Origin of the sequence: Actinophytocola xinjiangensis (assembly GCF_001921215.1) — a bacterium.
GTDB classification, from domain to species: domain Bacteria; phylum Actinomycetota; class Actinomycetes; order Mycobacteriales; family Pseudonocardiaceae; genus Actinophytocola; species Actinophytocola xinjiangensis.
The window spans coordinates 1-112,720 of the sequence record NZ_MSIF01000007.1; the positions used below are offsets into that span (position 1 = coordinate 1).

General features: G+C 71.0%; 112 protein-coding genes and 1 riboswitch (1 of these 113 cut by a window edge). Of the genes, 39 read left to right on the plus strand and 73 right to left on the minus strand.

Going from position 1 to position 112,720, the window contains the following annotated elements:
* Positions 1–309 precede the first annotated feature (309 nt).
* The 14 genes from tyrS to BLA60_RS16265 all read right to left on the minus strand — a co-directional run bounded on the left by tyrS (position 310) and on the right by BLA60_RS16265 (position 14,623).
* Positions 310–1,581, minus strand: coding sequence for a tyrosine--tRNA ligase (tyrS, locus tag BLA60_RS16200; RefSeq protein WP_075133726.1), 1,272 nt, complete (start codon positions 1,579–1,581; stop codon positions 310–312).
* Positions 1,582–1,637: 56 nt separating this feature from the next.
* Positions 1,638–2,282 carry a DNA-3-methyladenine glycosylase gene (locus BLA60_RS16205; protein ID WP_075133727.1) on the minus strand — a complete coding sequence of 215 codons (645 nt, stop codon included), beginning with the start codon at positions 2,280–2,282 and terminating at the stop codon, positions 1,638–1,640.
* A 10-nt stretch (positions 2,283–2,292) separates the two neighbouring features.
* Complete coding sequence (locus BLA60_RS16210; protein ID WP_075133728.1) at positions 2,293–3,534, minus strand: MFS transporter; 1,242 nt, start codon at positions 3,532–3,534, stop codon at positions 2,293–2,295.
* Positions 3,531–4,106: a winged helix-turn-helix domain-containing protein gene (locus BLA60_RS16215; protein WP_075133729.1), complete on the minus strand. Its 576-nt coding sequence runs from the start codon at positions 4,104–4,106 to the stop codon at positions 3,531–3,533. Before BLA60_RS16215 ends, BLA60_RS16210 begins: the two co-directional genes overlap by 4 nt.
* A 36-nt stretch (positions 4,107–4,142) precedes the next feature.
* Complete coding sequence (argH, locus tag BLA60_RS16220) at positions 4,143–5,552, minus strand: argininosuccinate lyase (protein WP_075133730.1); 1,410 nt, start codon at positions 5,550–5,552, stop codon at positions 4,143–4,145.
* Positions 5,545–6,747, minus strand: coding sequence for an argininosuccinate synthase (locus BLA60_RS16225; RefSeq protein ID WP_075133731.1), 1,203 nt, complete (start codon positions 6,745–6,747; stop codon positions 5,545–5,547). Before BLA60_RS16225 ends, argH begins: the two co-directional genes overlap by 8 nt.
* Positions 6,740–7,261, minus strand: coding sequence for an arginine repressor (locus BLA60_RS16230; RefSeq protein ID WP_075133732.1), 522 nt, complete (start codon positions 7,259–7,261; stop codon positions 6,740–6,742). Before BLA60_RS16230 ends, BLA60_RS16225 begins: the two co-directional genes overlap by 8 nt.
* A complete protein-coding gene (gene argF / locus BLA60_RS16235) occupies positions 7,258–8,178 on the minus strand; it encodes an ornithine carbamoyltransferase (RefSeq protein ID WP_075133733.1) in 921 nt (306 codons plus the stop codon). Before argF ends, BLA60_RS16230 begins: the two co-directional genes overlap by 4 nt.
* Complete coding sequence (locus tag BLA60_RS16240; RefSeq protein WP_075133734.1) at positions 8,178–9,371, minus strand: acetylornithine transaminase; 1,194 nt, start codon at positions 9,369–9,371, stop codon at positions 8,178–8,180. Before BLA60_RS16240 ends, argF begins: the two co-directional genes overlap by 1 nt.
* Positions 9,368–10,258, minus strand: a complete 891-nt coding sequence (gene argB / locus BLA60_RS16245) for an acetylglutamate kinase (RefSeq protein ID WP_075133735.1) — start codon at positions 10,256–10,258, stop codon at positions 9,368–9,370. Before argB ends, BLA60_RS16240 begins: the two co-directional genes overlap by 4 nt.
* Positions 10,255–11,409 (minus strand): bifunctional glutamate N-acetyltransferase/amino-acid acetyltransferase ArgJ, encoded by a 1,155-nt coding sequence (argJ, locus tag BLA60_RS16250; protein WP_075133736.1) that lies wholly within the window; start codon positions 11,407–11,409, stop codon positions 10,255–10,257. Before argJ ends, argB begins: the two co-directional genes overlap by 4 nt.
* The gene (gene argC, locus BLA60_RS16255; RefSeq protein ID WP_075133737.1) at positions 11,406–12,440 is read right to left on the minus strand and encodes an N-acetyl-gamma-glutamyl-phosphate reductase; all 1,035 of its coding nucleotides are present in this window, start codon (positions 12,438–12,440) and stop codon (positions 11,406–11,408) included. Before argC ends, argJ begins: the two co-directional genes overlap by 4 nt.
* Positions 12,441–12,593: 153 nt before the next feature.
* Positions 12,594–13,178, minus strand: coding sequence for a hypothetical protein (locus BLA60_RS16260; RefSeq protein ID WP_075133738.1), 585 nt, complete (start codon positions 13,176–13,178; stop codon positions 12,594–12,596).
* A 98-nt stretch (positions 13,179–13,276) separates the two neighbouring features.
* The gene (locus BLA60_RS16265; RefSeq protein WP_245812013.1) at positions 13,277–14,623 is read right to left on the minus strand and encodes an alpha/beta hydrolase; all 1,347 of its coding nucleotides are present in this window, start codon (positions 14,621–14,623) and stop codon (positions 13,277–13,279) included.
* Between the two features lie 406 nt (positions 14,624–15,029).
* Between BLA60_RS16265 and BLA60_RS16270 the strand changes: the two genes are divergently transcribed.
* A complete protein-coding gene (locus BLA60_RS16270; RefSeq protein WP_075133740.1) occupies positions 15,030–15,725 on the plus strand; it encodes a DNA alkylation repair protein in 696 nt (231 codons plus the stop codon).
* A 322-nt stretch (positions 15,726–16,047) separates the two neighbouring features.
* On the plus strand, positions 16,048–16,254 hold the full coding sequence (locus tag BLA60_RS43305) for a hypothetical protein (protein WP_154814395.1): 207 nt from the start codon (positions 16,048–16,050) through the stop codon (positions 16,252–16,254).
* A 613-nt stretch (positions 16,255–16,867) separates the two neighbouring features.
* On the opposite strand, the gene pheT is transcribed toward BLA60_RS43305, so the two are convergent.
* The 7 genes from pheT to BLA60_RS16305 all read right to left on the minus strand — a co-directional run bounded on the left by pheT (position 16,868) and on the right by BLA60_RS16305 (position 23,823).
* Positions 16,868–19,387: a phenylalanine--tRNA ligase subunit beta gene (pheT, locus tag BLA60_RS16275; RefSeq protein WP_075133741.1), complete on the minus strand. Its 2,520-nt coding sequence runs from the start codon at positions 19,385–19,387 to the stop codon at positions 16,868–16,870.
* Positions 19,388–19,420: 33 nt separating this feature from the next.
* Entirely contained in the window at positions 19,421–20,491 is a 1,071-nt protein-coding gene (gene pheS, locus BLA60_RS16280; RefSeq protein WP_075133996.1) for a phenylalanine--tRNA ligase subunit alpha, read from the minus strand.
* A 399-nt stretch (positions 20,492–20,890) separates the two neighbouring features.
* Positions 20,891–21,736 carry a TrmH family RNA methyltransferase gene (locus tag BLA60_RS16285; RefSeq protein ID WP_075133997.1) on the minus strand — a complete coding sequence of 282 codons (846 nt, stop codon included), beginning with the start codon at positions 21,734–21,736 and terminating at the stop codon, positions 20,891–20,893.
* Positions 21,733–22,107 carry a 50S ribosomal protein L20 gene (gene rplT / locus BLA60_RS16290; protein ID WP_075133742.1) on the minus strand — a complete coding sequence of 125 codons (375 nt, stop codon included), beginning with the start codon at positions 22,105–22,107 and terminating at the stop codon, positions 21,733–21,735. Before rplT ends, BLA60_RS16285 begins: the two co-directional genes overlap by 4 nt.
* Positions 22,108–22,169: 62 nt before the next feature.
* The gene (gene rpmI / locus BLA60_RS16295; protein ID WP_075133743.1) at positions 22,170–22,364 is read right to left on the minus strand and encodes a 50S ribosomal protein L35; all 195 of its coding nucleotides are present in this window, start codon (positions 22,362–22,364) and stop codon (positions 22,170–22,172) included.
* A 133-nt stretch (positions 22,365–22,497) separates the two neighbouring features.
* A complete protein-coding gene (infC, locus tag BLA60_RS16300; RefSeq protein ID WP_075133744.1) occupies positions 22,498–23,076 on the minus strand; it encodes a translation initiation factor IF-3 in 579 nt (192 codons plus the stop codon).
* A gap of 285 nt (positions 23,077–23,361) precedes the next feature.
* Positions 23,362–23,823: a pyridoxamine 5'-phosphate oxidase family protein gene (locus tag BLA60_RS16305; protein WP_075133745.1), complete on the minus strand. Its 462-nt coding sequence runs from the start codon at positions 23,821–23,823 to the stop codon at positions 23,362–23,364.
* Positions 23,824–23,893: 70 nt separating this feature from the next.
* Between BLA60_RS16305 and BLA60_RS16310 the strand changes: the two genes are divergently transcribed.
* Entirely contained in the window at positions 23,894–24,469 is a 576-nt protein-coding gene (locus BLA60_RS16310) for a TetR family transcriptional regulator (RefSeq protein WP_075133746.1), read from the plus strand.
* 49 nt (positions 24,470–24,518) lie between these two features.
* Positions 24,519–25,388 carry an oxidoreductase gene (locus tag BLA60_RS16315; RefSeq protein WP_075133747.1) on the plus strand — a complete coding sequence of 290 codons (870 nt, stop codon included), beginning with the start codon at positions 24,519–24,521 and terminating at the stop codon, positions 25,386–25,388.
* Here BLA60_RS16315 and uvrA read toward each other — a convergent pair.
* A complete protein-coding gene (uvrA, locus tag BLA60_RS16320) occupies positions 25,375–28,236 on the minus strand; it encodes an excinuclease ABC subunit UvrA (protein ID WP_075133748.1) in 2,862 nt (953 codons plus the stop codon). The genes BLA60_RS16315 and uvrA overlap by 14 nt on opposite strands.
* A gap of 327 nt (positions 28,237–28,563) precedes the next feature.
* Here uvrA and BLA60_RS16325 point away from each other — a divergent pair, with 327 nt between their 5' ends.
* Positions 28,564–29,250, plus strand: a complete 687-nt coding sequence (locus BLA60_RS16325) for a maleylpyruvate isomerase family mycothiol-dependent enzyme (RefSeq protein ID WP_425427065.1) — start codon at positions 28,564–28,566, stop codon at positions 29,248–29,250.
* Here the strand turns inward: BLA60_RS16325 and BLA60_RS16330 are convergent.
* Entirely contained in the window at positions 29,233–29,784 is a 552-nt protein-coding gene (locus BLA60_RS16330) for a DUF1349 domain-containing protein (protein ID WP_075133749.1), read from the minus strand. The two genes, BLA60_RS16325 and BLA60_RS16330, sit on opposite strands and share 18 nt — an antisense overlap.
* A gap of 46 nt (positions 29,785–29,830) precedes the next feature.
* On the opposite strand from BLA60_RS16330, the gene BLA60_RS16335 reads away from it, so the two are divergent.
* From BLA60_RS16335 to BLA60_RS16350, 4 genes are all read left to right on the plus strand, one after another.
* Positions 29,831–30,508, plus strand: coding sequence for an MBL fold metallo-hydrolase (locus BLA60_RS16335; protein WP_075133750.1), 678 nt, complete (start codon positions 29,831–29,833; stop codon positions 30,506–30,508).
* A gap of 323 nt (positions 30,509–30,831) precedes the next feature.
* Positions 30,832–31,098, plus strand: a complete 267-nt coding sequence (locus BLA60_RS16340; RefSeq protein WP_075133751.1) for a type II toxin-antitoxin system Phd/YefM family antitoxin — start codon at positions 30,832–30,834, stop codon at positions 31,096–31,098.
* On the plus strand, positions 31,088–31,540 hold the full coding sequence (locus BLA60_RS16345) for a type II toxin-antitoxin system VapC family toxin (RefSeq protein ID WP_075133752.1): 453 nt from the start codon (positions 31,088–31,090) through the stop codon (positions 31,538–31,540). The genes BLA60_RS16340 and BLA60_RS16345 overlap by 11 nt, the downstream gene beginning before the upstream one ends.
* Before the next feature lie 25 nt (positions 31,541–31,565).
* Positions 31,566–31,832: a beta family protein gene (locus BLA60_RS16350; protein ID WP_075133753.1), complete on the plus strand. Its 267-nt coding sequence runs from the start codon at positions 31,566–31,568 to the stop codon at positions 31,830–31,832.
* 98 nt (positions 31,833–31,930) lie between these two features.
* On the opposite strand, the gene BLA60_RS45535 is transcribed toward BLA60_RS16350, so the two are convergent.
* Entirely contained in the window at positions 31,931–32,149 is a 219-nt protein-coding gene (locus BLA60_RS45535) for a hypothetical protein (RefSeq protein ID WP_245812015.1), read from the minus strand.
* 51 nt (positions 32,150–32,200) lie between these two features.
* Here BLA60_RS45535 and BLA60_RS42115 point away from each other — a divergent pair, with 51 nt between their 5' ends.
* Positions 32,201–32,782, plus strand: coding sequence for a hypothetical protein (locus BLA60_RS42115; protein WP_245812016.1), 582 nt, complete (start codon positions 32,201–32,203; stop codon positions 32,780–32,782).
* 12 nt (positions 32,783–32,794) lie between these two features.
* Here the strand turns inward: BLA60_RS42115 and BLA60_RS16360 are convergent, their stop codons facing one another.
* Complete coding sequence (locus tag BLA60_RS16360; RefSeq protein ID WP_075133755.1) at positions 32,795–33,943, minus strand: aminotransferase-like domain-containing protein; 1,149 nt, start codon at positions 33,941–33,943, stop codon at positions 32,795–32,797.
* Positions 33,944–34,107: 164 nt separating this feature from the next.
* Between BLA60_RS16360 and BLA60_RS16365 the strand changes: the two genes are divergently transcribed.
* Together BLA60_RS16365 and BLA60_RS16370 are read left to right on the plus strand one after the other, a co-directional pair.
* Positions 34,108–34,533: a hypothetical protein gene (locus BLA60_RS16365; RefSeq protein WP_075133756.1), complete on the plus strand. Its 426-nt coding sequence runs from the start codon at positions 34,108–34,110 to the stop codon at positions 34,531–34,533.
* A 52-nt stretch (positions 34,534–34,585) separates the two neighbouring features.
* Positions 34,586–34,960, plus strand: a complete 375-nt coding sequence (locus BLA60_RS16370) for an FKBP-type peptidyl-prolyl cis-trans isomerase (RefSeq protein WP_075133757.1) — start codon at positions 34,586–34,588, stop codon at positions 34,958–34,960.
* Between the two features lie 43 nt (positions 34,961–35,003).
* On the opposite strand, the gene BLA60_RS16375 is transcribed toward BLA60_RS16370, so the two are convergent.
* Positions 35,004–35,750: an alpha/beta fold hydrolase gene (locus tag BLA60_RS16375; protein WP_075133999.1), complete on the minus strand. Its 747-nt coding sequence runs from the start codon at positions 35,748–35,750 to the stop codon at positions 35,004–35,006.
* Positions 35,751–35,798: 48 nt separating this feature from the next.
* Here BLA60_RS16375 and BLA60_RS16380 point away from each other — a divergent pair, with 48 nt between their 5' ends.
* Positions 35,799–37,130, plus strand: coding sequence for a cytochrome P450 (locus BLA60_RS16380; protein WP_075133758.1), 1,332 nt, complete (start codon positions 35,799–35,801; stop codon positions 37,128–37,130).
* 75 nt (positions 37,131–37,205) lie between these two features.
* Here the strand turns inward: BLA60_RS16380 and BLA60_RS16385 are convergent, their stop codons facing one another.
* From BLA60_RS16385 to BLA60_RS16395, 3 genes are all read right to left on the minus strand, one after another.
* Positions 37,206–37,742 carry a hypothetical protein gene (locus BLA60_RS16385; protein WP_075133759.1) on the minus strand — a complete coding sequence of 179 codons (537 nt, stop codon included), beginning with the start codon at positions 37,740–37,742 and terminating at the stop codon, positions 37,206–37,208.
* A gap of 194 nt (positions 37,743–37,936) precedes the next feature.
* Positions 37,937–39,430, minus strand: a complete 1,494-nt coding sequence (locus BLA60_RS16390) for an MFS transporter (protein ID WP_075133760.1) — start codon at positions 39,428–39,430, stop codon at positions 37,937–37,939.
* Between the two features lie 93 nt (positions 39,431–39,523).
* Entirely contained in the window at positions 39,524–41,551 is a 2,028-nt protein-coding gene (locus BLA60_RS16395) for a beta-propeller domain-containing protein (RefSeq protein ID WP_075133761.1), read from the minus strand.
* Between the two features lie 100 nt (positions 41,552–41,651).
* Here BLA60_RS16395 and BLA60_RS16400 point away from each other — a divergent pair, with 100 nt between their 5' ends.
* On the plus strand, positions 41,652–42,242 hold the full coding sequence (locus BLA60_RS16400) for a nucleoside/nucleotide kinase family protein (RefSeq protein WP_075133762.1): 591 nt from the start codon (positions 41,652–41,654) through the stop codon (positions 42,240–42,242).
* On the opposite strand, the gene BLA60_RS16405 is transcribed toward BLA60_RS16400, so the two are convergent.
* From BLA60_RS16405 to BLA60_RS16415, 3 genes are read right to left on the minus strand one after another with little or no spacing between them, the layout of a single operon-like run.
* On the minus strand, positions 42,239–42,514 hold the full coding sequence (locus BLA60_RS16405; RefSeq protein WP_075133763.1) for a DUF4342 domain-containing protein: 276 nt from the start codon (positions 42,512–42,514) through the stop codon (positions 42,239–42,241). The genes BLA60_RS16400 and BLA60_RS16405 overlap by 4 nt on opposite strands.
* A 40-nt stretch (positions 42,515–42,554) precedes the next feature.
* Positions 42,555–44,039: an FGGY-family carbohydrate kinase gene (locus BLA60_RS16410; RefSeq protein WP_075133764.1), complete on the minus strand. Its 1,485-nt coding sequence runs from the start codon at positions 44,037–44,039 to the stop codon at positions 42,555–42,557.
* Positions 44,032–45,444: an L-fucose/L-arabinose isomerase family protein gene (locus tag BLA60_RS16415; protein ID WP_075133765.1), complete on the minus strand. Its 1,413-nt coding sequence runs from the start codon at positions 45,442–45,444 to the stop codon at positions 44,032–44,034. Before BLA60_RS16415 ends, BLA60_RS16410 begins: the two co-directional genes overlap by 8 nt.
* Before the next feature lie 113 nt (positions 45,445–45,557).
* On the opposite strand from BLA60_RS16415, the gene BLA60_RS16420 reads away from it, so the two are divergent.
* Entirely contained in the window at positions 45,558–46,550 is a 993-nt protein-coding gene (locus BLA60_RS16420) for a LacI family DNA-binding transcriptional regulator (RefSeq protein WP_075133766.1), read from the plus strand.
* A 17-nt stretch (positions 46,551–46,567) separates the two neighbouring features.
* Here BLA60_RS16420 and BLA60_RS16425 read toward each other — a convergent pair whose 3' ends face one another.
* The 3 genes from BLA60_RS16425 to BLA60_RS16435 are packed head-to-tail and all read right to left on the minus strand — an operon-like array spanning position 46,568 to position 50,175.
* The gene (locus BLA60_RS16425) at positions 46,568–47,572 is read right to left on the minus strand and encodes a substrate-binding domain-containing protein (RefSeq protein WP_075133767.1); all 1,005 of its coding nucleotides are present in this window, start codon (positions 47,570–47,572) and stop codon (positions 46,568–46,570) included.
* A gap of 30 nt (positions 47,573–47,602) precedes the next feature.
* A complete protein-coding gene (locus BLA60_RS16430) occupies positions 47,603–48,613 on the minus strand; it encodes an ABC transporter permease (RefSeq protein ID WP_075133768.1) in 1,011 nt (336 codons plus the stop codon).
* Positions 48,610–50,175, minus strand: a complete 1,566-nt coding sequence (locus BLA60_RS16435; protein ID WP_075133769.1) for a sugar ABC transporter ATP-binding protein — start codon at positions 50,173–50,175, stop codon at positions 48,610–48,612. Before BLA60_RS16435 ends, BLA60_RS16430 begins: the two co-directional genes overlap by 4 nt.
* 120 nt (positions 50,176–50,295) lie before the next feature.
* Between BLA60_RS16435 and BLA60_RS16440 the strand changes: the two genes are divergently transcribed.
* Positions 50,296–50,880, plus strand: coding sequence for a DNA-binding protein (locus BLA60_RS16440; protein WP_075133770.1), 585 nt, complete (start codon positions 50,296–50,298; stop codon positions 50,878–50,880).
* A gap of 93 nt (positions 50,881–50,973) precedes the next feature.
* Entirely contained in the window at positions 50,974–51,615 is a 642-nt protein-coding gene (locus BLA60_RS16445; RefSeq protein WP_075133771.1) for an RES family NAD+ phosphorylase, read from the plus strand.
* A 46-nt stretch (positions 51,616–51,661) separates the two neighbouring features.
* Here the strand turns inward: BLA60_RS16445 and BLA60_RS16450 are convergent, their stop codons facing one another.
* Entirely contained in the window at positions 51,662–52,684 is a 1,023-nt protein-coding gene (locus BLA60_RS16450) for a TerC family protein (RefSeq protein WP_075133772.1), read from the minus strand.
* Positions 52,685–52,964: 280 nt separating this feature from the next.
* On the opposite strand from BLA60_RS16450, the gene BLA60_RS16455 reads away from it, so the two are divergent.
* From BLA60_RS16455 to BLA60_RS16465, 3 genes are read left to right on the plus strand one after another with little or no spacing between them, the layout of a single operon-like run.
* Positions 52,965–55,832, plus strand: a complete 2,868-nt coding sequence (locus BLA60_RS16455; RefSeq protein WP_075133773.1) for an alpha/beta fold hydrolase — start codon at positions 52,965–52,967, stop codon at positions 55,830–55,832.
* On the plus strand, positions 55,829–56,776 hold the full coding sequence (locus BLA60_RS16460) for an ABC transporter permease (protein WP_075133774.1): 948 nt from the start codon (positions 55,829–55,831) through the stop codon (positions 56,774–56,776). The genes BLA60_RS16455 and BLA60_RS16460 overlap by 4 nt, the downstream gene beginning before the upstream one ends.
* Positions 56,777–56,824: 48 nt before the next feature.
* Complete coding sequence (locus tag BLA60_RS16465) at positions 56,825–57,457, plus strand: TetR/AcrR family transcriptional regulator (protein ID WP_075133775.1); 633 nt, start codon at positions 56,825–56,827, stop codon at positions 57,455–57,457.
* Here the strand turns inward: BLA60_RS16465 and BLA60_RS16470 are convergent.
* The 4 genes from BLA60_RS16470 to BLA60_RS16485 form a co-directional block, all read right to left on the minus strand.
* Complete coding sequence (locus BLA60_RS16470) at positions 57,454–58,656, minus strand: nucleotidyl cyclase domain-containing protein (protein WP_154814396.1); 1,203 nt, start codon at positions 58,654–58,656, stop codon at positions 57,454–57,456. The genes BLA60_RS16465 and BLA60_RS16470 overlap by 4 nt on opposite strands.
* Positions 58,657–58,678: 22 nt before the next feature.
* Positions 58,679–60,613 (minus strand): vWA domain-containing protein, encoded by a 1,935-nt coding sequence (locus BLA60_RS16475; protein ID WP_075133777.1) that lies wholly within the window; start codon positions 60,611–60,613, stop codon positions 58,679–58,681.
* 121 nt (positions 60,614–60,734) lie between these two features.
* Positions 60,735–62,141, minus strand: a complete 1,407-nt coding sequence (locus BLA60_RS16480; protein WP_075133778.1) for a sigma 54-interacting transcriptional regulator — start codon at positions 62,139–62,141, stop codon at positions 60,735–60,737.
* Positions 62,142–62,193: 52 nt separating this feature from the next.
* Positions 62,194–63,408 (minus strand): low temperature requirement protein A, encoded by a 1,215-nt coding sequence (locus tag BLA60_RS16485; protein WP_075133779.1) that lies wholly within the window; start codon positions 63,406–63,408, stop codon positions 62,194–62,196.
* A gap of 39 nt (positions 63,409–63,447) precedes the next feature.
* Between BLA60_RS16485 and BLA60_RS16490 the strand changes: the two genes are divergently transcribed.
* Genes BLA60_RS16490 through BLA60_RS16500 form a run of 3 tightly spaced genes read left to right on the plus strand, consistent with a single transcriptional unit; the run spans position 63,448 to position 65,448 of the window.
* A complete protein-coding gene (locus BLA60_RS16490; protein WP_075133780.1) occupies positions 63,448–63,999 on the plus strand; it encodes a YcxB family protein in 552 nt (183 codons plus the stop codon).
* 60 nt (positions 64,000–64,059) lie between these two features.
* Positions 64,060–64,857, plus strand: a complete 798-nt coding sequence (locus tag BLA60_RS16495) for a hypothetical protein (RefSeq protein ID WP_154814397.1) — start codon at positions 64,060–64,062, stop codon at positions 64,855–64,857.
* Positions 64,858–64,866: 9 nt separating this feature from the next.
* Positions 64,867–65,448: a hypothetical protein gene (locus BLA60_RS16500; RefSeq protein WP_075133782.1), complete on the plus strand. Its 582-nt coding sequence runs from the start codon at positions 64,867–64,869 to the stop codon at positions 65,446–65,448.
* Here the strand turns inward: BLA60_RS16500 and BLA60_RS16505 are convergent.
* From BLA60_RS16505 to BLA60_RS16530, 6 genes are all read right to left on the minus strand, one after another.
* Complete coding sequence (locus BLA60_RS16505) at positions 65,437–66,468, minus strand: ferrochelatase (RefSeq protein WP_075134000.1); 1,032 nt, start codon at positions 66,466–66,468, stop codon at positions 65,437–65,439. The genes BLA60_RS16500 and BLA60_RS16505 overlap by 12 nt on opposite strands.
* Positions 66,468–67,235, minus strand: coding sequence for an enoyl-ACP reductase FabI (fabI, locus tag BLA60_RS16510; RefSeq protein WP_075133783.1), 768 nt, complete (start codon positions 67,233–67,235; stop codon positions 66,468–66,470). Before fabI ends, BLA60_RS16505 begins: the two co-directional genes overlap by 1 nt.
* Positions 67,236–67,297: 62 nt before the next feature.
* Entirely contained in the window at positions 67,298–68,002 is a 705-nt protein-coding gene (fabG, locus tag BLA60_RS16515) for a beta-ketoacyl-ACP reductase (RefSeq protein ID WP_075133784.1), read from the minus strand.
* A 137-nt stretch (positions 68,003–68,139) separates the two neighbouring features.
* Positions 68,140–69,123 (minus strand): VWA domain-containing protein, encoded by a 984-nt coding sequence (locus BLA60_RS16520; protein WP_075134001.1) that lies wholly within the window; start codon positions 69,121–69,123, stop codon positions 68,140–68,142.
* Positions 69,124–69,132: 9 nt separating this feature from the next.
* Positions 69,133–70,017, minus strand: a complete 885-nt coding sequence (locus BLA60_RS16525; protein WP_084735027.1) for a DUF58 domain-containing protein — start codon at positions 70,015–70,017, stop codon at positions 69,133–69,135.
* A gap of 80 nt (positions 70,018–70,097) precedes the next feature.
* Positions 70,098–71,162: an AAA family ATPase gene (locus BLA60_RS16530; RefSeq protein ID WP_075133786.1), complete on the minus strand. Its 1,065-nt coding sequence runs from the start codon at positions 71,160–71,162 to the stop codon at positions 70,098–70,100.
* A gap of 140 nt (positions 71,163–71,302) precedes the next feature.
* Here BLA60_RS16530 and BLA60_RS16535 point away from each other — a divergent pair, with 140 nt between their 5' ends.
* The 4 genes from BLA60_RS16535 to BLA60_RS16550 are packed head-to-tail and all read left to right on the plus strand — an operon-like array spanning position 71,303 to position 73,744.
* A complete protein-coding gene (locus BLA60_RS16535; RefSeq protein ID WP_075133787.1) occupies positions 71,303–71,833 on the plus strand; it encodes a SigE family RNA polymerase sigma factor in 531 nt (176 codons plus the stop codon).
* Positions 71,830–72,579, plus strand: coding sequence for a hypothetical protein (locus tag BLA60_RS16540; protein ID WP_075133788.1), 750 nt, complete (start codon positions 71,830–71,832; stop codon positions 72,577–72,579). The genes BLA60_RS16535 and BLA60_RS16540 overlap by 4 nt, the downstream gene beginning before the upstream one ends.
* Before the next feature lie 17 nt (positions 72,580–72,596).
* Positions 72,597–72,884, plus strand: a complete 288-nt coding sequence (locus BLA60_RS16545) for a hypothetical protein (protein ID WP_075133789.1) — start codon at positions 72,597–72,599, stop codon at positions 72,882–72,884.
* Complete coding sequence (locus tag BLA60_RS16550) at positions 72,881–73,744, plus strand: aminoglycoside phosphotransferase family protein (RefSeq protein ID WP_075133790.1); 864 nt, start codon at positions 72,881–72,883, stop codon at positions 73,742–73,744. The genes BLA60_RS16545 and BLA60_RS16550 overlap by 4 nt, the downstream gene beginning before the upstream one ends.
* Here the strand turns inward: BLA60_RS16550 and BLA60_RS16555 are convergent.
* Genes BLA60_RS16555 through BLA60_RS16565 form a run of 3 tightly spaced genes read right to left on the minus strand, consistent with a single transcriptional unit; the run spans position 73,725 to position 76,758 of the window.
* Positions 73,725–74,009, minus strand: coding sequence for a nucleotidyltransferase domain-containing protein (locus BLA60_RS16555; RefSeq protein ID WP_075133791.1), 285 nt, complete (start codon positions 74,007–74,009; stop codon positions 73,725–73,727). The two genes, BLA60_RS16550 and BLA60_RS16555, sit on opposite strands and share 20 nt — an antisense overlap.
* Positions 74,003–75,391, minus strand: coding sequence for an FAD-dependent monooxygenase (locus BLA60_RS16560; RefSeq protein WP_075133792.1), 1,389 nt, complete (start codon positions 75,389–75,391; stop codon positions 74,003–74,005). Before BLA60_RS16560 ends, BLA60_RS16555 begins: the two co-directional genes overlap by 7 nt.
* Positions 75,392–75,441: 50 nt before the next feature.
* The gene (locus tag BLA60_RS16565) at positions 75,442–76,758 is read right to left on the minus strand and encodes an NlpC/P60 family protein (protein ID WP_084735002.1); all 1,317 of its coding nucleotides are present in this window, start codon (positions 76,756–76,758) and stop codon (positions 75,442–75,444) included.
* A 484-nt stretch (positions 76,759–77,242) separates the two neighbouring features.
* Here BLA60_RS16565 and BLA60_RS16570 point away from each other — a divergent pair, with 484 nt between their 5' ends.
* Positions 77,243–78,514 (plus strand): flagellar basal body protein FliL, encoded by a 1,272-nt coding sequence (locus tag BLA60_RS16570; protein WP_154814398.1) that lies wholly within the window; start codon positions 77,243–77,245, stop codon positions 78,512–78,514.
* A 58-nt stretch (positions 78,515–78,572) separates the two neighbouring features.
* Here BLA60_RS16570 and BLA60_RS16575 read toward each other — a convergent pair whose 3' ends face one another.
* Positions 78,573–78,938, minus strand: coding sequence for a VOC family protein (locus tag BLA60_RS16575; protein ID WP_075133794.1), 366 nt, complete (start codon positions 78,936–78,938; stop codon positions 78,573–78,575).
* A gap of 98 nt (positions 78,939–79,036) precedes the next feature.
* On the opposite strand from BLA60_RS16575, the gene BLA60_RS16580 reads away from it, so the two are divergent.
* Positions 79,037–81,835, plus strand: a complete 2,799-nt coding sequence (locus BLA60_RS16580) for an aconitate hydratase (RefSeq protein WP_075134003.1) — start codon at positions 79,037–79,039, stop codon at positions 81,833–81,835.
* 391 nt (positions 81,836–82,226) lie between these two features.
* Here the strand turns inward: BLA60_RS16580 and BLA60_RS16585 are convergent, their stop codons facing one another.
* From BLA60_RS16585 to BLA60_RS16605, 5 genes are read right to left on the minus strand one after another with little or no spacing between them, the layout of a single operon-like run.
* Positions 82,227–83,204 carry a DNA-3-methyladenine glycosylase family protein gene (locus tag BLA60_RS16585; RefSeq protein WP_075133795.1) on the minus strand — a complete coding sequence of 326 codons (978 nt, stop codon included), beginning with the start codon at positions 83,202–83,204 and terminating at the stop codon, positions 82,227–82,229.
* A gap of 45 nt (positions 83,205–83,249) precedes the next feature.
* Positions 83,250–84,221, minus strand: coding sequence for an L-histidine N(alpha)-methyltransferase (gene egtD, locus BLA60_RS16590; protein WP_075133796.1), 972 nt, complete (start codon positions 84,219–84,221; stop codon positions 83,250–83,252).
* Complete coding sequence (egtC, locus tag BLA60_RS16595; protein ID WP_075133797.1) at positions 84,218–84,967, minus strand: ergothioneine biosynthesis protein EgtC; 750 nt, start codon at positions 84,965–84,967, stop codon at positions 84,218–84,220. Before egtC ends, egtD begins: the two co-directional genes overlap by 4 nt.
* Positions 84,968–86,290 (minus strand): ergothioneine biosynthesis protein EgtB, encoded by a 1,323-nt coding sequence (gene egtB / locus BLA60_RS16600; RefSeq protein ID WP_075133798.1) that lies wholly within the window; start codon positions 86,288–86,290, stop codon positions 84,968–84,970. It lies immediately after the preceding gene.
* Between the two features lie 35 nt (positions 86,291–86,325).
* Positions 86,326–87,549, minus strand: a complete 1,224-nt coding sequence (locus BLA60_RS16605) for a glutamate-cysteine ligase family protein (RefSeq protein WP_245812017.1) — start codon at positions 87,547–87,549, stop codon at positions 86,326–86,328.
* Between the two features lie 139 nt (positions 87,550–87,688).
* Here BLA60_RS16605 and BLA60_RS16610 point away from each other — a divergent pair, with 139 nt between their 5' ends.
* Genes BLA60_RS16610 through BLA60_RS16630 form a run of 5 tightly spaced genes read left to right on the plus strand, consistent with a single transcriptional unit; the run spans position 87,689 to position 92,134 of the window.
* On the plus strand, positions 87,689–88,264 hold the full coding sequence (locus BLA60_RS16610; protein WP_075133800.1) for a TetR/AcrR family transcriptional regulator: 576 nt from the start codon (positions 87,689–87,691) through the stop codon (positions 88,262–88,264).
* Positions 88,265–88,311: 47 nt separating this feature from the next.
* Positions 88,312–88,878 carry a TIGR03086 family metal-binding protein gene (locus tag BLA60_RS16615; RefSeq protein ID WP_075133801.1) on the plus strand — a complete coding sequence of 189 codons (567 nt, stop codon included), beginning with the start codon at positions 88,312–88,314 and terminating at the stop codon, positions 88,876–88,878.
* Between the two features lie 51 nt (positions 88,879–88,929).
* Complete coding sequence (locus BLA60_RS16620) at positions 88,930–90,255, plus strand: hemolysin family protein (protein WP_075133802.1); 1,326 nt, start codon at positions 88,930–88,932, stop codon at positions 90,253–90,255.
* Positions 90,252–91,301, plus strand: a complete 1,050-nt coding sequence (locus BLA60_RS16625; RefSeq protein WP_075133803.1) for a hemolysin family protein — start codon at positions 90,252–90,254, stop codon at positions 91,299–91,301. Before BLA60_RS16620 ends, BLA60_RS16625 begins: the two co-directional genes overlap by 4 nt.
* Positions 91,298–92,134: a 3-methyladenine DNA glycosylase gene (locus tag BLA60_RS16630; protein WP_075133804.1), complete on the plus strand. Its 837-nt coding sequence runs from the start codon at positions 91,298–91,300 to the stop codon at positions 92,132–92,134. Before BLA60_RS16625 ends, BLA60_RS16630 begins: the two co-directional genes overlap by 4 nt.
* Here BLA60_RS16630 and BLA60_RS16635 read toward each other — a convergent pair whose 3' ends face one another.
* From BLA60_RS16635 to BLA60_RS16650, 4 genes are read right to left on the minus strand one after another with little or no spacing between them, the layout of a single operon-like run.
* Positions 92,135–92,878: an ESX secretion-associated protein EspG gene (locus BLA60_RS16635; protein WP_075133805.1), complete on the minus strand. Its 744-nt coding sequence runs from the start codon at positions 92,876–92,878 to the stop codon at positions 92,135–92,137.
* A gap of 4 nt (positions 92,879–92,882) precedes the next feature.
* Positions 92,883–94,064 carry a hypothetical protein gene (locus tag BLA60_RS16640; protein WP_154814399.1) on the minus strand — a complete coding sequence of 394 codons (1,182 nt, stop codon included), beginning with the start codon at positions 94,062–94,064 and terminating at the stop codon, positions 92,883–92,885.
* A gap of 6 nt (positions 94,065–94,070) precedes the next feature.
* Complete coding sequence (locus BLA60_RS16645; RefSeq protein WP_154814400.1) at positions 94,071–94,655, minus strand: DUF3558 domain-containing protein; 585 nt, start codon at positions 94,653–94,655, stop codon at positions 94,071–94,073.
* Complete coding sequence (locus BLA60_RS16650) at positions 94,655–94,999, minus strand: hypothetical protein (RefSeq protein WP_154814401.1); 345 nt, start codon at positions 94,997–94,999, stop codon at positions 94,655–94,657. Before BLA60_RS16650 ends, BLA60_RS16645 begins: the two co-directional genes overlap by 1 nt.
* Before the next feature lie 129 nt (positions 95,000–95,128).
* On the opposite strand from BLA60_RS16650, the gene BLA60_RS16655 reads away from it, so the two are divergent.
* Positions 95,129–95,608 (plus strand): SecDF P1 head subdomain-containing protein, encoded by a 480-nt coding sequence (locus BLA60_RS16655; protein WP_154814402.1) that lies wholly within the window; start codon positions 95,129–95,131, stop codon positions 95,606–95,608.
* A gap of 39 nt (positions 95,609–95,647) precedes the next feature.
* Here the strand turns inward: BLA60_RS16655 and BLA60_RS16660 are convergent, their stop codons facing one another.
* Both BLA60_RS16660 and BLA60_RS16665 read right to left on the minus strand, forming a co-directional pair.
* Entirely contained in the window at positions 95,648–95,809 is a 162-nt protein-coding gene (locus BLA60_RS16660; RefSeq protein WP_342744748.1) for a DUF397 domain-containing protein, read from the minus strand.
* Positions 95,806–96,630, minus strand: coding sequence for a helix-turn-helix domain-containing protein (locus BLA60_RS16665; protein ID WP_075133811.1), 825 nt, complete (start codon positions 96,628–96,630; stop codon positions 95,806–95,808). The genes BLA60_RS16660 and BLA60_RS16665 overlap by 4 nt, the downstream gene beginning before the upstream one ends.
* A gap of 131 nt (positions 96,631–96,761) precedes the next feature.
* Here BLA60_RS16665 and BLA60_RS16670 point away from each other — a divergent pair, with 131 nt between their 5' ends.
* Complete coding sequence (locus tag BLA60_RS16670; protein ID WP_075133812.1) at positions 96,762–97,118, plus strand: hypothetical protein; 357 nt, start codon at positions 96,762–96,764, stop codon at positions 97,116–97,118.
* A gap of 4 nt (positions 97,119–97,122) precedes the next feature.
* Here the strand turns inward: BLA60_RS16670 and gcvP are convergent, their stop codons facing one another.
* The 10 genes from gcvP to BLA60_RS16720 form a co-directional block, all read right to left on the minus strand.
* The gene (gcvP, locus tag BLA60_RS16675) at positions 97,123–99,987 is read right to left on the minus strand and encodes an aminomethyl-transferring glycine dehydrogenase (protein WP_075133813.1); all 2,865 of its coding nucleotides are present in this window, start codon (positions 99,985–99,987) and stop codon (positions 97,123–97,125) included.
* Positions 99,988–100,135: 148 nt separating this feature from the next.
* Positions 100,136–100,227: riboswitch (glycine riboswitch) on the minus strand.
* A 56-nt stretch (positions 100,228–100,283) separates the two neighbouring features.
* Positions 100,284–100,850 (minus strand): MerR family transcriptional regulator, encoded by a 567-nt coding sequence (locus BLA60_RS16680; RefSeq protein WP_075133814.1) that lies wholly within the window; start codon positions 100,848–100,850, stop codon positions 100,284–100,286.
* Between the two features lie 215 nt (positions 100,851–101,065).
* A complete protein-coding gene (locus BLA60_RS16685) occupies positions 101,066–101,539 on the minus strand; it encodes a bifunctional nuclease family protein (RefSeq protein WP_075134004.1) in 474 nt (157 codons plus the stop codon).
* Between the two features lie 170 nt (positions 101,540–101,709).
* Positions 101,710–102,432 (minus strand): transcriptional regulator FtsR, encoded by a 723-nt coding sequence (ftsR, locus tag BLA60_RS16690; RefSeq protein WP_075133815.1) that lies wholly within the window; start codon positions 102,430–102,432, stop codon positions 101,710–101,712.
* A gap of 46 nt (positions 102,433–102,478) precedes the next feature.
* Positions 102,479–102,925, minus strand: a complete 447-nt coding sequence (garA, locus tag BLA60_RS16695; RefSeq protein WP_075133816.1) for a glycogen accumulation regulator GarA — start codon at positions 102,923–102,925, stop codon at positions 102,479–102,481.
* Between the two features lie 95 nt (positions 102,926–103,020).
* Positions 103,021–103,404, minus strand: a complete 384-nt coding sequence (gene gcvH, locus BLA60_RS16700) for a glycine cleavage system protein GcvH (protein WP_075133817.1) — start codon at positions 103,402–103,404, stop codon at positions 103,021–103,023.
* A 45-nt stretch (positions 103,405–103,449) separates the two neighbouring features.
* Positions 103,450–104,046 (minus strand): cardiolipin synthase ClsA, encoded by a 597-nt coding sequence (clsA, locus tag BLA60_RS16705; protein WP_075133818.1) that lies wholly within the window; start codon positions 104,044–104,046, stop codon positions 103,450–103,452.
* A gap of 163 nt (positions 104,047–104,209) precedes the next feature.
* The gene (locus BLA60_RS16710; protein ID WP_075134005.1) at positions 104,210–104,401 is read right to left on the minus strand and encodes a hypothetical protein; all 192 of its coding nucleotides are present in this window, start codon (positions 104,399–104,401) and stop codon (positions 104,210–104,212) included.
* 144 nt (positions 104,402–104,545) lie between these two features.
* Positions 104,546–106,252 carry an AMP-binding protein gene (locus BLA60_RS16715; protein ID WP_075133819.1) on the minus strand — a complete coding sequence of 569 codons (1,707 nt, stop codon included), beginning with the start codon at positions 106,250–106,252 and terminating at the stop codon, positions 104,546–104,548.
* A 146-nt stretch (positions 106,253–106,398) separates the two neighbouring features.
* Positions 106,399–107,238 (minus strand): crotonase/enoyl-CoA hydratase family protein, encoded by an 840-nt coding sequence (locus tag BLA60_RS16720; RefSeq protein WP_245812018.1) that lies wholly within the window; start codon positions 107,236–107,238, stop codon positions 106,399–106,401.
* Between the two features lie 172 nt (positions 107,239–107,410).
* On the opposite strand from BLA60_RS16720, the gene BLA60_RS43310 reads away from it, so the two are divergent.
* The 3 genes from BLA60_RS43310 to BLA60_RS16730 all read left to right on the plus strand — a co-directional run bounded on the left by BLA60_RS43310 (position 107,411) and on the right by BLA60_RS16730 (position 110,223).
* Positions 107,411–107,581 (plus strand): hypothetical protein, encoded by a 171-nt coding sequence (locus BLA60_RS43310; RefSeq protein ID WP_154814405.1) that lies wholly within the window; start codon positions 107,411–107,413, stop codon positions 107,579–107,581.
* A 520-nt stretch (positions 107,582–108,101) separates the two neighbouring features.
* Entirely contained in the window at positions 108,102–109,643 is a 1,542-nt protein-coding gene (locus BLA60_RS16725; protein ID WP_075133821.1) for an MFS transporter, read from the plus strand.
* The gene (locus BLA60_RS16730) at positions 109,615–110,223 is read left to right on the plus strand and encodes a TetR/AcrR family transcriptional regulator (protein ID WP_075133822.1); all 609 of its coding nucleotides are present in this window, start codon (positions 109,615–109,617) and stop codon (positions 110,221–110,223) included. Before BLA60_RS16725 ends, BLA60_RS16730 begins: the two co-directional genes overlap by 29 nt.
* Here BLA60_RS16730 and BLA60_RS16735 read toward each other — a convergent pair.
* Both BLA60_RS16735 and uvrB read right to left on the minus strand, forming a co-directional pair.
* A complete protein-coding gene (locus BLA60_RS16735) occupies positions 110,213–112,318 on the minus strand; it encodes a hypothetical protein (protein ID WP_154814406.1) in 2,106 nt (701 codons plus the stop codon). The two genes, BLA60_RS16730 and BLA60_RS16735, sit on opposite strands and share 11 nt — an antisense overlap.
* Before the next feature lie 129 nt (positions 112,319–112,447).
* Positions 112,448–112,720: the end of an excinuclease ABC subunit UvrB gene (gene uvrB / locus BLA60_RS16740; protein WP_075133824.1), read on the minus strand. It continues 1,863 nt past the right edge of the window; 273 of the gene's 2,136 nt are visible here — the last part of the coding sequence; its start codon lies beyond the right edge, outside the window; it ends in the stop codon at positions 112,448–112,450.

Here is a 112,720-nt window from a genome sequence, read left to right on the forward strand (position 1 = left end):
ATTAACCTGTCCAAAAGGCCAGGCACAAGCTCACTAGCATTTATCGGCACACTGTTGAGTTCTCAAACAACACACGCACACCCGTCACACACTGCAAGAGCTATGATCCGGGGGCTTGGTCCTCGGGTGGCTCGGATCTCTCCGGGCCGAAGGTCACCCACTCTATCACTGTCGTGAGAGCTTGGTTCGTGACCCCCTGCCGGCGCTCGTTCCCGGTGTTCCGGGCCCGTTCCGCGCTGGCAGAGAGAAAGTTACACGGCCCTGAAAAGGGGGTTTCAACCACCCCCCCTTAAGGGTTGTTTTGCCTGGTCAGGGTGCCACTTCGACCCCTGCCGTCGCACGCTTGCCCCGGCGCACCACGAGCCAACGCCCATGCAACAGATCGGTAACGGCCGGCTGCCACTCCTCGTCGGCGATCCGAGCGTTGTTCACGTACGCCCCACCCTCGTTCACCGCACGTCGCGCCGCGCCCCTGCTCGGCGTGAGTCCGGAGGTCACCAGCAGGTCGAGGATCGTCGGCCCGTCGGCCAGGCGGACGGCACCGGTCGGCGCCTCGGCCATGGCCGCGTCCAGCGTCGACTCGTCCAGTTCCCCCAGCTCACCGCGCCCGAACAGGGCCTGGCTGGCCGCGATGACCTGCCTGGTCTCGTGGTCGCCGTGCACGAGCCGGGTGAACTCCTCGGCCAGGCGGCGTTGGGCCGCGCGCAGGTGCGGGCGTTGCTCGGTGTCGGCCGCCAGCTCGTCGATCTCCTCGCGCGGCAGGAACGTGAACAGCCGCAGGTAGCGGACGACGTCCGCGTCCCCCACGTTCACGAAGTACTGGTACCAGGCGTACGGCGAGGTCAGCGCGGGGTCGAGCCAGATGTTGCCGCCGCCGGTGGACTTGCCGAACTTGCGGCCGTCGGCGTCGGTGACCAGCGGCGCGGTCAGCGCGTGCACCGATCCGCCGTCGACGCGGCGGACCAGTTCGACGCCGCCGAGGATGTTGCCCCACTGGTCGGACCCGCCGACCTGGAGCGCGCACCCGTACTCGCGGAACAGCCGCAGGTAGTCGTGCGACTGGAGCAGCAGGTAGCTGAACTCGGTGTAGGACATGCCGTCGGTCTCGAGACGGCGTTTGACGGTGTCCCGGGCGAGCATGACGTTGATCGAGAAGTGTTTGCCGACGTCGCGCAGGAACTCCAGGACCGACAACTGCCCGGTCCAGTCGAGGTTGTTGGCCATGATCGCGCCGGTCCTCGGGTCGTCGAACTCGACGAACCGTTCCAGCTGCCCACGGATGCGCTCGGCCCACTCGGCCACCACGTCCAACGTATTGAGCGTGCGTTCGCCCTGGTCACGCGGGTCGCCGACCATGCCCGTCGCGCCGCCGGCGAGCACGATCGGCCGGTGTCCGGCTCGCTGGAACCTGGTCAGCATGAGCAGCGGCACCAGGTTGCCGGCGTGCAGGCTCGGCGCGGTCGGGTCGAAGCCGGCGTAGAGGGTCAGCGGTCCGGCGTCGAGGTCGCGCCGCAGCGCGTCGAGGTCGGTGGACTGCGCGATCAGCCCGCGCCAGGTCAGCTCGTCGAGAATGTGCTCCACGGGCCAATACTCCCGTACCGGACCCGTGGTGGTCGTGCGGGTTTCAGCGCCGGGTCTCAGCGCCGTCGGGTCGCCTTGCCGCCCCGGCGGTAGGTGGAGACCGCGGGTGAGCCGTCGACCCAGAACCGCCACGGCACGTCCATGGCCACGGCGACGCCGACGCGCGGTCCGGTGCGGATGGCGGACGGGGGCACCGGGTCGCCGGCGAGCAGGCGTACCGGCGAGTCGGGGTCGGTGAGGTCGACGCCGTTGTGGCCGCGTTCCAGGCCGAGGACGCCGGTGAGCTTGGCCGGCCCCTTGGCCAGGTCGGCGTCCGAGCGGGCGGCCGGGCGGCGGGAGCGGGCCAGGTCGAGGCCTTCGACGACCTCTCCCCCGCGCAGCAGGACGGCGCCGGGGACGCCGTCGGTCAGCGAGACGACGTTGGCGCAGAAGTGCATGCCGTACACGAAGTACACGTAGAGATGACCGGCTGGACCGAACATCACCTCATTGCGTGGAGTTCTGCCCCGATAGCAGTGTGACGCAGGGTCGTCGCCGCCCCGGTAGGCCTCGACCTCGGCCAGGCGGACACGGACGGTGCCGGACGGGGTCGTGGACTCCAGTTCGCAGCCGAGCAGCAGCTTGGCGGCGTCGATCGGGTCCACGGCCAGGGCGGCACGGTCGAGTTGCCGGGACTGGGGCGGATCACCGGCGACGGACACGGCGGTGACCCTATACGGCGACCGGGCGGCGGCGTTCCGCGCGCATCGCCGGCAGGTAGAGCGGCGCGGCCAGCGCCAGGACGACGGCGCCGACGACGATCGCGGCCGACGGGGAGGTCGCGGTGGCCAGCGCGGTGAGGCTGATCAGGCCGATCGCCCCGGCGGGCTGGCTCATCATCGAGTTCATCGACACCACGGTCGACCGGTGGTCGTTGGCGACCTCCCGGTGCAGCAGGGTCAGGTGCACCGGGTTGCTCCCGCCGTGCACGAGGTAGGCGGCGAGGTAGCCGGTCAGCGCGCCGGCCGGGCCGGCGAGCAGGCCCATGCCGACGACGGTGATGCCGTGCACGATGCGTAACAGGCCAGCCGTCAGGGCGACGCCCAACCGGGCGGCGAGCAGCGGGGCGAGGGCGGCGCCGGCGGCGGCCGCGAGCCAGCCGGCGGCACCGGCCGGACCCATGACCGCGGCGGCCCGTTCGGTGCTGCCGAGCAGGTCGGACAGGTGTACGGGCAGCAGCGTCTCGAAGGTGACCATGCCGAAGCCCCAGAACAGCTCGACGGCCAGCAGGCAGGCGAGGATCCGGGAGCCGCGCACGATCCGGACGCCGTCGGCGATCACGCTGGGTACCTGCCTGAGGGAGGGCAGGAAGCGGCGGCGGCCGGACGGGTGCGGGGGTTCGTGGACCAGCAGGGCGATGGCGACGAGCCCGGCGACCTGCACGACCAGGCCGAGGATCACCGGCAGGACCAGGGTCGGGATTCCCGGCACGGACACCCAGGCGACGATCCCGCCGCTGGTCAGCGCGCCGGCGGCGACGGCGAGCCCGAGGACCGTGCCGCCGGCGCCCAGGCCCCGTTCGAGCCGGGCGTCCGGGTTCTCGGCGAGGGCCGCGTCGACGTACCAGGCGTCCAGCGGGCCGGAGTCCAGCGCCCGGTACACGCCCTGGAACAGGTAGACGACCGCGAACAGGGCGAACGTGTCGGCGACGAGGACCAGCGACATCGACGCGATGGCCACGCCCGCGGCGGCCAGCAGGACCGGGCGGCGACCCCAGGAGTCGGACAGTCCGCCGGTGGGCAGTTCGAGGGCCAGGACGACGAAGCCCTGCAGGGCGGCGGCCAGGCCGGCCTCGGCGAGGGTGAGGCCCCGGTCCAGCGGCAGCAGCACGGTGATCGGCACCCACAGGCCGACGGGTAACCAGCGCAGGGCCACCAGGACGAGGTAGCGGTGGTAGGTCTGGCGGGCGGTCACGGCACGTCGTCGGGCTCGGTGGGCAGCACGTAGTAGAGGAACGTGACCCGGCGGGCGCCCTCGGCGGGTGTCCGGGCCGCGGCCGTCTGGTGGCGCAGGACGACCTCGTCGATCTCGTCGTTGAGTGCGCGGAGCTGCTCGGGGGTGAGGTCGAGGAGCATGTCGGACATGCCGGCGGCGTCGCGCCAGGCGGCGGGCCAGCGGGGGCGGGCGTCCTCCCAGCGCGCGACCTTCTCGCTCATGCCGGCCCAGTAGTGCTGGCGCAGCCAGCCGGCGGCGGCCAGGGCGTCCGGGTCACCGACGGCGTCGGCGTCGGTCCAGCTGTGGGACTCCTGGGCGGCGGCCCAGAAGCGTTGTTTGCCCCGGCCGTCGCCGGTCTCCTCGACGAGGCCTACTTCGGCGAGTTTGCGCAGGTGGTAGCTGGTGGCGCCGGTGTTGGTGGTGAGCCGTTCGGCGAGGGTGGTGGCGGTGGCGGCGCCGTGGACGCGCAGTTCGGAGAGAAGCCGCGCCCGGAGCGGGTGCGCGAGCACTCGCAGGGCGCGGCCGTCCAGTTGGATGTGTCCTTCGGTCATGCGTGCACAATAAGTGTGCACACATGTTTTGCACAACTATTGTGCAAGCCAGGTCCGCAGGTCGGCGAGCACCTCCCCCACCCTGACCCGCTGCTCCTGGACCCGCGACGGGGCCGTCCCGCCGAACGCGTCCCGGGACGCGATCGACCCCTCCACGGTCAACACGTCACGGATCTCCGGCGACAACGCCGGATGCACCCCGACCAGCTCCTCGTCGGTCAGCTCCGCCAGACCGACACCCCGGGACTCCGCGACCCGCACACAGTCCCCCGCCGCCTCGTGCGCCACCCGGAACGGGATTCCCTGACGCACCAGCCACTCGGCCACGTCGGTCGCCAACGTGAACCCGGCCGGCGCCATCGACGCCATCCGCGCCTCGTCGAAACGCAGCGTGCCGACCATGCCCGCGATCGCCGGCAACAACAGCTCCAGCTGCTCGACCGAGTCGAACAGCGGCTCCTTGTCCTCCTGCAGATCGCGGTTGTAGGCCAACGGCTGGGCCTTGAGCACGGCCAGCAGACCCGTCAGGTTGCCGATCAGCCGACCGGACTTCCCCCTGGTCAGCTCGGCGACGTCCGGGTTCTTCTTCTGCGGCATGATCGAACTGCCGGTCGCCCACGCGTCGTCGAGCACGGCGTAGCCGAACTCGGCGGTGGTCCAGATGATCACCTCCTCGGCGATCCTGGACAGGTTCACCCCCAGCATGGCCAGGCAGAACGCCAGCTCGGCCGCGAAGTCGCGGGAGGCGACGCCGTCGATCGAGTTCTCCGCCGCAGCGTCGAAACCCAGCTCGGCGGCCACCGCCACCGGGTCGAGCCCCAGCGACGAGCCGGCCAGCGCGCCCGACCCGTAGGCCGACACCGCCGCCCGCCGGTCCCAGTCCCGCACCCGGTCCAGGTCACGCAGCAGCGACTGGACGTGCGCGAGCAGGTGGTGGGACAGCAGCACCGGCTGGGCGTGCTGCAGGTGTGTCCGCCCCGGCATGACCGCCGCCGGATGCGTGTCCACCTGGTGCAGCAGCGCGTCCACGACACCGGTCACGCCGGTGGCGACCCGGCGCGCGGCGTCCCGCAGCCACATCCGGAACAGCGTCGCCACCTGGTCGTTGCGCGAACGCCCCGCCCGCAGCTTGCCGCCAAGGTCGGCACCGGCGCGCTCGATCAGACCGCGTTCCAGGGCGGTGTGCACGTCCTCGTCGGCGACCGTCGGGGTGAACGCCCCCGACCCGACGTCGGCGAGCAGTGTGTCCAACGCGGACAACATGCCGGCCAGCTCGTCATCGGTCAGCAGCTTGGCCTGGTGCAACACGCGGGCGTGCGCCTTCGAACCGGCGATGTCGTAGGGCGCCAACCGCCAGTCGAAGTGGGTCGACGCGGACAGCGCCGCCATCGCCTCGGCCGGACCCGAGGCGAAGCGGCCACCCCACAACTGGACGGGCTCAGGCATGGTGGTGCAGGTCGCGCTTGGCGGCGATCTTCGACGGAAGGCCCCACAGCTGCACGAAACCCTTGGCCAGCGACTGGTCGAAGGTGTCGCCCTCGTCGTAGGTGGCGAGGTTGAAGTCGTAGAGCGACTGCTCGCTGCGCCGGCCGGTCGGCACGGCACGACCAGCGTGCATGGTCATCCGGATCTCGCCGGAGACGTGCTCCTGGGTCTTGGCGACGAACGTGTCCAGCGCGTCCTTGAGCGGGGAGAACCACAGGCCGTCGTAGACCAGCTCCGACCAGCGCTGCTCGATCCCACGCTTGAACCGGGCCAGGTCACGCTCGACCGTGACCGACTCCAGCTCCTGGTGGGCGGTGATCAGCGCGATCGCGCCCGGGGCCTCGTAGACCTCCCGGCTCTTGATGCCGATCAGCCGGTCCTCGACCATGTCCAGCCGGCCGATGCCCTGCGCGCCGGCACGCCGGTTGAGCTGCTGGATGGCCTGCAACACGGTCACCGTCTCGCCGTCGATCGCGACCGGGACGCCCTTGTCGAAGGTGATGGTCACCTCGTCGGCGTCGCGGGGCACGGCCGGGTTGTCGGTGTAGGAGTAGACGTCCTCGATCGGCGCGTTCCAGATGTCCTCCAGGAACCCGGTCTCCACCGCCCGGCCCCACACGTTCTGGTCCACCGAGTAGGGCGAGGACTTCGTCTGGTCGATCGGCAGGTTGCGGTCGTGCGCCCAGGCGATGGCCTTCTCCCTGGTCCAGGCGAAGTCACGGACCGGGGCGATGACCCGCAGGTCGGGGGCCAGCGCGCCGATGCCGACCTCGAACCGGACCTGGTCGTTGCCCTTGCCGGTGCAGCCGTGCGAGACCGTGGTCGCGCCGTGGTACTTGGCCGCCTCGGCCAGGTGCTTGACGATCACCGGCCGGGAGATCGCCGACACCAGCGGGTAGCGGTCCATGTAGAGCGCGTTGGCCTGCAGCGCCGGCAGGCAGTACTCGTCGGCGAACTCGTCGCGCGCGTCGGTGACCACGGCCTCCACCGCGCCGCAGTCCAGCGCGCGCTTGCGGATGGTGTCGAGGTCCTCGCCGCCCTGGCCGACGTCGACGGCCACGGCGACCACCTCCGCGCCGGTCTCCTCGGCGATCCAGCCGATCGCCACGGACGTGTCCAGACCGCCCGAGTAGGCGAGGACGATCCGTTCAGTCATGGTGCTTTTCTCCTTCTTCAACGTGAGTTCGTGCGGCGAGAGCGCGGAAACGCTCAGCCAGATCCGAGCCGGACAACGGTTCCCTGGCGATGACCATCACGGTGTCGTCACCGGCGATGGTGCCGACCACCTCGTGCAGAGCGGCCCGGTCGATCGCGCTGGCCAGGAACTGCGCGGCACCGGGCGGGGTTCGCAGGACCGTCAGGTTCGCCGAACAGTCCGCGGAGACGAGTAACTCGGCCAGCAGCCGGCCCAGGCGCGACGTGCCGCCCTGCACCCCGCGGACCGGGCTGCCGTCCTCGGGGATCACGTAGACCGCCGCGCCGCCGTCGGCGCCGCGCAGCTTGACCGCGCCGAGTTCGTCGAGGTCGCGGGAGAGCGTGGCCTGGGTGACGTCAATGCCCTCGCCGGCCAGGAGCCTGGCCAGTTCGGTCTGGCTGCGGATGCCCATCGACGACACCAGTTCGACGATCCGGGCCTGCCGGGCGACCCGGGTGGGGTTGGCGGCGGTCACCGCTGCTCCACCAGCCAGGCCAGCAACGCCTTCTGGGCGTGCAGACGATTCTCCGCCTCGTCCCACACGGCGCTCGACGGGCCGTCCAGAACGTCGTCGGTGATCTCCCAGCCCCGGTGCGCCGGCAGGCAGTGCAGCACGATCGCGCCCTGGGCCGCCCTGGCCAGCAGACCGGCGTTGACCTGGTAGGGCCGGAACGGGGCGACCCGGTCCTTGCCGTCGTTCTCCTGGCCCATGGACGTCCAGGTGTCGGTGACCAGCACGTCGGCGCCCTCGACGGCGGCGTGCGGGTCCACGTACAGCGCCACGCTGCCGCCGGTCTCCTGCGCGCGCCGTTTCGCGTCGAGCATGACCTCGCCGTGCGGAACGAACCCCTCCGGGCCGGCGATCCGCACGTTCAGGCCGGCGGTGGCGCCGCCGAGCAACAGCGAGTGGGCCATGTTGTTCGCGCCATCACCCAGATAGGTGAGAGTCAGGCCGGCGAGGCGGCCGAGGCGCTCACGGATGGTTTGCAGGTCGGCGAGGACCTGGCAGGGGTGGAACTCGTCGGTCAGCGCGTTGACCACCGGGATCGTGGCGGCCGAGGCCATCGCCGTCATCCTGGCCTGCGCGTAGGTGCGCCAGACGACGACGTCGACGTAGCGGGACAGCACACGGGAGGTGTCCTCGATGGTCTCCTCGCGGCCCAGCTGCATCGTGCGCCCGTCGACCACGACCGGCTGGCCGCCGAGCTGGGCGATGCCGACCTCGAAGGACAGCCGGGTGCGGGTGGAGTTCTTCTCGAAGATCGTCGCCACGGCCCGGCCGGCCAGCGCGTCCGAGCAGTGCCGGTCGGCCTTGAACCGGTCGGCGAGGTCGAGGACCACGGCCTGCTCGGCGGGGGTCAGGTCGTCGTCGCGGAGGAAGTGGCGCACCATCAGGACTCCTTGCTCGCGGCGTCGAGAGCGGCCGGCAGCGCGGCCAGGAACCCGTGCAGCTGCTCGGTGTCGACGATCAGCGGCGGGGCCAGCCGGATGGTGTCCGGCTGGACGTTGTTGACCAGGTAGCCGGCCCGTTCGGCCGCGTGGGCCACCGCCGCCGACACCGGCCGGGCCAGGCCGATGCCCAGCAGCAGACCGGCGCCGCGCACCTCGGTGACCAGCGGGTGGCCCAGTGCCTCGACCCCGGCGACGATCTCATTGCCCAGGGTCGTCGCCCGCTCGCACAGGTCCTCGGCGGCGATCGTGCGCAGCACGGCGAGACCGGCGGCGCTGGTGACCGGGTTGCCGCCGAAGGTCGTGCCGTGCTGACCGGGCCCGAGCAGGTCGGCGGCGCGGCCGACGCCGACGCACGCGCCGATCGGCAGGCCGCCGCCGAGGCCCTTGGCGAGGGTGACCACGTCCGGGGTGATGCCGGCCTGGTGGAAGGCGAACCAGCCGCCGAGCCGGCCGATCCCGGTCTGCACCTCGTCGACGACCAGCAGCGCGCCGGCCCGCTCGGTGATCTCGCGGGCGGCCCGCAGGTAGCCGTCGGGGGCCGGGTACACGCCGCCCTCGCCGAGCACCGGCTCGACGAACACGGCGGCGGTGTCCGGGCCGACCGCCGCGCGCAGGGCGTCGACGTCGCCGAACGGGACGTGCGTGACGCCGGGCAGCAGCGGCTCGAACGGGGTCCGCTTGCCGGGCTGGCCGGTGACGGTGAGCGCGCCCATGGTGCGGCCGTGGAACGCGCCGTCGCAGGCGACGATCCCGCCGCGGCCGGTGAGCCGGGTCAGTTTCACCGCGGCCTCGACGGCCTCGGCACCGGAGTTGCAGAACAGCACCTTGGCCGCCCCGGTGAGGCCGGCGACGTCGAGCAGGGCCTCGGCCAGTTCGACGGTGACCGGGTTGACGTAGAGGTTGGAGGTGTGGCCGAGGGTGGTGATCTGCTCGGTGACCGCCGCGACGACCGCCGGGTGGGCGTGGCCAAGGGCGTTGACCGCGATGCCGCCGACGAGGTCGAGGTAGCGGTTGCCGTCGGCGTCCCAGACGTACGCTCCCTCGCCGCGGACCAGGGTCAGGCGCGGGGTGCCGTAGTTGTCCATGAGCGCCGACCGCCAGCGGGCCTGACCATCCACATTGGACTTGATCATGTCGTCTCCTCCTCCGGCAACACCATCGTTCCCACACCGCTGCCGGTGAACACCTCCAGCAGCACCGCGTGCGCCAGCCGCCCGTCGATCACGTGCGCGCGCGGCACCCCGCCGTCGACCGCCTCCAGGCAGGCCTCCATCTTCGGGATCATCCCGCTGGCCAGACCGGGCAGCAGCCGCCGCAGCTCACCGGCGCGGATCTGGTGGCGCAACGAGTCCCGGTTCGGCCAGTCCGCGTAGAGGCCTTCGACGTCGGTCAGCATGACGAGCTTCTCCGCCCGCAACGCGACCGCGATCGCCGCCGCCGCCGTGTCGGCGTTCACGTTGTGCGCCAAGCCATCCGCGTCGGCGGCCACGGTGGACACCACGGGGATCCGACCGGCGCGGACGATGTCGAGCACCGCGTCCGGGTTGACCGCCACCACGTCACCCACCAGCCCCAGATCCACCGGCTCGCCGGCGGCGGTCGTGGTCCGGCGGCGCGCGGTGAGCAGGTTCGCGTCCTCACCGGAGATGGCCACCGCGTACGGGCCGTGGGTGTTGATCAACGCCACCAGCTCGCGGCTGACCTGGCCGGTGAGCACCATCCGGACCACGTCCATGGTCTCCGGCGTCGTCACCCGCAGACCGCCCCGGAACTCGCCGGGGATGCCCAGCCGGTCGAGCATCGCGGTGATCTGCGGCCCGCCGCCGTGCACCACCACCGGACGCAGACCGGCCAGCCGCAGGAACACCATGTCCTGCGCGAAGGCCGCCTTCAACGTGTCGTCGACCATGGCGTTGCCGCCGTACTTCACCACCACCGTCGCGTCGTGGAAACGCTGCAACCACGGCAGCGCCTCGATCAGGACGGCGGCCTTCTCCTGGGCGTCGTCGACGGCGCTCACGTGGAGTACGCGCTGTTCTCTTCGACGTAGCCGTGGGACAGGTCGGTGGTCAGCACCGTGCCCACGCCCTCGCCCGCGTGCAGATCGATCTCGACGGTGACGTCCCGCCCGCTCAGGTCGGCCTTCGCGCGGTCCTCCCCCGCCGTGCCGGCCCGGCAGACCGGCACGCCGTTGAGCGTGATGTCCAGGTCCGCCGGGTCGAAGTCCACCGGCGCGTTGCCCACGGCCATCGCGATCCGCCCCCAGTTCGGGTCGGAGCCGAAGAACGCGGTCTTGCACAGGTTGTCGCCGGCCACCGCGCGGGCCGCGGCCACCGCACCCTCGTCGGTCCCGGCGCCGCGCACGGTGACCGTGACGTGCTTGGTCACGCCCTCCGCGTCCGCCTGCAACTGGGCGACCAGTTCGGCGCAGGCCGCGCGCAGCGCCTCGGCGAACGTGCCGGGAGCGGGCCTCACACCCGAGGCGCCGGAGCACAGCAGCAGCACGGTGTCGTTGGTGGAGGTGCCGCCGTCGACGTCGAGCCGGTTGAAGGTGGTGGTCACGGCCGCGCGCAGCGCCGGGTCCAACTCCGCCGGATCGAGCACGGCGTCGGTGGTGAGCACGGCGAGCATCGTGGCCATGTTGGGCGCGCACATGCCGGCGCCCTTGGCGAAACCGCCGACCGACCAGCCGTCGCCGGCGACCCCGGCCTGCTTGGGGACGGTGTCGGTGGTCATCACGGCGGTGGCCGCGTCCGTGCCGGCCTCGGCGGTGCCGGCCAGGCGAGCGGCGGCGTCGTCGATGCCGGCGCGCAGGCGGTCCATCGGGAGCCGCTCGCCGATCAGCCCGGTGGAGCACACGGCGACGTCGACCGCGCCGACGCCCAGGACGGCGGCGACGTGCTCGGCCGTGGCGTGGGTGTCGCCGAAGCCCTCGGGGCCGGTGCAGGCGTTGGCGCCGCCGGAGTTGAGCACCACGGCCCTCGCCCGGCCGGTCGCGATGACCTGCTGGGACCACAGGACCGGGGCGGCCTTGACCTTGTTGGTGGTGAACACCCCGGCGGCGAGGTCGAGCGGGCCGTCGTTGACCACGAGGGTCACGTCCTTCGCCCCGCTGCTCTTGATCCCGGCGGCGACCCCCGCCGCCCGGAAACCCGACCTGACGACACTCATGGCGCGACTCCCACTGTTGACAGGCCGGTCGTTTCCGGCAGGCCCAGGGCGATGTTCATCGACTGGACGGCGGCACCCGCCGTCCCCTTGGTCAGGTTGTCCAGCGCGGCGACGGCCACCAGCCGCCCGGCGCCAGGGTCCACGGTGACCCGCAGGTGGACGGCGTTGGAGCCGAGCGTGGCGGCGGTCGCCGGCCAGAGGTCGCCGTCACGGTTGAGCAGGTGCACGAACGGCTCGTCGGCGTAGGCCGTGCGGTAGACCTCGGCGGCGGCCGCGACGTCCACGCCCGGCCGGACCGGGGCGGAGGCGGTGGTCAGGATCCCGCGCGGCATCGGGGCGAGCACCGGCGTGAACGACACGGTCACCGGCCCGCCGGCGGCCGCGGCGAGGTTCTGGGCGATCTCCGGCGTGTGCCGGTGGGCGCCGCCGACCCCGTAGGCGCTGGCCGACCCCATGACCTCCGACCCCAGCAGCGACGGCCGCGGCGACTTGCCCGCGCCCGAGGTGCCGCTGACCGAGACCACCACCACGTCCGGCTCGACCAGCCCGGCCGCGAGCGCGGGGGCGAGGGCGAGGCTGGCGCCCGTCGGGTAACAGCCGGGGACGGCGATCCGGGTGGCGCCGGCGAGGGCGGCCCGGGCGCCGGGGAGTTCGGGCAGGCCGTAGGGCCAGGCGCCGGCGTGGTCGCCGCCGTACCAGCGGGTCCAGTCGGCGGGGTCGGTGAGCCGGTGGTCGGCGCCACAGTCGATGACCAGCGTGTCCGGGCCCAGCTGGGCGGCGATCGCGGCCGAGTGGCCGTGCGGCAGCGCCAGGAAGACGACGTCGTGGCCGGCGAGGGTGTCGGCGGTGGTCTCGGCGAGCACACGGCTGGCGAGCGGCACCAGGTGCGGCTGGTGGGCGGCGAGCGTCGAACCGGCGTTGCCGCCGGCGGTCAGCGCACCGATCTCGACGTCGGGGTGGTTGAGCAGGAGCCGCAGGAGCTCTCCCCCGGCATAGCCACTGGCGCCACCAACCGCGATCCGTACCGTCACACGAATGATTATGCACGCCGATGCAAACTTACTCAAACGCGTTGTGGGCGGGTCGGTGACCAGGCGGACCGTCCGGACGGTTCGGTCCTGCTGGCCGACCGCGACCTGTCCAGACGCCCGGCCAGCCCTGACGGCGGGCCAGTTGGCGGCTGGTCAGGCCGCTCGTTCCAGGGTCTTGGCCAGGTGGTCCAGTGCGTCGGTCGTCTCGGCGACGAAGGTGGGAAAGTCGAGGCGGGCGGGTGAGGTCAGCCGCGACCAGGCCGGCGAGGCGACCAGGCCGCCACCGTCGGGGAAGGTCTCGGCGAGGACCGGTTCCGGCACGAACCGGTAGGGCGTCTCCGGGTCGCGGACCCACCGGCGCAACAGCGCCGAGGAGACCGTGCTGTGCAGCGCGACCAGGTGATGGCGGCTGAGTGCCACCGTCAGCTCGTGGGTCAGGTCGGTGACGTGCCGGGACCAGCGCGGGCTCTGCCAACGCTCCCTGACCAGCACGTACAGCGACCCGATCCCGAGGTCGGCGAGGGTGCCCAAGCCCTCGATCTCGGTGCCGGGGGCGGTCAGCAGCCGCTCACCGCGCAGGCGGACGGCGTGTGCGCGGCCGGGGTCGGCCAGGGTGGCGCGCAGGAACCGGCGCAGCGCGCCGAACGCGCCGGCGCCGGGCCGGTCGCACTCCAGGACGGTGATGGCGAAGTGCGGGGTGAGGGCGGCCAGCGACGGCACACCGGGGTTCGTGCTCATGTCAGGTCCTCTCGCACGCCAACAGGATGGGTGCGGGGGCTGCACCAGACGTGGACCAGACCTGAATGGCCGGGCGCCCGCGGACGCCCGGCCGGCACTCAGCGTGGGACGGTCGCGGCGAACTCCGCCCGCTGGTCGCTCTGGTCCTGGTCGAGGGTCCGCTGGGCGGCGGGCTGCGGCTCCGGCTGCGGGACCGGGTCGCACCGCACGTCGGCGGCCCTGGCGGAGCCGCGGGCCGGCAGCGTGCCGCTGCGCAGGTACTCGACGATGATGTCGTCGGTACAGGCCACACCGGAGAGTGAACCCGAATGGGTGGTGCCACCGACACCCTCGATGAGCACGGAGTTCGGGAACCGATCACGGACCTCCAGCGCGCCGGTGAACGGTGTCGCCGCGTCCAGGGTCTCGTTGATCAGCAGGGCGCTGTCCACCCCGCTGCCGTCGACGTTCGTCGGCCGGCTGGACCGGCCGGGCCAGGTCAGGCAGGGGCTGTTGAACCAGGCGTTGCCCCACGAGGCGAAGGGTGCTCGGAAATGTGACACCCAGTTGGTCATCCGGTAGCGGGGGTAGCTGCGTGTCCACGGAGCGTCGGTGCACACAACGGCCAGGTAGACGGCGTGCCCGTTGTCGTCGAAGGGCGGGCTGCCGTAGAGATCGCGCAGCGGCTCCCAGTCGCGGTCGCTGACCCAGCCGGCGAAGGCCTCGGCGACGTCCTCCCAGCCGTAGACGTAGTAGCCGGCCTGGAGGAACAGGTCGGACAGCTCGTCGGGGCCGATGATCCCGCCGGCGGGGTTCCCGCTCAGCCTCGCCTTCTCGGCGTAGTACCGGCGCTCGACCGCGCCGCCGGTGGTGCCGAGGTGGTAGACGTCGTCATGGCGGGCGATCCAGTCGAAGTAGACCGTGATGGCGCGCTCGAAGGCGACGTTCTGTTCCAGGTTGGACCGGTACCAGACACTGGTCGGGTCGACGTTGCCGTCGAAGATCACCCGGCGGAGGCGGTCGGGGAACATCGTGGCGTAGACCTGACCGAGGTAGGTGCCGTAGGAGAAGCCGTAGTAGTTGAGCTGCTCGGCGCCGAGGGCCTTGCGGACACTCTCCAGGTCGAGTGCGGCCTCCACGGTGGTCATGTGGTCGAGCAGCGGGCCGGCGTTCGCCTCACAGGCGTCGGCATAGTCCTTCGATCGAGTGAGCCACGCTCGCTCGATCGAGTGATTGATCGGGACGTAGTCGGGGCGGTCGTAGCCGTCGAAGTCGGGGACACAGCTCAGCGACGGCTCACTGGCGCCGACCCCGCGCGGGTCGAAGCCGATCCAGTCGTAGGTGTCGCCGGCGCCGTCGGGCACGAACTGGCCGAAGATCGAGTACTGCAGGCCGGCTCCGCCGGGGCCGCCGGGGTTCACCAGCATGGGCCCCTGCGAGGCCGCGTCCGGGGACGTGTGGGCCATTCGTGACACAGCGAGCCGGATTTTCTCCCCGTTCGGGTGATAATAGTCGAGAGGGACCGACACAAACCCGCATTCCGCACCAGCGGCGACGAGCTGCTCGGCCTCGCATTCACCCCATTGCAGGGGATCAGGGGTGAATTCCGGATACTGTTTCTCAGATTTCCCTGAGGCTGCGACGCCGGAGGACGGGGCTACGACCAGGGCACTTGACATGACGCACGCTGCCGCGACCAGGGCAACAACTCTGTTCACTTCGTCCCATTCCTTCTCTCGGCCCAGTGATCCGCGCGGATCGAGGAGAGATAATCCTTCCTGTCGCGGAGCGTGTTGGGAAATACCCAGGCCGCCGGTTAACCCGATCGTGGCAGTCACCGTTGTTGTCGGTGCCGCGTCGTAGGTTGCGCGCATGACCCGAAACACCGAGATCAACGCCCTGATCACCGCCGTCCGTGGCGGGCTGGCCGAATTGGCCGACCCGTCGAGGGCGCCGGACATGCGCCGCTACATGAAGTCGGAGCTGCCCTTCCGGGGCGTGCCGGCACCGCGACGCCGCGAACTGGGGCGCGGGCTGTTCGCCGCCCACCCACTCAGCGACGAGGAATCGTGGCGCGCCGCCGTCCTGACCCTGTGGCGCGAGGCCGAGTTCCGCGAGGAGCGCTACCTGGCCGTCGACCTCACCGGCGCGCGCCGGTACGCCCCCTGGCAGACACCCGACCTGCTGCCGCTGTACGAGGAACTGATCGTCACCGGCGCGTGGTGGGACTACGTCGACGAACTGGCCAGCCGCCGCATCGGCCCGCTGCTCCAGGCCAACCGCCCGACGATGACCCCCGTCCTGCGCCGCTGGGCCACCGACCCCGACCTGTGGAAACGCCGCACGGCGATCATCAGCCAACTGCACGCCAAGGAGGACACCGACACCACCCTGCTCACCGACACGATCGAACCCAACCTGCCCGACAGCGACTTCTTCATCCGCAAGGCGATCGGCTGGGCACTACGCCAACTGGCCCGGACGGAACCGGGCTGGGTCCGCTCGTTCGTCGACACCCACCCCGATCTGTCCCCGTTGTCCCGCAAGGAGGCCACCAAGCACTTCTGACATCCCCAGCCCCAACCCGAGGAGGTCCACCCCACAACTGAATACGCGACCCACGCGGAGCGCCCGGGACACGGCGCCCAGCCCGCAGGTCGACTACGCCCACCGCCTTCACCGGAGGCGCGGCCGCCCCTGGCGACCACGCCCCTGAAGGCCAGGCCAACCCGACCGTGCGCGGCCGGCACATCACCGCAGATCGGCACGGCGACGTGACCAACACGACGGCACGGCCGGCGCGACGGCGCGACGGTCGCAGCGGCGCGACCGGCATGGCGGCGCGGCCGGCATAGCGGCGCAGCGGCACGACCCGCACGGCTGCGCGACGGTGCGGCCGGCACTGCGGTACGGCGGCGCGGCGGCGCAGCCGGCACGGCGGCGCAGCCGGCACGGCGGCGCAGCCGGCAGACCGGCACGACCGGCGCGGCGGCACAACCCGCACGGCGGTGCGGCGGCGCGGCCGGCAGACCGGCACGACCAGCACGGCGACACGACCCGCACGGCGGCGCGGCGGCGCGGCGCGACGGTCGGCTGACCCGCGACGAGCGCGGCGCCGGCCAGCGCCGGTACGGACCGAGCCAGGGCGCGGCCTGGCGGTCGACCCGAGAAGTGTGGTCGAGGCCAAGCGACGAGGCGGGCCGACGGGTCGACCGAACGGGTCGGCGGACTGGTGGGCCAGATGGTCGCCAGGCAGCCGGTCGCGAACGGTCGAGCGAGGCCGGCTGTGTTCGGTGTGGGCTGTCGTCCGGCCGAACTGGCCGAACAAGCCGGCCGGTTCGAGCCGTGGCCTGCCTGGTCGGCTCGGGCAGGCGACCGGTCCGGTGGTCCGGGCGGGCGACCTGCCCCATCAGTCGAGCGGGCAACCGACCCGACGGTCCAGACCGGCAACCAGCCGAACCGGACAAGCAACCAGCCCGACCAACCGAGCCAGCAACCAATCCGACAGTCCAGCCCGGCGACCGATCGGGCAGACAACCAGCCGGATTCGGGCAGGCGACCTACCGGATCGGTCGAGCGGGTAACCGGCTCGGGGCCAACCCGACTGCTCCGGCAGGCCTGGTCCGGCGCGCTCGGTCAGGACCGCGACCAACCAGGCCCTGACCGGTCGGACCGAGAAGCTGGCCCGGCGGAACCACAAGCCGGGTCGGTCAGGCGCGGAGGGTGGCGCCGTGGCGTTCGGTGGCCGTCGAGATGGCCGCGTCGCGGGCGGCGGTGGCCTCTTCCAGGGTCAGCGTTCGGTCCTGGGCACGGAACCGGAGGGCGTAGGCGAGTGAACGCTTGCCCTCCCCGATCTGTGGGCCGGTGAAGACGTCGAAGAGGTTCAAGTCCTCCAGGAGGTCGCCGCCGCCGTTGTGGAGGGCGGTGGCGACCTCGGCGGCGGGCACCTTCTCGTCCACCACCAGGGCCACGTCCAGGAGGACGGGCGGGTAGGGCGACGGGGACGGCGCGGGGCGACGGTCCGCCAGCGGCAGGCTGGTGAGGTTCAGCTCCATGGCGCAGGTGCGCTTGGGCAGCCCCAACGCGTCGACGACCTTGGGGTGCAGCTCCCCCGCGTAGCCGACCGGCACGTCACCGGCGAGCAGTTGGGCACAGCGGCCCGGGTGCCAGGGAGCCAGCTCGGCCTTGCGGACCGTCAGCTCGACGCCCGCCGCGTCGGCGACGATCTCGGCGGCGCGCACGGCGTCGGCCCAGTTGGCCTGTTCGCCGGGGCCCCACCAGCCGGGCCGCTGACGGTGGCCCGCCAGGACCACGGCCACGTGCGTCGGCTGGGTGGGGAGGGCCGCGTGGAGAGCCGCGAGGTCCGCGGCGCCGGGACGGTCGGCCACGCCGACCGAGGGCACCGGCACCTGCTGGGCCTTGGGCAGAACCACCTGCCCGACGTTGAACAGGGCCACGTCCCGGGTCCCCCGGGACACGTTGCGGACCAGCACGTCCAGCAGCGCCGGCAACAACGTCGTCGCCAGCTCGCCCCGGTCGGACTCCAGGGGATTGAGGACCGTCACCGTGCGGCGCCGGGAGTCCTCGGCGGGCAGGCCGAAGTCGTCCCAGACGGTGGGGGACACGAACGGGAAGGGCAGGACCTCGACGTAACCCTCCTCGGCGAGGGCTCGGGCCACGGTGCGGCGGCGGCGCTGGGCCGGCGTCAGACCCTTGCCGGGCGGCGCCTTGGGCAGCTCCGTCGGGATCGTGTCGTAGCCCTCCAGACGCAGCACCTCCTCGACCAGGTCCGCCGGCTCGACCAGGTCCGGGCGCCAGCTCGGCGGCACCACGGTCACGCTCGGCTTCCCGTCGTCGGTCGAGCCGACCTCGATGCCGCAGCCGATCTGGGTCAGCCGGCGCACCGTCACACCCCGGTCGTACTCGATACCGGCCACCCGGTCGGGCAGGCTGATCGGCATCGTCACCGGGGCCAGCGGACGCGCGGCACCCTCGTCGGTCCGGCCCGGCTGGATGCTGCCGTCCGCGTGGTCACGCAACAGCCTCGCCGCGCGCTCCAGCGCGTGCGGCGGCAGCTTCGGGTCGACCGTGCGCTCGAACCGCTTGGCCGCCTCGCTCGGCAGCTTGTGCCGGCGCACCGCCCGCGCGATCGACGCCGGGTCCCAGATCGCCGCCTCCAGCAGGATGTCCGTGCTGTCGGACCGCACCTCGGTCGACTCGCCGCCCATCACGCCGGCCAGCGACACCGCGCCCGAGTCGTCGGCCACCACGATGTCGTCCGGGTCCAGCTTGCGCTTCACGCCGTCCAGCGTGGTCAGGGTCTCGCCCTCGTGGGCCCGGCGCACGACGATCGGCCCGGTGAGCGACGGCGTGTCGAACGCGTGCATCGGCTGCCCGGTTTCGAGCATCACGTAGTTCGTCACGTCGACCGCCAGCGAGATCGACCGGATGCCCGCGAGCATCAGCCGCCGGCGCACCCACCACGGGGTCGGCGCGGTCGGGTCGACCCCGGTGATCCGGCGCGCCACGAACCGCTCGCAGCCCTCCCGGTCCTCGATCCGCACCCGGTAGGCGTCGCCCTCGGCCTCCGGGACGTCGACCGCGGCCGCGTCGCGACCGGCGACGTCCAGCGCGCAGGCCAGTTCCCTGGCCAGGCCACGGATCGAGAACGCGTAACCCCGGTCCGGCGTGATCGCCAGCTCGATGATCGTGTCGTCCAGGCCCAGCAGCTCCACCGCGTCGTCACCGGGGCTGGCCTCACCGCTGGGCAGCACCAGGATGCCCGTGTGGTCATCGCCAAGGCCCAGTTCGCGGGCGGAGCAGATCATCCCGTCGCTGATCCGGCCGTAGGTCTTGCGCGCGGAGATCGCGAACCCGCCCGGCAGCACCGCGCCCGGCAGCGCCACCACGACCAGGTCGCCCTCGACGAAGTTCGTCGCACCGCAGACGATGCCGCGTTCGCGGGGCTCGTCGGAGCCCTCGGCGACCATGTCCTCGTAGTCGTCGGTCTCGTAGACCTCGACGCGGCAGTACCGGATCGGCTTCTTGAACTCGGAGAGCTCCTCGATCTCGGCCACGCGGCCGACCACGACCGGTCCGGTCACCGGGCCGAGCGGCGTGACCTCCTCGACCTCCAGCCCCACCCGGACGAACGCGTCGGCGAGCTGCTCGGCGGTGTACCGCTCGTCCGTCTCCAGGTGCTCGGTGAGCCAACTGACGGGAACCCGCACGGGTGTTCCTTTCGGTTACTACGTAAAGCTGATTCAGGAAGCGTCGGTGCCGAAGGGCATGGTGAACCGCACGTCACCCTCGACCATGTCCCGCATGTCCGGAATGCCGTTGCGGAACTGGAGGGTTCGCTCGATCCCCATGCCGAACGCGAAACCGGAGTAGACGTCGGGGTCGATCCCGCAGGCCCGCAGCACGTTCGGGTTGACCATGCCGCAGCCGCCCCACTCGACCCAGCCGGGGCCGCCCTTCTTCTCCTCGAACCACACGTCCGGCTCGGCCGACGGCTCGGTGAACGGGAAGTACGACGGCCGCAGCCGGATCTTCGCCTTGTCCCCGAACATCGCGCGGGCGAACGCGTCCAGCGTGCCCTTCAGGTGCGCCATCGTCAGGCCCTTGTCCACGGCCAGGCCCTCGACCTGGTGGAACACCGGCGTGTGCGTCGAGTCCAGTTCGTCGGTGCGGAACGTGCGGCCCGGGCAGACGACGTAGACCGGCAGGTCACGTTCCAGCAGCGCCCGGATCTGCACCGGCGAGGTGTGCGTGCGCAGCACCAGCCCGGAGTCGGCCGGGGCGACGTAGAAGGTGTCCTGCATGGTGCGCGCGGGATGGTCCTTCTTGAAGTTCAGCGCGTCGAAGTTGAACCACTCGGTCTCCAGCTCGGGACCTTCGGCCACCTCGTAGCCCATGCCGACGAACACGTCGGCGATCCGCTCGGAGAGCATCGCGATCGGGTGCCGGGCGCCGCGCGGCTGGCGGTTCCACGGCAGCGTGACGTCCACGCCCTCCTCGCGGAGCACGCGCTCGTCACGTTCGGCGACCAGCTCGGTACGCCGCAGGTCGAAGGCGTCGCGGACGATCTTCTGCGCCTCGTTGACCCGCTTGCCGGCCTCGGACCTGGCCTTGGGTGGCAGCGCCCCGATCTCGCGCCGGGCGACCATCAGCGGTGACTTGTCACCGAGGTGAGCGGGCTTGGCCGCTGCCAGCTCGTCCAGGTCACCCACCGCGGTGAACTCCTTGCGCGCCTGCTCCACGGCGGCCTGCAGGGTCTCCGGCGCGAGGGCCGCGACCTGCTTGGGATCGTAGGAGTCGTTGGCTGCGGACATGGTCGGTGAACAGCTCCCGTAGACGGTGGCCAGGCGGGTCGCCCGGAGCTGTGTGGACACACTCCGAGCACCCGCGATCCTAGGTGATCGGATGCCAGGGGCCGAAGGCAGCGCCGTCGAACGCCGCGTCGGGACGTGAGCCCGGCGACCGCTGCCCAGGTGAGGGTGGTGCTCCGCGCTCCGGGCCGCGACGACAACGGCGACGACGACGTCCCGGGGGCGGGCGTCGGGACGAGCATTCCGCCAACCGCTTTTCTCGACGCCGGCCAAATGTACCGCCGGGCAGAAGGATCGGCATCTCACTTACGCGAAATTCGCGAAAGAACACGCCGGGGAAAATCGTGGTGTCGCCAACGTGTTGCGGCAGTGGACAAGCAGTGGACAAGCGGCGGTGGACAATCAGCGTCCGGAAATTCCTTCTCGCTGGTCGCGGCGACGCCGCCAGGCCGTCGCGTACAGGCACACCGCGGCGGCCGTCGCGAGGTTCAGGCTTTCCGCGCCGCCGTACAACGGAACCCGCAGTGCCCGGTCGACGGACTCCAGGACCTCGGCCGGCAGGCCGTGGGCCTCGCTGCCGAAGACCCAGGCGGTCGGCGCGGCCGGTGTGGCCGATTCCACATCCTCGGTGGCGTACCCGTCGGCGGCGACCAGTTCGAGACCGGCGTCGCGGCAGGCCGCGAGCACGTCGGGAACCGAGGCGGCGCGGGCGATCGGGAGGTGGAAGATGCTGCCGGTGGACGCGCGGACGCATTTGCCGTTGTGCGGGTCGACGGTGTGCCCGGCGAGCAGAACGGCGTCGGCGCCGGCGGCGTCGGCGACCCGGATGACGGTGCCGGCGTTGCCGGGGTCGGCGACGCCGACCAGGACGGCGACCAGTGCCGGTGAGCCGGCCAGCGCGTTGGCGAGCGGCACGTCCAGCAGATCGCAGACCGCCACGATCCCTTGCGGCGTCACGGTTTCGGACAGTCCGGCGGCGGCGCGGTCGGTCACCGTGGACACTCGAACGCCGGCCTCGGTCGCCGCGGCGGCGAGGTCGCCGCTCGGGTCGGTGACGAAGACCTCGTGCACCCGGCCACGGCCTTCGGCGGCCCAGCGGAGGGCCTCGCGGACGGCCTGGGCGCCTTCGGCGAGGAAGCGGCCGGCCTTGTCCCGGCCGGCGCGGCGGGTCAGGGCCCGGGCAGCGACGACCCGGGGGGTCCGTTCGGTGAACGGACCGTCCCCGGGTCGGGTCGGTCGCGTGTTCAGGAAGCCTTGCCCTGCGGGTCGGCGTTCTCGCGGGCCACGGCCACCAGCGCGGCGAACGCGGCCGCGTCGTTGACGGCGAGCTCGGCGAGGATCTTGCGGTCGACCTCGATCCCGGCGGCCTTGAGGCCCTGGATGAACCGGTTGTAGGTCATGCCGTTCAGGCGGGCCGCGGCGTTGATACGGGTGATCCACAGCTGGCGGAAGTCACCCTTGCGGGCGCGGCGGTCCCGGTAGGCGTAGGTGAGCGAGTGGAGCGTCTGCTCCTTCGCCTTGCGGTACAGCCGCGAGCGCTGGCCGCGGTAGCCGCTGGCCAGTTCAAGGGTCGTGCGGCGCTTCTTGTGGGCGTTCACTGCCCGCTTGACGCGTGCCACGGTCAAATCCTGTCGATCTCTGGGGCGATGCCGCCCGGGTGGTCAGGGAAGGTGGGTGCGGCTCAGCGGCCGAGCAGCTTCTTCACTCGGCGCACGTCGGCCGGCGCGATCTCGGCGGTGCCGGACAGGCGGCGCGTAACCCTGCTGGACTTCTTCTCCAGCTTGTGCCGCAGGCCGGCCTGCTGGCGGCGGAGCTTCCCCTTGCCGGTGACCCGGATGCGCTTGGACGCGCCGGAGTGGGTCTTGTTCTTGGGCATTCGTCAGTTTCCTTCTCGTGTTGGTCGCTTCGCCACAGGTGGCTCGGCGCCTACGCTCGCGCTCCCATGCGCACTTCGTTGTCCGGAGCGTCTGGTGCCCGCTCCGTTACTGAACCGACGCCGGGGCGTCGGTTCAGACCGTGTCGGTGCCCGCGCCGGCCTTGGGCCGCGTCTTCTGCGACTTGTGCGGTGCGAGCACCATGATCATGTTTCGGCCGTCCTGCTTCGGTGCCGCCTCGACGAAGCCGAGGTCGGCGACGTCGTCGGCCAGTCGCTGCAGCAACCGGAAACCCAGCTCGGGGCGGGACTGCTCCCGGCCACGGAACATGATCGTCACCTTGACCTTGTTCCCGTGCTCGAGGAACCGGATGACGTGGCCCCTCTTGGTCTCGTAGTCGTGCTTGTCGATCTTCGGCCGGAGCTTCTGCTCCTTGATCACGGTGAGCTGCTGGTTCCGGCGGGACTCCCGCGCCTTCTGCGCGCTCTCGTACTTGTACTTGCCGAAGTCCATGAGCTTCGCGACCGGCGGGCGTGCCTGCGGGGCAACCTCCACGAGGTCCAGGTCCGCCTCCTGAGCCAGCCGGAGTGCGTCTTCGATGCGCACTATTCCGACCTGCTCGCCGTTCGGTCCGACCAGTCGGACTTCCGGGACTCGGATGCGGTCGTTGATACGTGTCTCGGAGCTGATGGGGCCTCCTCGGGCCGATTTCACAGAGCCGTGCCCGGCTCATCCTCTTGTCGTGGCGACGCTCGCGTCGTGGTGCCCCCCAAACAGCACGAACCCCGCGCACCTGAGGTGCACGGGGCCCGCTACCGACCGGTCGACCCGACGCATGTCGGGACACCGCCGCTGGCATCGAAACCCGCCGACGCCACCGGCGGCGACCGGACCCGGACACCGAAGTGACTCGGGTGGGAGCGGGGCTCCACTTCGCGGCCTCGCACGGGGCGAGGCTGGTCGCGCAGGACAGATTACCAGACACGCCGGGACCCGGACTCAGGCCCGGGTGCGGCGGCGGTATCCCCGGCCAGGATGCCACGACTCGATGACCAGGTGGTCGCCCGTCTCGCCGAGGTGGACCATGGCGACCTCGGCGAGGTCGAGCCGGAAGAACCCGGCGCCCACGTGCGGCGTGTCGGCCGGCGGGGCGGTCTCCACCAGGCGGCCGGCGACCTTGGCGTCACCGGGCCAGGCGACCGGGTCGTCCTGGGGCGGCTCGATCGTCGGGCTGTGGATGGCCACCCTCGGGTCGCGGCGGACGTCGCGCAGTTTGCGTGCGCCGGCCATCATCCCGAGCGTCACCTGGCCGTCCTGGAACTCCAGTTCGGTGCCGCTGATCCTGGGCGAGCCGTCGGCCCGCAGCGTGGCGATGGTCTTGTTGGTGCCGGCGGTGAACACCGTCCGTACCCGTTCGGCGAACTCCGGGGCGTCGGCCTCGACGTCCTTCCAGGTGCCCATGAACCCCTCCCGTTTCTGAATGACTGTTCGGATACTACGCCGGGTTTCCGAGCCGTGGTTCAATAACCCCGTGGCCCGCCCGAGGAAGATCACCGACGAGGAACTGCTCGCCGCCTGCGGGCGGGTGATCGGCCGCCACGGGCCGGGGTTCACGCTGGGCCAGGTCGCCGCCGAGGCCGGCGTGGCCGTCGGCACCGTCGCCGGCCGCTTCGGCTCCAAGCACGCCCTGCTGCTGGCGATGATGACCACCGCCGCCGAAGGCGTCGAGCAACGCATGCACGCCGCCTCGGCCACCCAGGACGACCCGGTCGCCGCCGTGATCGCCGCGACGCTGGTCACCGCCGAGGGCCTGGAGGACCCGGCCACGGTGACCCACCACCTGGCCCAGCTGGGCACCGACCTCGCCGACCCGCACCTGCGCGCCGGCCTGCGGGAACTCCGCGCCCGCGTCCAGGGCGTACTCACCGGCCTGCTCACCGGGGCCGACCTTCCCGGCGCCCCTCCCCCGGCGCGGGCCGCCCGCATCGTCGACGCCACCGCGCAGGGAACCCAGCAGGACTGGGCCCTCGCCCCCCACGGCGCCCTCACCGACCGGCTGCGCGCCGACCTGCACGCGGTGCTCGACGCCTGGCGCCGCCCCGCCTGACCAGGTCGGTGACGGCGCCGTGCCCGTCGGTCACGGCTAGAGTGCGCCCATGGCACCGTGGACCGCCGACGACATCCCCGACCAGTCCGGCCGCACGGTCGTGGTGACCGGCGCCAACAGCGGCCTGGGCCTGGTCGCCGCGCGCGAACTGGCCCAGCGCGGCGCGCACGTCGTACTGGCCTGCCGGGACGTGGCCAAGGGCGAGGCGGCGGCCCCGGCCGGCGACGTCGAGGTGCGGCGGCTGGACCTGGCCGACCTGGCGTCGGTGCGGGAGTTCGCCGAGACGCTGACCGGGCCGGTGGACGTACTGATCAACAACGCGGGCGTCATGGCGGTCCCCCACCGGCGCACCGCCGACGGGTTCGAGTCGCAGTTCGGCACCAACCACCTCGGGCACTTCGCGCTCACCGGCCTGCTGCTCGACCGGATCCGCGACCGGGTCGTGACGCTGTCCAGCACGATGCACCGGATGGGCCGGATCGTGCTCGACGACCTCAACTGGGAGCGCCGCCGGTACTCGCGGTGGCCGGCCTACGGCCAGTCCAAGCTGGCGAACCTGCTGTTCACCGCCGAGCTGACCCGGCGGCTGCGCGAGGTGGACTCGCCGGTGCGGGCCTACGCCGCCCACCCCGGCTACGCGCGGACCAACCTCCAGTCGCACACCGAGTCGCTGATGGACTCGGTGATGGCCATCGGCAACCGGCTGGTCGCCCAGTCCGCGCGGATGGGCACCCTGCCGACGCTGTACGCGGCGACGGTCACCGACCTGCCGGGCGGCAGCTACGTCGGGCCGGGCGGGTTCGCCGAGCAGCGCGGCTACCCGAAGGTCGTCGACAGCACCCGCGCCGCCAAGGACCCCCGGGTCGCGCGGGAGCTGTGGGAGGCCTCCGAACGGCTGACCGGCGTCACCTTCCCGTGAGCACCGACGCCAGGAACTCGCCCGTGTAGCTGCCCTCGGTGTCGGCCACGTCCTCCGGGGTGCCCTCGGCGATGACCGTGCCGCCGCCGGAGCCGCCCTCCGGTCCCATGTCGACGATCCAGTCGGACGTCTTGATCACGTCCAGGTTGTGCTCGATGACGATGACGGTGTTTCCCTTGTCCACCAAGCCGTTGATCACGCCGATGAGCTTGCGGATGTCCTCGAAGTGCAGGCCGGTGGTCGGCTCGTCGAGCACGTAGACCGTCTTGCCGGTCGAACGCTTCTGCAGCTCGGAGGCCAGCTTCACCCGCTGGGCCTCGCCACCGGACAGCGTCGGCGCCGGCTGGCCGAGCCGCACGTAGCCCAGGCCGACGTCGACCAGGGTCTTGAGGTGGCGGTGGATCGCCCGGATCGGCTCGAAGAACGTCTCCGCCTCCTCGATCGACATGTCGAGGACCTCGGAGATCGTCTTGCCCTTGTAGTGCACCTCCAGGGTCTCCCGGTTGTACCGGGCGCCCTTGCAGACCTCGCACGGGACGTAGACGTCCGGCAGGAAGTTCATCTCGATCTTGATCGTGCCGTCGCCGGCGCACGCCTCACAGCGCCCGCCCTTGACGTTGAACGAGAACCGTCCCGGCTGGTAGCCGCGCACCTTCGCCTCGGTGGTGGCCGCGAACAGCTTGCGCACGTGGTCGAACACGCCGGTGTAGGTGGCCGGGTTGGACCGGGGGGTGCGGCCGATCGGCGACTGGTCGACCCGCACCAGCTTGTCGACCTGGTCCAGGCCCCTGACCCGGGTGTGTCGGCCGGGGACCTGGCGCGCGCCGTTGAGCTTGTTGGCCAGCACGGTCGCCAGGATGTCGTTGACCAGGGTGGACTTCCCCGAGCCGGACACGCCGGTGACCGACACCAGGCAGCCCAGCGGGAACGACACGTCGATGCCGCGCAGGTTGTGCTCCCGCGCGCCGACCACGGTCAGCTGGCGCTTGCGGTTGACCGGGCGGCGGATCGCCGGGGTCGGGATCTCCATCCGGCCCGACAGGTACGCGCCGGTCAGCGACTGCTTGTTCTTCAGCAGCTTCTGGAACGACCCGCTGTGCACGATGTGCCCGCCGTGCTCGCCGGCGCCGGGACCGATGTCGACGACCCAGTCGGAGGTGCGGATGGTGTCCTCGTCGTGCTCGACGACGATCAGCGTGTTGCCCAGGTCGCGCAGCCGGGTGAGCGTCTCGATCAGCCGGTGGTTGTCCCGCTGGTGCAGGCCGATCGACGGCTCGTCGAGCACGTATAGCACGCCGACCAGCCCGGACCCGATCTGGGTCGCGAGCCGGATGCGCTGGGCCTCGCCGCCGGACAGCGTGCCGGAGGCGCGGTCGAGCGAGAGGTAGTCGAGGCCGACGTCGAGCAGGAACCGCAGCCTGGCCTGGATCTCCTTGAGCACCGCGCCGGCGATCATGGACTCGCGCCGGCCCAGCTTGAGGCCCTCCAGGAACTCCGAGCACTCGGAGATCGACAGCGCCGAGACCTCGGCGATCGACCGGGCGCCGTACTTGCCGTGTTCGAGGGTGACCGCGAGGATCTCCGGCTTGAGGCGGGTGCCCTGGCAGGCCGGGCAGGGCACCTCCCGCATGTAGCCCTCGTACTTCTCCCGCATGTACTCGGACTCGGTCTGCTCCTGGCGGCGCTCCAGGAACGGGATGACGCCCTCGTAGTTGGCGTAGTAGGACCGTTCCCGGCCGTAGCGGTTGCGGTACCGGACGTGGACCTGGTCGGACGTGCCGTGCAGGACGGCCTTCTGGGCCTTGGCCGGCAGCCGCCGCCACGCCACGTCCATCCGGAATCCGACCGCCTCGCCGAGCGCGGACAGCAGCCGGGTGAAGTACTCGGCGGTCTGCCCGCCGGCCCACGGCGCGATCGCGCCGTCCTCCAGGGTCAGCTCGTCGTCCGGGACGACCAGCTCCGGGTCGACCTCCTGACGCACGCCGATGCCGGTGCAGACCGGGCAGGCGCCGTAGGGCGAGTTGAAGGAGAACGAGCGCGGTTCGAGGTCCTCGATGGCCAGCGGGTGGCCGTTGGGGCAGGCCAGGTTCTCGGAGAAGCCCCGGATGCGGTGCGGGTCGTTGTCCGGCAGGTCGACGAACTCCAGCTCGACCAGGCCGTCGGCCAGGCGCAGCGCGGTCTCGATCGAGTCGGTGAGCCGGCGCTTGGCGGTGGACTTGACCGCCAGCCGGTCGATGACGACCGCGATCTCGTGCTTCTCCTGCTTCTTGAGCTTGGGCGGGTCGGTCAGCGAGTGCACCGCGCCGTCGACCCGTGCCCGTGAGTAGCCCTGGGACTGGAGCTGGGAGAACAGGTCGACGTACTCGCCCTTGCGGCCGCGCACGACCGGGGCGAGTACCTGGAAGCGCAGGCCGTCGTCCATGGCCAGGACCTGGTCGACGATCTGTTGGGGGGTCTGCTTGCTGATCGCCTCGCCGCAGCGGGGGCAGTGCGGTTTGCCGGCGCGGGCGAACAGCAGGCGCAGGTAGTCGTAGACCTCGGTGATCGTGCCGACCGTGGACCGGGGGTTGCGGCTGGTGGACTTCTGGTCGATGGACACCGCCGGGGACAGGCCCTCGATGAAGTCGACGTCCGGCTTGTCCATCTGGCCGAGGAACTGCCTGGCGTAGGCCGACAGTGACTCGACGTAACGACGTTGGCCCTCGGCGAAGATCGTGTCGAAGGCCAGGCTCGACTTGCCGGAACCGGACAGCCCGGTGAACACGATCAGGCTGTTGCGGGGCAGGTCGATGTCCACGCCGCGCAGGTTGTGCTCACGCGCGCCGCGGACGACGAGGCGGTCAGCCACTGCAGTCCCTTCGAAGAATGCTGTCGAGTGATCGGCCGGATGCAGGTCAGACGCTGCCTCCACGTGGCCGAGACCATGCTAGGTCGGAGCACCGACAAATTTTGCGCCGGTTGGCGGCGGCCGGTGACTACCCCGGGTCGCGGTCACTCACCTAGGCTGGTGAGACCAACTCTGGTGCTCATTCTGAACTACCGACTCGGCGGGGACGGCGGTATGACTGGTTCCAGCATCTCAAACGAGGCCTCTGTCGCGCACGACACCGTTCCTGAGCAGCGACGGGCCAGGGAACGAGCGGCGGCGCTCCAGGCACGACGCCGGCTTGCCGACGTGCGAGCCGCGACGGAGGTACTGGCCGGTCACGTCACCTCTCTGGATGACCGCCGGATGCGTGAACCGAGCCTGCTGCCGGGGTGGTCGCGGGCGCATGTGGTGACGCACCTCGCGCGCAACGCCGACGGGTTGGTGAACCTGCTCACGTGGGCGCGGACCGGCGTCGAGCACCCGATCTACGCCAGCGACGCCGACCGCGAGGCCGACATCGAGGAGGGTGCCGGCCGGCTGGCGCAGGTGCTGCACGAGGACCTGCTCGCCTCCAGCGAGCGGTTCGCGGTGGCCTGTGAGCGGCTGTCGGACTCGCAGTGGTCCGCGTCGGTGACCGCCAGGAACCCGGTGCCGTTCCCGGCCTCGGCGATCCCGGGGCTGCGGCTGTTCGAGCTGTGGACCCACCTGGTGGACCTGGACGTCGGGTTCGGCTTCGAGGACATCCCGGCCGACCTGCTGGAGGTCGCGACGACCTCGGCCGTGGCCCGGCACCTCAACCGCCCGGAAGGGCCATCCGTACACCTTCGGGTGATTTTCCCGGACGGTGAGGAGCGGGTCTGGGACCTGGTCGGCGGCGGCGGGACGGTGCACGAGGTGACCGGCGAGGCGGCCGAGGTGATCGGGTGGCTGACCGGACGCCGGGACGGCTCGACGCTGCGCGGCGAGGTGCCCGACTTACCGGCGTGGGGCTAGCTCCACGTTGGTGAAGGTCGTGCGGAAACCCTGGCCGTCCGGTGACGCGGCCATCAGCCCGGCCAGCACCGGGACCTCCGGCGGCAGGTAGGCGATGCGCAGCAGGGTGATCGGGTCGGCGCCGTCGAGCCCGTAGCGGATGGTGACCGCGTCACCCGCACGAGTGGCCTCGACCGTGACCGACCGTGGGGTGCCCAGCGGGGCGACCGACCAGTCGGAGAACTCCCTGGTGACCACGGCCGAGATCCGCTGCTGCCCGTCGACCAGCTCGATCCCGCTCTTGATCCAGTGCGTCCTGTCGATCCGCAGGGCGATACCGGCCTGGTCGTACTGGTCGCGGTAGGCGCCGGCGAAGGTCGCGGTGAGCGTGAAGTCACCGACGATCTCGGTGCCGTAGACATGCCCGGTGTCCCGGACGAAGCCGTAGTGGGTGGTGCGCCAGAAGTCGGTGTCCGGGTCGGTGGTGACGGTGAGCGTGTCGCCGGAGAGGTCCCAGGACGTGGGTTCGTTGAGCCAGCGCCAGCCCGTGATCATGGCGCCATGCTGTCAGCCGGCCGGGTGCGCGCGCTAGGGTCGCGACGTGGATGTTGTCGAGGACTACAGCGGTCATGTCGAGCCGGGTGGCGCCGCCGCGCGCCGTGAGCTGGACGCACTGACGATAACGAAGATCTCCGTCGGCCCGATGGACAACAACGCCTACCTACTGGTGTGCAAGGCCACCCAGGAGGCGCTGCTGATCGACGCCGCCAACGACCCCGAACGCCTCTCCGATCTCATCGGTCATGACGACAACCGTCCGACCCTGCGCACGATCGTGACCACCCACCAGCACCAGGACCACTGGGAGGCCCTCGGCGCGGTCGCCGGCGCCTACGGCGCGAACACGATCGCCCACGAGGAGGACGCCAAGCCCCTCCCCGTCCCCCCGGACCGCTACGTCACCCAGGGCGACACCATCCCGGTCGGCGACTGCGAGCTGGAGGTGATCCACCTCCGCGGCCACACCCCCGGCTCGATCGCCCTCCTCTACCGCGACCCGACCGGCGTCCCCCACCTGTTCACCGGCGACTCGCTGTTCCCCGGCGGCATCGGCAAGACGCTCACCCCGGAGAACTTCACCTCACTGCTCAACGACGTCTCGTCCCGCGTGTTCGACAAGCTCCCCGACGAGACCTGGTTCTACCCCGGCCACGGCGACGACTCCACCCTCGGCGTCCAACGCCCCCACCTGTCCGAATGGCGCGAACGCGGCTGGTGAGGTGCCCCGCGGGCGCGTCCAGGTGACCACGTGCCGTTCGTCCGGTTGACCACATGACGACCGTCCGGATCACCACGACCCATCCGACCAGATGACCACGAACCAACCGTCCAGATGACCGTTGATCTTGTTCGTACGGCAAGTGGTCACGGCTCGGGGAACCGGGCGTAGCGGCCGGGGCGATGATGGAGAACGTCGTCGTCATGGAACTCGCCCCGCCAGCTCACCTGGTCCGAGGAGCGTGGACGGCTGTATCACCACCGCTGCGGTCAGCTGCGTGCTACGCGGTGCTACCTGGTAGCACGGTCGCGTACCATGGCGGCATGGCTCAGCCTGAGATCAACCAGCGCGACCTTCGCAGCCGGTCCAAGGAGATCATGGACGCCGTCGCGGGTGGGCAGTCCTTCACGGTCACTCGTGACGGGCACGAAATCGGCGAGCTGATTCCGTTGCGTCGGCGCCGACGCTTCGTTGCTCGAGATGAGTTCACCGCCATGTCACGCAACGCTGTGAGCGTCGACATCACTGCCTTCCGCGCGGACCAGGATGCCGCGGTGGATTCGGAGGCCGTCGATCCCCATGAGCGGTAGCCCCCGTCGCCAGGGTCTCCTCGACACGAACATCCTGATCCTTCGCCGCTGGGTCGATCCAGCCGAGTTGCCGGAGGAAATGGCGATCAGCGCGATCACGCTCGCCGAACTCTCCGCAGGTCCACACCAGGTACGACCGAACAACGAGCAGAACACCTACGACGAGCACGCGGAACGCGCCCGACGCCTCGACGTACTTCAACGTGCCGAACACGAGTTCGACCCGATCCCTTTCGGTGTCGAAGCCGCCAGGATCTACGGCCGAGTGACCGCCGCGGTGGTCGCCGCCGGGCGAAAGCCACGACGTCGCATCGGCGACCTGATGATCGCGGCAACCGCCATCGCTGAGGACCTTTCTCTGTTCACGACGAACCCCGATGACTTCGACGGGCTTCATGACCTGCTCACCGTCGTGCCGGTCGTGCCTCAGGAAGGCCGCTGACCGTTACCCCGGTTGTTCGCCGTCAGTGCGATTCCCGGCGGCATCGGCTGACTTTCACCCGAACGGCAGGCCCTCTCCGGGCGCGGCCGCCGAGGCGTTCTCGGACCTGGCCGAGGAACTCGTCACCCGGTCGGACTTCGCCGGTGAGGGCTACTCCTGGGGCGACCGGGAGCTGGCGCGGTGTCGCCGGCGTGGCGGCACCCGAAGCGCCGGCGCCGCCTTCCAGTGGCTGTCCATGGCCACCTCGCACCACCTGTCACACCTGGCCCGGCGCACGCCGGACAACCTGTGACCGGCCGCTCACCTCCGTGGCCGCTACCAGGCGGAACCGTGTGAACGCGGCCGGCGTCCCACCTGACCTGGTGACGCGGCCACATGACACACTTCAGCTCACCCGAACGGGGGAGCCAGATCACGGAGGGGTAGCTGATGACGTATCCGCAGCAGCCGGGGCAACCCGGGCAGCCCGGTTGGCAGCCGGGTCCGCAGCAGGGGCCGGGTGGTTTCCCGCAGCAGGGTCAGTTCCCCCCTCCGCAGGGCCAGTACCCGCCGCCCGGGCAGTACCCGCCGCCGGGGCAGCCCGGACAGCCGGGGATGCCGCCGGGACAACCGCCCTACGGGGGCGGGCCGGGGCAGTTCGGGCAGCAGCCCATGGGGCCGATGGGGCCGCAGCCCCCGAAGAAGAGCAAGACCGGGCTCATCGTCGGTGTTCTCGTGGCCGTGGTGGCCGTCGCGGCGTTCGGGGTGACCGGGTTCGTCGCGCCGGGGTTCCTGCTCAGTGACGACAAGGACTCCGGGGAGCAGACCACCGGCGAGGGCGGGGACAAGCCGGACAACTCCGGGGGCGGCGACTCGGGCAACAGCGGCCCCGACAGCGGGGACGACAACGGCGGCGACAGCGGTGGGGGCAGCGGCGGGGGCAGCGATGACAGCGGCGGTGGCGGCGGGGACGCCGAGGCGCTGATCGACCAGATCGTCGACGGCTTCAACTCCCAGGACGAGACCGGGCTCAACGGCCTCATCTGCCCCGGCTCGGAGACCAGCCTCAAGGGCTACTCCCGCGACGCGAAGTACGTCGTGGAGTTCGAGCTGACCAGCGAGGTCACCGTGTCCGGCGAGACCGCCGAGGCCGAGGCGCACGTCAAGCTGGAGAACGGCACCCAGAAGGCCGAGACCGACGCGACCATCGAGGTCGCCGACGAGGGCTCCGGCTGGTGTTGGAAGGGCATGTCCGATTCCTGAGCGAACGCCTGGTCACCGCCGCAGGGCGGTGGCCAGGCGGTGCAGGCCCTTGGTGATCTCGGCGGTCGTGTTCGTGGTGAACGACAGGCGCAGGGTCGCCGGGTCCGGGGTCGTGGCGTAGAACGCGGTGCCCGGGACGAACGCCACCTGTTCGCCCAGCGCCACCCTCAGGGTGGTCTCGCTGTCGGCGCCGTCGGGCAGGCGGACCCAGATGAACATGCCGCCGTCGGGGTCGGTCCAGCGTGAACCGGCCGGCAGGACCTCCGGCAGCAGTTCGACCATCGCGTCGCGGCGGGTGCGGTAGGCGTCGCGGAGAGTGGCGATGTGCGCCTCCAGGTCGTTCGCGGCCAGGTAGCTGGCGGCAGCGGCCTGGTCGACGGTGCTGGTGTGCAGGTCAGCGGCCTGTTTGGTGACCACCAGGGTCGGCAGGACGCTCGCCGGGGCGCGCAGCCAGCCCAGGCGCAGACCGGGGGCGCAGATCTTCGACAGGCTGCCGAGGTTGATCACCCGGGTGTCGGAATCGGCGGCCAGCGGGGCCAGCGGCGTGCCCCGGTAGCGCAGTTCGCCGTACGGGTCGTCCTCGACGACCCACAGGTCGTTGGCCTCGGCCAGCGCGGCGACGGCGGCGCGGCGGTCGGCGGTCAGCGTGCGCCCGGTGGGGTTCGCGAACGTCGGCACCAGGTAGAGCAGCGTCGGGTGCTCCCGCTCGATCACCTCGGCCAGCGCCTCGGGCAGGATGCCCTGCTCGTCGCCGGCGACCGCGACGATCCTGGCGTCGGCCATCCGGAAGCACTGCAACGCGGCGAGGTAGGTCGGCTCCTCCACCGCGACCACCGCCCCCGGGGTCAGCAGCGCGGCGGCGATCAGCGTCAGCGCCTGCTGGGAACCGGTCGTGACCAGCAGGTCCGTCGGCTCGGTCGGTAAGCCCCGGCTGGTCTGGCGGTCGGCGATCCAGGCGCGCAGCGCCGGGTCACCCTCGGTGGGCGCGTACTGCAGGTGGCGCCGGGCGTGCGGCTCGGACAGGGCGTCGGCGAACGCCGCCCGCCAGCCGTCCACGTCGAACAGTTCTGGGGCCGGCAGACCGCCGGCGAAGGAGATCATTCCGGGGTCCTTGGTCAGCTCCAGCAGGTCACGGACCGGGGAACTCTGGACAGGGCGCACATCGACTCCTCACCTGGGGACGGGGTACACGCAGGGCGCCGGGCAGTGGTGCCGCCGACGTCGTGCGCGTGAGGCTGCACTGATCGAGGAGCCGTCGATCAGCATACGCGCAGGCCAGCCGGGGTAACGCCCTTGTCAGGGAATGTTGGGGAGAGGAGTTCGTGATGCCCGACCCGATGCGCCGGCTCAACGTCCTGGTCGGGCGGTGGAAGCTGGTCCTCGACCACCAAGCCCTGGGTGGCGACCTGCACGGCGTGACGACCTTCGAGTGGATCGACGGGGTGTACCTGCGACAGCGCATGGTCGTCGAGCACCCGGACGTCATCAACGGCGAGCTGGTGATCGGCGCCGACGACCAGACCGGGCTGTACAGCGTGTGTTACTCCGACGACCTGGGCAACCGGCGCATCTACCAGATGTCGGTGGACGGCGGGGTGTGGCGGCTGTGGCGGGAGGGTCCCGACTTCGCCCAGCGGTTCACCGGCACGTTCAGCGACGACTGGGACATGATCGACGGCCTGTGGGAGCTCAACACGGACGGCCGGACGTGGAACCCCGACTTCCGGCTCACCTACCGCCGGGCCAGCTGACCGTGGCGTCCTGGTTGGATGGTCCGGGTACGGATGCGGACGAAGGAGGATCATGGCCCTCGAAAAGCCCAAGGTTGACCCGATCGACGGTCCCCCACCGGCAGATCTGGTGATCGAGGACATCACCGTGGGCGACGGCGACGAGGCTCGGCCCGGCCAGCAGGTGAGCGTGCACTACGTCGGTGTCGCGCACTCCTCCGGCGCGGAGTTCGACGCCTCCTGGAACCGTGGCGCCCCGTTCGCCTTCCCGCTCGGCGGCGGCCGGGTCATCGCCGGCTGGGACCGCGGCGTGGCCGGCATGAAGGTCGGCGGCCGTCGGCGGCTGGTCATCCCGCCGCACCTCGGCTACGGCGACCGGGGAGCCGGCGGCTCCATCAAGCCGGGCGAGACGCTGGTGTTCGTGGTCGACCTGCTCGGCGTCCGGTAACGACCGGTTGGGTGCCGTGGGGGCGGACACCGCCCCCACGGCATCACTCGTTCGAGTGGTGATCGAGCCGCTCGATCAGGGGCCACAGGGCCGTCGGGTCCTCGACGTGGGCGTTGTGGCCGAGGCCGGGCAGGATCACCGTTTCGCCCAGTGGGGTGAGGTGGTCGGCCGGTGACATCGGGTCCAGCTCCCCCGCCGCCATCAGGACCGAGGCCCGGGACACGGCCAGCAGGCCGGCGATGTCCGGTTCGCCGACGCCGAACACCGCGCCGTCGAGCGTCAGACCCCAACCGTCACCCGATTCGGTGACGCCCGCCTCGGTGGCGGTGACCAACCCGTTGAGCCCGGCGACCTTCAGGGCACGGTCCACCGCCTCCTCGCGGGTCCCGTAGATCTTCGCCGGCCGGGCGGCGACCGACGCGGCCCTGGCCAGTTCGTCGGCCGTCCAGCGGACCTTGACGCCCAGCCCGCACACGGCCGTCACCCGCACCCCGAACCAGCCGCTGGCCAGGGTCAACCCCAGCACGCCGCCCAGCGAGTGACCGAGGACGGCGACCGGCCGGTCCGGGTCGAGCGACTCGGCGATGCCGGCGGCCATCGCGCCGAAGGAGTACCGGTCCAGCGGCGCCGAGCGCCCGTGACCGGGCAGGTCGACCACCAGGACCTCGCCCGGCCACCGGTCCCCCAGGCCGCGCACGAGACCGTCCCACACCTCCCCGGTCGCGCCGAGGCCGTGCAGCAACAGCAGGGTCGGGGTCCCGGAACCGCGCCGGGAGCGGTAGACAGCCACGAGCACGATCGTGCCGCACCGGAGCCGGGTCGGTACAGAATGGCTGGCATGTCCGCCGACTCCACCGCTGACGCCACCGCCGACGCCACCGTGATCGTCGACCCCGACACCTACCTCACCGGTGTCCCGCACGCCACGCTCGCGCGGCTGCGCGCACGGGCGGCGGTCGTGTGGGTCGACGAGCCGGGTGTCGACGCGTGGCCGGCCGGACCGGGGTTCTGGGCGGTGGTGCGGCACGCGGAGGTCAAGGAGGTCATGCGCACGCCGGCGGTGTTCTCCTCGCACCTGGGCGCGACCCAGATCCGCGACCCGAAGGACGAGCCGACGCTGGCGTTCGTCCGGCAGATGATGCTCAACCAGGACCCGCCGGAGCACTCACGCCTGCGCAGGCTGCTGACCAGGGCGTTCACCCCGAAGGCCATCGCCGGGTTGGAGGATCGGATCACCGCGTGGGCCAGGGAGCTGGTGGGCGGGGTGGCCGGGCGCGGGGAGTGCGACTTCGCCACCGACGTCGCCGCTGACCTGCCGCTGCGGACGCTGGCCGAGATCTTCGGCGTGCCGCACGAGGACCGCTGGCTGATGTACGACTGGAGCAACCGGGTCATCGGCTACCAGGACACCGAGTACGCGTCGTCGGCGCGGGCGCCGCTGGCCGGGTCGACCGCGATGGCGCGCCGGGCGTTGGCCCTGCGGCCCCGGCCGGACGCCGACGGGTTCCTGCCCGACCAGCGCACCCGCGAGGGCATGCCCGACCTCTACGCCTATGCCAACGACCTGGGCGCGTTCAAGCGGGCCAATCCGGGCGGGGACGTCATGTCCAACCTCATGCGCGAGGTCGACGACGCCGGGGGCCGGGTGAGCCTCGGCGAGTTCGAGAACCTGTTCTGGCTGTTCGCGGTGGCCGGCAACGAGACGCTGCGCAACGCCCTGCCCGGTGGGTTGATCGCCCTGATGTCGCATCGGGACCAGTACCGGCGGCTGCTGGCGGACCGGTCGCTGCTGGGTCCGGCGGTCGAGGAGATGCTGCGCTGGTGGACGCCGGTGATGTGCTTCCGCCGGACGGCGACCGCCGACACCGAGCTGGGCGGGGCGCGGATCCGTGCCGGGGACAAGGTGGTGGTGTGGTTCTCCTCGGCCAACCGCGACGAGCGAGTGTTCGCCGACCCCGATCGGTTCGACATCACCCGGCAGTCGAGTGATCACCTCAGTTTCGGTCACGGACCGCACTACTGCCTGGGCGCGCACCTGGCGAAGGTCCAGCTGCGGGCGCTGTTCACCGCGCTGTTCGACGTGCTCGGCGAGGTCGAGCCGGCGGGTGACCCGGTGCGGCTGCGGTCGAACTTCCAGAACGGCGTGAAGCGCCTGCCGATCCGGTGGTGATCCGGTGGTGATCCGGGTGTTCCGGTGATTCGCGGTGCCCCCGGCAACCGAGCGGCCGGGGGCACCGCGAGGTACTCAGCAGCCGCCGCAGTTGTAGTAGGTGACGTCCCAGTGGTTGCTCTCCAGGAAGTAGATGTTCCCGGAGCCGGACTGCCACTTGTTACCGCCGATGGCGGCGAAGTTGCCTCGGATGTAGTTGCTGATGCAGCTGTTGAGGCCGAAGTCGAGCTTGTAGCCGTTCCAGTGGCTGTAGGTGCCGCTGGCGTGGCCGGTCTCGGTGCCGCCGGTGACGTTGAGCCCGCAGCCGCTGGCGGACCTCAGTGTCTGGGCGCCCTGGATGGTCGCCAGGTTGACCTGCGTGAACGACGTGCAGGTCGGGTTGTTGCGGTCGCTGCACCCGCCGCTGGAGGACCAGGTGATGCCCGATGACCGGAGCCTGGCCGTCGCGTCGGCGTGGCTGAGCTTGGTCACCATGACCTCGACCTGGCCGCTCGGTCGGTCGAACACCGGGTCCTGTTCGGACACCGACGCCGCGGCGGACGCGGTCCCGACCAGCAGCGCGGTCGCGGCGGAGGCCGCGAGGACCAGCGCCCGGACTAGCATTCTGCGCATTTCGATCTCTCCGTCCACGGACGGCGGACCACACCCCCGACGAGCAGGCGCCGCCGGCGAGCGCGGCTCGCCGACCGTTCGTAGGAACTGAGTGAAAGAAAGCGGCCCTCGGCGGCCGGGGCGGTAGCGGGTGGCACGCAGGGGACTCCCGCCACGGCCGGCAAGAACGCCTCCGCGAACGAATGTAGCCGTGGTTAACCAGATGTCATAGTCTGCTCGGGGAAATTTTCCAACTGCTTTTTCCCAGCATTGCCACGGTTCTCCACGACGGCCAGGACCAGCGCCACCAGGATCAACACGACCGAGCCGACCAGTGCCACGGCCAGCCCGGCGGAGAAGTTGCCGTCGGTGGCGCCGATCGTGGCGTAGAACATCGCCGCCAGCACAGCCGTGCCGACCGCCGTGCCCATCCGCTGCCCGGTCTGCAACACCCCGCTCGCCACCCCCGACATGCCCGGCGGCACACAGGACAGCGTGATCGTCGTGTTCGGCGAGATCACCGCGCCGCCGCCGAGCCCCGCGACCAGCAGCGGCAACACCAGAGCCGCCATCAGATGGTCGGCGTCCACCACCAGCGTCAGCACGCCGGTCACCGCGATCCCGATCGCGATCATGACCAGCCCGGTGATCGTCACCAGCCGCCCCCACTGCGACACCAGCCGCCCGGCGATCCACGCCGACACCGCCGACCCGAGCGCGAACGGGGTCACCGCCAACCCGGACTCCAGCGGCGAGAACCCCAGCCCCGTCTGGAAGTAGACCGCGAACACCAGGAAGATCCCGGCGAACCCGCAGAAGTAGACCGACGAGATCGCGATCCCCGCCGGATACCCGCGCGCGGCGAACAACCGCATGTCCAGCAGCGGGGCGTGCCCGGCGGCGACCCGCCGGCGCTCCCAGCGCAGGAACCCGTACCCGAGCGGGACCGCCAGGACGAACAGCCACCAGTAGCGGGCCAACCCACCGGAGTCGGACTGGACGACCGGGAACATGACGGCCAGGACCGTCAGGCCGAGCAGGACCATGCCGGTGACGTCGATGTCCGAACGGACCGAGCGGGCCGGGGTGGTCGGCACGAAGAAGTACGCGAGGACCAGCGTCAACGCGCCGAAGGGCAGGTTCACCAGGAAGACCCAACGCCAGCCGTCCGGGTCACCGAACAGGTCGAGGATCAGACCTCCGATGACAGGACCGACGGCCGTCGACACGCCGATGGTGGCGCCGAGCAGGCCGAACGCCCGGCCGCGTTCCGGGCCGCGGAACAGGTCCTGGATCAGCCCGCCGTTCTGCGGAGTCACCAGCCCCGCGACCAGGCCTTGCAGAAGCCGAGCGACGACCAGCAGGGTCAGCGTGGGGGCCAGCCCGGCGAAAACGCTGGTCAGCACGAACCCGGTCAGGGCGAACAGATACATCCGCCGGCGCCCGAACGCGTCCCCGAGCCGCCCGCCGGCGACGAGAACCAGGCCGAGCGTGAGCGGGTAGCCGGAGACGACCCACTGGACGCCACTGGCGGTGGCGTCCAGGCTCTTCTGGATGGCGGGAACGGCGACGGTGACGACACTGACGTCGAGAAGGATCATGAAGCCGCCGGCGAGGGTGACGATCAGCGCCCGCCAGCGGCGGGGGTCTTCGCCGGGTGGGTAGACCTCGGACGTCTGGGGTGCCTCTGGGGATGATCTCGTCGCCACACTCTGTGTCTACCCACATCGGGGGCCGTGTACCACTGGCGTTGTGCTTTCCCTGGGGTCGTGGGGTGGGTTCGGGATTGGCGGGCCCGTGTCTCAGAGGGTGATCTGTGCTCGTTGGGCGAGACTGTCCAGGTCGCTGACCATGATGTCCAGGTCGCTCACCGTCCACAGTTCGGCGCCGATGATCAGGGCTCGTCTGGGGGGTGGGGCTCCCGCGCCGTAGCGGGAGTCCGTGTGTTGGACGACGCCTACCTCGTCCAGGCGGTCGCCGGAGCGTTTGAGGACGAGCATTCCCGCGCCGTCGGGGCCCACCGTCACCGGAAGGATGATCAGGCCCTTGTCCTCCCAGTAGAGGAACGCGTGGGGATCGTTCTCCACCTCGGAGTAGGCCTCGGGGAGGTGGAACTGTCCCACCCGGGACGCACTGTCGGCCGAGGTGTCGAACAGGGACACCTGGAGGCCGGTCGCCACTCCGTCGGAGGTCGCTTCCTGGCCCACTCCCAGCAGCCGGTCCCTACCCAGCGGGTGGAGGTAGGCGGAGTAGCCGGTGATCTTCAGCTCTCCGGTCACCTTCGGCGCGGACGGATCGGACAGGTCCACTGTGTACAGTGGGTCGGTTTCCCGGAAGGTCACCACGTAGGCGATGTCCCCGGTGTACCGCACCGAGTAGATCCGTTCCCCCTCACCGAGTCCGTCCACCCGGCCGCGCAGCATGAGGTCCTCGCCCTGACGGGTCAGCACGGTCACCATGCTGCGGAGGCGTTGTGCCGTCGAACCTCCGGCGGAGGCCACTGTGGTCGCTATCCGCAGGTTGCCCTCATGCTCGGACAACGAGTACTGGTTCAGCAGAGTCCCTTCCACCCCGCCGGACGCGACGTGCACCGGCTTGCCCGCACCGGAGATGTCGAACTGGTACACCTCGGTGCGTTGTTCGCCCGCCGGCAGCGGGCGAACGTCGGGGGCAAAGTTGTTGCCGGTCACCCCGTGTTCCACGTGGTCGTCGGCCACGTACAGGCTCGTCCCCGTCCCGTACACGGTGTCGCCGTCGGCGGCGATGCTGATCGGATCGCCGGTGGTCAGGTCGCGTTGGAGATCGACCGTCAGCACCGTCAGCAGGGACGCCCCGGTGTAGCGCCGGGGGTGGCTGACCGCCTCGCATTCGACCAGTTGGCCGTCGCTGCGGGCGTTGCCGGATTCCAGGGTGTAGCGGGGCAGCCAGTCGGCGATGCCGGAGTTCTCGACGACCTCCCGGTTGCGTTCGGTCGCGCTCTCGGTGACCCCGTCGCCCTGGGGGTGGCGGAACTTCAGGTTCGGGGTGGAGCGCATCACGACCCTGGCCACCGAGCCGATCTGACGCGCGTCGATGTAGTAGCCGTCGATCTGCAACGATCCCAGGATCTCGCCGGCGCCCGTCAGGTCCACCAGCACCAGCCGCGAACCGTTGGCCACCGGGTCGATCGGCTTGTCGCTGGGCACCATCCGCTCGCCCCGGTACGCCTGGGCGTCACCACCGGTCATCACCAGGGCCCGGTCGCCGTCGAGCAGGAGCTGGCTGGCGTAGCCGCCGCCGGGGACGGTCAGCTTCGCGGTGCGTTGGCGTGACGCCACGTCCACCACGCTGAGCTGGCCGTTGGCCACCGTGACGACCCGGCGGCCGTCGGTCTTCACCAGGTCCGGCTCGTCCACACCCGACTCGTGGACGTTGGTGCCGGAGTGTTCCTTGGCGGCCCCGCCGGACGCCTCGCCGGACGCCCCGTCGGAGGTGGCGGCCTTGCCGGGCGCGGACTGGGCGCGCGCCCCGGGGGCGGCCCCGGCGCTGTCGGCCGACCCGTCGGACTCGGCGTCGGCCCGGTCCTCGACGACGAGGTCCCGGTCCCCGCCGGTCAAACCGTACGGTCCGACATGCGGCAGCGCGGCCGCCTTCAACTCGTCGAGTGCCGACTCACAGGTGTCATAGGAGACCAGCGTGATCGGACCGTCGGCGGGCTGCCCGATGATGGTGGGTTCGTCCTCGCCGGACAGCCCGACGACCACCGCCGTGCCGGCCACGCCGACCCCCAACCCCACCACTGCCGCGCCGACGACCGCGATCCGCGGCCATCTCGGTAAATCCGTCCTCATGGACCCTGGACGGAGCGGTGGAACGATTCGGTTGCCCGGTTCGGCGAGAAACCTTGGAAAATGGCTGGTCGAGGAGTTGACTGCGGAGATGCGTCAACTCATGACCGCGGAAGTGGCCGACGCCATCGTCGAGTTACCGGCCGCACGGTTCCACCGGGTGGCGGTCGACGGGGTGCTCGGCGCGGGAATGGTTCACTTCGCAGACGAGCTCGCCGCTGAGCTCAGCGGGCGCGGCACCCCCGTGGTGCGGGCGTCGGTCGACGGTTTCCACAATCCGGCGCGGACGCGACACCGTCGCGGCCGGGACTCGCCGGAGGGGTTCTACCGGGACTCCTTCGACTATGGACGGTTCATCCGGCTTCTCCTCGACCCGTTCGGGCCGGAGGGGTCGGGCAGTTACGTGCAGCAGGTCTACGACGCGCGCCGGGAACGCGAGGTGCGTCGTCCGCCGGCACTGGCCGAACCGGGAACGGTGTTGGTCGTCGACGGGATCTTCCTGCACCGGGACGAGCTGGTGCGGTTCTGGGACTACACCGTGTGGTTGGAGTCGGGCGGCTCCCTACCCACCGACCATGGCCGGCGGGTGGCCGAAGGACAACGGCTCTACCAGCACGAGTGCGACCCGCGTACCCGCGCGGGCACGGTGATCGGCGACCGGGAACCCCGGACGCCGCCGATCGCGATCGGCTAGCCCTCTCCGGCCTCACTGTCCTTTGTGGATGGTGAGGCCGGTTCGCGCTCCACGTCGATCGACCAGCCGCCGGCCAGCCCCAGCGCCGCGCCGGCCACCGTGATCATCGGCGCCACCACCACCGCCACCAGCCCGACGACGACCGGCAGGTTGAGCACCGTCCGGCCCTTGTCGTTGCGCACCACGATCCGGCGGACGTTGCCCTCGCGGATCAGCTGTTCGATCTTGTCGGCGAGCGAGCGCGCGCCGTTCCCCTCAGCTTCCCTGGTCACCCGATGAACGGTAGTCCCCTCCCGGCGCCCCGGGACAGGGTCAGCCGAGGTCGGCGGCGTGCTGTTCGGCGGCCAGGAAGTGGGCGATGTCGGCGGTGGCCGGGTAGAGGTCCCGGTACCGGCGGTAGAACTCGTCGTAGCGCGCCGACGGGGTGGGCCGGACGGTTCGGCTTGGCGGGTTCCAGGCCTCGACGTCGACCGACGCGCCGGTGGCGGTCGCGGCCAGCAGGGCGTCGCCGAGGCAGGCGCCGACGGTTTCGGTGGGGAGCTGTTGGGGGTGGCCGGTGACGTCGGTGACGATCTGGGTCCACAGGCCGCCCTGGGTTCCGCCGCCGACGGCGACCAGCCGGCCGGGGGTGCCCCCGGCCTCCCGCATGACCTCCAGGTTGTGGCGTACGCCGTAGGCGATGCCTTCCAGAGCCGCCCGGTACAGGTCGGCCCGGCCGTGGGTGAGGGTCAGGCCGGCGACGACACCGCGCGCCGACGGGTCGAAGATCGGGGTGCGTTCGCCGGCGAAGTAGGGCAGGAGCAACAGGCCACGGCTGCCAGGGGGGACCTGTTCGGCCTCCGCGACCAACGTCTCGAAGTCGGCGCCGGTGAGGCGGCGCAGCCAGTCGGTGACCGAGCCGGAGGTGGCCATGCCGGCGGCCAGCGAAAGCGTCGCGGGGTACACGCCGCTGGTGGTCCACAGCGCGGGGTGCGGGTTGGCCTCGCTCAGGACCTGGATGAGGAACATCGTCGTCCCGTACATGACCATCACGTCGCCCGGTTCGCGGACGCCGACGCTGGTCGCCTCCGCCCAGGCGTCGACGGTGCCGGCGGTGACCGGCAGGCCCGCCGGGAGGCCGGTCACGGCAGCCGCCTCGGGGGTGATGGTGCCGACCACGTCCGTGGGCCAGGCCAGCTCGGGCAGGCGGAGGCCGGGGGCGGTGATCTCGGCCCAGTCCGTTGCCCAGTCGAGACGGTTCTGGTCGTACATCGGGTCGCACTGGCTGGCCGAGTGGTGGTCGAGCACGTACCGGCCGGTGAGGCGGTGGACGAGGTAGGAGCTGGCCATCAGCAGCAGCTCCGTGCGTTCCCAGACGTCGGGTTCGTGGCGGGCCAGCCAGCGCAGTTTCGGGCCGACGGCCTGGCTGGACAGCGGCGTGCCGCCCCGGCGCAGGATCTGCTCGGCGCCCAGTTCGGCGGTCAGCTCGGCGATCTCGGCGGTGGCGCGGGTGTCGACGCCGTAGAGGATCGCCGGGCGCAGCGGGCGACCGGCGGCGTCGGCCGGCAGCAGGCAGGGGCCGATGCCGCTGACCGCGAGCCCGGCGAGACGGCCGTCGGCCGCGCCGGCCAGTTCCCTGGCGATGGCCAGGAAGTCGGCCCACCACACGGTGTCGGCGTCGTGCTCGGCCCAGCCGGGGTGCGGGGTCGCGGTGCGGTGCTCACGGGTGGCCCTGGCCAGGACCTGTCCCCCGGCGGTGACCAGGACGCCCTTGGAGCTGGACGTGCCGATGTCGATGCCGAGGTACTGGTCAGCCACGGGTGAACTCGTCCAGCCTGATGTCGAGCAGCTCGCACACCGCGCGCAACTCGGCCCGCCGGTCGCCGGGGACGGCGTGGATGTGGTTGGCGCCGAAGCGGGACAGGAACACCTCGGCGGGGGCGTCGAGGCGGGCGAAGGCGTGCGGCCACTCGGGAGTTGACATCGCCATCAGGGTCTCAGTCGTTGCCGCGTCGTAATTTTCGAACTCCCCCAGCATGAGTTGCAGACGGTAGTTGCCGTCGTGGCGGGTCAGTCGAGCAAGTGTCATTTCTCCGGGGGCGGCGACGTGGTGGACGGACGCGCCACCGGCCGGGAAGAAGAACACCTCCGGGTAGAGGTGCACCTTCGCGAGGTTCTCGGCGGGGTCGTCGCTGCGGGCGGCGTACCAGGTGGCGTGCTGGCCGGAGTTGCACAGGTCCCAGATGTCGCGGTCACCGTGGTAGTGGCGGACGTCGGCGAACAGCACCGGCGTGCCGGTCAGGTGCTTGAGGATCTGCATGGTCAGCGCGCCGTCCATGTCGGCCTCGGTGGCGCAGACGTGCGGTTCCTTGGGGCCGTTCCAGTCGTAGGGGTCGTTGAGGAACGCCTCGGCGACGTCCATCGTCGCGAAGTACTGGGTCAGCTCGGGCTGGCCCTTGATGCCGGTGAAGTCCAGGTTCCACTCGTCGATCAGCTCGCGCATCGCCAGGTAGGAGCCGATCTGGCGTTCGAGGAGTTCCTCGGTGAGCTTGTCGCCGTCGTAGTGCACGGTCGCGTGCCGCTCCAGCCACTGCCGCGCGCGGACCTTCTCCTTGGGGTCGGCCGCCTCGGCGCGACGGACGATCTCCCACTGGTCGATCTCCTCGACGTCGACGCCGAAGGTCCGCTGCCACTGGTCGGCGTTGGCGACGGCGGTGTACATGCCCATCGGGCGGCCGCCGATCCGGCCGAAGGTCTGACCGCGCAGCGACGTCACGGCGCTGGCGGCGGCCGCCAGGACGCCGATGCGGGTGATCAACGCCGAGTCATCGGGATCGCCCCACAGACGGGTGTGCGTTCGCCCGATCTGGTCAAGTGCGCCGCCGGCGGCGAGCATGCCGACCATGCCCGGCTGGACCGGGTCGGTGTTGGCGACCAGCACCAGCGGTCCGGTGAGCTGGCCGGCGGCGAGCATGGTGAAGTGCGGGAAGGCCCAGACGCAGTAGTGCAGGACGGTCAGGTCGACCCCCTCGGCCTGGACCTGCCGGGCCAGCGAGCCGGCGAGGGTGTTCGAGGTGACGGCCTCACCGGCGCGGACGACCTGGTGGCCGGCGGCCTGGAGGGCGGCGACGAGCCGGTCCTCGTTGCCCCGGATGAACTCGGCGATGCCGCCGTGGACGTAGTCGCGCCCGTCCGAGATGTTGATCACGCCGATGCGGGCCACGAGCGGTCCTCCCTGCGGTGGAGTAATCGTTTACTCAGAAACTATTCCGAGCCTTCCGGCGGTGTCAATAGGGCCAGGTAGGGTCTGCGTCCGAGGGCGGAAAGCGAGGCCAGGTGGCAACGATCAGTGACGTGGCGGCGATGGCCGGCGTCTCGACCGCGACCGTGTCCAGGGCGCTGAACGGCAAGTCCACAGTGGATCCGGAGCTGGTCGCCAGGGTGCTCGCGGCGGCCAAGGAACTTGGCTACCAGCCCAACGGCCCGGCGAGGAACCTGCGCCGCCAGGAGGCCGCCGTCCTGGCGCTGATCATCAGCGATGTGGAGAACCCGTTCTTCACGGCGATCGCGCGGGGCGTGGAGGACGTCGCGCACACCGTCGGTTACTCGGTGGTGCTGTGCAACGCGGACGAGAACGCGGACAAGGAACGCCGGTACGTCGACGTCGCGATCCAGGAACGGGTGGCCGGCGTGATCATGTCGCCGACACCGGACGTGCGCAACGCCGACCTGCTGATCAACCGGAACACGCCGCTGGTGGCCGTGGACCGCCCGCTCCCCGACCGCCTGGTCGACACGGTCCTGGTCGACACCCGACTGGCGGCACGGCAGGCCACCGAGCACCTGCTGGCCAAGGGGTACACCCGGATCGGCTGCGTCACCGGCCCGTCCGGCGTCCGCACGGCCGACGACCGGCTCTCCGGCTACCGCGACGCACTCCGGGCGGCCGGGGTGCGGACCAGCCCGAGGTTGGTCCGGCGCACGGAGTTCCGGGCGGCCGGGGCCAGGAAGGCGGCGGCGGAGTTGCTGGCGCACTCGTCGCCGGATGCCCTGCTGGTGGCCAACAGCGCGATGGCCACGGGGGTTCTCGCGGCGTTGGGGGAAGCCGGGCGGCGGCCGGGGCGGGAGGTGGGGGTGGTCGCGTTCGATGACGTCGCGTGGGCGGAGTTGATCGATCCTCCTCTGACGGTGGTCGCCCAACCGGCTTATGAGATGGGGACAGTGGCGGCACAGCTGCTGCTGGCCAGGATCGCCGACAACGGGAGGGCGGCGACCACCACGACCCTGGCCGCTCGGCTCATCGAGCGTGGAAGTTCTCATCGGGGTTGAGCGTGGTGGGTGGCGGGTCAGCTGTTGGCCTCGTCGTAGACGGTGGCCGCGTTGTCGATGGTGATCAGTTCGGTGGTCAGGGTCTGTTCGCGGGGGACCTCCTCGCAGTCGATGAGGAGCTGCTTGGCGGTCTCCACCGCCTCGTTGCCGGCCGTGGGGTAGATCAGGGTGGCGGAGAGGCGGCCCTGTTCCACCGCTTTCAGGCCTCCGGACGGGATGGGGAGGCCGTCTATGCCGATGAACTTCAGTGACTTCTCCTTGCCGGCCGCCTTGGCCGCCAGGTAGGCGCCTTCGGCCATCGGGTCGTTGTGGGCGTAGACGACCTCGATGTCCGGGTTGGCCGTGAACATCGCGTCCGCCTGGGCCTGGCCTTTTTCTCGGAGCCAGTCGCCGTCCGAGGACGTGACGATGTCTATGTTCGTCCCCCTGATGCCCTCCCGGAAGCCGTCGCCGCGTTCCTTGGCGGGGGTTGAGCCGGCCAGGCCTCGGAGTTCGCCTACCTTGCCGCCGTTGGGGAGGAGCTGCTCGGCCACGTACTTTCCCGCTGTGCGGCCGATTTCCACGTTGTCGGCGCCTATCCAGGTGGTGTAGGCGTCGCCATCCACCTTGCGGTCGAGGACGATTACCGGGATTCCCTTGTTGTAGGCCTTCGCCACGACCGACGTCAGCGGAGTGGCTTCGTTGGGGCTGATGATCAGCAGATCGATCTGCTTGGTCAGGAAGTTCTCCACGTCCGCGACCTGTTTGGCGTTGTCCTGTTGCGCGTCGGCGAACTCGACGGTGAACTGGGGGACCTTGGCCGCCGCCGTGCGGATGTCGTCGTCCATGCGTTCCCGGTACGGTTCGGCCACGTTGGCCTGGCTCATGCCGATCGTGTACGTGCCGTCCGGGCCGGCGCAGGCGTCACCCCCAGCGGCACCCGGCTGTGGGTTCTGGCCGCTGTTCTCGCTGGTCGTTCCGCAGGCGGCGGACAGGGTGAGCGCCAGAGCGAACACCGTCGCCAGGGCACGGCGTTGGGCCATCTCGCTACCTCTTTCCTTGGTACGGCAGGGTTATCCGGCTGGTCGCAGACGTTGCAGGCCGGCGGCGACGACGATCACCAGGCCTTTCACCAGCAGTTGGATGTTCGGGTCGACACCGTGCAGGCCCAGGAAGTTGTTCAACACACCCAGCAGCAGGGCGCCGGCCACGGTGCCGGTGACCGAACCGCGCCCGCCCATCAGGCTGGTGCCGCCGATGACCACGGCGGCGATCGCGTCCAGTTCGTAGCCGAAGCCGTCGTTCGGGCTGCCCTGGTTGAGCTGGCCGGCGTGCACGATGCCGGCCAGTGCGGCAAGGAAGCCGCAGATGCAGAACACTGCCACCTTGACGCGGGTCACCGGCACGCCGGACAGCCTGGCGGCCTGTTCGTTGCCACCGATGGCGTACATGTGCCGGGAGAAGGCGCTGGTTCGGAGGAACACGATCGCCACGACCGCGACCACGGCGAAGATCAGCGCGGGGATCGGGACCAGGCCGTTGAAGGTGCGCTCGCCCAGCAGTGAGAACGCCAACGGCGCCTCACCCGGACCGTCGCCGTAGGCGATCGCCACGCCTTGGCCGCCTGACCAGATTCTTGCCAGGCCACGGGCAATCTGCATCCCGGCCAGGGTCACGATGAACGCCTGGATTCCGAAGACGGCTGACGCCAGCCCCTGCAGGAACCCGAAACCCAGGCCGATCAGCAGGACGACGGCGACCGCCGCGAACACCCCGAAGTCGCTGTCGACCATCAGTACCGCCGAGCCGACGGCCGCCAGGCCGAGCACCGCGCCGACCGACAGGTCGATCCCGCCGACCAGGATCACGAACGTCATGCCGACGGCCATGATGCCGATCTCGGACACCGCGCGCACCACGTTGAACAGGTTGTCGCCGTCGAGGAACAGCAGCGCGCCGTCGTGGCGGGGCGAGAACACGACAGCCACCACGAACACCGCGACCAGGCCGAACAGGCTCTGGAACCGGAACAACGCGGCCACCACCCGACCGCCGCTCCCCCGGTGGGGCACGGTCCGCGTCACCCGGCACCTCCCGTGTCGACCGCGATCGCCGTGCTGCCCTCGCCCATCGACGCGGCCAGCAGCTCCGCCTCGCCGGCGTGGCTGGTGTCCAGTTCGCGCACCGACCGTCCACCCGAGAGCACCACGACCCGGTCGCACACCCCGACCAGCTCCGCCGGTTCCGACGAGGCGAGCAGGACGCCGATGCCCTGCTCGGCGGCCCGGCCGAGCAGGGCGTAGATCTCGGCCTTCGCACCGACGTCCACCCCTCGGGTCGGCTCGTCGAGCAGCAGCAACAGCGGCTCGGTCAGCAGCATCCGGCCGAACACGACCTTCTGCTGGTTGCCGCCGGAGAGGGTGCCGACCGCGTCGCCGATCGAGCCGACCTTGACCTTCAGGTCGGCGACGATCCTTCGGGCTGCGCTGGTTTCGCGGGCTCGCGGCACGATGCCGGCGGTCGCGATCCGTTCCACGATGGAGAGCACGGTGTTGGCCAGCACGGAGTGGTCGATCGCCAGGCCGGCGATCCGGCGGTCCTCCGGCACGAACGCCAGGCCCAGCGCGAGTGCCTGGCGTGGGCCGCGTGGGCGAACCGGGCGGCCGCGCAGCAGGATCTCGCCGCGCACGGTGCCAGGTGGGCCGGCACCGAACAGGGTCTCCAGCAACTCGGTCCGGCCGGAGCCGAGCAGTCCGCCGACGCCGACGATCTCCCCCCGGCGCACGGTCAGTGAGATCCCGTCGGGCTCCCGGCGGCCGGACCGGGCGCGGCGGGGAGTGAGGGCGAGGTCGCGCACGCGCAGGATCTCCTCGCCCGGTTCGACCGCCCGGGTGCGGAACATGGCCTGCACGGGCCGGCCGACCATCGCCTCGGCGGCCCGTTCGGCGGTCAGCTCGCGGGCGTCGAACTCCTCGACGACGGCGCCGTTGCGCAGCACGGTCGCCCGGTCGGCGATCCGGCCGATCTCGTCCATGCGGTGGGAGATGTAGACGATGCCGGCGCCGGCGCGGCGCAGTTCGGTGATGACGGTGAACATCTGCTCGACCTCGACCGGGGAGAGCGCGGAGGTCGGCTCGTCCATGATCAGTACCTGGGCGTCGAGGGAGAGCGCCTTGGCGATCGTGACCAGTTGTTGTTCGCCCGTGCGCAGTGCGCCGACCGGGCGGCGCGGGTCCAGGCGCACGCCGCAGCGGTCGAGCAGGCCCCGGGTCATGGTGATCATCGCGCGCCGGTCGACCGTGCGTAATCGGGTACGGGGTTCGCGGCCGAGGAAGATGTTCTCGGCCACCGACAGTTCCGGGACGAGGTCGAGTTCCTGGTGGATCATGGCGATCCCGGCGCGTTGGGCGTCGACCGGTGCCCCGAACCGGCGGGGCACTCCGGCGACGCGGATCTCGCCGGTGTGGTCGGTGACGTCGCCGGAGAGCACCTTCATCAGGGTCGACTTGCCGGCACCGTTCTCGCCGAGCAGGGCGTGCACCTCGCCGGCGCGCACCGTGAGGTCGATGTCCCGGCAGGCGTGGACACCGCCGTAGGACTTGCTGATGCCGGTCATCTCGACCAGCGCGCTGACACCGTCGTCCATGAATCCCTCTCGCCGAGCCGGGCGTGAGAAATCGATTACCCAGACGCTAGGGGTGACGCAGCACACTGTCAAGCACCCGGACGGGCGCACGAACCCGCACGCGGGTGCTACCCTGGGCGCATGGACGTCTCGCTCCGCAACGCCCTGGCACGGGCCGGTCTGCGGGTCGACACCGACGAGTTCCTCACGCTGGTCGAGGACGCCGCCCGGAAGCTGTCCCCCGCCGACCCGGACCCGGCCGACTACTTCGACGACAACCAGCGCAGCGCACTCGCCGAGGTCGGCCTCGACCTGTCCCCCCGCCACCAGGGCGAACGCGACTCCCGCGCCAAGGCCGTCGCCGCCCACGCCGTACTGCGCGACACCGCGCTCACCGTCGCCGGCGCCGCCGAACGCGTCAACGTCGACCCCTCCCGCATCCGCCACCGCCTCGCCGAAGGCCGACTGGCCGGCTGGAAGGACCGCACCGGCTGGCGCCTGCCCGTCTGGCAGTTCACCAACACCGACGTACTCCCCGGCCTCGACCTCGTCCTGGCCGCCCTCCCCGACGACCAGCCCCCGCTGGTGGTGGCCGCGTTCATGACCACCCCCCAGGAGGACCTGGACCTCACCGGCACCCCCACCACCCCACGCGACTGGCTGCTGGCGGCGGGAGATCCGACCAGGGTCGCCACCCTCGCGGCAACCCTGGGAACGCCTGTCTGAGGCCGTTTCCGGGGGGAAGTGAACACGAGCCTGACCGAAGGTGGTTACCCTTTGGCTCGTCCTTGATGCCGGTGCCCAGGAGAACGTCGACGGATGTCACGGCTTCCCCCACCACCGGCCCCCAGTGAACTGAAGGCGTTGCTGCGCCCGCAGGAGGACATCGTCGCCGTGCACTCCGGCACCCGGCTCGTGCGGGTGTTCTCCGCCGGGGGACGACATCACCAGCGGTGGAACACCTTCCGCGACTCCGGCCCGCTGGCGCACGCGCGGTTCGACCCGCACCCGCCCGGCGGCGGCGCCGGGCAGGACCACGGGGTGCTGTACTTCGGGTTGTCCGTGCGGACCAGCGTCGCCGAGGTGTTCCAGCAGACCTCGGTCGTGGACCGGACGACCCGGCGACCGCACCTGGTGGTGTTCGGGCCCAAGCGCACGCTGCGCCTGCTGGACCTGACCGGGCTGTGGCCGACGAGGGCCGGGGCGTCGCAGGAGATCAGCAGTGGCGCCAAGGAGGTCACGCAGGCCTGGGCGCGGGCCATCCGCACCGCGTTCCCGGACCTGGACGGGCTCTGGTACCGGTCGTCGATGGACTCGGGGGAGCCGGCGGTGTGCCTGTGGGATCCGCCGGCGGCCGACGCGCTGCCCGCGCAGCCGGACATCCTGCTCCCGCTCGACTACCCCGGCCTCGACCTGCCGCTGTCGCGGGTGTGCGACTCCCTCAACTACACCCTCGCCTGACGCACCCGTGGTCGTGGCCCGGGAAACCGGGCCACGACCACGCGCGTCACTTGTCGGCGGACTCGTCGGCCGGGGTGTCGAGGGCCGCCGCAGCCTGGGCGTCCTTGCGGGTCTTCATCAGGCTGGCCACGGCCGTGATGGCCAGGACGCCGATGATGACCGACAGGGAGACCTCGATGCCGACCGTCGGCACGTTCAGGTGCTCGCCGCCGTTGATGAACGGCAACGTGTTGGTGTGCAGTGCTTCCAGGATCATCTTGACGCCGATGAAGCCGAGGATCACGGCCAGGCCGATCGACAGGTACACCAGGCGCCTGAGCAGCCCGCCCAGCAGGAAGTACAGCTGCCGCAGGCCCATGAGCGCGAAGGCGTTGGCGGCGAAGACCAGGAACGCTTCCTTGGTGAGGCCGAAGATGGCGGGGATCGAGTCCACGGCGAACATCAGGTCGGCCGAGCCGATCGCGATCATCACGATGAACATCGGGGTGGCGAAGCGCTTGCCGTCGATCCTGGTGAAGATCTTGGCGTCCTGGTACTCGTCGGTCACCGGGAAGAGCTTGCGGGCCCACTTGGTGACCTTGTTCTCCTCGTAGTTCTCGTCGTCGTCGTGGCCGAGGTTGGACTTGGACAGCTTGACGGCGGTGTACACCAGGAAGACGCCGAACACGTAGAACACCCAGCTGAACTGGGAGATCGCCGCCGCGCCGACCGCGATGAAGATGCCGCGCAGGATCAGGGCGAGCACGATGCCGATCAGCAGGACCTTGTGCTGGTGGATCGGTGGCACCTTGAACGCCGACATGATCACCAGGAAGATGAACAGGTTGTCGACCGAGAGCGAGTACTCGGTGATGTACCCGGCGAAGTACTCCCCGGCGTAGGTCCCGCCGGAGAAGATCCAGATGCCGATGCCGAACAGCACGGCGCAGGCGACGTAGAAGGTCACCCACCTGGCCGCCTCGCCGACACCGACCTCGTGCGGCTTGCGGTCGACGATCACCAGATCGATGACCAGCAGCACGATCAGCCCCGCGATCGTGGCAAACCAAATCCAAACGGGCACGTTCATACAGTGAACCTCCGGTCCAACGGCGTTGACGACCGGAGGTCTCTCCCGCCAGGCTCATGCTGGCCGCCGGCGCCGGGTTCCGCAGGGGATCCGTGTTGACGACGCCGACGCGAAGGAATACTCCCCTCCACAACTCGGCCCATTGTCCCGTGCTGATCGCCGGCACACCAGTCGACGCAACTTGGCGTAGATCACATTTGCGGACATTGAGGACGAATCGGTCCGGCCACGCCCCGGGGGCTCTCAGCTACTCTCAGGTTCGGTCGCATACGGTCTTGCCGTGCCCCGAATCTCCCGTTCCGTCCTGCGCTGGCTCGCGCTCGGGCTGGCAGCCGCCGTCGTGGCCGTCGGCGGCCTCGTCTGGCTCAACAGCGGCGACGAACCCCCCGCCGTCCACACCCGGGACGAGATCCTCACCGGCGCCGACGACGGCATCCGTCTCGACTCGACCGTCTACCTGCCGGAGCGCACTCCCGCGCCCGCGGTGATCGTCGCGCACGGGTTCGGGGGCAGCAAGGACAGTGTCGAGGAAGACGCCAGGGAACTCGCCCAGCGCGGGTTCGTCGCGCTGACCTACTCCGCCCGCGGCTTCGGGCGCAGCTCCGGGGAGATCGCGCTGAACTCCCCGGACGCCGAGGTCGCCGACGCCAAGGCGCTGGTCGACTGGCTGGCCGAACAACCCGAGGTGTCCACCGACGCCGAGGGCGACCCGAAGGTCGGTGTCACCGGCGGCTCCTACGGCGGCGCGCTGTCGCTGCTGCTGGCCGGCACCGACGACCGGGTCGACGCCATCGCCCCGACCATCACCTACAACGACCTGAGCCAGGCGCTGCTCCCCAACTCGGCGACCACCGGCCCGGTGCCCGACACCCCGGCGGCCAACGCCTTCGCCGCCGACGGCGTGTTCAAACGGTCCTGGGCCGGCATCTTCTTCGCCGCCGGGGTCGGCGGGTCCGGACTGGACCCGAGCACCGACGCGGTCGAGGCCGGCGACGAGGACGACGACGCCGACGCGCCGACCAACCCGGGCGGGGCACCGACCGAGATGCCAGAGGGGGACGCCGCGCAGGGCGGCGGTGGCGGCGGCCCGTCGGGCGGCAACATCGACGTCGGCGACCCGTGCGGCAAGTTCCGTCAGGACTTCTGTGCCGCGTACGCCGAGGTCGCCACCACCGGCAAGGCCAGCCAGCAGACCATCGACCTGCTGCGCTCGGTCTCCCCCGCCACGGTCACCGGCAACATCACCGCACCGACACTGCTGGTGCAGGGCGAGCAGGACACCCTGTTCGGGCTCGACCAGGCCGACGCGACCGCCCGGCAGATCAGCGAGGCCGGCGGCAAGGTCCGGGTCATCTGGTACACCGGCGGGCACGACGGCGGCAAGCCCGGCCCGGAGCTGCGCTCCACGATCGCCGACTGGTTCGACTTCCACCTGCGCGGCCAGGGTTCCGACCCGGGCGCCGGGTTCGAGTACGCCGTGCAGGGCGCGCTGCGGGTGCAGGGCGCGCCGTCGGTGCGGACGGTCTCCACCGGCACCTATCCGGGCGTCGACGGGACCTCGACCGAGCGGCGCCAGGTCCGGGTCTACGGCCCGGAACAGACGATCATCAACCCGCCGGGCGGCAACCCCGCCTCGGTGAGCAACATGCCGGGTCTCGGCGCGGTGATCGGCAGTTCGTCGCGGCTGGCCGGCCGGTTGGCGATCGACCTGCCGGGTCAGGCGGCGCGGTTCGCCAGCCGGCCGCTGGAGAACCAGCTGCTGATCGCCGGCTCGTCGACCGTGCGGCTGCGGGTCTCGGCGGTGCCGGGCGCACCGGCGCGGGACGGCGCGGTGCTGTTCGCGAAGCTCTACGACGTCGGTGCCGACGGGGTGCGGGTGCTGCCCGGCTCGGCCGTCTCGCCGCTGCGGATCCCGGAGTTACCGGCCGACGGCAGCCCGGTCGAGGTGACCGTGACGCTGCCGGGCATCGTGCGGCCGATCGAGACCGACCGGCGGATCGAACTGGTGGTCAGCACCACCGACCAGGCCTACGCGACCCCGCCGGAGGCGGCGGCCTACACGATCTCGCTGGTCGAGGGAGCGGACGCCGTCGAGGCGCCGGTGGTCTCCGGCACCCGCTCGGACTCCGGCCCGCCGGCCGGCCCGCTGATCGGGATCGCCGTGGTGCTCGGGCTGGTGGTGCTGGTGACGATCGTCGGGGCGATCCGGCGGCGGCGCGCGGTCGACCACGACCCGGCGCTGGACGACGTGCCGCTGGTGATCGAGAACCTGTCGAAGTCCTACCCCGGTGGTCTCAAGGCGGTCAACGACCTGTCGTTCCGGGTGGAGCGCGGGCAGGTGCTGGGGCTGCTCGGCCCCAACGGCGCCGGCAAGACGACGACGCTGCGGATGCTGATGGGGCTGATCCAGCCGACCGACGGCAACATCCGGGTGTTCGGCCACCACGTGTACTCCGGTGCGCCGGTGCTGTCCCGGATCGGCTCGTTCGTGGAGGGTGCCGGGTTCCTGCCGCACCTGTCCGGGCAGGCCAACCTTGAGCTGTACTGGGCGGCGACCGGCCGCCCGGCGGACAAGGCGCATCTCGCCGAGGCGCTGGAGATCGCCGGTCTCGGTGACGCCGTGCACCGGCGGGTCCGCACCTACAGCCAGGGCATGCGCCAGCGGCTGGCGATCGCCCAGGCGATGCTCGGCCTGCCGGACCTGCTGGTACTCGACGAACCGACCAACGGGCTCGACCCGCCCCAGATCCACCAGATGCGTGAGGTCCTGCAGCGTTACGCGGCGGCCGGGCGCACCGTGCTGGTGTCCTCGCACCTGCTGGCCGAGGTCGAGCAGACCTGTGACCACGTGGTCGTGATGCACCACGGCAAGCTCGTCGCGAGCGGGCCGGTGGAGGCGATCGTCGGCGGCGCCAGCGAGGCGACGTTCCGGGTCGACCAGCCGACCCAGGCCGCCGACGTGCTGCGCGAGTCCGACGGTGTCCACGACGTGGTGGTCGACGGTCCGCTGGTGCACGCCGACCTGAACGGGTTGCCCCGCGCCGAGGCACTGGCCACGCTGGTCAGGGCCGGGGTGGCGGTCGAGCAGGCCGGCCCGAGGCGCCGCCTGGAAGACGCGTTCCTCCAGCTCGTAGGAGAAAACCAGTGAGCCCCACCGACAGCCACGAGGCCGACCACGACGTCCACACCGATCCGGCGGCGCTGGCGCAGCTGACGGACGCGGCGGCGCACGAGAAGGTCGAGGTCGCCCCCGACGGGTCGGTCGTCGGGTACAAGGCGCGGCGGACGCTGCGGTTGCGGGTGGAGCTGGCGCGGCAGTTGCGGCGCCGGCGGGTGCAGCTGGTGCTGGGTTTCCTGCTGCTGCTGCCGTGGATCCTGTGGGCGGCCTTCGAGTTCGGCACCGAGGCCACCGGGCAGCGGTCGGGCGGGTTCGTCGACCTGGCGACCTCCAGCGCACCGAACTTCGTGGTGTTCGTGCTGTTCGCGGTGTCCAGCTTCCTGCTGCCGATGATCGTCGCGTTGTTCTTCGGGGACACGATCGCCAGTGAGGCGTCCTGGTCGAGCCTGAAGTACCTGCTGGCCATGCCGGTCCCCCGGCACCGGCTGATGCGGCAGAAGGCGATCACCTCCGGGCTGCTGTCGCTGCTGGCGGTGATCCTGCTGCCGGCGATGTCGCTGCTGGTCGGCGTGATCTTCTACGGCACCGGCGAGGCGGTGAGCCCGACCGGCGACGCGATCTCGTTCGAGGACTCGATGCTCGCGTTGCTGTTCACCGTCGTCTACCTGGCGATCCACCTGCTGTGGGTGGCCGGCCTGGCGTTGTTCCTGACGGTGTCGACCGACGCGCCGCTCGGCGCGGTCGGCGGCACGGTCCTGGTGGCGATCCTGTCGCAGATCCTCGACCAGATCACGGCGTTGGAGGGCCTGCGGGACTACCTGCCGACGCACTACGCGTTCGCCTGGTCGGACCTGATCTCCACCGACATCGACTGGTCGAACATGGCGGCCGGCGCGTTCTCGGCGATCGCGTACGGGGCGCTGTTCGGTCTGCTGGCCGCGCGGCGCTTCCGGACCAAGGACGTCACATCGTGACCGGGATCAGGGGCGTCACGTCGTGACCGGGATCAGGGACGTCACTTCGTGACCGAGGACGCCACGGGGCGCCGGCACACGCCGGCGCCCACGCAGCGTCAGCGGGACCCCGAGCGGACCAGGGCGCGGATCATCGAGGCGGCCATCGAGGAGTTCTCCGCCAAGGGTTTCGCCGGTGCGCGGGTGTCCGGGATCGCCGCGCGGGCCGGGGTCAACCAGCAGCTCATCGCCTACCACTTCGAGGGCAAGCTGGGCCTGTACCGGGAGATCGGGCGCCGCTGGCGCACCGACGAGGCCCGCGCGGTCCCCGAGGACCTCGAGTTCGTCGAGATGATCAGGCAGTACGTGCGGACCAGTGTCGACCCCAAGCTCGGGGCGCGGCTGCTGGCCTGGGAGGGCCTGGCCGACACCGGTGAGGACAGCCCCGAGTCGCTGCGCCGTGACCTGCGCCTGCGGCAGGAGGTGGAGGCGCTGGCGCGGCGCCGCCAGCAGGGCGAACTCGACCAGAGCGTCGACCCGGCCGCGTTGCTGCTCATCGGCATGAGCGCGGCCAACGCGCTGGCCGTCTACCCGCAGCTGGCGCGGGCCCTGTTCGGCGCGGAGGCCAGCGCGCCGGAGGTCGTCGAGCGCTACGCCGAGCAGCTCGGTGACCTGATGCGCCGCCTGACCACCAGCTCCTAGAGGACCCGGCGCAGCGCGGACGGGTCGACGACGGCCTGGAGGAGTCCGACGAGGTCGGGCAGCAGCCGGCCCGACGACGTGGTCGCCAGGTAGTGCGGCGAGTCGCCGTGCTCGACGTGGATGCCGGGGATCTTCATGGTCATCAGGTAGGGCGAGTACAGGACCATGGCGTCGGCCGAGGTCAGGTCGACGGCGATGGCGGCGAAGCCGGGGAACGCGCGGGTCTGGTAGACGTGCAGGTTGTCGGTCACCGCACCGTGGCGCTGCTTGAACAGGCCGAACGCGGTCACCGAGTTGTGGATCTTCGCGGGCAGGTCCTCGCCGCGGTAGTCGGCGAGGGTGGCGGTGGCCGCGCAGTCCGGGTCGAGCAGCACACAGCGGTAGGTCCCGCCCCTGGCGAGGAACGCGAGCACCGCGTCGCGGTAGTGCGCGGGGCGTTCGGCGGTGGTCAGGTAGCCCGACGAGGTCCGCAGCGCGGTCCCCGAGTCGATGACGTCCGTGCGGGCGGCGCGTACCAGCCGCACCTTCTCCAGCTGGCTGGGGCGCTGCGGCTGGGCGAAGACCGGGCGGCTGCCGGCCAGGCCGGTGGTCGCGAGCCACGCCCGGCGGGCGTCGGAGGCCGAACCGGAGGAGGTCATCAGGTAGACGTTGCTGCCCTCGTGCGCGCCGACCAGCTCGAAGTGGTCGGCGTGCGGGCCGGCGACCCGGTGGACGGCCTCGGACACGGCCAGGCAGTCCGCCGGGGTCAGCTCCTCCAGGTGCGCGGCGAGGTTGATCACCGGCGAGTGGATGGCGCCGGTGGCGCCGGGCTCGCCGTAGCGGATGGTGCCCTTGTGGACGGCGACCCGCAGCCGCAGTTCGCCGCGCAGCTCGGTGTCGGCGAGTTCGGCGCGCACCGCCGGCAGGTCCACCCGCAGCAGGTCGCGGGCGGCGCCGAGGGCGACGTCGCGGGCGACGCTCTCGCTCTCGTCGTGGATGGCGAGCATCCCGCCGTCGCCGCGCCAGGACCACAGGTCGGCCCGCGCGCAGCCCAGTTCGGCGGCGAGCGCGTGCACCCTGGCCACCGTGCGTTCCCGCAGCAGGTCGAACGCGTGGGCCGCGCGGTCGAGCGGGTTGTGCGCCACGACGCTGGAGTAGCCGGACGCGTCCACCACCAGGAGGTAGACGTTGTCGTAGGTGTGTCCTTGGCCGAACGCCACGGCCCTCACTCTAGGCCGGTGATCACACCCTTCTGGAGCGCAGGTAGTCGCCGACCACGGCCGCGCCGAGTCCGTCGAGGTCGGGATTCACCACCCGGCCGCCGCTGCGGCGGGCGATCAGCCGGACGAACTCCTCCAGTTTCGGGTCATCGCCGAGCATGAACACCGACACCGACGCGCCGAGTCTGGCCAGCGCGTCGACCTCGGCGACGGTCTTGCGCAGGGTCACCGGCAGCGGCGGGTAGCTGAACTCGGCCTCGCCGTCGCGTTCCAGGTGGGCGGTCGGCTCGCCGTCGGTCACCACCAGCACGACGGGCTGCGCGTCGGAGTGTTTGCGCAGGTGGCGGCCGGCGAGCAGCAGCGCGTGGTGCAGGTTGGTGCCCTGTTCCCAGACGCCTTCCAGGCCGACGAGTTCGGCGAGGTCGACGGTGCGGGCGTGCCGGCCGAAGGTGACGAGCTGGAGGGCGTCGTTGCGGAAGCGGGTGGTGATCAGCTGGTGGAGGGCCAGCGCGGTGCGTTTCATCGGCACCCACCGGTGGTCCTGCACCATCGACCAGGACGTGTCGACGCACAGGGCCACGGCGGCCCGCGCGCGCTGCTCGGTTTCCGTGACCTCAACATCCACCACATCGAGTGACACCGGACCCGTCGAGGCGGTGCGCAGCACCGCGTTGCGGACCGTGCGTGGCACGTCCCAGGGTTCGGTGTCGCCAAACTGCCACGGACGGGTGGCGCCGGTGGGTTCGCCGGCCGCGCCGGCCTGGCGGGAGTCGCGCTGACCCTGGTCGCGGGCGGCGTTGAGAACGTCCTTGAGCGCGGTCTGCCCCAGCCGGCGCAACGCCTTGGGCGACAGGCGCAGCGAGCCGTCGGGGGCGCGTTCCAGCAGGCCCTGGGCGCGCAGCTCACGTTCCAGCTCGGCCAGGCGGCGGGCGTCGACCGACGCGTCCTCGTCGAGCTGGCGTTCCAGCGCCTCCAGGTCGATGTCCTCCAGCCGGGCGCCCGGGTAGGACTGGGCGAGTTGCTCGGCCAGCGCGTCGATCTCGGCGAGGTCGGCCATCGCCTGCGCGCCCTTACCCAGACCCATTGGCTGGTTGCCCCGGAAGCGGGCCGACCCGGTCCAGTCCTCGCCGGGCCGCAGCGCGCGCAGGTTCGCGTCCAGCGAGGCGATCTGCTCGACGAGCCTCGGGTCGCCGAAGGCGTTGCCCATCAGCTCGGCGAGTTCGGCGCGCTGCTGCTCGGACATCGAGTTCATCATCCGTTGGGCGGCGGCGGCGCGTTGGGCCAGCGCGTCGACCAGTTCCTCGGTGGTGCGCGGGTTCTCCGGGAAGAACTCGCCGTGCTGGCGCATGAAGTCCTGGAACCGGGCGGTGGTGTCCTCGCCGCGCAGGTGCGAGAGCAGCAGCTCGTTGAGGTCGGCCATCATCCGGCGGATCCGCTCGGTGTCCTCGGGGGACATCGACGACAGGGCGTCCTTCATGCCCTGGAACCGCGACTCCATCAGCTCCTGGCCGAGCAGGTCCTGGATCCGGCGGTAGGACTCGCGGGCCTCGTCGGAGCGCCAGTCGTACTCGGCCAGCTCGCGGACGGCGGCGGCGGTGCCGGAGGGCAGGGCGTCGAGCTGGGCCTCGCGGAAACGCGCGTCGTCGTCGGGGTCGGGGAACAGCGCGGTCTTCTCCGCGCGCAGCGCCCGGTCGAGGAGTTCGCGCACCTCGCGCAGGGTGCCGTCGAGGTTGTGCCGGCGCTGGATGCTGGCGCGGCGCTCCCACAGCCGCCGGGTCAGCTCGTCGAGCCCGGAGGTGGTGGGGGTGCCTCGGCGCAGGAGTTCCTCCAGCGCCGAGCGGGGCGAACGCCCGTCCATGACGTCGCCGCCGATCGCGTCCAGCGCCTCCCGCAGGTCCACCGGCGGCGCCAACGGATCCGGCCCGTCATGCCAGGGCCCGTAGGCGAACCGGCTCACTGTGCCTCCTGGTCGCTTCGCTCCGCCGCTAACACGCCGTCTTCCCTCCTGCGCTGCTCGGCGCTGACGCGCCTGCGCTGCTCGTCAGTCCAGACGGCGCACGCGGCTGCGCTCTCGCTCCTCATGGCCCGTAGACCGTCATCAGGCCGCCGGCGCCGTCGTCGGAGTCCTTGGCGAGGCGGCGGCGCAGGTAGAGGGACTCCAGGGCCAGTTCGACGGCGGCGGCGATGCGGCCGGGCGGGTCGGTGGCGCGGACGTCGAGGCGGGTGGCGACCTCGTGCAGGACCGGCAGTTCCGGCAGGGCCTCCAGGACCTCGGTGCCAGGGACGCGTTCGCCGGTGGCCACCAGGTGACCGTCCACGACGGCGTCCACCAGCGGCTTGAGGTCCAGGCCGGCGAACTTGTCCTTCGCGGTCTCGGCGACCGCGCGGCGTAACAGGTGCACCAGGTGCTCGATCTCCCGGCCCTCCTCGCCGGACTCGAACTCCAACTTGCCGCGCAGCACCGAGGGCACCGACTCCAGGTCGATCGGGCGGGCGATCGGCGGGTCCTCCCCGATCAGCGCCGAGCGGCGCAGCGCGGCCGCCGACACGGTCTCGGCGGCGGCCACGGCGAACCGGGCCGACACCCCGGAGCGCTGGTCGATGGCCGAGGACTCGCGCAGGTTGCGCACGAACCGGGCCAGCACCTCCAGCAGCGGGTCGCCGACCTCGGCCAGCAGCTGGGCCTCCTGCTTGATCACGTCGACCTCGGCGGCCACGGTCAGCGGGTAGTGGGTGACCACCTCGGCGCCGAAGCGGTCCTTGAGCGGGGTGATGATCCGGCCGCGGTTGGTGTAGTCCTCCGGGTTGGACGTGGCGACCAGCAGCACGTCCAGCGGCAGCCGCAGCGTGTAGCCGCGGACCTGGATGTCGCGCTCCTCCATGACGTTGAGCAGCGCCACCTGGATCCGTTCGGCCAGGTCGGGCAGCTCGTTGACCGCCACGATGCCCCGGTGCGCCCTCGGCACGAGTCCGAAGTGGATGGTTTCGGGGTCGCCCAGGCTGCGGCCCTGCGCGACCTTGACCGGGTCCACGTCGCCGATCAGGTCGCCGACGGAGGTGTCCGGGGTGGCCAGCTTCTCGGCGTAGCGCTCGGACCTGTGGCGCCAGGCCACCGGCAGGGCGTCGCCCAGTTCCTCGGCCCGCCGGCGCGACGCCGGGGTGATCGGGTCGAGCGGGTGCTCGCCCAGCTCGGCGCCCTCGATCACCGGGGTCCACTCGTCCAGCAGGCCGACGATGGTGCGCAGCAGCCTGGTCTTGCCCTGCCCGCGCTCGCCGAGCAGCACCACGTCGTGCCCGGCCAGCAGCGCCCGCTCCAGCTGGGGCAGCACGGTCCGGTCGAAGCCGACGATCCCCGGCCACGGGTTGGTGCCGGCGCGCAGCGCGGCCAGCAGGTTCTCACGAATCTCGGTCTTCACGTCACGCGGCTCGTACCCCGCCGCGCGCAGGTCCCCCACGGTCCGGGGAAGGTTCTCGGGTCCTGTCACCTTTCCGACGCTACGCAAACTCCGGCCACCGGTCGACGTGGAGCCGCTCCAGCTAGTCGGCGTGCTCGCCGTGGCGGATCTCGTCGCGCGCGGCCCGCCAGCGCAGCGACTCGAAGACGTTGAGCGCCACCAGCGCCGCGCTGAGCACCGCGAGGCTCGCCAGCGCCGGCAGGTGCCACACCAGCGGCACCAGCGCGAGCAGTACGGCCGCCGCGACCAGCCGCACGACCCGCACGTCCCGGTAGCAGCGGTAGGCGAACGCGACGTGCGCGACCAGGTAGAGCGCCGGGCCGCCGTACATCGCCAGCAGCGGCACGCCGTGCAGCGGGTCGGCCAGGGTGTGGTGTCCGCCGCCGCCGACGTAGGCCAAGACCTTCTTCAGGCCCAGCGCGAGCAGCACGATCCCGGCCATCATCGGCAGGTGCAGGTAGGTGAACGCGGCCCGCGCCATGGCGACCCGGTGGTGGCCCCGGGCCCTGCTCAGGGCGTGTTCGGCGGCCAGTGCCGAGGTGTCGAAGTAGGACCACCACAGGCTGGCCGACACCGCGAGACCCAGGGTCGCGGCCAGCACGATCGGCCAGGAGATCGGCAGGTGGGTGACGCCGACGCCGATCGCCACGATCGACTCGCCGAGCGCCACGATCACGATCAGCCCGTGCCGTTCGGCGAAGTGCCTGGCCGAGCCGAGGCGCCAGCCCCGCGCGCCGATGATCATCGTGCCGCCGTAGTCGGCGAGCACGGCCGCCACCCAGAACAGCAGCTGGGCCTCGCCGGAGGTCTCGGCGGCGAACAGCAGCAGCACCGTGCCGCCGATCATGGTCGGCGCGAACATCGCCACCTGCCGGCGCAGGCCCCGGTCCTCGCGGCTGATCACCCAGAACAGCGCCAGGTGCGCGGCGCGCAGCACCAGGTAGGAGAAGGCGAACACGACCGGGCCGGGCAGTCCGCCCGGCAGGTCCACGAAGGACTCGGGGATCGCCAGTGCCAGCAGGAACATGGCGGCCATGCCGACCAGCAGGGTGACCCGGGTGGCGCCCTCGTCGGCCTTGACCACGTTGGTCAGCCACGAGTACCCGACCCAGCACCACCACACGACCGAGATCAGCAGCAGGCCCCTGACCAGGCCCCGGCCCGTCACGTCCTCGGCGAGCAGCGCCGTGACCTGGGTCAGCGCGAACACGAAGACCAGGTCGAAGAACAGCTCCAGGGTCGTCGCGGTGCTCGCCTCGCCGACTCGCTCCACCCGGACCCGTGACTGGCGTGCCATGGCACTAGTTTGCGAGGACAGTCGAGGGAGGGCGACACGATGACCGAGGAGCACGCTGACCAGGACGAGAGTCCGGAGGAGTCCCGGGGCGAGTCCCAGGAGGACGGCCAGTGGGAGCTGCGGTGGAACCCGGTGCCGGCGGACTGGAGCGACGCGGTGCGGGCGGTGACCCCCACCTACCGGTGGACGCCGTGGTTCGCCGGGGCGCTGGCGGTGTTCGGGGCGGTGCTGCTGATCCTCGGCGAGCCCGTTCCCGGCCTGTTCGGGCTGGTCGCGGCGGCGGTGATCGCGGCGCTGCCGGTGGTCGGGGTGTACTCGTCGTTCCGGCGCAATCCGGTCGCGGCGGCCACGGTGACCGCGACCGCCGACGAGCAGTCCCTGCGGGTGATGACCATCGACGGCACGGCCTACAGCGACCTGCGGTGGTCGGAGATGCCGGGCTGGCTGGAGACGCGCCGCGGCTTCGTGCTGCGGACGGGTGAGGCCACGGCGCTGTTCCCGGTGCCGCTGCGGGCCTTCGGCGACGAGGCGGAGCTGCTGCGGTTCCGTGAGCTGCTCGGACGCCGTCTCGGACCGGCCAACGGACAGTAGCGTGATCCGTTGTCACCCACCCCGAAAGTGGCATCGCCCCGATCGCGTAATCTCAGCGCCGTGTCATCACCCAGCGCGACAATGGCGGTGTGGTCCTCGGCGTGGTTGAGTGGCGCCGCCGCTGCCGATGATGTGCTCGATGCCCTGCAGGGCTGGGCCGAACTGCACGAGGTGGTCGCCTCGGACGAGTCGTCGGCGACCTCCCTGGAACTCCCCGAACGTGGTACGGCCGGTGCCGGACCGGCGACGCTGCTCGCCTCGCTGCGCCGGGCCGGCGTCGACGGCGCGCGGCTGGTCATGCCGGTGCCGGGCGACGTGCGCGGTCTGGGCGGGCCGAGTCCGTTCGCGACCGAGGCGCTCAGAGCCGGCGAGGCCGTCGTGCTCGACGGCCTTGGCCTGGTGCCGGAGCGGGTCGGCCGGGTCGACACCGGGATCATGCGCTGGACGGTCTTCGAGATCGACCAGCTGCCGCCGGTGCCCAACGTCCCGTTGGGCGAGGCCGAGCACGAGCTGACCGGGGCGATGCGGGTGGCCGCCGGCATGCTGATCGAGCTCGGGGTCGCCAAGCAGCGGGCCGGGGTCCGCGAGGAGCTCCAGGCCAGGATCGCCGATCGCACCAAGGGAAGCTGGCCGACGGGCATGCCGCAGCGGGCGCTGCGGGTGATCCAGCGGGCCGCCGAGGTCGCCGCGATCCTGGAGCTGGCGATGGAGGACGAGCCGGGTGGCGCGTTGTCCGCGTCGGCGACGCTCAAGCGCGCGGAGGCGCTGCGGCCGCTGTTCCACGCGGTGCGTACCGCCCGGTGCGCGGCGGTGGCCGACGCGGTGCGCACGCTGTCCGACCACGCCGACCGGGTGTAGTTCGCGGACGTGCTGATCCAGAAGCGGCTGCACGCGGGGATCCGGGACGGTTCGATCACCGTGCTGTTCCGGCGGTGGCGGCGGCTCCAGGTCACCCCGGGCAACGTGTACCGCACGCCGATCGGCCGGGTGGTGGTCGACGCGGTGGAGCGGGTCGCGCCGTCGCGGATCCGCCGGGCGGACGCGCTGGCCGCCGGCTATCGCACGATCGGTGAGGCGGTGGCCGACCTGCGCGGTGAGGCCGGTGACCCGGTCTACCTGTTGCGCCTGCACCACACCGACGAGCCGGACCCGCGTTCGCTGCTGGCCGCCGACGACGCGCTGTCCCAGACGGACGTCGCGGCGATCAGCGGCCGGTTGGCCAGGATGGACGCGGCCAGCGGCATCGGACCCTGGACGGAGTCCACTCTGGACATCATCCGCCGCCGGCCGGCGGTGCGCGCCGGCGACCTGGCCGAGGAGCTCGGCCGCGAGATGCTGCCGTTCAAGGTGGACGTGCGCAAACTCAAGAACCTCGGCCTCACCCTGAGCCTGGAGGTCGGCTACCGGCTCTCCCCGCGCGGCGAGGCCTACCTGCTGCTACGCGGGTGAGGGCCGGCGGCGGGATTCGCAGCAGCCGGGGGCGCACGGGGCGCCGTTGACCGTGCACCCGGCGGCGGGGAAGTCCGAGAGCTTCCTCGGCTCCGCCCCCGCCACGTGCTCGCGCACCAGCTCCACCACCAGCTCGGCGAAGCGCGGGTCGCCGCTGGGGCAGCTCGCCCGGCCGAAGCCCAGGCCCAGTTCGGCGGCCTTCTCGGCGGCCTCGGTGTCCAGGTCCCAGACCACCTCCAGGTGGTCGCTGACGAACCCGACCGGGCACACCACGACCGCCTGGACGCCCTGGGCGGGCAACGTCTCCAGGTGGTCGAGGATGTCCGGCTCCAGCCACGGCACCTGCGGTGGACCCGACCGGGACTGCCACACCACGTCGTGGTCGCCGGCGCCGACGGCCTCGGCGACCAGGCGGGACGCCTCGGCGATCTGGCGGGAGTAGCGGGCGCCGCCCTCGGCCGGCGGCCCGGAGGCGGCGTCGGCCGAGCGCGGCACCGAGTGGGCGGTGAAGACGAGCCGGTAGTCGTCGAACGGCGCGGCGGCGGCCCGCACGGCGTCGGCGAAGGCCGTCACGAACAGCGGGTGGTCGAAGAACTGGCGCAGCTTCACCAGCTCCGGAGCGCCCTCACCGACCGAGGCGCGGGCGCGTTCGATGTCCTCGTCGTACTGGCGGCAGGCCGAGTAGCCGCCGTAGGCGCTGGTCGGGAAGACCAGCGCGCGGCGGACACCGTCGGCGGCCATCCGCGCGACGGTGTCCTCGGCCAGCGGGTGCCAGTTGCGGTTGCCGAAGTACACCGGCAGTTCCAGCCCCGCCTCGGCCAGCGCCGCCTCGGTGGCGGCGATGGCCGTGCGGTTGAGCTGGTTGATCGGCGACACCCCGCCGAAGGACTGGTAGTGGTGCTCGACCTCGTCGAGCCGTTCGGGGGGAACGCCCCGGCCCCGGGTCACGTTCTCCAGGAACGGCCGGACGTCCTCCGGCTTGTCGGGGCCGCCGAAGGACAGCCACAGCAGTGCGTCCATCACAGGCCCAGGGCGTGCACACCGCCGTCGACCATGATCATCGACCCGGTCGTGGCGGGCAGCCAGTCGGACAGGACCGCGCAGATGGACCGGGCGACCGGGGTGGCGTCCTCGGCGTCCCAGCCCAGCGGCGCGCGCTGGTCCCAGCCGCCTTCCAGATCACCGAAGCCGGGGATGGACTTGGCGGCCATGGTCTTGAGCGGGCCGGCGGAGACCAGGTTGACGCGGATGCCGTGCGGGCCCATCTCCCGCGCCAGGTAGCGGTTCACCGACTCCAGGGCGGCCTTCGCCACGCCCATCCAGTTGTAGGCCGGCCAGGCGACGCGGGCGTCGAAGTCCATGCCGACGATCGACGCGCCGCGCGAGAGCAGCGGCAGCAGGGCGGCGGTCAGCGACTTGAGCGAGTAGGCCGAGACCTCGACGGCCGTGGACACGTCGGCGCGCGGCGCGTCCATGAACGGCGCGCCAAGGCAGGTCTGGGGGGCGAAGGCGACCGCGTGCAGGACGCCGTCGAGGCCGTCGACGTGCTCGCGGACCCGGTCGGCCAGGGTCGCCAGCTGCTCGTCGTTCTGTACGTCCAGTTCGATGACCGGCGCGGGTTCGGGCAGGCGCTTGGCGATCCGCTCCACCAGGCTCATCCGGCCGAAACCGGTCAGCACCACCTGCGCGCCCTGTTCCTGGGCGACCTTCGCCGCGTGGAACGCGATGGACGCGTCGGTGATCACGCCGGTGATGAGCAGGCGCTTCCCCTCGAGCAGACCGGTCACGGTCGTCCCTCCTGTTGGGTCAGTTCGGAGGGCACCAGTCTGTCACGCGATCAGTGGCCCACTCAGTGGCCCATGCCGAGGCCGCCGTCGACGGGGAGCACGGCGCCGGTGATGTAGCCGGCGAGGTCGGAGGCGAGGAAGGTGACGGCGGCGGCGATCTCGTCGGTCTGGCCGTAGCGACCGGCCGGCACCTGGGACAGGATGACCTCGCGGCGCTCGTCGGACACCGCGTCGGTCATGTCGGTGCTCACGAAGCCGGGGGCCACGACGTTGGCGGTGATGTTGCGGTTGCCCATCTCCCGCACGATGGAGCGGGCGACGCCGATGAGGCCGGCCTTGCTGGCGGCGTAGTTGATCTGGCCGGGGCCGCCGGTGAGGCCGACGACCGACGAGATGAAGATCATCCGGCCCCAGCGGGCCTTGAGCATGCCGCGACTGGCGCGCTTGGCGACCCGGTAGGCGCCGGTGAGGTTGGTGTCCAGGACGCGGGTGAACTGGTCCTCGCCCATCCGCATCAGCAGGGTGTCGTCGGTGATGCCGGCGTTGGAGACCAGGACCTCGACGGGTCCCTGGTGTTGCTCGATCTCGGTGAACGCGGCATCGACCTGGTCCATGTCGGTCACGTCGCACCGGGCGCCGAACAGCCCTTCCGGTGGCGGCTTGCCGCGGTAGGTGACCGCGACCTGGTCCCCCTGGGCGGCGAAGGCACGGGCAATGGAGAGGCCGATGCCCCGATTACCCCCAGTAATGAGAACTGAACGTCCCACACCCACTCCTCGGAACGACCGAATACTTGCGAACGCAAGGTTATCGGCACCGGCAGTGCCCCCTGCGCGCGGTCCGGCCAACCAACAAGCCAACCGAAACCGGAAATTTTTGACATACCCGCAGGTATGTCACTGTTCTACGGCAGGCGCTGACCGATCAGCAGCGCGCTGCCGGCCGCCACGAGCGCGGCCAGCGTGCCGAGCATCAGCCAGGGCCGGCTCGCGTCGGCGTCCTTGGTCTCGTACCCGATCTGTTCACCGAGCGTGTCGTAGACCCGGTGCAGCTGGTCGGCGGTGGCCGCCCGGTAGAACTCGCCGCCGGAGAGCCGGGCGATCTCGCGCATCGACTCGTCGTCCACCGGCACCGGCTGGGTCTTGCCGTCGATCGTCACCTGACCGGTCTCGGTGCCGAAGGAGATCGTGGACACCGGGACCTCCGCGTCGGCCGCCGCCCGCGCCGCGGTGAACGCCCCGCGCGGGTCGTCGCCGTCGTCGGTGGGGATGGTCTGCTTGCCGTCGGTCATCAACACCACGCGGGCCGGCGGGGCGCCCTCGACACCGCTGATCACCTGGGCGAAACCGTCGATGGCCTGCAACGCGGCGAAGATCGCCTCGCCGGTGGCCGTCGACTCGGCCAGCCGCAGGTTGGAGATGGCGTTGGCCACGCCCTCGCGGTCGGTCGTCGGCGAGACCAGCACGGTGGCCGTGCCGGCGAAGGCGATCAGGCCCAGGTTGATCCCCGGCGTCAGGCCGGTGACGAAGTCCTTGGCGGCGTCCTGCGCGGCGGCCAGCCTGGTCGGCTGGACGTCGGTGGCCTCCATCGACAACGACACGTCGATCACCAGCATCACCGTCGCCCGGTTGCGCGGCACCCGCTGCTCGGCGGTCGGCCCGGCCATCGCCGTGGTCAGCAGCATCAGCGCGATGACCAGCACGATCGGCGGCACGTGGCGCACCCAGCCCTGCCGCGCCGGCATGACCTTCTCCAGCAGCTCCAGGTTGGCGAAGCGCAGCGTGCGTTTGCGGCGCGTCCGCTGGACGACGACGTAGCCAACGCCGATCGCGGCGACCACGATCAGCAGCAGGAACCACCAGGGCGCGGTGAAGTTGCGCAGGCTCAGGTTGAACACTCAGGCCACCCCTCCCCCGGACCAGCGCCGTTTGCGGGCGACGACGAACCGCACGGTGTCGGCGATCCAGTCGGAGTCGGTGCGCAGCACCAGGTGCCCGCCGCCGGCCCGGCGCACCCCGGCCGCCACCCTCTCCCGGTGCTCGGCCGCCGCCGCCGCGAACTCCTTGCGCAGCAACGGCGACGCGTGCACCTCGCGCTGACGCCCGGACTCCGGGTCGGCGAGCACCACGGTGCCGACGTCGGGCAGGTCGACGTCACGCGGGTCGACCACCTCGACCGCGATCAGGTCGTGGCGGGTGGACAGCGCGCGCAGCGGACGCTGCCAGTCGGGGTCGCCGAGGAAGTCGGAGACCACCACGGCCAGCCCGCGCCGGCGCGGCGGCCGGCGCAGCTGTTCGAGGGCGTCGGCGAGGTCGCCGCGCACCCCCTCCGGCGCGCGCGGGGTCTCGGCGACCGTGCGGATCAGGCTCCTGGCGTGCGCGAGCCCGCCGCGCGGCGGGATGCGGGTGGTCTTCTCGCCGGTGGCGATGATCGCGCCCAGCCGGTTGCCGCCGCCCCCGGTGAGGTGGGCGATCGCGGCGGTCGCGGCGATGGCGAGGTCGCGCTTCTCGCACGCCGCCGTGCCGAAGAACAGGCTGCCGGACAGGTCGACGACGATCCACGTCTCCAGCTCGCGGTCGGCGACGGTCTCCCGGATGTGCGGGATCGTGGTGCGCGCGGTGACCGCCCAGTCCATCCGGCGCACGTCGTCGCCGGGCTGGTAGGTGCGGGCCTCCCCCGGTTCGGAGCCGGGGCCGGGGACCAGGCCCAGGTGGTTGCCCTGCAACAGCCCGTCCAGGCGCCGGCGCACGTCCAGCTCCAGCAGCCGCAGGCCGTGCTCCATCCGCTCGCCCCGCAGGATCGGCGGTGCCCAGCCCGGGCGGTCCGGCTCGGCCGGCTTCTTCGTGGTCGCTGGCTGTTTGCTCACGGCATGCCGGCCACCCCGACCGGCGGCGGCTGCACACCACCCGACTGGGGCCGGGCGGTGACCTGCGGCAGAGGCACGGTCTGCAACACGCGGGAGACGATGTGGTCGAGCGGGACGCCGTCGGCGAGGGCGTCGTAGGAGAGCACGAGGCGGTGGCGCAGCACGTCGGGCACCACGTCGACGACGTCCTGGGGCAGCACGTAGTCGCGGCCGCGGACCAGGGCCAGCGCGCGGGCGGAGGAGATGATGCCCAGGCTGGCGCGCGGCGAGGCGCCGTAGGCGACCCAGCCGGCGACGTCACCGAGGCCGTGTTCGAGCGGGGTGCGGGTGGCGAGCACGACCCGCACGGTGTAGTCGACCAGCGCGTGGTGCACGAACACCCGGGAGGCGACGTCCTGGAGCCGGACCAGCTCGGCCGGGCTGAGGACCTGCTGGGGCTCCGGGGGCGTGACGCCCATCCGGTAGACGATCTCCCGTTCCTCCTCGGCCGACGGGTAGTCGACGATGATCTTGAACAGGAAGCGGTCGCGCTGCGCCTCGGGCAGCGGGTAGACGCCCTCGTTCTCGATCGGGTTCTGGGTGGCCAGCACGAGGAACGGGTCGGGCATCGGGAAGGTCTGGCCGCCGATGGACACGTGCCGCTCGGCCATCACCTCCAGCATCGCCGACTGCACCTTGGCCGGGGCGCGGTTGATCTCGTCGGCGAGCACGAAGTTGGCCACCACCGGGCCCAGCTCGACGTCGAACTTCTCGCTGCCCTGCCGGTAGATGCGGGTGCCGAGAATGTCGGCCGGCACGAGGTCGGGGGTGAACTGCACGCGCGTGAACGTCCCGCCGACGACCTTGGCGAAGGTCTCCACGGCCAGCGTCTTGGCCACGCCGGGCACACCCTCCAGCAGCAGGTGCCCCCGGGACAGCAGCCCGACGAGCATCCGCTCGACCAGCCGGTCCTGGCCGACGATGACCCGCTTGACCTCGAACACGGTGCGCTCGAGCAGTTGGCCGTCGCGTGCGGGCGTACTCGCCTCGTTCCCGTTCACCGACTCCGCCGGCTCGGTCACAGACCAACCTCCTCGTGAAACGTCACTTCGCCAGCCACAAGGCAACCGGACCGACGGTATGACGGCTGTGAAGCCCATGGTCACGGGCCAGATGTGTCGTCGCATGCAACCTCCACAGCACACTACGTGTGTGAGAAGACATGAGCTCGCGCGACAGAAGTGAGAACGAGCGCTTCCACGGCTTCGCGGACCGGTCGACCCGGCCGCTGACCCGTCTCGCCTACCTGCTCTGCGGTGACCAGCACCTTGCCAACGACCTCGTGCAGAACTGCCTGATCAGGCTGTACCAGGCGTGGCCGAAGGTGGCCGACAAGGACACCGCGGACGCGTACGCCAGGAAGGTGCTGCTGCGGTGTTGGCTGAACGAACGGCGCCGGCCGTGGCGCCGGGCGGAGGCGCGCGACGGTGAGGTCCCGGACAGACCGGCGCCGGAGACCGACATCGCCCGGGGGGTGCACCTCAAGGAGGTGTTCCGGGACGCGCTCGCCCAGTTGCCGCCCCGTCAGCGCGCCGCTGTGGTCCTGCGGTACTGGGCGCAGCATTCGGTGACCGAGACGGCCGCGATCCTGCGGTGCTCGGAGGGGAACGTGAAGAGCCAGTCCGCCCGCGGTCTCGCCGCGCTGCGGACCGCGCTGTCGACGATGAACGCCCTTGAGGAACTCCGCTCATGACCGAAGACGTCACCCGTGGCCTGTCCCTGCTGGCCGACGAGGCCGAGCCCGCTCCCATCGACTCGCACGCCGTGGTCGCCCTGGCCCGCGCCAGGACCGGACGCCGCCGGGCGGTGATCGCCAGCGCGTCGGTCACCCTGGCCACGGTCGCGGTGCTGGCGCTGACCGTCACCGCGCTGCGCTCACCCACGGTCGCCACCCCCGCCCCCACCACGACAGCCACCGAGACCGCCACCGAGACGGTCACCGTCACCGGCAGCCCGGCGCCCGACGCGGTCAACGGCACCCAGAGGGGCCCGGCCATCGGCACCGAGGTGCGGATGCCGGCGACGCCGGAGGAACGCGCCGCGCGCGCGACCCGGCTCCAGCAGGAGCTGCGCGCCGCGTTCGACCGGGTCCTGCCCGAGGGGTGGGAGTACAGCACGTTCAAGTTCGCCTGTGATCCCTACGGCTGCTGGGCGCGGGGCAGCATCGTCGACGACGCCGAGCCCGTGGACCTGATGGTGCACGTGTCCGGCGACTACAGCGTGTCCCAGTGCTACGGGGACACGTGCACCAAGAAGGTGATGCCGGACGGCACGCTCGTCGCGCTGGACACCGCGATGGCCGAGCCCCGCTCGCTCGGCGTGGACTCCGTTCGTCCGGACGGCACGTCGTTCAGCATCTACGCGACCTGGAAGAAGGACCGGGACGGCACGCTGACCGACGAGCAGTGGCGTGCGTTGGGCAGTGCGGTCACCTACTGAGGGCATACTGCGGGGCCATGGCCGATTTCTGGGTGGCGCTGGAGTACCGGGTGAGCCGGGAGCTGCCCGATCCCCTGTGGTGTGACGGTTTCCAGCCGGAGACCTACGACCTGGACGCCGAGCGGCCCCAGGTCCGTGGCCTGGCCTGGATCGGCATCGGCGGCGGCCGGCAGGAGCAGTGGGATTTCACCCTGCTCCTGCCGGACGGCTCACCCGACTGGCCGTCGCTGCTGCCCGACGACCGGGACACCGGCTGGCTGAGCCACGACGCGGCGAACCGCACCCTGGGAATCGACCGCCGATGACCAGCCGGGAGACGGTCCGTGCCCTGTTGACGGCCCAGCACCCGGACCTGGCGCACCTGGAACTGCGCGAGGTCGACGGCGGCTGGGACAACAAGCTGTGGCGGCTCGGGGACGAGCTGGGCGTGCGGGTCCCGGTGTCCGAGCGGGCGCCTGGCCTGCTGCGCGCCGAGCAGCGCTGGCTGCCGGAACTGGCCGCGCGGTTGCCGTTGCCCACGCCGGTCCCGGTGCGGGTGGGTGAGCCGTCGGCGCTGTTCGACCGGACGTGGACGGTCACCCGCTGGGTGCACGGCGAGCCGGCCGACCGGGTGCCGATCTCCACCGCCGACTCGGCCGAGGCGCTCGCCGGTTTCCTCACCGCCCTGCACCGCCCCGCTCCCCCGGACGCTCCCCGCAGCCCGACCCGGGGCGTCCCCCTGGCCGACCTGCGCGACGGCTTCACCGAGGCCCTGACGGTCCTGGACGACGACCGGATCGCCGGGGCGGCGCGCGAGGTCTGGGACAAGGCCGTGGCCGCCGCCCCCTGGTCCGGCGCCCCGGTGTGGCTCCACGGCGACCTGCACCCGGCGAACGTCGTCGTGCGGGCCGGGCGACTCGCGGGCGTCGTCGACTTCGGTGACCTGTCCGTGGGCGACCCGGCCACGGACCTGGCGGCGGCGTGGGTGCTGCTGCCCGAGGCGGGGCCGTTCCTGGACCGCTACACGTTCGCCGACGACGCGACGGTGGCTCGGTCCCGTGGCTGGGCCGTGCTGCGGGCCCTGATCCTGATCGCCATCGGCCGCGACGGCCGGCTGGGCCTGCCCGGCGGGAAGCCGACGTGGGAACCGGCGGGCCACGCGGCACTCAGCCGCGCCCTGGCCTGAGGTGGGCCCTGCCGGTCTCCGTGGGGTCGGCCCGCCGCAGGACGTGGGAGCGCCACTGGTCGGCGGTGCGGGCGATGAGGTCCACCGGGTCGCCGGGGTGCCAGGTGAGGTCGCCGGTGGTGACGACCAGGAGGTCCAGGTCGGAGTCGGGGCGGGCGGTTCCTCTGGCGAGCGAACCGGACAGCAGGACTCCGGCGACGGCGGGGTCGGCGCGGAGGTGGTCGAGGGTCTCGTCGAGGAGTTGTTGGTGGGTGGGGCTCAGCACGGGGTGCCGAACCAGCGGGTGAGCTGGGTGTCGAGGTCCCGCTGGTCGCCGCCGGCCCAGGCGATGTGCCCGTCGGGGCGGAGCAGGACCGTCGGCGCCTGGGGGTCGGTGACGTGGTCGACCCGGTCCGACCAGCCAGCGACGCGCAGGGTGGCGGTCGGGTCGAGCAGCAGGCCCCGGCCGTGGCGCAGCAGGTCGTAGAGGCGGCCGTCGCGTAGTTCGACGTCGGGTTGGCGCAGGCCCACGGGGGCGGGGACGTCACCGAAGTCGTACCGGACGTCCAGGGCGGTGATCATCCCGGTGAGGTGGCGGTTGACGTCGTTGATGTCCATCAGCTCGGTGATCAGGCGGCGCAGGGCCTGGGCACCCGGCTCGGGGGACATCAGTTCCCGCTGGGCGCGGGTGTTGTCCAGCACGGACGCGGCCACCGGGTGGCGTTCGGCGTGGTAGGTGTCGAGCAGCGTGTCCGGCGCCCAGCCCCGGACCAGCGCGGCCAGTTTCCAGCCGAGGTTGACGGCGTCCTGCACGCCCAGGTTGAGGCCCTGCCCGCCGATCGGCGGGTGGATGTGGGCGGCGTCGCCGGCCAGCAGGACCCGCCCCACCCGATAGTGCTCGGCGAGTCGGGTGGCGTCACCGAAGCGGGACAGCCAGCGCGGCGAGTGGGCGCCGAGGTCGGTCCCGGTGAAGGCCCGCAGCTGCCGCTGGAAGTCGGCGAGCGTGGGGGTCTCGTCGCTGACGCCTTCGGCGGGCACGACGACGCGGTAGGTGTCCTCGCCGAAGTGCTGGATGGTGACCCGCCGGTCCAGGCCGGTGGGCACGCCGGTCGGCGCGGTGGTGAGTGACAGCTCGCCCATGAGGGTGTCGTCGCGCGACGGTTCTCCGGGGAAGCCGATGCCGAACTCGCGGCGCACGACGCTGCGGGCGCCGTCGCAGCCGACGAGGTAGCTGGCGTGGAACCGTTCGCCGTTGTCGAGGTCGACGGTGACGCCGTCGTCGTCCTGGCGGGCGGCGGTCACCGCGTGGCCGTGGCGGACGTGGGCGCCGAGCGCGGTCGCGTGGTCCTCCAGCAGCCGCACGATCGTGGGTTGTTGGAGGCCCAGCAGGTACGGGTAGGGCGTGTCGAGCCCGTCGGGCACCGGCGCGGGGATGGCGGCGAAGAAACCGGCGGCGGGACGTTGCCGGCCGTGTTCCTGGAGGGCGCCGAGCAGCCCCCGCATGGCCATGATCTCGAGGCTGCGGATGTGCAGGCTCACGATCCGGACGAACGAGGGCGGTTCGGTGTGTTTCTCCAGCACGAGGACCCGCAGGTCGTGCAGGCGTAGTTCGGCGGCCAGCATCGCCCCGGTCGGGCCGCAGCCAGCGATGATCACGTCGTACCGCATGGGGCGTGTATGTACCCCGGGAACCCGGCCTCGTCCACCGGGTTTACGGCTCAGAGCAGCCGGGTCGCCTGGGACACGATCCCGCCGTAGCGCACCGACGTCACCCGCACGTGGGAGCCCGAGTACGGCGCCTCGACCATCTGGTCGTTGCCGATGTAGAGGGCGACGTGGTGGATGCGGCCGCCGCTGGACCAGAACAGCATGTCCCCCGGCCGTTTCTGGTTGAGCGGCACCTTGCGCCCGGCCTCGAACTGGTAGCCGCTGTAGTGCGGGAGCTGGACGCCGGCCGCCGCGAAGGCGTAGATCATCAGCCCGGAGCAGTCGAAGCCGATCTTGTTGTAGTCGCCGTGCGCGTCGGCGACGCCGCCGTCGTGGATGCCCTGGGTGGGCCCGTTGGCGTTGCCGCCGCCCCACGCGTAGGGCACGCCCTGTTGGGACAGCGCCCGGTCGATGACGGTCTTCACCGTGCTGGCCGCCGGGGCGGCCGTGACGGCGACGCTGTTGACGGTGTCCACGGTGGGCGCGGCCATCGCCTGGGCGGCGCTGGCGGCGTCCTCGCGTTCCTTGGCGGCCAGCCAGTCCTGGTAGCGCTGGCGTTGGCTCTCCAGCCCGCCGACCTGGGCCCTGGCCTGGGTCAGCTCCTGTTCGGCGCGGGTCATGTCCTGGCGCAGCCGCGCGGACTCCGCCTGCTGGGCGCGCTGCGCCTGCTGGGCGGCGGCCATGGCCGCGTCGGCGGCGTTCTTGGCCTCGGTGGCCTGGCGCTGTTTCTCGGCGGCGACGGCCAGGGCGGCGCGGGCCTGGGAGTCCTTGTTGGCCTTGGCGGTCCTGGCGATCTCGATGTCGTCGAGGCTGTCCAGGCCGCTGTCGGCGACGGCGTTGAGCAACGCGGCCCGGTCCAGGACGTCACGCGGTGACCTCGCGCCGAGGTAGGCGGACAGCGAGCCGACGGTGCTGCCCTGCCGGTAGCTGCTGGCGGCGAACTCGTCGAGCCGGGTGCGCGCGTGCTCCACGTCGGCCGACGCGGCCCGGGCGGCGTGTTCGGCGGTGTCGGCGTCGGCCCTGGCCTGGGTCGCCGCCTCGGTGGCGGTGGCCAGGTCGACCAGCGCCTTGTTGGCGTCCTCCAGTTTCGTCTCGACGTCGGCGCGCGAGGCCATCAGCCGGGACTCGGCGCGTGCGACCTCGCTGGTCAGCTGCCCGACCCGGGTGGCGCGGGCGTCGGCCGTGGCCCTGCCCCCGTCGATCTCGGCGTCGCTCGGGTTCGGTGGTGCCGGTGGTACGGCGACCGCGTTACCCGCGCCGTTCCCCGCGCCCAGCACTCCGACCAGCACGACCGTGACGGCTCTGACCGTCCACCGCCTGATGCCCACTCCCGACCGACCTCCCACGCTCGGCGCGGCCCCTGGTGCCGCTATGGCCTCTTTCGTACCAAACGCACCAACGGAAACATGTCCACCGCGAACAACATTCACCCCGGCGAGAACACGCCCTTTACGGAACGTGACCGCGTCTGTCGGGGGGTCGCCCTCTACCGAAAAGATCGGATTAGTGATAATCGGCCGGAACCGACACCCCACTGGGTGACGTCTCAAGCAGCGGCGAGGCACAGCCAGCCGTGGAGGAAGACATCGCCGGCCAGGTAAGGGACTTGACCGGAGACGCAGGAGGGGAACCGTGACCTATCCAGGTTCAGGCGGCGCATGGCAGCCGAACGATCCGAACCAGCCGGGCAGTGGGCAGTTCCCCGCGCAGCCTGGGTACCCCCAACAGGGTTACCCCCAGCAGGGTGAATACCAGCAGCCCGGTTACCAGCAACCGGCCGGTTACCCAGCGCAGCCGGGCCAGCAGCCGACGATGGGGTACGCGCAGCCCGCGTGGGGCCAGCCCGGAGTACCGGGCCAGCCGCCCAAGAAGCGTGGCAAGGGCCCGATCATCGGCGTGATCTCGGCCGTTCTGGTCATCGCGGTCGCCGCCGGGGTGACGGTCTTCATGCTCAACCGGGGCGGCGGCAGCACCGAGGCCGGCGAGGCCAGCCCGACCGAGGCGGCATCCAACCTGGTCAACACCCTCAGCCAGGGTGACGTGGCGGGAGTGCTGGGGAGCCTCACGCCGGCGGAGTCCGCGCTGCTGGTCGACTTCAACGCCAAGTCCACCGAGCGGCTCAAGGAGCTCGGCGTCTACAAGCAGGACGCCGACCCGAACAAGCTGCACGGCGCGGCCGTCGAGGCCAAGGACCTCAAGTACGACGAGAAGGGCGCGGAGAAGGTCAACGACCACCTCACGATCACCAAGCTGATCGGCGGCACGGTCTCGCTGAGCGCGGACGTCAACGAGCTGCCCTTCACCGAGGAGTTCATGCAGGCCGCGTTCCCCAACGGCGTGGGCGGCGAGACCAAGGCCTCCGAGCAGGTCGACATCGCCCAGGTCGTGCGGGAGACCGGTGAGCCGATCCGCATCGCCACGATCAACGTCGACGGCGAGTGGTACCCGAGCCTGTTCTACACCGCCGCCGACTACGGCCTGCTCGCCGCGAACACCGAGTGGCCGGCCGAGCCGATCGCCAACAACGGTGGCGCGGACCCCGAGGACGCGGTCAAGCAGCTGGTGGCCGCGTCGATGGCCGCGGACCTGGAGCGCGTGATCGAGCTGCTGCCGCCGGACGAGATGGGCGCGCTGCACGACGCCGGCCCGGCGCTGCTGGAGGCCATGGGTTCGCCCCCGGCGCCGGCCGAGGGCGTGGAGATCACCACCCTGGAGACCGAGGTCACCGACGCGGAGAGCGGCGGCAAGAAGGTTCTGCTGTCCAAGCTGGAGTTGGCGATCGAGGGCCAGACCATGACGATCCGCCGCGACGGCGACTGCTACGTGATGGAGGCCCAGGGCCAGCAGCAGCCGCTGTGCGCCGCGGACGCCGCGCAGGAGATGGGCGAGGGCATGCCGCCGGAAGGGAAGCAGGCCGCCACGAACCTGGTGTCCGGTCTGATGAGCAACACCGGTGTCGTGGTGACCGAGGTCGACGGCAAGTGGTACGTCAGCCCGCTGCGCACGTACACCGAGCTGGGTCTGTCGGCGATCAGCGACCTCACGTCCGAGGACGTGTTCGCGCTGGTGGCGATGGCCGACTGACGGACGCTTCACCTGGTGGCCCGGTCTCCGTTCGCGGAGGCCGGGCCATCGGCTTTTCTCAGCCCTCCAGGAACTCCAGGCGGTTGCCGACCGGGTCGGCGGTGTGGAAGCGGCGGCGGCCGGGGATCTCGGCGGGGTCCGCCCAGCGGACCTCGTGGCCCGCGCGTTCGACGGCGGCGGCGGTCGCGTCCACATCGACCACGAAAGCGGGGTGTGCCTTGCGCGCCGGCTGGAAACCCTCCTCGATGCCGACATGCAGTTCCGCGTCCGGGCCGCCGCGACCGGGGACGGCGAACCAGCAGCCGCCCCTGGCGGCCAGCAGCGGGGGTTTGGGCAGCTCAGCCCAGCCAAGTACGCCGCTGTAGAACTCCCGTAGCCGGTCCTCGCTGCCAGCCGGCGCGGCGATCTGGACGTGGTGCAACATGAGGGCGACCTCCCTTGGCGGCGAATACAGGACAAGCGTACTGTTTAGGCCGAGAGATCGTTCCCGGACCGCACACCACCTGGCAGATGGAGTTGCACGTGACCGCACCAGCAAGCAAGGACACCTTCGGCGCCCGTCAGTCGCTGTCCGTCGGCGACGCCTCGCACGAGGTGTTCCGGCTCGACGCGGTCAGCGGTGCGCAGCGTCTTCCGTACAGCCTGAAGATCCTGTTGGAGAACCTGCTGCGCACCGAGGACGGCACGAACATCACCGCCGACCACGTGCGCGCGCTGGCCGGCTGGGACCCGGACGCCGAGCCGTCCACGGAGATCCAGTTCACCCCGGGCCGCGTGGTCATGCAGGACTTCACCGGCGTGCCGTGCGTGGTCGACCTGGCCACGATGCGCGAGGCGGTGACCGCGCTGGGCGGCGACCCGGAGAAGGTCAACCCGCTGGCCCCGGCCGAGCTGGTCATCGACCACTCGGTGATCGCCGACATCTTCGGCCGCCCGGACGCCTTCGAACGCAACGTCGACCTGGAGTACGAGCGCAACAAGGAGCGCTACCAGTTCCTGCGGTGGGGTCAGTCGGCGTTCGACGAGTTCAAGGTGGTGCCGCCGGGCACCGGGATCGTGCACCAGGTCAACATCGAGCACCTGGCGCGGGTGGTCATGACCCGCAACGGCCAGGCGTATCCGGACACGCTGGTCGGCACCGACAGCCACACCACCATGGTCAACGGCCTTGGCGTGCTGGGTTGGGGCGTGGGTGGCATCGAGGCCGAGGCGGCGATGCTCGGCCAGCCGGTGTCGATGCTGATCCCGAGGGTCGTGGGTTTCAAGCTCGACGGCGAGCTGCCGGCGGGCGCGACGGCCACCGACCTGGTGCTGACGATCACCGAGATGCTGCGTGAGCACGGCGTGGTCGGCAAGTTCGTCGAGTTCTACGGCTCGGGCGTGTCGTCGGTGCCGCTGGCGAACCGGGCCACGATCGGCAACATGAGCCCCGAGTTCGGTTCGACCTGCGCGATCTTCCCGATCGACGGCCAGACGGTGGACTACCTGAAGTTCACCGGCCGCTCGGCCGAGCAGGTGGCGCTGGTGGAGGCGTACGCCAAGGAGCAGGGCCTGTGGCACGACCCGGCGGCCGAGCCGGCGTACTCGGAGCGGCTGTCGCTGGATCTGTCGACGGTGGTGCCCTCGATCGCCGGGCCGAAGCGCCCGCAGGACCGGATCGCGTTGTCCGACGCCAAGCAGGCGTTCCGGGGCGCGCTCGGTTCGTACACGAAGGACGTCGCGATGTCCTGTGTGGACGAGGCGTCGAAGGAGTCGTTCCCGGCGTCGGACTCCCCCGCGGTGTCCTCCGACATCGGCGGTGAGCCGACCGACTGGCACACCGCGGCCGAGGGCGCGCAGGGCCGCCCGAGCCGCCCGACCAGGACGACGGTCGACGGCGCGACGTTCGAGCTGGACCACGGGGCGGTGGCGATCGCGGCGATCACGTCGTGCACGAACACGTCGAACCCGTCGGTGATGATCGGCGCGGCGCTGCTGGCGAAGAAGGCCGTGGAGAAGGGCCTGGCGCGCAAGCCGTGGGTGAAGACGACGCTGGCGCCGGGGTCGAAGGTCGTCATGGACTACTACGAGCGCGCGGGCCTGATGCCGTACCTGGAGAAGCTGGGCTTCCACCTGGTCGGCTACGGCTGCACGACGTGCATCGGGAACTCGGGGCCGCTGCAGGAGGAGATCTCGGCGGCGGTGAACGAGTCGGACCTGGCGGTGGTGTCGGTGCTGTCGGGGAACCGGAACTTCGAGGGCCGGATCAACCCGGACATCAAGATGAACTACCTGGCGTCGCCGCCGCTGGTGGTGGCCTACGCGCTGGCCGGTTCGATGGACAAGGACATCACGACCGAGCCGCTGGGCAGGGACAAGGACGGCGAGCCGGTGTACCTGGCTGATATCTGGCCGTCGCCGGAGGAGGTGCAGGAGGTGGTGGCGTCGGCGATCTCGTCGGAGATGTTCACCGCCGGCTACGCCGACGTGTTCGCGGGCGACGAGCGCTGGCGGTCCCTGCCGACGCCGACGGGCAAGACGTTCGAGTGGGCGGCGGACTCGACGTACGTGCGCAAGCCCCCGTACTTCGACGGCATGGGCGAGAAGCCGTCGCCGGTGACCGACATCGAGGGCGCGCGGGTGCTGGCGCTGCTGGGTGACTCGGTGACCACCGACCACATCTCCCCCGCCGGGGCGATCAAGCAGGACTCGCCGGCCGGTCAGTACCTGACCGAGCACGGTGTGGCCCGCAAGGACTTCAACTCCTACGGTTCGCGCCGCGGCAACCACGAGGTGATGATCCGGGGCACGTTCGCCAACATCCGCCTGCGCAACCTGCTGCTCGACGACGTCCAGGGCGGCTTCACCCGCAACTTCCTCGCCGACGGCACCCAGACGACGATCTACGAGGCGTCCGTCGCCTACGCCGAGGCCGGGGTGCCGCTGGTGGTGCTGGCCGGCAAGGAGTACGGCTCGGGTTCGTCGCGTGACTGGGCGGCCAAGGGCACGTCGCTGCTGGGTGTACGCGCGGTGATCGCCGAGTCGTTCGAGCGGATCCACCGCTCGAACCTGATCGGCATGGGGGTGCTGCCCCTGCAGTTCCCCGCCGGTGACACGGCGTCGTCGCTGGGCCTGGACGGCACCGAGACGTTCGACTTCTCCGGCATCACCGCGCTGAACGAGGGCGGCACCCCCCGGACCGTCGCGGTGAAGGCGACGCGGACGGACGGGACGACGGTGGAGTTCGACGCGGTGGTACGGATCGACACACCCGGCGAGGCGGACTACTACCGGAATGGCGGGATCATGCAGTACGTGCTGCGCAAGATGATCCAGAGCTGATTCTTCTGGTTCGGCGGCCGCCGGGTCCTCTGTGGACCCGGCGGCCGTTCTGTTCTCGGGTGGCGCTCGTCGCCCTTTCGCTCACCGGCCCATCGGTGGCCAGCCCCCGGGGTCACGCCGCTGGTCCGTTCCGTCGGCTTCGCGGAGCACCCGGCTCTCCCCCACGCTCACGGTCTCCCATCGTGGCGCCCCGCCGTGTTCCTTCGCGGCGCCGCCATTTCCCGGCACGGCGCGCGGTTGTCCGCGGCTCGATGACGGTGCCTGGGTGCCTGCCCGCCGCTTCTTCCCCCGGGGGCCCCCCGATTTCCAGCCTAGTCGCGTGGGGGGAGGGTGTGGAGTGGTCGGCGGGCGCTGTGGACAACTCCGGCCGCGAGTGGTCGTGCTGCGGTGGTCATCGGTGGGGCTGTCGGGTTTCGGCGGCTTCTTCCTCTCGGCGGGTGCGTAGGAGCAGGGCGACCCAGGTTCGGTACGGGCGCCATCGTTCGGCTATGGCCTCCAGTTGCCGCACGGTCGGTTCGTGCAGGCCGTACGCGTGGATCATCTCCTCGTGGAGGAGGGGTTCGGCGGTGGGGAAGCCGTCCGGTTCGGCGGCGCCGCGCAGCAGGATCAGGTCGGCGGAGAACGGGCCTATGCCGGGGATGTCGCGCAGGGTCGACCTGGGGTCGGGGGCGGAGCGCAACGTGTCCGCGTCGAGGTGGCCGGCGAGGGCGGCTTGGGCTACCGCGTGCAGGCGGTCGCTTTTCAGTTCACTGACCAGTGGAACACGATCGGGTAGTGCGTCGGGGGCGGGGAAGGTGTGCAGGCCGACGGCGGGGACGAACGTGCCGAGGCGTTCGGCGAGGCGCCGCATCACCGCCGCCGCCTGGACCCTGCTGGTCCGCTGGCCGATGATCGCCCAGCAGGCCGCCTCGTACGGCGAGTGGAACGCCACCGGGCGCAGGCCCGGGTAGCGCGCCCGCAGTCTGGCGACCACCGGGTCCTGTGCCGCGACCTCGGCGAAGCCGGTGCCGTCGACGTCGAGGGACAGGATGCGCCGCGTGTGCCTCAGTGCCGCCTCGACCAGGTCCGCGCGGCCCGACCGGTCAGCGCCACCGGGGCGGTCGACCGGATCAGGCCGAACCGCCTGGTCGGGCCGGTCGGTGGGGGCGGACGAATCCGTGAGGACTCTGGCGCGCACCGGACCGTCCGGTTCGGACTGCCTGACCAGCACGCCGACCGGGCGCCACGACGGCGCGCACGGGAACGCCAGTCGCAGTTCGCCCGGTACGGCGGCGGCGTCGGGGCGGGCGGCGGGGGTGAAGCCTTCCAGGAAACGTGCGCTCGCCGTGAGGTCGAACGGTCCCCGGTAGGCCAGGTCGTGCCAGTCCATGGCCACGACTATGCCCGCCGGCACCGACAGGAACCGGCCGGCGGCTCAGTCGAGGACGGCCTGGGCGAGGGTGACGCCGAAGTTGCCGTCGGTCCACCAGCGCCTGGGGGTGAAGCCGGTGTCGGTGAGTTCGGTGGCGATGCGGTCTCGGGTGAACTTGGCCGACACCTCGGTCCGGAGCTGTTCGCCTTCGATGAAGGGGACGGTCAGGCCGATGACGGGCACGTGGACGGTCATCGGGCGGGTGGCGGCCAGGCGCATCTCGATCCATTCGGGGCCCGGGTCCCAGCGGGCGACGTGCTGGAACGCGTCGACGTCGAAGTCGGCGGCCAGTTCCCGGTTGAGGACGTGCAGGACGTTGCGGTTGAACTCCGCCGTCACCCCGGTGGGGTCGTCGTAGGCGCGCACCAGAACCTCCGGGTCCTTGACGAGGTCGGTGCCCAGGATCAGCCATTCGCCGGCGTCGAGGGTGTCGCGCAGGGCCGTGAGGAACTTGGCGCGTTCGGCGGGCACCAGGTTGCCGATGGTGCCACCCAGAAAGGCGACCAGGCGCGGGGCGGTGCCGGGGACCAGCGCCAGGTGTTGGGTGAAGTCGCCGACCACGGCGTGCACGCTGACCGGGTCGTAGGCGGCGGCCAGGGTGTCGGCGGCCTCGCGCAGGGCCGTTTCGGAGACGTCGAGGGTGACGATCTCGCGCAGGGTTCCGTTGTCGCGCAACGCGTCCAGCAGCAGTCGGGTTTTTTCCGACGAGCCGGAGCCGAGTTCGACGAGGGTGTTGGCGCTGGTCAGCTCGGCGATCTCGCCGGCGTGTTCGGCGAGGATCTCCCGTTCGGCCCTGGTCGGGTAGTACTCGGGCAGGCGGGTGATCCGCTCGAACAGCTCACTGCCGCGCGCGTCGTAGAACCATTTGGGAGGCAACGTCTTCGGTGTTGCTGTCAGTCCTGTTCGGACGTCGGACCGCAGGGCGCGGACCACGTCGTCCTGGGTCAGGTGGACGGTGAGGTCGACCTCACTCATAGGGCTCCGATCTCGGTGATGTCCAATGTGGACTTGGTGGCGACGATCAGGTGGTGGTCGGAAATTTCCTGCCAGGCCGGGGACTGGTCGTGGGGCTCGGACGCCACGACCACCCCGTCCGGGGTTGCGGCTACCCAGAGCGAATGAGTCCAGGTTGTTCCCACGATCGTGCGACCGTCGGTCAGCAGGAGGTTCAGGCGTGAGCCGGGGGCCGCCCTGGCGACCTCGGTGACGAGGGCGGCGACCGCCTCGGCGGGGTCGTCGCCCCGATCGAGGCGGTGGCGCAGCAGGGTCCAGAGCAGCGCGGCGTCGGTGGGCGCGTCCATGGTCAGCAGGGACTCGACCGGCAGTTCTCCGGCGAGCGCGGCCATCGACGACGGCCAGCCCCGGACGACCCCGTTGTGGCTGAACAGCCACGGGCCGCCGGTGAACGGGGCCGCCGCCGTCTCCACGACGGGCATGCCGACGGTCGCCGAACGGACGGCGGCGAGCACGGCCCCCGAGGTGATCTCGGCGGCCAGCCGGGGCAGCGCCGCGTCGGCCCACATGGGGACCGCGCGGCGCAGCACCGCCGGGTCGGGCGAGGACTCGGTGAACCAGCCGACACCGAAGCCGTCGGCGTTCACCGTGCCCCCGCCGCGCATGTCCCTCGGCGCCCACGACTGGGACAGCAGTGAGTGCTCAGGGGTCAGCAGCAACTCGGCCAGCGGAACGGGCGTGCCGAGGTACGCGAGATGGCGGCACATTCAGGCGCGCTCTCCCGGGTCGGCGTCGCGGGCACAGCGGAAACCGGCGAAAATCTGTCTCCTGATCGGGTGGTCCCAGTTACGGAACGTGGACCGGGAGGCCGCCGGGTCGGTGCCGAACGAGCCGCCGCGCAGCATCTTGTAGTCGCCGCCGAAGAACACCTCCGAGTACTCGCGGTACGGGAAAGCCTCGAAACCGGGGTAACCGGTGAAACCGGTGTCGAGCCATTCCCACACGTCGCCGATGAGCTGGTGCACCCCCGACGGCGACACCCCCGCCGGGTAGGCGCCGACCGGGGCCGGCGAGAGGTGCCGCTGCCCGAGGTTGGCGTGCTCGGGCCCGGGATCCTCGTCGCCCCAGGGGAAACGACGCGAACGTCCGGTCGCCGGGTCGTAGCGGGCGGCCTTCTCCCACTCCGGTTCGGTCGGCAGCCGGCGGCCGGCCCAGGTGGCGTAGGCCAGCGCCTCGTGGAAGCAGACGTGCACGACCGGTTCGTCCGGCGGGATGGGCTCGATGACCCCGAACCGGTCACGCAGCCAGCCGGCGCCGTCGCGCAGCCAGAAGCGGGGCGCGGTCAGGTTCGCCTTCTGGCGGTAGGCCCAGCCGGTGTCCGACCACCAGCGCGGGTCGTCGTAGCCGCCGCCGTCGACGAACGCCGCGTAGGCGGCGTTGGTGACCGGGGTGGTGTCGAGGTGGAAGGCGTCGACGTGCACCTCGTGGGCGGGGCGTTCGTTGTCCAGCGCCCACGGGTCCAGCGAGGTGCCCATGGTGAACGACCCGGCGGGGACGAACACCTCGGCGGCGGCCGGCGCGAGGCCCGGCGGCGGGGGCTCGGCGGTGAGCACCGGCGGGCCGGACCGCAGTTGGTGGGTGGCGAGCATGGTCTCGTCGTGCTGCTGCTCGTGCTGGACGATCATGCCGAACGCGAAGCCGTCGGCCTCCAGGCGCCGGCCTTCCAGGGGGCTGCGGTCGAGCACGTCGAGGACCTTGTCGCGGACCTCCCGGACGTAGTGGCGCGCCTCGGTGGGGTCGAGCAGCGGCAGCGCTGGGCGGTCGGCGCGGGGGTGCTGGAAGGCGTCGTAGAGGTTGTCGATGTCGCAGCGGACGGGCTCACGGCCGCCGACGTCACGAACCAGCCACAGTTCCTCCTGGTTGCCGATGTGCGCGAGATCCCAGACCAGCGGCGACATCAACCGCGAGTGCTGGCGGACGAGGTCGTCGTCGTCGACCGCGTCGGTGAGGGCGACGCTGCGGGCCCGCGCGTCGGCAAGCCTGGTGGCGACGCGGGTGCGGAGAGCTTCGGTCCCTTCGGTCGTGGTCATGGCGTGCTCCTCGGGGTGGGGACGACCGGCGGCCCTCATGACGCCGCCTTGTCGAGGAGGCGGTCGAGGTCGGTCAGGATCGTGTTGGTGAGGGGGTGGCCCAGGCCCATGGCGGGCAGGGCCCGCGCGCCCACGTCGATGACGGTGCCGGCGGCCTTGGCCACGGCGCGGTCGGCGAGCCCGTCCCGAGCCGCCGGGATCCAGCGGTCGCCCACCGGCAGGCAGGCGTCCAGGACGGCGTCGGTCGTTGCCGGCGTGGACAGGAGCGCGGTCAGGAGCGCTACCGGTGTGCGCCAGGTGTCACCCGGCTGGGTGTCGATGTACCGGACCTCTAAGTACCCGTGTGGGCGAACAGGCGGGAACATGGTTGACAGGTGGTAGTCGAGGTCATCGGTCGTGGGTGGTTCGGGTCTCGCGCCGGCCAACCAGTCGGCGAAGGTCATGCCGGCCGGGGTCGTCCAGCGTTCGACACCGTCGCGCACGCACAGGACCGGGGTGTCGATCACGCGGGTCGCCCACGCCCCGACCGGGTCGTCGACGATCGACGACGGGGTGCTGCGGGGCGGGTCCGTCGCCAGGACCGACCGCATCCGGGACGACGCCCAGCCGTCGCCCGGCGAGTTGGCGAAGGCCGCCACCAGCACCGGGCCCAGGGCCGTCACCGCCGACCATCTGGCGGCGGACGCGTCGGGTTCGCCGACGTCCAGGCACACCTGGAGGGCGGCGGTGGCGCACATCATCGTCAGACCGTGCGGGCCGATGGGCCGGAACGCGCGTTCCATCGCGCTGTAGCGAGGGGTGTCGAGCAGGCGTCGCGGCTGTCGGTGCCGGTCGGTCGCCCGGTCGCTGAGGATGAGGCCGGCGGAGGCGAGCAGTTCGCTGAGGAAGGCCAGGTCCGCCTCGACGGCGTCGAACACCTGGCGTAGCGAGGGCTGCGGAAGGGTGGAGATCTCGACCTGGCCGCCGGGTTCGAGAGTCAACGGCGAACCGGCCGGTAGTGGGATTTCCGGACTGTCGTTGTCGAGGGTGCGCGGGGTGTGGGGGCCCAGCGCGTCGGTGAGTCGTCGGGCTTCCAAGGGGCGTCGGGGGTCGTCGGCATGGTGGACGATCCATTCGAGCTCGGCGCCCATCAGCGTGGGCGGGCCGTGCTTGAAGCAGACCGAGGCGACGTAGGCCTCGGCCTCCACGCGGTCGCGCAACCGGCGGCGAGCCGACTCCACGATCCGCGCGTTTCCGTGTCTACTGGACAAAGCGGTCACGTCTGCGCCTCCCATCGACATCCAAATCGACGGTACCCGCGCGCACCGACAAACACGTGACGACGAGACGACGCCCAGGAATGCCCACAAAACGTACGTACGGATTGCATGATTACCGGCCGGCTGACACGATCACCTGATGCCACGGGTCAGCCAGGACCACCTCGACGCGCGCCGCCAGCAGATCCTCAGCGGTGCGCGGGTGTGCTTCGCGCGCTACGGCTACGAAGGCGCCACCGTCCGACGGCTGGAGGAGGCTACCGGCCTCTCCCGTGGCGCGATCTTCCACCACTTTCGTGACAAGGAGTCACTTTTCCTCGCCCTGGCCGAGGACGACGCCCACCGAATGGCTGACGTCGTCGCCCGCGAGGGTCTCGTGCAGGTGATGCGCGACCTGCTGGCGACCAAGGACGGCGCCGACTGGCTGGGCAGCCGCCTGGAACTGTCGCGGCGGCTGCGGACCGATCCGGAGTTCCGGGCGCGCTGGGCCGAACGCTCCGAACGCCTCACCGAGGCGACCCGCCAGCGTCTCCTGCGCCAGCGCGAGGCCGGCAACCTCCGCGACGACATCGACGTCGGCGTGCTCACGTCGTACCTGGAGCTGGTGTTGGAGGGGCTGGTGTCGCACCTGGCCATGGGCCTGCCGGCCGACGACCTCGAACCGGTGCTCGACCTGGTCGAGTCCTCGGTCCGCCGCGCCACCGCCACCGCCTGACCCCGGCGCGGCGGGCGGGTGTCGCCGGTGGGGCGCATTCTGTAGGCATGGATCTTCTCGACGCGCACGGGCGGGCCATGGACGTCTTCGACCGGGCCGTGCACAAGGTGGGCGCCGGGGACTGGCACTCCCCCACGCCGTGCCGGGACTGGGACGTCCGGACGTTGGTCAACCATCTCGTCGGGGAGCAGTTGTGGGTGCCTGACCTGCTGTCGGGGCGCACGGTCGAGGAGGTGGGCGACGCCTACGACGGGGACGTCCTCGGGGACGATCCGGTCGGCGCCTGGACGTCGGCGGCGCAGGCGGCGCGGGCCGCGTGGTTGGAGCCGCACACGTTGGACCGGGACGTGCATCTCAGCTTCGGTGACAGTGAGGGCGAGGACTACTGCTGGCAGATGACCGTCGACCTCGCGGTGCACGGGTGGGATCTGGCGACGGCGCTGGGGATGGACGCTGGCCTGGGGGACGATCTGGTGTCGACCCTTCTCGGTTATGTCGGGCCGAGGGCGAAGGCGTGGCAGGGCAGTGGGCTGTTCGGCGATCCGGTGCCGGTGCCGGCCGACGCCGATCCGCAGACGCGGCTGCTCGCGATGCTCGGCCGGCGCCCCCGCTAGGTGGATCTACACTGCTGACGGCCCTGATCTGCGAGGAGTGTTCCGTCCGCGATGACCGACGTGTTGTTGGAGGTCCTCGGCGTTCTGGCCGTCGTGGCGTTGACGTTCGGGACGGCGGTGTTCGTCGCGGCGGAGTTCTCGCTGACGGCGTTGGAGCGCAGCCAGGTCACCGCGAATGTCGAGAAGGTCGGGGACGCGCGTTCCCGGCAGGTGGCGCACGCGCACCGGACGCTGTCGTTCCAGCTGTCGGGGGCGCAGGTCGGGATCACGATCACGACGCTCACGCTCGGTTACATCGCGGAGCCGATCATCGCGGGGTGGATCTCGCCGGCGTTGCGGGGGTTGTCGGTGCCGGAGTCGGCGGTGCGGCCGGTGTCGCTGGCGGTGGCGCTGCTGCTGGCGAACGTGATCTCGATGTTGTTCGGCGAGCTGGTGCCCAAGAACCTGGCGATCGCCCGGCCGCTGCCGACGGCGCGGATGGTCGCCGGGTTCCAGGTGCGGTTCTCGGCGGTGCTGCGGTGGTTCATCGCGCTGCTCAACGCGTGGGCGAACTGGCTGGTGCGGCGGCTGGGGGTGGAGCCGGCCGACGAGTTGGCCTCGGCGCGGTCGCCGCAGGAGCTGGGGTCGCTGGTGCGCAGCAGCGCCGAGCACGGCACGCTCGACCCGGGCACGGCGACGTTGCTGGACCGGTCGTTGCGCTTCGGTGAGCGAACGGCAGACGAGCTGATGACTCCGCGTGTGCAGGTCGAGTCGCTGCCGACGGACGCGACGGTCGCCGAGTTGGTCGAGTTGTCGCGGCGTACCGGGTTCTCGCGGTTTCCCGTGCACGACGGTGACCTGGACGATGTTCGTGGGGTTGTGCACGTGAAGCAGGCGTTCAGTGTGCCGGTGGCGCGGCGGGCTGGCACGCGGATGAGCGGGTTGATGCGGCCGGTGCAGACCGTGCCGGACAGTCTGGACGGCGACACGCTGCTGGAACGCCTGCGCGGCGCCGGTTTGCAGCTGGCGATGGTGGTCGACGAGTACGGCGGCACCGCCGGGATGGTGACGTTGGAGGACCTGGTCGAGGAGATCGTCGGCGACGTGCGCGACGAGCATGACCGGGGTGAGGTCAGCCCGGTGCGCCCGCTAGGCCGCGACAGTTGGATGGTCTCCGGTCTGCTGCGCGACGACGAGGTCGCCGAGGCCACCGGCTTCCACATGCCCGACGGCGACTACGAAACCCTCGCCGGCCTGGTCCTGGCCCGCCTGGGCCGCATCCCCGAGGTGAACGACGAGGTCCGCGTGGACGGGTGGCGGATCACGGTGATGCGCATGGACCGGCACCGGGTCGCCGAGTTGCGGGTCGCCCGCCTTCCCGAGGCGGTGGCGGAGTGACCGGTGGGATCGCCCTGGTGGTGGCCGTGGTGTTGCTGGCGGCCAACGCGTTCTTCGTCGGCGCCGAGTTCGCGCTGGTGAGTGCCCGGCGGGACCGGTTGGAGGCGTTGGCGGACTCGGGGGTCGAGCGGGCCAGGAAGGTCATGTCGGCCGCCGAGCACACCTCGCTGATGATGGCCGGCGCCCAGTTGGGGATCACGTTGTGCACCATCGGGCTCGGGGCGTTGGGCGAACCGGCCGTCGCGCACTACCTGGAACTGGCGTTGGGGCCGATCGGGTTGCCGGCGGCTGTTCTGCACACGGTCGCTTTCGCGGTGGCGTTGGTGATTGTTTCGGTGTTGCACATCGTGGTGGGCGAGATGGTCACGAAGAACATCGCCATCGCGGCGCCGGAGCGGACGGCGGTCATTCTGACGCCGGTGCTCGTCGGGTGGGTCACCGTTGTCCGGCCGGTCATCTCGTTGCTCAACGCCCTGTCCAACGGGGTGTTGCGGCTGTTCAAGGTCGAGCCGAAGGACGAGATCGAGAGTGCGCACACCTCCGAGGAGCTTGCGACGATGGTGGCCGACTCCCGGCGTGAGGGGCTGCTCGACCAGGCCGAACACCGGCGGCTGACGCAGACGCTGCATTCCGCCGAACGGACCGTCGGCGATGTTCTCGTTCCGCTCGGGCGGGTGGAGACGGTTCCGTATCCGCCGACTGTGGGCGATATCGAGGACGCTGTCGTGCGCACCGGGTTCTCGCGGTTCCCTGTGCGGATGCCCGACGGGCGGCTCAACGGCTATCTCCACGTCAAGGACGTTCTCGATCAGGCGGACGCGGCGCCGGAGACGCCGGTGCCGGCGCATCGGGTGCGTGGTTTGCCGGAGATTCCCGCTGATTCCCGCCTTGACGAGGCACTCGCGGCCCTGCGGCGCACCCGGAGTCATGTCGCCAAGGCCGTCTCGCCGGATCGGACCGTGCTGGGGGTCGTGGCGCTCGAGGATCTGGTCGAGGAGTACGTCGGGACCGTTCTGGACGCGACCCACCGGGATCCGTCGACATGAGGTGGCAGGACCGGCGGGCGGCGCACGAGTTACGGGTGCGGAAGTGGATCGAGCCGATGCGGGAACGGCGTTCGGTCGGCGCCAAGCACCCGGTGTTGGACTTCCTGTTCAGTTACTACTCGCATCGGCCGTCGAAGTTGTCGCGGTGGCATCCGGGGCCGGGGGTCGTGCTGGACGGGGTGGAGGGCCGGGAGTACCTGCGGTGGGCGGGCTACCGGGAGGTTCCGGGTGGGGTCGCGCTGGGGCCGCTGCCCGAGAACCGGGTGAAGACCGTCCGTTTCGTGCACGAGTTGTTGACCGCGACCGCCGCACGCGCTCCCCGGTTCGGATGTTTTGGGTTACACGAATGGGCGATGGTCTACCAGGCCGACGCGATTCGTCACGAAGGGTGGCCGTTACGCCTGGGGGCCGCCGAGACCGACCGGATCGTCGAGTCGCTTCCGGTGCGGTGCACGCACTTCGATGCTTTCCGGTTCTTCACCCCCGAGGCCCGGCCGTTCAACGCCATCCCGCTGACCAGGGCGGACCAGGTCGATCACGAGCAGCCGGGCTGTCTGCACGCGGGGATGGATCTCTATCGGTGGGCCTACAAGCTCGATCCGTTCACGCCCTCCGATCTCGTCGCCGACTGTTTCGCGCTGGCGCACGACATTCGGGTGTTGGACATGTGTGCCAGTCCCTACGACCTGAGTGAACTCGGGTACGAGGCGGTGCGGATCGAGACCGCCGCGGGCCGCGCCGAGTACGCCCGCCGCCAGGCGGCGTTCACCGAGCGGGCCGCCCCACTACGTCAGGCGTTGATCGTTCTGTGTGAGGAGATCCAGCGGACGTGATCATCCGGGGCGGTTCTCCCGCTCCGGGGTCAGGCGCTGCCGGGTCAGGCGGGTCACCAGCTCCGACGGTCCCGCCGGACTCACGGTGAGCTGGTCCTGGGTGGCCGACACGGTGACGTAGCGGCCGTCGCGGGTGTCGGCGTAGCGGACGGGTTCGCTGACCAGGTACCGGCCGAGCCGGTCGCGGGCGGCCGCGTACAGCTCGCCCCCGCCGGTTCGGGGCAGGGCGACGAGGTGCCGGACCCGCCGCACGTCCGGGGCGAGCGCGCCGACGCGGACGGTGGTGCGGGGCGCCGGGGTTCGCGGGACGGTGATCGGCTGTCCCGGCCCGGCCGGCACGTCCGGCAGCTGGCCGACCAGTGTTCTGGCGAGGGCGGTGCGGCCGATGTGGTTGAGCCACACCGCGTCGCCGTCGCGGACGGCCAGGATGCCGTGGCGGCCGAGGCCGGCGGTCAGGACTCCGGCGGTGGCCTCACCCCGGGAGATCCAGCCGAAGAACTCGGACGTGGCGCGGCAGAGCATCACCAGCGTGGCGGTGACCTCCGCGTCGAGCGTCCCTTTCCGGTCGTACCAGCCGAGGGCGGCGATCTCGTCCCGGGTTCGTTCGTCCAGCGCCTGTTCCTCGGCCCTCGGGCGCCAGACGGCGGTGGAGGCCAGCACCGGGTGCGGTTCGCCGATCCGTTCGGCGGCCAGCAGCCAGGCCAGGGTCGCCACCGAGAGCCGGGCCGGCTCCGGTAACACCATCGGGTCACTCCCCCGCGTACGGTTCGTCGCTGCCGATCACCGGGGGTGCGGTGAACTCGTCGGTGCCGAACACGGAGTCGGGGTCGGGCTCCCGCAGGTAGGTCGGTGACTGGTGCTCGATGTCGTCGTCGGAGCGTCGGGTACCGGCCGGCGGCGCGCCGCCGACGGGTCCGGCGCCGGCTCGGGGACCGCCGGTCGCTGCCTGGCCCGGCCGGGCCACGGTCTCACCGCCGGGCGGACGCCCGCCGGGAACTCCGCGCCCCGGGCCGAACTCGACGGCACCCGGCCTGCCGACCGGACCACGGTCCCCCGACCCGAGAACGCCCGTACCGCCACCGGATCCGGTCACGGGAGCACCCGGACCGCGTTCCCCCGGACCCGAACCGGGGGTCGGGACACCGCGTTCACTGACGCCGGCGGGAGCCGTGACACCACCAGGTGTCGACACCGACGGCAGGAACGGCGGGGTGAACGGCGCTGCCTGCTGCGGGACCGTCTGTGGAGGTGAGGCCTGCTGTGGTGGCGGCTGCGGAGATGGCGCCACCGGCGGCGCGCTGGAAGCTGACGCTGGCTCGGGTCTGGTCCACTCGGCCACTCCGGTGCCCCCGCCGCCCGGTCCGGTCACCGAGTCCGACGCGGAACCTGACGCGAAGCCACCTCCCGGGCCGGCGGGACCGAGGTCGACGTCGGCTTGGTCCACGGTGAAGGTGCCGTAGGTACCGGGCATGTTGGTGCTGTTGTAGGAGGCGGCGCTGGCGTAACCGCGCATCACGTCGACGTTGTGCTGGTTGGTCTGGTTGTAGTCGATCACCTTGTCGCGGTGGGTCGTCATCGTGCCGGGACCGCTCAGCGCGCCCCACGGGTCCAACTGCGGCTCGGGCGGCACGGGCACCACCGCGTTGCGCGCGTCCACGAACGATGCCACCTGTCGTGCGTTGAGGTCCTGCGCGGTCAGCAGGAGCGGCATGGCCACGTCGTGCTCCGCCGCGAGTGTCTCCGCCGCCCCCACGGCGGCCCGCGACGCCCTTCCCTGCCAGGCCGCTTCCGTTCTGGCGGCCAATCTTCTGATGGCGGTGCTTTCCTGCTCGTACTCGCCCGCCACGACTCGCACCCTCTCCGCACTGGTCGCGAGCCCTTCGGGGCCGACGCCGCCGACGAAGCTGTCGTAGATCATCTGACCGGTCATGAACATTCAGGCACCTGCCTTGAGCGTCGCGAGGATCGCACTCGCGAACTCCTTGGTCCGCTCACACACCACTCCCCCTTTGGGCCCACCGTTCTCGCTCGCGCGAAACGTCAACGTGTCCGACACCCCCACGGTGACCGTGCAGTCGCCTTCTGGGGGTGCCTCCGCCGATGTTTCGTTGAACACCGCCGGATAGCCGTCGACGGTCGTCTCGATGAAGTACTCGAACCGATCCCTACCGCGATAGGTGTCCGACAGGCCGTGCTTGTTGCTGGGCAGGAACCCCATGCCAACGACGCTGCGCGACGGGATGTCCTCCCGGAACCACTGGCAACCAGGGTCGTTCTCCCAGATCGGCCCGGTCGTTCTCGGCGTGCCCGGCTCCAGGATGGTGAGCTCGGCCATCTGCGGCTGAGTCAGGACCTTGCAGGGGTTTCCCAGGAACCCGCTCACCTCCAGGGGCTTCAGTACCGGTGGCGCGCCGTACATCTCCAGCGTCGACGCGGAGCGATACGGCGTCCCGCTGATCGTCGACGTGCAGCCGGCCGAGACGAGCGTCACCGCCAGGACACCGACCAGCAGTGTCCGCATCACTTCTCCCCGGCGTGGCGGACATCGGCCGCGGCGTCCTCGTCCGCCGCCAGGTAGTCGTCCCGGGAGGCCTCAAGTTCGATGACGTAGCTGGCCGCGTACTCGGCCATCGCCCGACAGTGGCTGATGGCGTTTCTCAACGAGGCGATCGCCACCTGCGCCTGGAACGTGCTCATCAGGTCGTCACTGGGCGGTTCGATCACGTTCAACGCCTGACGGATCTCGTCCGCTCTCAGTCTGATTCGATCACGTACGGTCTGCCACTCGGCTATGATCGAATCGAGTTCTTCGAGGTTGGCGACGATGGAGGGGGCGGGTGACGTGCCCGCGCTGCCTGTGCTCATCAATTCCACGTTCGTTCTCCCCCAAGGGACGTGGTCAAGCCAGCTCAACACCATACACTAAGTAACGGTGTCGACACTCTCTGATTGGGAAATCTAGAAATCTGAGAAATTCGGAGCGGGAGGGCGGACGTGCGGCGGTTCTGGGGTGTTGTGGTGTTACTGGTGGCGCTGGTGGGGTGTTCGGAAACCACCGGGGGGTCGGCGGAGCGGACCGCCGCGCCGACCGGGGCGGCCGACCTGCTGGCGCCGATCGACCTGGCCAGGGTGGTGCCGGCGCCCGGCGAGGGGACCACGGCGCTGCCGGATTCCGAGGGTCAGACCCTGCACGTCGAGGAGCCGTTCCTGACCATCACCCGCCTGGAGGGCGCGACGGTCGAGCAGCAGCAGACGACCTGGGGCCTGAACATCACGATGACCCCGGAGGACGGGGACGTGTTCGCCGAGTGGACCGGCGCGCACACCGGTGAGCAGGTCGCGATGATCGTCGACGGGCAGATCGTGTCGGCGCCGATGATCCAGGGCGCCATCCCCGGCGGGAAGGTCAGTATTTCCGGGCAGTACAGCCAGAGTGAGGCCCAGGCGTTGCTGCACCAGATCACCGGGCGGTGAGACCCGCCGGTCGGCCGTGGCCGACCGGCGAACTCGTCATCAGTTGGTCTTCAGGAACCGCTGCCAGGTACCCGGGGCGAAGTTGAGCGTGCCACCGGTCCGGTTCTTGGTGTCCCGCACCAAGATCTCCTCAGCGGCCCGACCGACCTCCACACAGTTGCTGCCGTTACCCCCACTGCGGCTGGACTTGCGCCAACTCACGACGCGATCCGTTGCTTCCATTGCCGCACACCTTCCTCGATCATTTCCTTGGACTCACGGCCGGACAGTGCCTCGGTCCGGATCGTGTCGAACACTACCTTCACCATCTCCACCATGGCCGCGTCCTGCACGGTCTGACCGTCTAGCACCGTATCCAGATACGCGACCGTCGGTTGCAAGGCCAGTTCCGCGATGACGAACGAACCCAGCAGCGCGGTGTGTGCGCGGCCGGCGGAGAGCACTTGGATGGTAACCCTCGGCCGGTAAGCGAACTCTGCCAGCTTTGCCAGTTGTTCCGCCATTACCTCGGGGCCACCGATCTCGCGATGCAGCACCTGTTCGTCAACAACCGCCCAAAGCCAAGGTGGCTCCTCGGTTTCCAGCACTAGTTGGCGCTTCAGTTTCGCAGCCACCCGCGCGCTCACCTCTTCCTCGGCCAACCCTGGATACGCCTCCACCAATGTCCGGGCGTAGTCCTCGGTCTGCAACAGCCCAGGAATAATCGTGTGTTCGAACGTCTTGAGCGTGCGAGCGTCTGCCTCGGCGGATATGAACGGACGGAAGCCTGGCGAGATCGGCGCCGCACGAATCCTGGCCTCCAAGCGGCGAAGTATCCCTGCCGTGTCCAATGCCTTGTCCAGCAACTCCGCCTGTTCCCGGGTCGGCACGCGATACGCGGACTCGATGTTCTTCACCGTGGACTGACTGAACCCGATCCGTCTGGCAAGTTCGTCCTGAGTGAGACCGTGCTTATCCCGCAGAGCACGCACCTCCTCGGCGATCAACTGCCGCTCCACCTCGCCGCCAAACCCTACTGGCATCGCACTCCTCCGTTGCCATCGCACGAAAGTCACGTTAACGACCGGTTGGCCACGATGTCCGTTAGCGGGCTGCGCACGACCGGTCGCAGTGAGCATCATAATCCGCAGATTTCCGCAGAGAGGAGTCAGGGATGACTTTGACCATCGACGACGTGCAGACCGTGACAGAGGAAACGGAGCTGAAGTACGTGCTGCTGCTCGCCGGCCCCGTCTTCGGGACCGACGAGACCGTCACCACCCTCGACGTGACCGGCACCGGCAGCGTCGGCGAACTCACCGTCGGCCTACGGCCGTGGCTGCTCACGACCCTCCAGTCCAAGGAGCACGTCAACGGCTGGTACATCGGCTGCCTGGTCACCGTCGACGAGGAGGGGACCTACGACACCTACCTGTCCCTCGCCATGGAGAGCGCCCTGTGGTACTGGGACGAGGAGTGCGTGCCGGTGTCGCAGGCCCGGGAGATGATCTCCGCGACCGCTCAGGACTGAACTGTCACGACTGGTACGCCTCGATCGGGGGGCAGGAGCACACCAGGTTCCGGTCCCCCTTCGCACCGTCGATCCGGCGCACCGGCGGCCAGATCTTCGGACCGGCCGACCCCGTCGGGTACGCCGCCTCCTCGCGGCTGTACGGGTGGTCCCACTTGCCGGCGATCGACTCGGCCGTGTGCGGCGCGTTGTGCAACGGGTTGTCCTCGGCCGGCCAGTCGCCGGCACCCACCCGGTCGATCTCCCGCCGGATGGCGATCATGGCGTCACAGAACCGGTCCAGCTCCGCGACGTCCTCGCTCTCGGTCGGCTCCACCATCAGCGTGCCGGCCACCGGGAAGGACATCGTTGGCGCGTGCAGACCGTAGTCGGCCAGGCGCTTGGCCACGTCGTCGACCGTCACGCCGGTGGCCTTCGTGATGCCGCGCAGATCCAGGATGCACTCGTGGGCCACCCGGTCGTGGGCGCCGGTGTAGAGCACCGGGAAGTGCGCCGCCAGGCGCGCGGCCACGTAGTTCGCGGCGGCCACGGCCGTCATCGTGGCGCGCTTGAGACCGGGCGCGCCCATCATCCGCACGTACGCCCAGGAGATCGGCAGGATCGACGCGCTGCCCCACGGCGCCGCGCTGATCGGGCCGACGCCGGTCGCCGGGCCGGCGGTGGGCTGGAGCGGGTGGTTGGGCAGGAACGGGGCCAGGTGCGCGCGCACCCCGATCGGCCCGACCCCCGGGCCGCCGCCGCCGTGCGGGATGCAGAACGTCTTGTGCAGGTTCAGGTGCGACACGTCCGCGCCGAACTTCCCGAAGCGCGCCAGGCCGATCAGCGCGTTCAGGTTCGCACCGTCCACATAGACCTGACCGCCGGCCTCGTGCACCAGGTCGCACACCTCGCGCACGGTGTCCTCGTACACGCCGTGCGTCGACGGGTAGGTGATCATGATGCAGGCCAGGTCCGCGCGGTGCTCGTCCACAGTGGACCGCAGGTGGTCCAGGTCGACGTTCCCGTTGTCGTCACAGCGAACCACGACCACGCGCATGCCGGCCATCGCCGCGCTCGCCGCGTTCGTGCCGTGCGCGCTGGCGGGAATCAGACACACGTTGCGGGCCGCCTCGCCCCGGTCACGGTGGTAGGCGCGGATCGCCAGCAGCCCCGCGAACTCGCCCTGGCTACCGGCGTTCGGTTGCAGGCTCACCGCGTCGTAGCCGGTGACCTTCGCCAGCCAGTCCTCCAGGTCCGACACCACCCGCAGGATCCCCGCCGCGTCCGACACCGGCGCGAACGGGTGCAGCTCGGCGAACGCCGGCCAGGTGATCGGCTCCATCTCGGCCGTCGCGTTCAACTTCATCGTGCACGACCCCAGCGGGATCATGCTCCGGTCCAACGCCACGTCCTTGTCCGACAGCGCGCGCAGGTACCGCAGCAACGCCGTCTCCGACCGGTGCGTCGAGAACACCGGGTGCGTCAGGTACGCCGAGGTCCGCGCCAGCTCCGCCGGGAACGCGTCGGCCGTCGCCGCGTCCAGCGCGTCCACGTCACCGCCCACCCCGAACGCCGCCCACAGCCGGCGCACGTGCTCACGCGTCGTGGTCTCGTCACACGCCACGCTCACCCGGTCGGCCGACACCTCGCGGATGTTGATCCCCCGGTCCCGCGCCCCCGCCACGACCTCGGCGGCCCGGCCCGGCACGTCCACCGTGATCGTGTCGAAGAAGTGCTCGGTCGCCACCGCCACTCCCCCGGCCCGCAGCCCCGCAGCCAGCACCGCCGCCATCCGGTGCGCCCGCGTCCCGATCGCCCGCAGCCCCTCCGGGCCGTGGTACACCGCGTACATCGACGCCACGATCGCCAGCAGGACCTGCGCCGTGCAGATGTTGCTGGTCGCCTTCTCCCGGCGAATGTGCTGCTCACGGGTCTGCAACGCCAGCCGGTAGGCCCGGTTGCCGTCCGCGTCCACGCTCACCCCGACCAGCCGGCCCGGCAACTGCCGCTCCAGGCCCTGGCGCACCGCCAGGTACCCGGCGTGCGGGCCACCGAAGCCCATCGGCACCCCGAACCGCTGGGTGCTGCCGGCCACCACGTCCACCCCGATCTCCCCCGGCGCCCGCAGCAGCGTCAGAGCGAGAATGTCGGCCGCGACCACGACCTGTGCGCCCCGCTCGTGCGCCTGCTCGACCAGCGCCGCGTCGTCACGCACCGCACCCGAGGCACCCGGGTAGGACAGCAGGACCCCGAAGAACTCGCCCTCCGGCAGCCCCGCCGACAGGTCCACCACCTCGACCTCGATACCCAGCGGCTCCGCGCGGGTCTCGATCACCGCGATCGTCTGCGGGAACGTGTCCGCGTCCACCAGGAACCGGGCCGAGCGCGACCGGCCGGCGCGGCGGACCAGCGTCATCGCCTCCGCCGCCGCCGTCGACTCGTCCAGCATCGACGCGTTCGCCAGCTCCATGCCCGTCAGGTCGGCGACCATCGTCTGGAAGTTCAGCAGCGCCTCCAGCCGGCCCTGCGAGATCTCCGGCTGGTAGGGCGTGTACGCCGTGTACCAGGCCGGGCTCTCCAGCACGTTGCGGCGGATCACCGGCGGGGTCAGCGTCCCGTAGTAGCCCAGGCCGATCATCTGGGTGAGCGTGCGGTTACGCCCCGCCAGCTCCCGCAGCTCCGCCAACGCCTCGTGCTCGGCGGCGGCCGGCGGCAGATCGATCTCCCCGGCGTCCCGGATCGAGTCCGGGACGGCCTGGTCGACCAGCTCGTCCAGGGAGCCGACGCCGATCACGTCGAGCATCCTGGCCAGCTCGTTCGGGCGCGGTCCGATGTGCCGGTCGGCGAACGGGGTGCCCTGTTCCAGGGCGGCGAGCGGGATGCGGTCCATGGACGCCTCCGATGAGAGAGGTGGGCAGGTCGAACTACGGGGTCCTACCCTCCCCCTCTGTCCCCGCACGCGACGTGCGCCTGAGAGCTTCGTCCAACGGACTTGCACCTTCGGCGGGGTGGCGGCACCACCCGCTTTCCAGAGGCGTCTCTCCCGTGCGGTTCGGGTGCCTGAGAGGTTCCGGGGAGGATTTGCTCCTTCGGCGCCGGCACGGGTGCCGGACTCTCCCGCGCGGGATCTACGACTACCTGGGCAGCTTACTCCCGGGGGCTGGAGAACCGCCCGAAAGGCTCTGGTCAGCCGGCGTTGCGCGCCTTGCGCCGTGCCGTCAGCTCGTCGTCGTTCAACGGCTCGACGACCCCGCCGTCGGCCCGCTCGGCCGGGAACTCGTGGATCGTGCCGTTGATCTCCTGCATGGCGCCCGACACGGCGATACCGAACACGCCCTGACCGCCCTGGAGCAGGTCGACGATCTCCTCCGGCGACGTGCACTCGTAGACCGTCGTCCCGTCCGAGAACAGCGTGATCCTCGCCAGGTCACGCACCCCCCGGCGACGCAGGTGATCGACCGCCACCCGGATGTTCTGCAACGAGACACCCGTGTCCAACAGCCGCTTGACCACCTTCAGGACCAGGATGTCCTTGAACGAGTACAGCCGCTGCGAACCCGAGCCCTGGGCGCTGCGGATGGTCGGCGCGACCAGGCCGGTACGGGCCCAGTAGTCCAGCTGGCGGTAGGTGATACCGGCGATCTGACACGCGGCGGCGCCACGGTAGCCCACAAGCTCGTCGGGGGCCGCCTCGTCAGGGAACAGCTCCCCCTGGCCACCGGTGACAGCCTCGACGGGACCTTCCTCGACCACGCCTGCCTCCGCTCTCCAACCGCCCGCGAGTCGCGCGAGGGGATGGGGCACTCGCGATTCGCTCGCCTCGACGGTAAGTCGGGCGCGGGTGACGGTCAACGCGACGCGCGGGCGATCCGGGCCAAACCTCCGCATGGCGCAGCCTCGAACGGGCCGTCGTCGCAGGCGGTGACGTCGACGGTGACAGGCCGCCGATATCGGCCCGCTGGACCCGCTCAGGTGTCGGCGCCGCGGAAGTCCTCGGGAGAGACCGAGTCGAGGAACTCGCGGAACTTCTCCACCTCGTCCTCCTGCTCGTCCGGGATGATCAACCCGGCTTCCTGCAGGACGGAGTCCTCGGCGTGGATCGGGACACCGATCCGCAGGGCCAGCGCCACCGAGTCACTCGGCCTGGCCGAGACCCGGATGTCGCCGTCGAACACCAGCTCGGCGAAGAACGTGCCCTCCCGCAGGTCGGTGATCCGCACCTGCTCCAGCTCACGACCCAGCGCGCCGATCACGTCCTTGAGCAGATCGTGGGTCAGCGGACGGGCAGGCCGAACACCCTGCTGCTCCAGAGCGATCGCGGTGGCCTCCACCGAGCCGATCCAGATAGGGAGGTAACGCTCACCGTCGGTCTCGCGCAGCAACAAGATCGGTTGGTTGGCGGGTAGTTCCACCCGCACGCCCACGACGCGCATCTCGCTCATCGGGTTCGCCTCCCTTCGCTCGCCCAGCGAGGACACCCCTTGTTCGAGGATCGCTCATCGCTGGCCTCGACGCTACCCGCCATCCGGTTCCGATGCTCGTGTATCTACACCGCGATCCACGTCACGATGTGCGAACAGTGGGTAACGGGTGCTGTTCGGCGGGTTTCACCTTACCTGCTGGAAATCCGACGTAGGCCGGCCTTCACGAGCAGCGTGTGCAAACCGACCGACAGGGCCGCGAGATCACGGGTCGCCTCGTCCGCCCGACGCCGCGACTCGGGGTCCTGGTGGCGATACATCGGCGTGACAATCTGTTCCAGCAAACCGATCTCGCGGTCGGCCGAGGCGCGGAAGGCCCGCAGATGGCGCGGCTCGATCCCGTAGTTGGCCAGTGCCCTGGCCGTGCGCGCGATCTGCGCGGCCTCCGAGTCGTAGAGCCCGGCGGCGCCCGGACGGACCAACCCGTACTGCTCCAACTCGCGCAACGTCGGCTCGTCGATCTCCGCCTGCTCCAGGAACTCCTCCTGGGTCAGCCGGCGCAGCGGGCGCTCCACGAACTGCTCCGGACCAGGCAGCCGATCCGGCACCGGCGTCAACACCGGGCGGTCGTCCTCGGCGCGGTCCGCCGCCTCCAACTGCTCCTTGATCACCTTCAACGGAAGGTAGTGATCACGTTGCGCCGACAACACGAACCGCAGGCGGGCCACGTCGGCCTCGGTGAACTGGCGATAGCCCGAGGCGGCGCGCGCCGGCCGGACCAGACCCTCGGCCTCCAGGAACCGGATCTTGGAGATCGTGACGTCCGGGAAATCCGAACGAAGCCGGCTGAGCACCACACCGATGCTCAGGCCGGCACTCGTCTGCTCTCCGCGTGGCCGCCCGGCAGCAGTCACTCCCGCCCCCGCTTCGTGCCGCTTCCCGTACTCTCCGAGACTCGACTCAGGCGTTCGGGCCGGTGAGGAAGACCAGCCGGAACTTGCCGATCTGGACCTCGTCGCCGCCCGCGAGCACCGCCTGGTCGACCGGCTCACGGTTGACGTACGTGCCGTTGAGGCTGCCGACGTCGATCACCACGAACTCGCCGCCCTCGCGGCGGAACTCCGCGTGCCGACGCGAAACCGTGACGTCATCGAGGAAGATGTCGCTGTCCGGGTGGCGCCCGGCGCTGGTGGTGTCGCGGTCGAGCAGGAAACGCGAACCCGCGTTCGGGCCGCGCTTGACCACCAGCAACGCCGAACCGTTCGGCAGCGCGTCGACACCCGGCTCTGGCGCGGGAGCCGCGGGCGGTGCCTGCTGCTCCGACTCGGCGAGGAAGTCTGCCCGGAAGACCGAGGTCCGCTCCGGAGACTGCTCCGGCGGGACGCCGGGCCCGTCGTTGGTGCTCACCTGAGCTCTCCTCCTGCTGGTGCTGACTTCTACCTGTGTCAACGTACCGTGCGCGATCAGCAGGCCAGACGGTGACTCCCCCGCGCCGGGTCGGCTCAGTCGTTCTCGGTGAGCTTCTGGTAGGCCGCCGCGTCCAGCAGGCCGTCGAGTTGCCCCGCGTCGGTGACGGTCAACTCGAAGATCCAGCCGTCGCCGTACGGGTCACTGTTGATCAGCTCGGGGGTGTCGTTCAGGGCGGTGTTCACCGCCGTGACCTCACCGCCGACCGGCGCGAAGATCTCCGAGACGCTCTTGGTCGACTCGACCTCGCCGACCGGCTCGCCCTGGGAGTAGGTGCGCCCGGCCTCCGGCAGCTCCACGAACACCACGTCACCGAGCTGCTGCTGGGCGTAGTCGGTGATCCCGACGCGCACGCGGGTGGCGTCGGTGGTCAGCCACTCGTGCTCCTCGGTGTACTTGCGGTCCTCCGGTGTGGTCACAGCCGGTCCTCCACTTGTGCTGGTCTGCCGTGTTTGCGCGGCAGTTTAGATGGCGCCGGCCTGCCGCGAGCGCAGCGCGTTGCGTGTCTGGACGAGGTAGAGAATGCCCGACCAGACGAACAGGGCGCCGCCCCAGACGGCGAAGGCGTAGGCGACCGGGCGGATGAGCGTCGCGGCCGTCGACCCGCCCTGGGCCAGCAGCAGCAGCGGCATCGCGTACATCAGGTTGAAGGTCGCCGCCTTGCCGACGTAGGTGACCTCGGGGGTGGTGAACCCGTTACGCCCCAGCAACCAGATACAGACCCCCACCATCACGTCCCGCCCGACCAGAACCGCCGCGATCCACCACGGCACGATGTCGCGCACCACGAACGCGACGATCGTGGCCAGCGTGTAGAGGCGGTCGGCGGCCGGGTCGAGCATCGCGCCGAGCTTGCTGGCCTGGTCGAGCCAGCGGGCGATCTTGCCGTCGGCCCAGTCGGAGATGCCGCTGAAGACGAGGATCGCCAGCGCCCAGCCGTCGGCCTGCGGACCGAGCAGTAGCCACAGGAAAACCGGGACGCCGGCGAGCCGGATGACGCTGAGCAGGTTCGGGATGGTGAACAGCCTGTCCGGCAGTTCCTCCACGGCACGCTCCACCATGGCGATGACCCTATCCGGGCGGGCTCCGGACCTTGTCGGTGCAGGTCGGGCCCGGTGAACGTGCTCCACGACCCGCACCGGCGCGGACTCCCCGCGCCGTCACAGCTCGGCGCCGCGGGGACGCCGGCCACGTCGACGCGGGTCGGCGTCGCGAAGGGCCGGGTCAGGCGCGGTGGAGGCTCCAGCCGCGTCGGTGCAGGTCGGCATCGGTGAGGGCCTGCGGGCGGCCCCGGTCGTCGATGCCCATCCACAGGCCGGTCCAGCGGGCGCGGCCGGTGGTGGCCTCGCGGACGTAGCAGTGGCCACGGCTCCAGACCACGCTGAACGGTTCGGTCGGCAGGTCCTCGGTTCTCATCATGCGGACTCTCACAGGTCGGTCGGTGTTCTCCCCGCCTGATTCTGTCGGCAATCGATCTTGAATTGTTAACCCGCGCACCCGAAAGAGTCGGTTGTTCACATTAATGTCACTTGCGGTAACACTGTGTGTACTGTAGGCGGGTCACCCACGCAGGTCGGGGAAGTCCTCCTCGCGGTACTCGCCGGCGACCGGTGCCGACGGATCGGCATGGACCTCGTGCTCGCGCCCCCGCAGCTCGACCCGCCGGATCTTGCCGGAGATCGTCTTGGGCAGATCAGCGAACTCCAGTCGCCGGATCCGCTTGTACGGTGCGAGGTTCTCCCGGGCGAAGGCCAGGATCGACCGCGCTGTCCCAGCATCCGGTTCATGCCCGGCGGCCAGGACGACGTAGGCCTTCGGCACCGACAGCCGGATCGGGTCGGGCGAGGGCACCACGGCCGCCTCGGCGACGGCCTCGTGCTCGATCAGCACACTCTCCAGCTCGAAGGGCGAGATGCGGTAGTCGGAGGCCTTGAAGACGTCGTCGGCGCGGCCGACGTAGGTGATGTAGCCGTCCGCGTCACGGGAGCCGACGTCGCCGGTGTGGTAGAAGCCGTCGCGCATGACCTCGGCGGTGCGCTCGTCGTCGTCGGCGTAGCCGACCATCAGGCCGACCGGCCGCCGGCTGAGGTCCACACAGATCTCCCCCTCGTCGCTTGGCACGCCCGACGCGTCCACCAGCGCGATCCCGAACCCCGGCAGCGGCCGGCCCATGGACCCCGGCCGCACCTCCTGCCCCGGCGTGTTCGCCACGAGCACCGACGTCTCGGTCTGCCCGAACCCATCCCGAATCGTGACTTTCCACGCCCTGGAAACCTGCTCGATCACCTCGGGGTTGAGCGGCTCCCCCGCCCCCACGACCTTCCGGGGCGGCGTCCTGAGCTGGGTGAGATCAGCCTGGATGAGCATCCGCCACACCGTCGGCGGCGCACAGAACGAGGTGACCCCGCACCGGTCCATCCGGGCCATGAGACTGCCCGCGTCGAACCGCCCGTAGTTGACGATGAACACGGTGGCCTCGGCGTTCCAGGGCGCGAAGACGTTGCTCCAGGCATGCTTCGCCCAGCCGGGCGACGAGATGTTGAGATGCACGTCGCCGGGTTCGAGGCCGATCCAGTACATGGTCGAGAGGTGACCGACCGGGTAGGAGACGTGCGTGTGCTGCACGAGCTTCGGCGCGGCCGTCGTCCCGGAGGTGAAGTACAACAGGAAGGTGTCCGTGGCGGCCGTCGGCGCGTCCGCGGTGAACACCGTGTCCGCATCGTTGGAATCCGAGAACCGAAGCCAGCCTTCCCGCGCCTCCCCCACCGCGATCCGCGTGTAGTCCCCCGGGACGTCGTCGAACTTCGCGGTGTCCTCATCCCGCACGATAACGTGCGCCGCCCGCCCCCGATCGACCCGATCCCGCAGGTCAGCCGCCCCGAGCAGGGTCGAAGCGGGGATCAGGACAACCCCGAGCTTCATGGCCGCGAGGATCGTCTCCCAGAGTTCCCCCTGGTTGCCCAGCATGAGGATGAGCCGATCCCCCCGCCGGACGCCGTTGCTTCGCAACCAGTTCGCGACCTGGTTGGACCTACGGGACATCTCCGCGAACGTCCACCTGGCCTCCCGCCCGTCCTCCTCGACGATCCACAGCGCGAGGCGACTCGCCGTGGGCTCGGCGGCGGCGACCGCGTCGAACCAGTCGATCGCCCAGTTGAAGTGGGTGAGCGCGGGCCACTCGAACTCGGCGGCGGCCCGAAGGTAGTCATCACGCCGCTCAAGCAGGAAGTCCCGGGCGGCGCGGAAGGTGTCGGTCGGGCTGGTCATGCAACTCACTCTCCCGGGCGCGGAGTTCGGTAGCTGTCGATCATGACAGGAATTCGCGGGTACCGACGGCGATCATGTCGAAAGCCCGCACCTCGCGGAGGCCGGCCGACCATGTCGCTCCTGCCGTCGGTCCCGGAGCGTCCCGGTCACCTGCCGCGGAACTTGGGTTCGCGGCGTTCGAGGAAGGCGGCGGCGGCTTCGGCGAGGTCCTCGCTGGGGAGGAAGGCGGCGTTCCAGGCGGCGACGTAACGCAGGCCGTCGGCGACCTGCTGTTCGCGGCGGTGGCCGAGGACGTCCTTGACACCCTGGACGACCAGGGGCGGGTTCGCTGCGATCTCGGCGGCGAGGGTTCTGGCGGCGGCGAGCACGGCCACCTGGTCCGGGAACACCTCGTTGACCAGGCCGATCCGCTCGGCGCGGGCGGCGTCGACGTCGCGGCCGGTGAACGCCAGCTCGCGCAGGTGGCCCTCACCGACGATGGCGGCCAGGCGTTGCAGGCTCCCGAGGTCCGCGACGATCGCCACCTTCACCTCGCGCACGCTGAACTTCGCGTCCGCGCTGGCCAGCCGGATGTCGGCGGCGGCGATCACATCGACCCCGCCGCCGATGCACCACCCCGACACGGCGGCGACAACCGGTTTGCGACACTCTGCGACGGCGTTGACGGAGCGTTGGAGCTGGCGGATCTCGTCGAGGAAGCGGGTGCGGGGGGCGGCGAGCGCGTCGCCGGCGAGAAGGGGGGCCCAGGTGGGCATCATCGCGGGCAGGTCGAGGCCGTAGGAGAAGTTCGCGCCGCTGCCGGTGAGCACGATCGCACGGACGTCGTCGTCGGCGTCGAGAGCGGTGAAGACGAGGGGGAGTTCGCGCCAGAAGTCCGGACCCATGGCGTTGCCCTTGCCGGGTCCGAGCAACGTCACCTCGGCGATCTGGTCCGCGACGTCGACCGTCACCTTCATCGAGACAAGATCGTCCAGCTTCGTGGTCATGCGGCCCATCCTCACCCAGTCGGTACCGGGGCGGCCACTCCAGGGACCGAATTTTCCACACACGCAGTGTTGTCAAGCCGGTAGAAGAGTTCCCCCAATCGTGGCGGCCATCGTTTGGCACGCTGATCGACAGCGGGCGTCACCACCCGCTTCCCACCGTTAGGAGGCGCGGATGCCACGCGACGACGTGATGTCGACGCCCATCTTCGACGAACTGCTGCGCGAGATGGCTAAGCGGGCCGAGCCCGAAACGTCGGAAACGCCGGGGTCGTCGACGGCCTCGGAGGAGCCGGCGCGCCCCGTGCCCAGCCCACCCCCACGGCGGCGGCACCGGGCCGAGTGAGGTTGGTGGGTTGACGTTGGGCCAGTAGGCGCGCAGGGCATCGCCCCGTCCCGCGCCACGGGCCGGACCAGCGGGCGCATCGGCAGCTGTGCCGAACGCGGCGGCACCCGGCGGGTTCGGGAACGTGACATACGGCCGACCGCCGCCGCAGCCGAGCAGGACGGGGCGCCGCCGCAGTCGATCACGGCCGACCGCCGCAGCGCGAGCAGAGCCGACCGCCGCCGCAATCGAGCAGGGCGAGGCGCTGGCGCAGTCAAGCAAGGCGGGACGCTGCCGCAGCCGAGCACGGCCGACCGCCGCAGCAATCGGGCAAGGCGAGGCGCTGGCGCCCAGCGCTACCCGGTGAAGGGGCGCTGTCGCTGCTCTCTGGTGAAGGTCGGGCGGGTGGTCGCGGGTTGAGGGGCCGTCAGCGCCCGGGATCGTCACTGGCGCCGTGTGAGGTGGCGGACTTGTGGTGGTTCACTGCCAAATGAGAGTGTACTTTCACTTGGGAGTGGACTACTGAAATGAGGTGGGGGCGATGAAGAACCGATGGTGGGCGCTGGGAGCGCTGAGCCTCGTGGTGCTCGCGGTGGCGTTACCGGTGACGATCTTGACGGTAGCCCTGCCGACCCTGGCCACGGCGCTCGGCGCGTCGGCGACCGAACTCCAGTGGTTCGTCTCCGCCTACACGTTGGTGTTGGCCGCGGGGGTCCTGCCGGGCGGGCTGCTCGGGGACCGGTTCGGGCGCAAGCGGATGTTGCTGGTCGCCCTGGGAATCTACGCGGGTGGCTCGGTGCTCGCCGCCACCTCGACGACGCCCGGGATGTTCATCGCGGCGCAGGCGGTGCTGGGGTTCGGGGCGGCGATGGTGGTGCCGCTGGTACTCAGCGGGCTGGCGGTGATGTTCACGCCCGAGGAACGGCCCCGGGCCATCGGGATCTGGTCGGCGGCGAACTTTGTCGCCTTACCGTTGGGGCCGATCGTCGGGGGGTGGTTGCTGTCGAATTTCTGGTGGGGCTGGGTTTTTCTGATGAACCTTCCCGTGATCGTCCTGGCTGTCGTCGCGGTGGTCGCGTTGTTGCCCGAGTCGCGCAGTGAGCGGCGGCCGGCGTTGGATCCTGTCGGGATCGCGTTGTCCAGTGCCGGGCTCGCCGTGGTGACGTTCGGGCTGGTTGAGGCCGGGCAGGACGGGTTCGGGTCGGCCGGCGCGGTGGCGAGCATGGTTGGTGGGGCGGCGCTGCTGGTCGGGTTCGTGTGGTGGGAACGGAATCTGGAGCGGCGACGCCCGGGAAGGACACTGGTCAATCTTTCCCTTTTTCGGTCGCGGCGGTTCGCCTGGGGGACGGTGCTCGCCGGGCTGGGGACGTTCGTGTTCTTCGGATTCCTGTTCGCGGCGCCACAGTACTTTCAGGCGGTGCTGGACACCGACGCCATGGGGAGCGGGGTTCGGCTGCTGCCGTTGCTGGGCGGGATGATGGTCGGCGCGGGCCTGGCCGACCGGATCGCCACCTCGGTGGGGTCCAAGGTCGCGGTGGCCGCCGGGTTCGTGATCCTGGGAATCGCCCTCGTGTTGGCGGCGGGAACGACCGTGACCAGCGGGTACGGGATCGCCGCCGTCTGGACGTCGCTCGGTGGGTTCGGGGCCGGGTTGGCGTTGGCGACGGCGTCGTCGGCCGCGCTGTCGACCATCGACGCCGAGCGGGCCGGGGTGGCCTCGGCGCTCAACCAGTCCGTGCAGAAACTGGGGAGTCCGTTGGCGGCGGCCATCCTCGGCAGCGTGCTCAACGCCGGGTACTCCGACCGGCTGGACCTGGGCGGGACGGCCGGCGCCGTCGCGCGGGAAAGCGTTCACGCCGGGGTCGCGGTGGCCCGGCAGGCCGGGTCACCGGAGATGCTGGCGCAGGTTCGGGGGGCGTTCGTCGACGGCATGGGGCGGATGTTGTGGGTTTCGGTGGGAGTGGCGGTTCTCGGGGTCGTGCTGACCGTCGCGTTTCTGCCGGCGCGGGGCACCCGGGTGGCCGTGACTAGCGGGAACGCAGCAGAATCGGGCCATGACGTCGGCGTTCGACCCCGGTCCTGAGGCCGGCGGATTGCGTGAGCGGAAGAAGGCCCGCACGCGGGCCACGATCCAGAAACACGCGGTCCACCTGTTCCGCACCCAGGGTTACGCGGCGACCACCGTCGAGCAGATCGCCGAGGTCGCCGAGGTCTCGCCGAGCACGGTGTTCCGGTACTTCCCCACCAAGGAGGACCTGGTCACCACCGACCTCGTCGACCCGGTCATCTACGCCGCGTTCGAAACCCAGCCCGCCGAACTCGGACTGCTCGACGCGTGGCGCAACGCCATGGTCGAGTCCTTCTCGACCATGACGCCCGACCAGGTCGACCGGGAACGCGGGCGCGGCATGCTCACGCTGTCCGTGCCGGAACTGTGGACCGCGTCGCTGCCCAACATCAGCAACGGGCTGGCCGCGATGACCGAACTGAGCGCCCGCCGCCTCGGCCGCGCGCCGGACGACCCGGAGATCCGGCACACCATCGGCGCCATGTTCGGCACCCTGCTCGTCGCCGCGCTCGACTGGCTCAAGGACCCCGACGCCGACTTCACCCCGATGCTCAACGACGCCATCACCCGACTCAAGGCCGGCGTCAACCTCTGACCCCCCGGTAGCGACCGGCCGCGGACTGGGCGGTCACCGCCGCGACCAGGGCGGCCGCGATCGCCGCACCGCCCAACGACCAGCCGATGACCTGCGCCTCCTCGGCCGACCACTGGAGCACGGCCGTCAGCAGCGCCGACTGGACCACCGCCAGCAGCAACAGGGCGAACGCCGCGGCCAACGCCCCGTTCGGACGCTTGGCCAGCGAGGCGGCGAGAACGAAGCCGACCAGCACCAGAATGATCATCATGACGAGGACGGGCGCGGAGACCGTGCGCAGGAAGTAGGCGGCGCCCAGCCAGTCGGTCGGGGTGAGCGGGCTGAGCGAGGTCTGCATCGACAGGCCGGCCGCACCGCTGGAGAACTCGGCGACCAGCACCTTCATCGGCAGGAACCCGCCGGCGGCCAAGGCGACCGCGCCGACCGCCTGGGCGTAGGCCGCCCACCGCCCGAACGCGGCCAGCGCGGCCGGAACCGCCAGCAGCAGCAACGGCAGCGCGACGATCAGCACCGGCACCCAGTCGTCATCATCGGGTCGGGTCGAGTAGGCCGGGTCGTAGAGCAGCGCGCCGAGCAGGGCCGCCGTCGCTCTCGCGACCAGGTAGGCGGACGCGGCGAACACACTCGGCCGCCAGTGCCGGCACACCAGCACCACGGCCAGGGCGATCGCCAGGACCGACTCCACGACGCCCGCGACCGTTCGGGCGCCGCCGATGATCAGCCACAGCCACGGCGGGCCGAGCCCCAGGCCGAGCAGCGCCACCACGGCGGCGGCCGCACCGGGCTTGCCGGGCAGCCACACGGCCAACGCCCCGGCCGCCGCCAGGACGACGAGCGCGATGGCGCCATGGACCCCATGGTGCCAGTCGAGAACAGGCAACCCCATGACGACGAACACCACGGCCGCCGCCGCCAACACGACGGCGAACGCCGCGGCGGAGCGGGCATCCGGATTCGCCGGCGGGATGTGGTTCTGGACGGGCACGCCGATCGGCGGCGTCGACTCCGGATCACCGGACCGCCCGTGCGACGCCCCGTGGGCCGCCGAACCACCGCCGAACGCCGGACCGCCGGGCTGTGGCGCACCACCCCCCGGACCCCCATCGGCCGCGTACCCCGGACCGCCGGCCGCAGCGGTCGGACCGCCCGCCTGCGGCGAACCGGGACGTGAGGCCGGGCCACCAGCCGGGTCGGCGCCGATCGGGACGAGCGCGGTGAGGGCGCGGCGAACGGAATGCACGCGCAGCGCCACCAAGGCGATCACCGCCAGGACCACCGGGACGACGAGCACCACGATCGTCGTGTTCGACTGCCAGGTGGCGAAGGACTGGTCCTGGCGGAGGAAGACCGGCGGGGTGGCGAACGTGGTGGCCGCCAGGATTCCGGTCGGCAGGTCACGCCGCAGGACCGCCAGGATCAGCAGGAACGCGCCGGTCAACAGGGCCAGGGCCGCCACCAACTGCGGACCGACCGTCTGGTCTACGGCCGCCGGGTCGGCCGCGCCACCGAACTGGGTCGTGCCGAGGGAACCGAACGGGGACGAGCCGGCGCCGAAGGCGAACGACGCCGACATCGCCGCAGCGACCGAGGCCGCCGACGACCACACCGCCGCCGGGTCGGACCGGACCACCACGGCCGTCAGCACCAGGGCCAGCACCAGCGTCGTGACGGAGACGGCGGTCGCCGTGACGTCGACGGCGATCAGCAGGAGAACCAGGAGCATCGGCAGCAACGCCCCCGCGCCCACCGCCCAGGCCCGCATCCCGGTCGACGCCGCGACGACCACCAGCGTCAGCGCGGGACAGCCGTAGACCAGCAGCACGAACAGGAACACCGACGTGACGGGCTCGGCCACCACCGCCGTCAGCATCGCCATGCCGAGCAGGTAGCCGCCCAGAACGACCAGCGACGAGCCGATACCGCGCAGGACCGGGGCCCCGACGGCTCTGGTCAGCGGATGTGCCGGGTCGCGGGCCGGCCGCAGGACCGGCCAACCCGCGACCAACAGCAGCAGCGCCACCACCACGCGCGGCACCGGTGACGACATCACCGACGACCCGCCCAGTGCCCCCACGCCGACGACGAAGGCGGCCAACACCGCCACCACAGCCGCCGGCCGGCTGTCCGTTTGGTCCCGCGAATCCGCTAACGACTCCGACAACATGGGGTTCTTTCTAGACGAACCCACCGGCCCAGATGGTCAGAACGGACACGTTCGCCCTGGTTACTTCACTCCAGCGGCATCCATCCCCCGCAGTTCCTTCTTCAGATCGGCGATCTCGTCGCGCAGCCGGGCCGCCAGTTCGAACTGCAGATCCCTGGCCGCGTTCATCATCTGGTCGGTCAGCTGCTGCACCAGGTCCGCCAGTTCGGCGCGGGCCATCGACCCCACGTTCTCCTTGACGTACACCCCGGACGAACGGCCGCCCGGCTCCCCCGCCGCCCGCCGGCCACGGGAGGCGTTGCGGCCAGAGCCACCGATCGGCACGGACTCGGC

What these genes read in the sequence shown, in the direction of transcription:
- BLA60_RS16215 (WP_075133729.1), bottom strand. Translation starts at nt 4,106, where the DNA reads ATGACCGAAGGACACATCCAACTGGACGGCCGCGCCCTGCGAGTGCTC.
- argH (WP_075133730.1), bottom strand. Translation starts at nt 5,552, where the DNA reads ATGCCTGAGCCCGTCCAGTTGTGGGGTGGCCGCTTCGCCTCGGGTCCG.
- BLA60_RS16225 (WP_075133731.1), bottom strand. Translation starts at nt 6,747, where the DNA reads ATGACTGAACGGATCGTCCTCGCCTACTCGGGCGGTCTGGACACGTCC.
- argF (WP_075133733.1), bottom strand. Translation starts at nt 8,178, where the DNA reads ATGGTGCGCCACTTCCTCCGCGACGACGACCTGACCCCCGCCGAGCAG.
- BLA60_RS16240 (WP_075133734.1), bottom strand. Translation starts at nt 9,371, where the DNA reads ATGATCAAGTCCAATGTGGATGGTCAGGCCCGCTGGCGGTCGGCGCTC.
- argJ (WP_075133736.1), bottom strand. Translation starts at nt 11,409, where the DNA reads ATGAGTGTCGTCAGGTCGGGTTTCCGGGCGGCGGGGGTCGCCGCCGGG.
- BLA60_RS16260 (WP_075133738.1), bottom strand. Translation starts at nt 13,178, where the DNA reads ATGAGCACGAACCCCGGTGTGCCGTCGCTGGCCGCCCTCACCCCGCAC.
- BLA60_RS16265 (WP_245812013.1), bottom strand. Translation starts at nt 14,623, where the DNA reads ATGGCCCACACGTCCCCGGACGCGGCCTCGCAGGGGCCCATGCTGGTG.
- BLA60_RS16270 (WP_075133740.1), top strand. Translation starts at nt 15,030, where the DNA reads ATGACCCGAAACACCGAGATCAACGCCCTGATCACCGCCGTCCGTGGC.
- pheS (WP_075133996.1), bottom strand. Translation starts at nt 20,491, where the DNA reads ATGTCCGCAGCCAACGACTCCTACGATCCCAAGCAGGTCGCGGCCCTC.
- rpmI (WP_075133743.1), bottom strand. Translation starts at nt 22,364, where the DNA reads ATGCCCAAGAACAAGACCCACTCCGGCGCGTCCAAGCGCATCCGGGTC.
- BLA60_RS16305 (WP_075133745.1), bottom strand. Translation starts at nt 23,823, where the DNA reads ATGGGCACCTGGAAGGACGTCGAGGCCGACGCCCCGGAGTTCGCCGAA.
- BLA60_RS16315 (WP_075133747.1), top strand. Translation starts at nt 24,519, where the DNA reads ATGGCACCGTGGACCGCCGACGACATCCCCGACCAGTCCGGCCGCACG.
- BLA60_RS16330 (WP_075133749.1), bottom strand. Translation starts at nt 29,784, where the DNA reads ATGATCACGGGCTGGCGCTGGCTCAACGAACCCACGTCCTGGGACCTC.
- BLA60_RS16340 (WP_075133751.1), top strand. Translation starts at nt 30,832, where the DNA reads ATGGCTCAGCCTGAGATCAACCAGCGCGACCTTCGCAGCCGGTCCAAG.
- BLA60_RS16345 (WP_075133752.1), top strand. Translation starts at nt 31,088, where the DNA reads ATGAGCGGTAGCCCCCGTCGCCAGGGTCTCCTCGACACGAACATCCTG.
- BLA60_RS42115 (WP_245812016.1), top strand. Translation starts at nt 32,201, where the DNA reads ATGGGGCCGCAGCCCCCGAAGAAGAGCAAGACCGGGCTCATCGTCGGT.
- BLA60_RS16365 (WP_075133756.1), top strand. Translation starts at nt 34,108, where the DNA reads ATGCCCGACCCGATGCGCCGGCTCAACGTCCTGGTCGGGCGGTGGAAG.
- BLA60_RS16370 (WP_075133757.1), top strand. Translation starts at nt 34,586, where the DNA reads ATGGCCCTCGAAAAGCCCAAGGTTGACCCGATCGACGGTCCCCCACCG.
- BLA60_RS16380 (WP_075133758.1), top strand. Translation starts at nt 35,799, where the DNA reads ATGTCCGCCGACTCCACCGCTGACGCCACCGCCGACGCCACCGTGATC.
- BLA60_RS16385 (WP_075133759.1), bottom strand. Translation starts at nt 37,742, where the DNA reads ATGCGCAGAATGCTAGTCCGGGCGCTGGTCCTCGCGGCCTCCGCCGCG.
- BLA60_RS16395 (WP_075133761.1), bottom strand. Translation starts at nt 41,551, where the DNA reads ATGAGGACGGATTTACCGAGATGGCCGCGGATCGCGGTCGTCGGCGCG.
- BLA60_RS16400 (WP_075133762.1), top strand. Translation starts at nt 41,652, where the DNA reads ATGACCGCGGAAGTGGCCGACGCCATCGTCGAGTTACCGGCCGCACGG.
- BLA60_RS16425 (WP_075133767.1), bottom strand. Translation starts at nt 47,572, where the DNA reads ATGGCCCAACGCCGTGCCCTGGCGACGGTGTTCGCTCTGGCGCTCACC.
- BLA60_RS16435 (WP_075133769.1), bottom strand. Translation starts at nt 50,175, where the DNA reads ATGGACGACGGTGTCAGCGCGCTGGTCGAGATGACCGGCATCAGCAAG.
- BLA60_RS16440 (WP_075133770.1), top strand. Translation starts at nt 50,296, where the DNA reads ATGGACGTCTCGCTCCGCAACGCCCTGGCACGGGCCGGTCTGCGGGTC.
- BLA60_RS16445 (WP_075133771.1), top strand. Translation starts at nt 50,974, where the DNA reads ATGTCACGGCTTCCCCCACCACCGGCCCCCAGTGAACTGAAGGCGTTG.
- BLA60_RS16450 (WP_075133772.1), bottom strand. Translation starts at nt 52,684, where the DNA reads ATGAACGTGCCCGTTTGGATTTGGTTTGCCACGATCGCGGGGCTGATC.
- BLA60_RS16485 (WP_075133779.1), bottom strand. Translation starts at nt 63,408, where the DNA reads ATGGCACGCCAGTCACGGGTCCGGGTGGAGCGAGTCGGCGAGGCGAGC.
- BLA60_RS16490 (WP_075133780.1), top strand. Translation starts at nt 63,448, where the DNA reads ATGACCGAGGAGCACGCTGACCAGGACGAGAGTCCGGAGGAGTCCCGG.
- BLA60_RS16505 (WP_075134000.1), bottom strand. Translation starts at nt 66,468, where the DNA reads ATGGACGCACTGCTGTGGCTGTCCTTCGGCGGCCCCGACAAGCCGGAG.
- BLA60_RS16525 (WP_084735027.1), bottom strand. Translation starts at nt 70,017, where the DNA reads ATGGAGCACGGCCTGCGGCTGCTGGAGCTGGACGTGCGCCGGCGCCTG.
- BLA60_RS16535 (WP_075133787.1), top strand. Translation starts at nt 71,303, where the DNA reads ATGAGCTCGCGCGACAGAAGTGAGAACGAGCGCTTCCACGGCTTCGCG.
- BLA60_RS16540 (WP_075133788.1), top strand. Translation starts at nt 71,830, where the DNA reads ATGACCGAAGACGTCACCCGTGGCCTGTCCCTGCTGGCCGACGAGGCC.
- BLA60_RS16545 (WP_075133789.1), top strand. Translation starts at nt 72,597, where the DNA reads ATGGCCGATTTCTGGGTGGCGCTGGAGTACCGGGTGAGCCGGGAGCTG.
- BLA60_RS16550 (WP_075133790.1), top strand. Translation starts at nt 72,881, where the DNA reads ATGACCAGCCGGGAGACGGTCCGTGCCCTGTTGACGGCCCAGCACCCG.
- BLA60_RS16560 (WP_075133792.1), bottom strand. Translation starts at nt 75,391, where the DNA reads ATGCGGTACGACGTGATCATCGCTGGCTGCGGCCCGACCGGGGCGATG.
- BLA60_RS16570 (WP_154814398.1), top strand. Translation starts at nt 77,243, where the DNA reads ATGGGGTACGCGCAGCCCGCGTGGGGCCAGCCCGGAGTACCGGGCCAG.
- BLA60_RS16575 (WP_075133794.1), bottom strand. Translation starts at nt 78,938, where the DNA reads ATGTTGCACCACGTCCAGATCGCCGCGCCGGCTGGCAGCGAGGACCGG.
- BLA60_RS16585 (WP_075133795.1), bottom strand. Translation starts at nt 83,204, where the DNA reads ATGGACTGGCACGACCTGGCCTACCGGGGACCGTTCGACCTCACGGCG.
- egtD (WP_075133796.1), bottom strand. Translation starts at nt 84,221, where the DNA reads ATGAGTGAGGTCGACCTCACCGTCCACCTGACCCAGGACGACGTGGTC.
- egtC (WP_075133797.1), bottom strand. Translation starts at nt 84,967, where the DNA reads ATGTGCCGCCATCTCGCGTACCTCGGCACGCCCGTTCCGCTGGCCGAG.
- egtB (WP_075133798.1), bottom strand. Translation starts at nt 86,290, where the DNA reads ATGACCACGACCGAAGGGACCGAAGCTCTCCGCACCCGCGTCGCCACC.
- BLA60_RS16610 (WP_075133800.1), top strand. Translation starts at nt 87,689, where the DNA reads ATGCCACGGGTCAGCCAGGACCACCTCGACGCGCGCCGCCAGCAGATC.
- BLA60_RS16615 (WP_075133801.1), top strand. Translation starts at nt 88,312, where the DNA reads ATGGATCTTCTCGACGCGCACGGGCGGGCCATGGACGTCTTCGACCGG.
- BLA60_RS16620 (WP_075133802.1), top strand. Translation starts at nt 88,930, where the DNA reads ATGACCGACGTGTTGTTGGAGGTCCTCGGCGTTCTGGCCGTCGTGGCG.
- BLA60_RS16630 (WP_075133804.1), top strand. Translation starts at nt 91,298, where the DNA reads ATGAGGTGGCAGGACCGGCGGGCGGCGCACGAGTTACGGGTGCGGAAG.
- BLA60_RS16635 (WP_075133805.1), bottom strand. Translation starts at nt 92,878, where the DNA reads ATGGTGTTACCGGAGCCGGCCCGGCTCTCGGTGGCGACCCTGGCCTGG.
- BLA60_RS16640 (WP_154814399.1), bottom strand. Translation starts at nt 94,064, where the DNA reads ATGACCGGTCAGATGATCTACGACAGCTTCGTCGGCGGCGTCGGCCCC.
- BLA60_RS16645 (WP_154814400.1), bottom strand. Translation starts at nt 94,655, where the DNA reads ATGCGGACACTGCTGGTCGGTGTCCTGGCGGTGACGCTCGTCTCGGCC.
- BLA60_RS16650 (WP_154814401.1), bottom strand. Translation starts at nt 94,999, where the DNA reads ATGAGCACAGGCAGCGCGGGCACGTCACCCGCCCCCTCCATCGTCGCC.
- BLA60_RS16665 (WP_075133811.1), bottom strand. Translation starts at nt 96,630, where the DNA reads ATGCCAGTAGGGTTTGGCGGCGAGGTGGAGCGGCAGTTGATCGCCGAG.
- BLA60_RS16670 (WP_075133812.1), top strand. Translation starts at nt 96,762, where the DNA reads ATGACTTTGACCATCGACGACGTGCAGACCGTGACAGAGGAAACGGAG.
- gcvP (WP_075133813.1), bottom strand. Translation starts at nt 99,987, where the DNA reads ATGGACCGCATCCCGCTCGCCGCCCTGGAACAGGGCACCCCGTTCGCC.
- BLA60_RS16685 (WP_075134004.1), bottom strand. Translation starts at nt 101,539, where the DNA reads ATGAGCGAGATGCGCGTCGTGGGCGTGCGGGTGGAACTACCCGCCAAC.
- clsA (WP_075133818.1), bottom strand. Translation starts at nt 104,046, where the DNA reads ATGGTGGAGCGTGCCGTGGAGGAACTGCCGGACAGGCTGTTCACCATC.
- BLA60_RS16710 (WP_075134005.1), bottom strand. Translation starts at nt 104,401, where the DNA reads ATGAGAACCGAGGACCTGCCGACCGAACCGTTCAGCGTGGTCTGGAGC.
- BLA60_RS16715 (WP_075133819.1), bottom strand. Translation starts at nt 106,252, where the DNA reads ATGACCAGCCCGACCGACACCTTCCGCGCCGCCCGGGACTTCCTGCTT.
- BLA60_RS16720 (WP_245812018.1), bottom strand. Translation starts at nt 107,238, where the DNA reads ATGACCACGAAGCTGGACGATCTTGTCTCGATGAAGGTGACGGTCGAC.
- BLA60_RS43310 (WP_154814405.1), top strand. Translation starts at nt 107,411, where the DNA reads ATGCCACGCGACGACGTGATGTCGACGCCCATCTTCGACGAACTGCTG.
- BLA60_RS16725 (WP_075133821.1), top strand. Translation starts at nt 108,102, where the DNA reads ATGAAGAACCGATGGTGGGCGCTGGGAGCGCTGAGCCTCGTGGTGCTC.
- BLA60_RS16730 (WP_075133822.1), top strand. Translation starts at nt 109,615, where the DNA reads ATGACGTCGGCGTTCGACCCCGGTCCTGAGGCCGGCGGATTGCGTGAG.